The following is an 83,496-nucleotide window of genomic DNA, read 5'->3' as shown; positions in this document are numbered from 1 at the left end:
CACCGGCGTCGGCACCGCGCTCCCCGTCTACATCGACCGCGCGCACGGCGCGATCCTGGTCGACGTCGACGGCAACAGCTTCATCGACCTCGGCGCCGGCATCGGCGTGACGACGATCGGGCACACCGACGACTCCGTCGTCGCGGCCGCCGCGGAGCAGCTCGCGCGCCTCACGCACACCCTCTTCACCGTCACTCCGTACGAGCCCTACATCCGCGTCGCGGAGCTGCTGGCCCAGCACACCCCCGGCGACTTCGCCAAGAAGACCGTCCTGGTCAACTCCGGCGCCGAGGCGGTCGAGAACGCCGTCAAGATCGCGCGCAAGCACACCGGGCGCCCCGGCGTCGCGGTGCTCGACCACGCGTACCACGGACGCACGAACCTCACGATGGCCATGAACTTCAAGGCGCTGCCCTACGGCCTGGGCTTCGGACCCTTCGCCAGCGACGTCCACCGCGCGCCGAGCTCGTACCCGTACCACGACGGCCTGTCGGGAGCCGAGGCCGCCCAGCGCGCGATCTCGTACCTCGAGAAGACCGTCGGCGCGTCCGCCCTGGCCTGCCTCGTCGCCGAGCCCATTCAGGGCGAGGGCGGCTTCATGGTCCCCGCCGACGGCTTCCTCCCGGCACTGCAGGAGTGGTGCACGGCCAACGGCATCGTCTTCGTCGCCGACGAGATCCAATCGGGCATGGCCCGCACCGGCGCCTGGTTCGCCAGCGAGCACCTCGGCCTCGTCCCCGACCTCGTCCTCTCGGCCAAGGGCATCGCCGGCGGCCTGCCGCTCGCGGGCGTGACGGGCCGCGCCGAGATCATGGACTCGGCGCAGGCCGGCGGACTGGGCGGCACCTTCGGCGGGAACCCCGTCGCCGCCGCCGCCGCCGTCGCGGTCTTCGAGCGCATCGAGCGCGAGGGCCTCCTCGCCGAGGCCGACCGGATCGGCGCACGCCTGGGCGCGGCGCTGCGAGGCCTGCAGGAGCGCTACGACATCATCGGCGACGTCCGCGGCATCGGCGCGATGATGGCGATGGAGCTCGTGCAGCCCGGCACCGCCGGCACCACGAAGGAGCCGAACGCCGTCGCGGTCCAGGCGATCATCGATTACGCCGCCCAGCACGGGGTCCTCGTGCTGAGCGCCGGCACCTACGGCAACGTGGTCCGCTTCCTGCCGAGCCTCGCCCTCACCGACGAGTTGCTCGACGACGCCGTGTCGGTCATCGCCGACGCGTTCGCCACCCTCTAGGCGCGATCCTCCGAAGGGCACCGCGGGCGCCGATGCGCTCCCCGGTGGCCTTCGGCGTCTCCGGGAGCGCGGGACCGGTCGGCGCATCGGGCAGGATGGGGGGATGCCAGCAGGAACCTTCACCGTCGCCGAGTCCGTCGAGCTGGCCGTCGTCGAGCGATCCGGGTTCGTCGAGTCGCGCCACGCCGGCTCCGCCGTCCTCCTCGACTCCGAGGGCCGCGTCGCCCGCAGCCTCGGCACCCCGACGGCTCCTGTCTTCCCCCGCTCCTGCCTCAAGCCGTTCCAGGCCCTCGCGGTGATGACCGCCGGAGTCGAGCTGAACGGCGCGGAGGCGGTCATCGCCACCGCGAGCCACGCCGGCATCCCCCAGCACGTGGCGCTGGTGCAGAACCTGCTCTTCCGCGCCGGCCTGGACCACACCGCCCTGCAGTGCCCGGCCGACTGGCCCGGCGACTCCGGGACCCGCGCTCAGCTGCTGCGGGCGGGCGCGACTCCCGACCCGCTCTACATGAACTGCTCGGGCAAGCACGCGGCGATGCTGCTGGCCTGCGTGCAGAACGGCTGGAGCACCGAGGACTACCTCGAGCGGACGCACCCGCTGCAGCAGCACATCGTCGACACGATCGAGCGCCTCACCGGCGAGCGCGTCGTGGCCTCGGGGATCGACGGCTGCGGAGCTCCCGTGCACGCCCTTCCTCTGACCGCGCTGGCGAAGGGCGTCTCGCGGATCGTGTCCTCCTCCCCTGCCTCACCGTTCGGCCTCTACCGCCAGGCCGGCGTCCTCACGGCCGCGATCCTCGAGAACGCGTGGGCGATCGACGGCCCGGGCCGGGACAACACCGTCGTGATCGAGCGCCTGGGCCTGGTCGCCAAGCTCGGCGCCGAGGGCGTGCTCGTGATGGCCTCGCCCGACGGCACCACCGTCGCCCTGAAGATCCTCGACGGGAGCCTGCGCGCCGCAACAGTGGTCGCGCTGAAGCTCCTGGTCGAGGCGGACGCGGTGGACCGGACCGCGGCGAACGACGTGCTGGTGCGGCTGAACCCGGTCGTGTCGGGCGGCGGGCGCCCGGTCGGCGCGATCCGTGCCTCCTACGTCTGACCGCACCTCCCGGCACGCCCAGAGCTACTGCTCGCGCGCGAGGCGCTTCGCCCGGGCCGCCGCGGAGACCTGCGTGATCACCACCACGAGGATCGCCAGGACGAACACCGCCGATGCGATGACGTTCGCCTCCGCCGGGATGCCGCGCGCCGCCGCGATGTAGATGTACTTCGGGAACGTGGTGACCGATCCGGAGTTGAAGTTCGTGATGATGAAGTCGTCGAAGCTCAGCGCGAAGGAGAGCAGCGCCGCGGCGAGGATGCCGGGCAGCAGCAGCGGGAAGGTGATCCGCCAGAAGACCTGGTTCGGCGACGCGTAGAGGTCGCGTCCCGCCTCCTCCAGCTTCGGGTCGAGGCTCGCCACCCGCGCCTTCACGGTGACCACGACGAAGCTGATGCAGAACATCGTGTGCGCCAGCACGATCGTGACCAGCCCCTTCTCGGCGCCCACGCTGAGGAACTGCGCGGCGAGGCCGGCTCCGAGCACCACCTCCGGAGTCGCCATGGGGAGGAACAGCAGCAGGCTGATCGCCGACCGGAACCGGAAGCGGAACCGCACGAGCGCGATGGCGATCATGGTGCCGAGCGCAGTGGCCAGCACGGTGGCGATCACACCGACCAGCAGGCTGTTCCCGAAGGCGGTCATCACCTCCTCGCTGGTCCAGGCCGACACCCACTTGTCGAGGGTGAACCCGCGCCAGGCGAGGTTGCTCTTCCCCGAGTCGTTGAAGGAGAAGACGAAGGTGTACCCGATCGGGATGAGCAGGAAGAGCAGCGCCAGCGCCGTGTAGACGCCGAGCCCGAGGCCCCGGAAGCGGCGGCGGCCCCGGATCGGGGCGGGGGGCGGCGCGCCGAGCGCCTCCTGGGCGCTCGCGAGCGGACGGTCGGCCGTCGCGGTCACAGGAGGTCCTCCGTTCCACTGCGCTTCACGTAGAAGCCGACGATGACCAGGATCACGGCCATCAGCACGATCGAGAGCGCGGCGGCCGCCGGGTAGTTCTCGAGCGTGAGGAAGTTCGCCTCGATCGCGTTGCCCACCATCGAGGTCTGGGACGAGCCGAGGAAGTCCCGGCTCGCGTTGATGTAGTCGCCCGCCGCGGGGATGAACGTCAGCAGCGTGCCCGAGACGATGCCCGGCATCGACAGGGGGACGGTCACGCTCCAGAACACGGAGGCGGGGTGCGCGTAGAGATCCGACCCGGCCTCCAGGAAGCGCACGTCGAGGCGCTCGAGCGTCGTGTACAGCGGCAGCGTCATGAACGGGATGAAGTTGTAGGTGATGCCGAAGATCACGGCGATCGGCGTCCCCGTGAGGTGGCCGTCGCTCGGCAGGACCGCCACGGCCTTGAGCGCCTGCACGAGCGGGCTCTCGTCCGCGAGGATCTGCTTCCACGCCAGCGTCCGGAGCAGGAAGCTGATGAAGAAGGGCGCGATCACCAGCGTGAGGAGCAGGTTCTGCAGCAGCGGCCAGGGCCGCGCCTTCACTCCGATGAAGTAGGCCAGCGGGTAGCTGATCACCAGCGCGAGCACCGTCGCGATCAGCGCGTAGCCGAAGGAGCGGAGCACGTGCGGCCAGTAGTCGCCCATCACCACGAGGTAGTTCTGCCAGGCGAACCCGGGGGCGTACTCGCCGATGTCCCCGTCCGGCACCTCGGCCTGGAAGGACGTGAGCACGAGCGAGATCAGCGGCGCCAGGAAGAACAGCAGCATGTAGGCGATGCCCGGCAGCAGCAGGACGAGCGCGATCGTCGACCGCCGGCGGACCGGAGCGTCCTGAGGATCCGCCTGCCCCGTGGCGAAGGCGGCGAAGGCCATGCCTACGCTCCCCCGCTGCGACCGGCCAGGAGCCCCCGGCGCTGCACGGCGATGGCGCTGGTGGAGTCGTCCGCCTCGAAGCGCGGGACCGAGCCCGGTTCGTCCGCGAGTCCGAAGCCGTGCTCGGTGCTGAAGCCGACCCACACCTCCGCTCCCTCGCCGACGACCGGCCCGAAGACCATGTTCTGCGCGAAGACGACCACCGGGCCCAGGCCCGGCATCCGGATCGTGTACTGGGTGCTGACCCCGCTGAAGGAGACGTCGACCACGCGGCCGGGCCCCAGCACGTTCCGGCCGGAGTCCGCCGGCGGCTCCTGCGTCAGCAGCAGGAGCTTCTCGGGGCGGACGCCGACGGTGATCTCCCCGCTCGTGCGAGCGCAGCGGGCGACGGGCACGACGATCCGGTGTCCGCCCGCGTCGACGGTGAGTGCGCGGTCGGTGCTGCCGACCACCTCACCCGTGAAGAGGTTGGACTGGCCGAGGAAGTTCGCGACGAACGCGGTGCGCGGGAGCTCGTAGAGCTCCTCCGGCGCGCCCATCTGCTCGATCCTGCCCTTGTTCATCACCGCGACGGTGTCGGCCATCGTCATGGCCTCCTCCTGATCGTGCGTGACGTGGAGGAAGGTGAGGCCCACCTCCTCCTGGATCGACTTGAGCTCCAGCTGCATCTGCCGGCGGAGCTTGAGGTCGAGGGCGCCGAGCGGCTCGTCGAGCAGGAGCAGGGCGGGCCGGTTGACGAGGGCGCGCGCGAGGGCGACCCGCTGCTGCTGACCACCGGAGAGCTGCGCGGGGCGGCGCTGGGCGAGGTGGTCGAGCTCGACCAGGCGGAGCGCCTCGTGCGCCTTGCCGACGGGGTCGGCGATCCTCCGCCGCTTCAGGCCGAAGGCGACGTTCTCGAGGATCGACATGTGCGGGAACAGCGCGTACGACTGGAACACGGTGTTGACGGGCCGCTGGTACGTCTTCGTCTCAGTGACGTCCCGCCCGCCGATGAGGATCCGGCCGGCGGAGGGCTCCTCGAGCCCGGCGACCAGGCGCAGCGTCGTCGTCTTGCCGCAGCCCGAGGGGCCCAGCAGGGCGAAGAAGGAGCCCGCCGGGATGGTGAGGTCCAGGGAGTCGATGGCCGTGAAGCCCGGGTACTGCTTGCTGATCCCGACCAGCTGGAGGTCGGCGCCGCTCTCGGCGAAGGTCCCGATCGCCATCAGATGCCCAGGAGCACCTTCTGGAACTCGGCCTGGTACTCCTTCTCCTCCGCGGCGGTCAGGGTCCGGAACACGTGCGCCTGCGCGAGCGTGTCCTCGTCGGGGAAGATCAGCTGGTTCTCGGCCAGCTCCGGATCGATGCTCTCCATGACGTCCTTCGCTCCATCCACGGGGGTGATGTAGTTGACCCAGGCGGCCACCTCGGCGGCGACCTCGGGCTCGTAGTAGTAGTTCATCAGGGCCTCGGCGTTGGCCTTGCGCTCGGAGCCCATCGGGACCACGAAGGTGTCGTTCCAGAGTGCGCCGCCCGAGTCGGGGAAGGCGAACTCCCACTTGTCGCCGGCCTCGGCGTTGATCAGGGTGATGTCGCCGGACCAGCAGATCGCCGCGAGGGTGTCCTCGTTCTGCAGGTCGTTGAGGTACGCGTTCCCCTTGATGTTGCGGATCTGTCCGGCGTCGACCTGCTCGCGGAAGACGTCGATCGCGTTCATGTACTCGTCGTCGCCCCAGGAGCCGGCGATGTCCGTCCCCTGAGCGAGCATGATGAGCCCGATCGTGTCGCGCATCTCGCTCAGCACGCCGACGCGGCCGCGGAGCGACGGATCCCACAGCTCCTCGATGCTCGAGAGGCCCTTCGGCAGCTTCTCCCTGTTCCAGCAGATGCCCGAGAACCCCGCCTGGTACGGGAGGGAGAGCCGGCGGCCCGGATCGAAGTCGGGGTTCGCCAGCGAGGGGGTGAGGTTGGCGATGTTCGGGATGTTCGCGTGGTCGAGCTCCTGCACGTAGCCGCGGCGGACCAGGCGCGAGACCATCCACTCCGTCAGGCAGACCGTGTCGGCGCCGATGTACTGCCCGAGCGCGAGCTGGTCCTTCACCTTGCCGTAGTAGGAGTTGTTGTCGTCGACGGCGACGTTGTAGGTCACCGCGATGCCCGTCTGCTCCTCGAAGCCCTGGAGCGTGGGGTAGTTCCCGTCGTCGTCCTCGTCCATGTAGGCGGGCCAGTTGTCCCACACCAGGCGCGGGTCGCCGGCCGATCCGTCGGCGGCGGCGGTCGGAGCGGCACGGGTCTGCGGGGCGCAGGCGGCCAGGGCGAGGGCACCCGCTCCGAGGCCGATCCCGCCGAGGACCGCCCGACGCGAGAGGACTGCCCGGCGCTCGCGCTCGTGCGAGCGTGCCGCGGCGACGGCCCGGCGGAGGACGGGATCCCTCGGGAGGGGACGGGTCATGGCGGGGGCTCCTGACTGCGTCGGGGCTCGTGCCTCGGGGGCCGAACGTGGGGAAATACTGGCACAGCGCTCATCCGCCTGTCACGGCGAACGGAGGAGAACGCTCATCCGGAAACATGATCGTCACGAATTCCGCACCCGGAGGCCGTGTCGACCGCCGATTCGGTCCCCGGAGGCCGTGCCGTCAGCGGGTGAGGGGCGGGCGTCCCGAGCCGCCGGCGGACCCGTCGACGCGCTCGACCGCCATCTCGACGGAGGAGAGCAGGATCCGGCTGCCGAGCTTCGCGCGGTAGCGGCGGCCGGCCTCGAGCGGGAGTGGCGCCTGGGTCGGCGCGACCAGCACGGACCCGTTGGCCGACCAGCGGTCCCTGACCCAGAGCCCGCCCTCGTCGAAGCCGAACTCGAGGTGGGTCTTGGAGAGGGATCGCGACGGATCCGGGATCGCGAGGATGTGCCGGAACGTCTCGTTGGGGTCCGGGAGCGGCTGGCGTCCGATCAGGCCGTTGCCGGTCACGATCGCGTGCTGCCCGGTCGCGAAGCTGAGGCGCACGAGCCCCTGCGAGGGCGGCGCCATCGGAGCGCCGGGGGCGGGACGCCGGTGCCGGCCGGGGGCCAGGCCCGGCAGCCAGGCACGGCGGGACGGATCGAGGACCGTCGTGTCGCCGGAGGACGAGGGGCGGGACGCACCCGTCGTGGCATGCGCCGCCACCGACGAACCGCACTCGCCGCAGAGGATCGCCCCGGGAGCGAGGTTGGAGCCACACGTGCTGCAGATCACCGAGAACGCCCTTCCGCTCACCATCGTACCCAGCGCCGGCGCGGGGAGTCCCGAGCCGGCCGAACCCGACGCGAACCGGCAGGCGCAGGACCGTCGTACGGCCGTTCGGCACGTGCGGGCGGTCCGGCGGCACCGCCACCGCGGCCGTCCCGTGCCGGAGCGCTGCTCGTCAGACCGGTGCGCCGGCCTCCACGTCGCCGGTGACCGCGAGGACGTCGACGACGATCACGGTGACGTTGTCGCGCCCGCCGTTGTCCAGCGCGGCGTCGACCAGGGCGTCGGCCGCCTCCTGAGCGGAGCCGGTGCCGCTGAGCAGGTGGCCGACGCCGGCATCGGTCAGCTCCTTCGTGAGTCCGTCCGAGCAGATCAGCAGACGCGATCCGGCGAGGACGGGCACAAGCCGGTAGTCGGGGACGGGCGCCTCGTGGAAGCCGACCGCGCGGGTGATCACGTTGCTGTGCGGATGCACGTCGGCCTCGTCGCGGGAGATCAGGCCCGCGTCGACCAGCTCCTGGACGATGGAGTGGTCCACGGTGAGCTGCACGAGGGTCCCGGCGACGCTCAGGTACACGCGCGAGTCGCCGATGTTGAAGACGGACCAGTAGGGCTCTCCCCCGACCACCGTGAGCGCGATCCCGGTGACCGTGGTCCCGGTGCCGACGTCGGCCGTGTGCGACTGCCGGGCGATGTCCCCGACCGCCTCCCGAAGCGCCCGGTCGATCTCCTCCGCTCCGACGGTCGCGCCGAGCGCCGCGGTGGACAGGCGCGACACGACCGCGTCGCTGGCGACCTCTCCTGCCGCGTGCCCGCCCATCCCGTCGGCGACAGCGAAGAGCGGGCTCTTGGCGAGGTAGCTGTCCTCGTTCGCGCTGCGCACGTGGCCGGTCTCGGTGCGCGCGGCCCAGCCGAGGGTGACTTCGGCCGAGGGTGCGTCGGAGCTCCAGGCGGAGACGGGGACGGTGACGGACGCGCGGCTGCGGCCGATCTGCGTCATCGCTGCTCCTCGCATCCCCGTGGCCCGCGGCCGTCCGGTCCGACGGCCCGTGACCGCCGGCGCCAGGGGTGCCCGGCCGCCTCCCGATGGTAGTCGCTGACGGCCCTCCGCCGAGCCGGCCGCCATCGCTGTCGCCCGATGTCCGTCGCGCAGACGGGTCGACGCTCCGACTACCGGATCCGATGCCGGATCGAGCTCCGACGTGCGGATCCACTTGCCCGGGCACCCGTGGACTGCCAGAATCGCCGCATGGCCCCGTCTCGCCCGCCCTCTCAGCGTCCTGTCCAGCTCGACGAGGTGTCGAAGGCGATCATCGAGCAGCTGCAGGCCGACGGTCGGCGCTCGTACGCCGAGATCGGCAAGGCCGTGGGCCTGAGCGAGGCGGCCGTCCGGCAGCGGGTGCAGAAGCTCACCGAGTCGGGCGTCATGCAGATCGTCGCGGTGACGGATCCGATGCAGCTCGGCTTCTATCGCCAGGCGATGATCGGTGTGCGCGTCACCGGCGACACCCGCGACGTCGCGGACCGGCTCGCCTCCATCCCCGCCGTCGACTACGTCGTGCTGACGGCCGGCTCCTTCGACATCCTCGCCGAGGTCGTGTGCGAGAACGACGACGATCTGATCGCCCTGCTCAACCAGGAGATCCGGTCGCTTCCCGGCGTGCTCTCGACCGAGACCTTCGTCTATCTGAAGCTGCACAAGCAGTTCTACAACTGGGGAACGCGGTAAAAGATGACCACCGAGACAGCATTCTCGACCTCCGGCCTCGAGTCGGGCGATCCCGTCCGCGGGACCGACGCGCCTGGGGGGACCGACGACGCCTCCCTGCAGAAGAAGGCGAAGGACCACCTCTGGATGCACTTCACCCGTCAGTCGACGATGGACTCGGGCGCGGGCGTGCCGATCATCACGCGCGGCGAGGGACACCACATCTGGGACAGCACCGGGCGCAAGTACTTCGACGGCCTGTCCGGCCTCTTCGTCGTCAATGCGGGACACGGGCGGCGCCGACTGGCGGAGGCCGCGGCGAAGCAGGCGTCCGAGCTCTCCTTCTTCCCGCTCTGGTCCTACGCGACCCCCTCGGCGATCGAGCTGGCCGACCGGCTCGCCGACCACGCGCCGGGCGACCTCAACCGGGTCTTCTTCTCGACCGGCGGCGGCGAGGCGGTGGAGACGGCGTTCAAGCTCGCCAAGCAGTACTGGAAGCTGCAGGGCAAGCCGGGCAAGCACAAGGTCGTCTCGCGCTCGGTCGCTTATCACGGCACTCCCCAGGGAGCGCTCGCGATCACGGGCATCCCCGGGATGAAGTCGATGTTCGAACCGCTGGTGCCGGGCGGCTTCCGCGTCCCCAACACCAACTTCTACCGGGCTCCCGAGCACGGCGACGACCTGGAGGCGTTCGGCCTGTGGGCGGCGAACCGCATCGAGGAGATGATCGAGTTCGAGGGGCCGGACACGGTTGCCGCCGTGTTCCTAGAACCCGTGCAGAACTCGGGCGGCTGCTTCCCGCCCCCTCCCGGGTACTTCCAGAGGGTCCGCGAGATCTGCGACAAGCACGACGTGCTGCTGGTGTCCGATGAGGTGATCTGCGCGTTCGGCCGTATCGGGCACATGTTCGCCTGTGACGAGTACGGCTACGTGCCGGACATGATCACCTGCGCGAAGGGGATGACCAGCGGCTACTCCCCCATCGGCGCGACGATCGTCAGCGATCGGATCTACGAGCCCTTCCGCCACGGTCAGGTCGTCTTCCCGCACGGCTACACCTTCGGCGGCCACCCCGTCTCGGCCGCGGTCGCGCTCGAGAACCTCGACATCTTCGAGGAGGAGGGCCTGAACGAGCGCGTGCGAGAGAACTCGCCCGCCTTCCGGTCCACGCTCGAGAAGCTGCTCGACCTGCCGATCGTCGGCGACGTCCGAGGCGACGGCTACTTCTTCGGCATCGAGCTGGTGAAGGACAAGGCGACGAAGGAGACGTTCGACGAGGACGAGTCGGAGCGGCTGCTGCGCGGATTCCTCTCGAAGGGGCTCTTCGACGCGGGGCTGTACTGCCGGGCGGACGACCGAGGCGATCCCGTCGTGCAGCTCGCACCGCCGCTCACCATCGGCCCGCGCGAGTTCGACGAGATCGAGCAGATCCTCCGGAGCGTTCTCACCGAGGCCTGGTCGCGGCTCTAGCGACCTCACGCGGCGCGCTCTCGCCGATCGGCGGCGAGTGCGGCCGCGACCCGGCGCGCACCTGCGTGGTGCGGATCGAGGGCGACGGCCTCGTCGGCGAGCCGTCCGGCCTCGTCGGCACGACCCTCACCGGCCAGGATCCGCGCGAGGAGGACGAGCACTCCGGCTCGCTCGCTCGCGGGAGCGACGACGGCGGCACGGCGGAGCAGCGGGGCGAGCGCTCCCGCCGCGCCGGGGTCACCGCTCCGCGCCGACCGCAGCACGCGGTCCGCACCGCGGCTGCGCTGCACGGCCACGACGAGCGCAGCCAGGCCCGCCGGCCGGACCTCGGGATCGGGACCGGTGAGAGCTCGCCGGACGAGGTCGTCGACGCAGTGCAACAGCACGTCGGGCAGTTCGGCCCGCGGGTGGCGGTCGAGGAGACGGTCGACCGCGGCGGCCACCGCTCGCGGGTCGTCCCGGTCGCCGGCCTCGAGCCCGTCGTCACGGCCGGACGACGGGAGCACGGCGACGCGGAGGGCGAGGCCTGGGAGCCGGCGCGCACGCTCCTCGAGGGCGGCGACGAGTCCCTCGCACGCCTCCGGACCCGCCTCGCCGGGATGCACCAGCGCGAGTGCTCGCCGCACCCGCCCGAACCGACCGAGCGCACCGAGGCAGGCCCGCGCGACCAGGGACGGATCCGCCCCCGACAGCTCGAAGCGGAGCGAGCCGCTCGGCGCGCCGGCCCGGAACGGGACGAGCACGAGGCTCGCCTCCGCCGCACCCCGCCGGGATCCGTGAGCGGCATGGAATAGTGCGGCGTCGTCGGGTGAGGCCGGGACACGCGAGGCGGGAGCGGGGTGGAGGAAGATCGCTGAGGAGGTCATGCTGCGATCCTGCCGACCACCGCACCCGCCGGGAGCGACGGTCCTCCGGGATCATCGGAAGGATCTCGAGATCGTCGCCTGTGGAGGAAGAGGTCCCATCGACACCGAATCGCCGGCGCACGGATGGCGCCCTCCGGCCCCCAGGAATCCCTCCACAGGGACCGATCGGCCGAGTTCTGCACCGGTGTCCGATTCCCGCCGGTCGGTGGGGAGTCCCGCGGATACTCTCGACGCATGAGAACGACTCCCCTTCACGTCCGACGGACGACGAGCCCCCTCGGCCGCATCGAGGTGGGCAGCGACGGCGATGCGATCGTCTCGCTCGCCATCGAGCAGGCCGGTCTGCTCCCGCACGAGCACCTCCCGGAGTCGGACCTCCCGGTGCTCCTGCGGGCCGTCGAGCAGCTGGACGAGTACTTCGACGGGACCCGCCGCTCTTTCGATCTGCCGGTCGCTCTGCGCGGCACGCCCTTCCAGCTCGAGATCTGGCAGCGGCTCCAGGCTCTGGGCTTCGGGGAGATCACCTCCTACGGCGCACTGGGCACGGCCGCCGGTCGCCCCCGGGCGGGCCGGCCGATCGGCGGAGCGGTCGGTGCGAACCCGGTGCCGATCATCGTGGGCTGCCACCGCGTCCTCGCGAGCGACGGACGGATCACCGGCTTCAGCGCGGGCGAGGGCGTCGCCACGAAAGCCTGGCTTCTCGATCACGAGGGGATCCCCCACCGATGAGCACGGCCGACGGACTCGTCGAGGGAGAGGACGGCCTGGTCCGCTGCGCCTGGAGCGGCGCGGATCCGGAGTACCGCCGCTACCACGACGAGGAATGGGGCACCCCGCTGCACGGAGATCGCCCGCTGTTCGAGAAGATCTCCCTCGAGGCGTTCCAGTCCGGCCTCTCCTGGATCACGATCCTCCGCAAGCGGCCGAGGTTCCGCGAGGTCTTCGACGGCTTCGATCCGGCCCGGGTCGCCCGGTACGACGACACCGATGTCGAGCGGCTGATGGAGGACAGCGGCATCATCCGGAACCGCGCGAAGATCATAGCCACGCGGGACAACGCCCGGGCCGTGCTCGCGCTCCTCGAGCAGAGAGGCGAGGGCGCGCTCGACGAGCTCGTGTGGTCCTTCCACGATCCGGACGTCGAGGACCGGGTGGTCCGAGCCGCCGACGTCCCTGCGACGACGCCCGGGTCGACGGCGCTCGCGCGAGCGCTGAAGGCCGCCGGGCTCCGCTTCGTCGGACCGACCACCGCGTACGCGCTGATGCAGTCGGCGGGAGTCGTCGACGACCACCTCACCGGCTGCTGGCGCCGACGCTGACGCCTACGACTCCGGCACGACGAGGTCGAGCTCTCCCGTGTGCCGGTTCTCGGCGAGCAGGAACCCGCGCCCGGCCGCCCACGCCGAGAGCTCGCCGAGCGACTCCGTCGCCACCCGGTCCTCCGCCAGCGCCCTGACGAAGCGCCCCTTGCCCTGCTTGTTGAAGTGGTTCAGCGACCGGAGGGCGCCGTCGGCCCCGCGCGAGCGGACGCGGACGAAGAACCGCCCCTCGCCCGCAGAAACCGGTCCGAGCGCCGCGTACGCCTCGCTCCGCAGATCGAGGACGAGCCCGTCGAGCGCGCTCAGCACCCGCCCGGCCTCCGCCGCCCACCAGCGCTTGAGCGGCCTCCCCGGCACACGGGAGTCGTGGGATAGACGGTATGCAGGGATCAGGTCGAGGGCGCGGATCGGCCCCCAGAGCGCGGACTGCACGATCGCCGTCCGAGCGAGCACCTCCCGTGCACCGGAATCGAGGCTGCGCGCGTCGAGCGCATCGAAGAGCACCCCGTCGAAGCGGTCGACCGCCGGTAGGCCTCCCGCGGTCGCGAGCGCCGCGTTGCGATCGATCTCGCCGAGCTGACGCGGACCGAGCTTCAGCGCCCGGGCAGAGAGCTCGCGGTCCCCGGCCAGCGCGATCAGCGCCTCCGCCAACTCGCGCCGCTTCGCGTGGAGCTCGGGGAAGGCGAGCGACTCGAGCACGAACGGCTCGTCGCCGCCGTCGCGCTTCGTCTCGGACGGTGGCAGCAGGACGTGCACAGGACTCCTTCGGAGAAGAGGGACGGGCGGCACGACGGAGGGGCCGGACGATCGCGATGATCGTCCGGCCCCTCCGTGCCGCGGTGAGCGGCGGTGTACTAGACCAGCGATGCCTGACGGGCGACCACGGTCACCACGTCGTTCTCGACGGACAGGAAGCCGTCGTCGGCCTGCGCGGTGAGACGTGTGCCGTCCAGGGCCGTGACGCGCACCTCGCCGGTGGCGAGGATCGCGAGCATCGGCTCGTGGCCGGCGAGGATGCCGATCTCGCCCTCGACCGTGCGAGCCGTGAGCTGCTTCGCCTCTCCGGACCACACCTCGGCGTTCGCGGACACGACGCTGACCTTCAGGGTCCCGGCCATGATCAGCCGTTCTCCTTCTGGATCTGGGTCCACTTCTCCTCGACGTCCGAGATCGAGCCGACGTTGAAGAACGCCTGCTCGGCCACGTGGTCGAACTCGCCCTTGGTGATCGCGTCGAACGACTCGATCGTGTCCTTCAGCGGGACGGTCGATCCCTCGACACCGGTGAACTTCTTCGCCATGTAGGTGTTCTGCGAGAGGAACTGCTGGATCCGGCGCGCACGCGACACCGTGATCTTGTCCTCCTCCGACAGCTCGTCGACACCGAGGATCGCGATGATCTCCTGCAGCTCCTTGTTCTTCTGCAGGATCTGCTTCACGTTCGTCGCCACGCGGTAGTGGTCGGCGCCCAGGTAGCGGGGGTCGAGGATGCGCGAGGTGGACGTGAGCGGGTCGACGGCCGGGTAGAGGCCCTTCGACGCGATCTCACGGGAGAGCTCGGTGGTCGCGTCGAGGTGGGCGAAGGTGGTCGCCGGCGCCGGGTCGGTGTAGTCGTCGGCGGGGACGTAGATCGCCTGCAGCGAGGTGATCGAGTGTCCGCGCGTCGAGGTGATGCGCTCCTGGAGCACACCCATCTCGTCGGCGAGGTTCGGCTGGTACCCCACCGCGGAGGGCATGCGGCCCAGGAGGGTCGACACCTCCGAGCCGGCCTGAGTGAAGCGGAAGATGTTGTCGATGAAGAGCAGCACGTCCTGCTTCTGCACATCGCGGAAGTACTCCGCCATGGTCAGTGCCGACAGGGCGACGCGCAGACGCGTTCCCGGCGGCTCGTCCATCTGGCCGAAGACGAGCGCGGTCTTGTCGAAGACGCCCGCCTCCTCCATCTCGGCGATGAGGTCGTTGCCCTCACGGGTGCGCTCGCCGACGCCGGCGAACACGGACACTCCACCGTGGTCCTGCGCGACGCGCTGGATCATCTCCTGGATGAGGACGGTCTTGCCGACGCCCGCGCCGCCGAACAGGCCGATCTTGCCGCCCTGCACGTACGGAGTGAGCAGGTCGATGACCTTGATGCCGGTCTCGAACAGCTCGGTCTTGGACTCGAGCTGGTCGAACTGCGGGGGCTTGCGGTGGATGGGCCAGCGCTCGGTGATCTCGAACGACTCGCCGTTGATCTTCCCGTCGGCGTCGGCGTTGAGCACCTCGCCGATCACGTTGAAGACCTTGCCCTTGGTCACGTCGCCGACCGGGACCGAGATCGGCAGGCCGGTGTCGTGGACCTCCTGGCCGCGAACGAGTCCGTCGGTGGGGTTCAGGGAGATGGCCCGGACGAGGTCGTCGCCCAGGTGCTGCGCGACCTCGAAGGTCAGCTTGCTCGAGACGCCCTCGACCTCGACGTGCGTGTAGAGCGCGTTGTAGACCTCGGGGATCGCGTCGTGGGGGAACTCGATGTCAACGACGGGGCCGGTGACGCGGGCGATGCGGCCGATGGCCCCGCCCGACGTCCCGGTCGCCGCCTCAGGTGCGGTCAGTGTCATTGCTACTTCCTTCTGTGGTCTCACCGCTCCCGGAGGGCGGAGTCGAAACTGTGTGGAGCGGAGCCCTCTTACTTGGAGGAGGACAGGGCGTCGGCGCCGCCGACGATCTCGGCGATCTGCTGCGTGATCTCGGTCTGGCGGGCGTTGTTGGCGAGACGCGTGTAGGTCTTGATCAGCGTGTCCGCGTTGTCGCTCGCCGACTTCATGGCCTTCTGGCGTGCCGCGTGCTCCGAGGCCGCCGACTGCAGCATCGCGTTGAAGATGCGGCTCTCGACGTACACGGGCAGGAGGCGGTCGAGGACCGTCTCGGGGTCGGGCTCGAACTCGTAGAGCGGGTACAGCTCGCTGTTCTGCTCCTCGGCGCCCTCGACGACCTCGAGCGGCAGCAGCCGGACGACGGTCGGCTGCTGGGTGACCATGCTGACGAAGCGGTTGTAGACGAGGTGGATCTCGTCCACGCCGCCCTCCTCGTCATCGAGGTTGTACGACTCGACGACCGCGTCCGCGATCTCCTTCGCCGTCTCGAACACGGGCTGGTCGGTGCCGCCCGTCCAGACGCGGACGCTGGCCCGCTTCCGGAACGAGAAGTACGCGTTCGCCTTGCGGCCGACCAGGTAGAAGACGACCTCCTTGCCCTCGCTGCGCAGCAGCGCGGCCAGCTCCTCGGCCTCCTTGAGCACGCTCGAGGAGAAGGCGCCGGCGAGGCCGCGGTCGGAGGTGAAGATCACGATCGCGGCCATGTCCAGCTTCTCGCGCTCGGTCGTGAGCGGGTGCTCCACGTTCGAGTAGGTCGCGACAGCGGACACGGCGCGCGTGATCGCGTTCGAGTACGGCGCCGCGGCAGCGACGCGGTTCTGCGCCTTCTGGATGCGCGAGGCCGAGATCAGCTCCATGGCCCGAGTGATCTTCTTGGTCGTCTGGGCCGAGCGGATCTTCGACCGGTAGACCCGGAGTTGCGCTCCCATGTGTCTCCTGTTGTCCTAAAAGTGGCGAATCGTCGGGGTGCCGCTGGTCAGCGACGGCCCTTGACGATCTTCTCCTGGCCGACCTCGTCGGCCGCGATGGCCTGGTGCTCCTCGCGCCCGACCGAGGCGAGCGGCTTGCCCTCACCGGTCTGGAACTCCAGCTTGAAGCCGTCGACGGCACGGTTGAGCTCGGCGACGGTGTCGTCGGAGAGCACGTTGGTGTCGCGGAGGGTGTTCAGCACCTGGGTGTTGCGGCCCAGGTAGTCCAGGAGCTCGCGCTCGAAGCGCAGCACGTCGGGGACCGGGACCTCGTCGAGCTTGCCGTTCGTTCCGGCCCAGATCGAGACGACCTGCTCCTCGACGGGGTACGGCGAGTACTGCGGCTGCTTGAGCAGCTCGGTCAGGCGGGCGCCGCGGGCGAGCTGACGGCGCGAGGCGGCGTCGAGGTCGGAGGCGAACATCGCGAAGGCCTCGAGCGAGCGGTACTGCGCCAGCTCGAGCTTCAGCGTGCCGGAGACCTTCTTGATCGACTTGACCTGCGCGTCGCCGCCGACCCGCGAGACCGAGATGCCCACGTCGACCGCGGGACGCTGGTTGGCGTTGAAGAGGTCGGACTGGAGGAAGATCTGGCCGTCGGTGATCGAGATCACGTTGGTCGGGATGTAGGCCGAGACGTCGTTCGCCTTGGTCTCGATGATCGGGAGACCGGTCATCGAGCCGGCGCCGAGCTCGTCGGACAGCTTCGCGCAGCGCTCCAGCAGACGGGAGTGCAGGTAGAAGACGTCACCCGGGTACGCCTCGCGTCCCGGCGGGCGGCGCAGGAGGAGCGACACGGCGCGGTAGGCCTCGGCCTGCTTCGACAGGTCGTCGAAGATGATCAGGACGTGCTTGCCGCCGTACATCCAGTGCTGGCCGATGGCCGAGCCGGTGTAGGGGGCGAGGTACTTGAAGCCGGCGGGGTCGGAGGCGGGGGACGCGACGATGGTCGTGTACTCCATCGCTCCGGCGTCCTCGAGCGCGCCCTTCACCGAGGCGATGGTCGAGCCCTTCTGGCCGATGGCGACGTAGATGCAGCGGACCTGCTTGTTCGTGTCGCCCGACTCCCAGTTGGCCTTCTGGTTGATGATCGTGTCGATCGCGATGGCCGTCTTGCCGGTCTGGCGGTCGCCGATGATGAGCTGGCGCTGGCCGCGTCCGACCGGGATCATCGCGTCGATGGCCTTGATGCCGGTCTGCAGCGGCTCGTGGACCGACTTGCGCGACATGACGCCGGGAGCCTGGAGCTCGAGGGCGCGGCGGCCCTCGGAGGCGATCTCGCCGAGTCCGTCGATCGGGTTGCCGAGCGGGTCGACGACGCGGCCGAGGTAGCCGTCGCCGACGGGGACCGAGAGGACCTCGCCGGTGCGGGTGACCTCCATGCCCTCCTCGATGCCGGAGAACTCGCCGAGGACGACGACGCCGATCTCGTTCTCGTCGAGGTTCTGGGCCAGGCCCAGGACGCCGTTGGAGAAGCGGATGAGCTCGTTGGCCATGACGCCGGGGAGGCCCTCGACGTGGGCGATGCCGTCGGCGGCGTCGATGACGTAGCCGACCTCGGTGGTGGAGGCCTTGCCCGGCTCGTACGACGAGACGAAGTCCTTCAGCGCGTCGCGGATCTCATCCGGGCTGATGGTGATATCTGCCATGGGAATTCCTATTCGTTGGGTCCGTGCGAGCCGAAGAGGTCGTCGGGGCCTGACCTGGATGGTGCGGGGGTCGAGGGCAGTGCCCTCTGAGGATACGTGCGCCCGTCAGGACGCGAGCTGGAGCTTCAGGTCGGAGAGCCGTGCGGAGACGGTTCCGTCGATGACCTCGTCGCCGACGTGCAGGCGCATCCCGCCCAGGAGGGAGGGATCGACCACGACGTTGACGGAGACCGGTCGGCTGTACTGGCGCGTCAGCGCCGAGCGGAGCCGGTCGAGCTGCTCGGGGGCGATCGGTGCGGCGACCGAGACCGTGGCGAGGATGAACCCGCCCTGGTCGGCGACCACGCCTGCTGCGAAGCGGACGAGCTCCGGGATGCGGCGACCGCGCGGGTGCGCGATCAGCTGCCGGAGGATCGCCAGCGTCTCGGCCGCGGCCTTGCCCTCGAGGAGGCGCTGCACGAGCGCGACCTTCGAGTCGGCGGCGGCGAGCTTGCTGCCGAGCGCGAGCTCGAGCTGGGCGTCGGAGGCGACGACCTCGCCGAAGGAGTGGAGCTCCTTCTCGAGGTTGACGCCCTCCGGAGCGGAGGACGCGATCGCGCGGACCCCGACCTCCTCGACCCCGGCGACCATGTCGCTCGGGCTCGACCAGCGGTGGCCGACGATCACGGTGAGCAGGCGCTTGGCCGGCTCGCCGAAGGGACCGAATACGCGGGCGACGAGAGCCTGCTTGCTGCTCGAGTCGGCGCTCGGGTCGGCGAGGGCCCCGCGCAGCTGCGCCTGGCCGTCGATGATCCGTGCGGCCTCGAAGAGCTGCTGGGCCGTGTCGAGGGACGCCTGACCGGCGAGGGCGGAGAGCTCCGCCTTCGCCGATGCGAGTGCCTGCCTGGACGCGCTGCCCATCAGTTGTTCGCCTTCTCCGAGGCCTCGAGGTCGGCGAGGAAGCGGTCCACGATCGCGGACGCCTTCGCGTCGTCGTTGAGGCTCTCGCCGATCACGCCGGAGGCGAGATCGATGGCGAGGGTTCCGACTTCGGAGCGGAGCGAGACCACGGCGGCCTGACGGTCCGCCTCGATCTGGGCGTGCGCGTTGTGGAGGATGCGCTCGGCCTCGACCTGCGCCTGCTCCTTCTTCGCCGCCACGATCGCGTTGCCGTCGGCGTTCGCCTTCTCACGGATCACTCCGGCCTCGGCGCGGGCCTCGGCCAGCTGGGCGGTGTACTTCTCGAGGGCGGCCTCGGCCTGTCGCTGGGCCTCGTCGGCCTTCGCGATGTTCCCCTCGATCGCGGCGGAGCGCGCGTCGAGCATCTTCTGCAGGCGCGGCAGGATCAGCCTCCAGAAGAAGAACAGCAGGATGAGGAAGATCACCCCCGACCAGAAGAAGTCGTAGAACTCCGGGATCAGAATGACCGCGGGGACGTCACCTTCTTCCGCAGCGATGTTCACAGCGGTGCTGAACACGACTACGCCGCGAAGATGAAGTAGGTGGCGAGGCCGATGAGCGCGAGCACCTCGGTGAACGCGATGCCGAGGAACATCGTGGTCTGGAGGCGGCCGGCCATCTCGGGCTGGCGCGCCATGGCCTCGACGGTCTTGCCCGCGACGATGCCGACACCGATGCCGGGGCCGATCGCTGCGAGGCCGTAACCGACCGTCGCGATGTTGCCGGTGAGTTCGGCGAGAACGGTGACTGAGTCCACGAGTGGGTCCTTTCAGTGGGGTGATCGTGAGAACGGGCGGGAGCCCGTGAGTAGTGGGGTCAGTGCTCCTCGGCGACGGCCAACTGGATGTAGACCGCAGCGAGGAGGGTGAAGATGTAGGCCTGCAGCACGGCGACGAGGAGCTCGAAGAGCGTGAACGCACCGCCGAAGGCGAAGGTCACGACGCCGAAGAGCTTGAAGCCCGGGTCGATCTGGGAGCTGAAGAGGAAGAACTGCGTGGCCGAGAAGCACAGCACCAGCAGGAGGTGGCCGACGATCATGTTCATCACGAGCCGCAGCGCGAGCGAGAGCGGACGGATGATGAACGTCTGCAGCAGCTCGATCGGCGTGAGGATGAAGTAGATCAGGAACGGCGCTCCGGGCGGGAACAGGGCGTTCTTGAAGAAGCCCATCCCCCGGTCCTTGATGCCCGCGTAGATGAACGTCACGTAGGCGACCAGGCCGAGGAAGAGCGGCATGCCCACCACGGAGGTCCCCGCGATGTTCAGGAACGGGACGATGCCGGTCAGGTTCATCGAGATGATCGCGAAGAAGATCGTCACGAGGATCGGGAGGAACCGGCGCGCGTCCTTCTCGCCGAGGATGTCCTTGGCGATGGTGACGCGGACGAAGTCGAACGCGAGCTCGACGACGTTCTGGAAGCGGCCGGGGACGAGGCGCAGCTTGCGCGTCCCGAGCCAGAAGAACAGCATCAGTGCGATGACCGCGATGAAGCGGACCAGCATGACGCGGTTGATCTCGAAAGGGGTTCCCTCGAAGAGGAAACCGGGCGGGAAGAACTCGGAGATCGACGGGGTGTGGAAGTCACTCTCACCGGTCGAGGACGAGACCAACAGGGTCACAGCGTTAGCAAACAGCGCTAGCTCCTGGAATTCGGGGCGTGGCACGTTGCAGCCGACCGAATCGAATCATTCGGACACAACGCTCTCGCGACGACGAAAGGTGGGGTTTTCCGCTCGGACGGCGATCGTGCTCGACGACCGCCATCAACGATGAGACGATCTGAGGACACGTTCGCCTGCGGGATTCGTCCCTACTGTAGCAACAGAACGGCCTGAGAGCCGAATCGTGGTCCTCTCAGGAACCGTTCGGCTCGTCCTCATCGAGCGATGTCGCTGACGTTCGGCATGCGCGAGCGCGAGACGACGAGGACGTCGATCACCAGGGACCCCAGGACGGCGACGATGATCGTGACGAACATCGCGGTGCTGTTCAGCCACGCCTGATCGCGCAGGACCAGGGCGGCGATCACGAACAGCACGAACTTGGCGAGCCACGTGCCGAGGACGACGGCGAAGAACCCGCCGATGTCGAGGCGGTTGGCGACGAGGATGCTCGCGGCGGTGAGGAGCACCATCACGCCGCCGACGATCGCGCCGAGGAGGGCTCCGATCGCGCCCTCTCCCCCGGCGGCGATCCCACCGACGACGGTGCCGAGAACGGCCAGGGCGAGCACGAAGAGGCCGCCCACGACCAGCGCGCGGCGCAGGACGGGTACGGACGCGGGCTGCGGACGGGGGGTGGCCGGGGAGGCTCCGGTCATGATGCTTCCTTCCGCGCCGTGGTCGGCGCTGTCGTGTCCCGGTCGATCGGGAGTCCGGCCGGCGGACGGAGCAGCTCCGTCGAGGACGCGCGGTCGAGGGGGTCGAGGACGGGTGAGGCCTCCGCGGACTGCGCCGCCGCCTCGAGCCGCTTGCGGCGGCTGAGCGGGGCGAGCGTGACGACGGTGCAGACCAGCAGACCGACTCCGAGGAAGACGAGCGGGACCCACAGCACGTCGACCACGAACATCAGCAGGCAGCTGACGGCGACGACGGCGGTCCACGCGTAGAAGATCAGCACGGCGTGCAGGTGGGAGTGCCCCATGTCGAGCAGGCGGTGGTGCAGGTGCTTCCGGTCGGCGCTGAACGGCGATTTGCCCGCGCGCAGGCGCCGGATCACGGCGAGGCCGAAGTCCATCAGCGGCACCACGAGGATCGCGAACGGCAGGATGATCGGGATGAACGCGGGCAGGAGCTCCTTCGCCGCGAGCTGGGCCGGGTCGATCTGGCCGGTGACCGCGATCGCGGAGGTGGCCATCAGCATCCCGATCAGCAGTGCGCCGCTGTCGCCCATGAACATCCGCGCCGGACGCCAGTTGATCGGGAGGAATCCGGCGCAGGCGCCGACCAGCAGGACCGCGATGAGCGAGGCCAGGTTGAAGTAGTCGGTGGGCGAGGTCTGCTGCACCAGCAGGTAGCTGTAGAGGAAGAAGACGCCGTTGGCGATCAGGGCGACGCCCGCCACGAGGCCGTCGAGGCCGTCGATGAAGTTGAGAGCGTTGGTGACCAGGACGATCGCGAGCACGGTGATGATCAGCGACATCCACGGCGAGCCGACGGTCAGGCCGCCGATCGGCAGGGAGACGATCTGCACGCCCTTCCAGGCGATCAGGCCGGCGGCGATCAGCTGACCGGCCAGCTTCGTGGTCCAGTCCAGGTCCCAGATGTCGTCGGCCACGCCGATGAGGACGATGAGCAGGCTCGCGCCGAGGATCGCGAGGATCGGCTCGGGATTGGCGAACACCAGCCGGAAGTAGGGCAGCTGAGAGGCGATGCCGAAGCCGACGAGGATCCCGAGGAACATCGCGATGCCGCCCAGGCGGGGGGTCGGCCGCGTGTGCATGTCCCTGACGCGGATCTTCGGGTAGAGCCGGTACTTCAGGCTCAGCTTCCAGATGACCCACGACAGCGCTCCGGTCACGAGCGCGACCGCGAGCGAGACGAGGGCGAAGGTGATCACCGGTTACTCACCCGGAGCGGAGTCGGTGCGGGCGGCGCCTGTGCCGGTGTCGGGCGTCGGCGCGTTCGTGCTCGACGAGCCCGTGTCCGGCGCATCGGCGGAATCGACGGGAGCGGAGTCGCCGGGCGCGGAGTCGTCCTGCAGGCGGGCGCCGGAGGCCCAGTCGGGGCGCGCTGTCGGGGTCCGCTCGAAGGCGTACGGGTCGCTGCCGGTCGCGGTCTCGGCGGGCTCCTGCTGGTCCCCGGCCTGCGCCGCGCCGACCGTGGAGGCGTCTGGCTCCGACGTCTCGGCGCGGGGCGCGTCCGGATCCGGCAGCAGGTCGCCGACGACCTCGCGGATCCGCTCGGCTGACACGACGCCCTGGCGCAGGATGCGCAGGGTGCCGCCCTCGAAGCTCAGCGCTGTCGCATCGACGATCGTCGAGGACTCGCTGGCGCCCGCGGGGCGGTCGCTGTAGCGCGATCCGGCGGCGCCGGCGTCGAGATAGACGTCGACGGAGTCGCCGAGCTGGTCGAACGCCTCCTGTGCGGTAGTGGCCGAGGGCTGCCCGGTGCGGTTGGCGGAGGAGACCGCCAGCGGACCGGTCTCGGCGAGGAGCTCGATCGTCACCGGGTTGTCCGGCATGCGCAGCGCCACGGTCCCGCGCGTCTCGCCCAGGTCCCAGACCAGCGAGGGCTGGGCGTGCAGGACGATGGTGAGCCCGCCGGGCCAGAACTCGCGCGCGAGGTCGCGCACCGCCTCTGGCACGTTCTCGGCGAGGGCGTCGAGGGCGGCCACGTCCCCGATCAGGACGGGCGGCGGCGACTGCCTCGTCCGTCCCTTCGCGTCGAGCAGGCGCTGGACCGCGGCGGCGTCGAACGCGTTGGCCGCGACGCCGTAGACGGTGTCGGTGGGGATCACCACGAGCTCGCCGCGGCCGATGGCCGTCCGCGCGAGACGGGTGCCGGTCAGGAGGTCCGTGTCGACGGAGCAGTCGTAGATGCGTGCCATAACGGGTCGATGATACCGGCGCGGTCCGTGTCCGGACCGGCTGCGGCGCGGCGGTCGCGTCAGCGCCGCCCGAGGCCGGGGCTCCGCGGCCGTCGCAGCGGCGCCCGACCCGTGCCGGCTGAGGCCGCCGGAGCGCTTCCATGAGGCACTCGGCCTGGCGCGGCGGGCGCCTCCGCCGACAGGACGCCCACGAGCGCCACGGAGACCGCGAGCGTCGCGAGCGAGTGCTGATCGCCGAACCAGGTGGTGTTGTCGGCCATCCCGTGCAGGAACGTCCAGAGGACGGCGACGGCGAGCGCACCGACGGCGACGGCCTCGTTCCGGGCGACCCGGAGGAGCAGGCGCACGACGGCGACGGTGGCGAGGAGGAGGAACGCGAGGACGGGGAGCGCGATCAGGAGCCCGCCGTTGGTCCACGCGGTGACGAGGAGGTTGTGAGGCGGGCGCGGCTCGCTGTGCTGGGTGAACTGCGACCCGCGCGCCAGCCACAGCTCCTGCCATCCGCCGTACCCCAGCCCCAGCAGCCAGTTGTCGGGGAACGCACTCGCAGCCAGGCGCAGGAAGTCGCCGCGGGCCCCGAGCGTGAGCAGGCCCGCCTCCGCCAGCTGCGGAAAGGACACGGCGACGGCGTACACGGCCGTGATCCCGGAGGGGATGGTGATCATCCAGGCGACGGGACCGAGGCTGCGTCCCTTGAGTCCGCGGATCGCGGCGACCACCAGGGGCAGGACGATCGCGAGGACGATCGCGGTCTTGGACAGCGTGAAGAGGGCGCCGACCAGCCCGGCGACGGCGACGAGCAGGAGGAGCCTCCCCCGCTGCCGTCTCCAGACGGCGAAGGCCAGCGCGCCGGCCGTGGCCATGTACATCGAGGCGATGTTGCCGTTGAGGAAGAACCCTCCCGACTTCTCCTGCAGGACGTTGTTGAAGGACGTCGTGAAGATGTCCCGCACGTAGATGTCGGAGAACAGCACCGCGTCCGGCCACCGGAGGTAGGCGGTCTCCTGCACGGGATCGAGCTGGAAGAGGATCGTGAGCGTCACCTGGAGGAGGAACACGGGCGCCGCCCAGCCGAGGGCGCGGCCGACGACACGCCAGGCGCCGTCGCCGAGCCCGCGGACGGCCAGGTACGGAGTGAGGAAGGAGACGACGGAGACCACGTCGCGCAGCGCGGCCGCGCGTGCTCCGGAGTAGGTGAGCGCGAAGAGGGTGCCGGCGATCACGAGGAGGACCACGACCACGAACCGGTCGATCCGCCCGCCGCGCAGCCGGGCGACGGAGTACGGGAGGAAGAGCAGGCTCCAGGCGACCGGAGCGGTGACGGGGCCCAGGGTGTAGAGCTGCACGACGCTCAGCGCCAGGAGCACTGCGAGGAAGACGAGGACGATCCGCTCGTGCCGCCGCTGAGCGGGATCCGCCGGCGCGCGCGACGGCAGCCCGCGGGTCTTCGGAGCGTCGGTGACGCGGGTCGCGGCGATGACGGAGGGATGAGAGGCGGTCGGGCGGCGGAGGAGGGCGTCGTCGGCGTGGCGGCCCATGTCAGAGCCGTTCCGCGGAGGTGCCGGTGGCGGCCTCCGTCTGGCGGAGCGGAGGAGCGGCGCGCCGATTCCGGGACGACGGGCCGACTTCTCGCGGCAGAAGGGTCGTCCGCGGTCGCCGGTCCGGAGCGGGAGGCGGATCGAGCAGCACGGGAGAGGCGGTGGCGTCGGCGGACGCGAGCGGGAGAGGGGATGCAGGTGGCATGTCGCGCCGACACTAATCGCGCGGCACGAGCCTCGACGGGCTTGGCGCGGAACGTCGATCCGCGTGCGCGCGGCGGTCCCGCGCGTCAGCCACGGGGGTGTGCCAGCAGCTCGTCCGCGCGGCGGGCGATGCCCGGCCAGCCGAAGTCCGCCGCTCGGCGCCGCGACGCCGCAGCGACCTCCGCGCGCCGCCGGGGATCGCGCAGCGAGGCGATGAGGGCGGGGAGCTCCGCGAGGACGGCGTCCGCGACCTCCTCCTCCGTGCCCGGCGGGACGAGGACGGATCCGTCGACCACTCCGTCGGAGGTGCGCAGGATCTCGGGGAGGCCTCCGCGCTCGACGGTCACGACGGGGATCCCCCGCGAGAGCGCCTCCACCACCACCATCCCGAACGGCTCGTCCCAGCGGCAGGGGTAGAGCAGGAGCGCCGAGGAGCCGAACAGCTCCAGCAGGTCCTCGTGCCGGAGGAACGGGAGCCGGCGCACGACGCCGGGCAGGGCGGCGACAGCCTCGTCGAGCGCTCGGACGTACGGGGTGGGCGTCGCATCGTCCCCGAGGCCCGATGCGCCGGCGATGACCAGTCGCAGATCGGCGCCGTGCTCGGTCCGCATCCGCCTCACGATCTCGACGGCCTCGCGGGCTCCCTTCTCGGCCACCAGTCGCCCGGCGAAGACCGCCTCCGCAGTCCCGCCGATCGGCGCCGGCGGGACCTCGGGCGGGGGGACGACCCCGTTGTACAGGACGGCTGTGGTGATCAGGCCGTACCGGTCGACCGCTCGGGCGCGCAGGAACTCGCTGCAGAAGATCCACTCGTCGACCGCGTCGAGGTAGCGCCGGGCCGCGGCGGGATCGGGCGGCAGGTGATCGAGCAGGTCGTTGTGCAGGTGTGCGACGATCCGCCCCCGGTAGCCCAGGCGGCGCAGGCGCACGGCGTAGCGGGGGCGGTTGTGGATCCAGACCGTCGGGACACGGCGCAGCGACGGAGCGAGCACCAGCAGCCAGAAGCGGCCACCGAAGGACAGCCGACGCAGCTCGGCGCCCGGGTCGCTGTCGCGCCGACGCGCCAGGAGGAGTGCCGCGCGCCGCTGGACCGCGTAGATCCGCCGGTACAGGCGGTGCGGCCGGACGTCCACATCCGGTGACGCCGACGACCACGGCGCGTGCACAGCGATCCGGAGCGAGGACCGGGACACCGTCTCGCGGACCCAGGTCGCCACGGCTCCCCCGCTGCCGTCGAAGCGCTCCTCGGCGGCCAGCACCACGGCGACCTCGACCGGGGCGGCGGCGCCGGGCCGGAACCGGGCGGGCAGTCGTGACAGGACGAGCGATCGCGCCTCGGCGATGTCGCGCCCCGGCGCCAGGAGGGCGGTCGCTCCCAGCACGAGGCCCGCGAGCGCCAGCTCCACCGGGAGCAGCCGCAGGGGCGCGCCCTCGGGGAGGATGCGGAGCAGGAGCAGCACGATCGCCATCGGCGCGGCGAGCAGCGGCCCCGCGGCGCACGCGCGCAGGAACGCGCCGAGGCGCACTCCGAGCACCACCCGCAGCACGGCGCAGGTGACGGCGAAGCCGAGAGCGCTCGAGAGCAGCAGCCCGCCGATCAAGCCGTCGAGTCCGAACAGCACTCCCCCGCCGACGATCATCGGGACCGTGATCGCGGTCTTCACGATGTTCACGACCAGCCCGAACCGCACCCGGTCCATCGCCATCAGGATGAAGCCGACCGGATTGCCGATCGCCCGCACCGCGCCCACCACCGTCAGTGCGCTCGTCATGCCCGCGATCCAGCCCCAGCCGGGTCCGTAGAACAGCCGCACGATCTCCTCGGAGCGCAGCGCCACCAGCATCAGCGGCGGGATGCTCGCCATGCTGAGCACCGCGGTGACGCGGAGGTGGTTCCGCGCGACGCGCTCGCGGTCGTGCTGGATCGAGGAGAACACCGGGAACATCACCCGCGTCACGATCGGGTTGACCCTCGCGGGAAGGTTCACGGCGAGGTTGTATCCCAGGGTGTACCCGCCCAGCTGGGCCGGTCCGAGCAGGCGGCCGATCGCGAGCGAGCCGGCGTTCGAGCCCAGGTAGTTGACGATGCCGTCGAGGGTCTGGAAGACGCCGAAGGAGAGGAAGCGGGCGGTCTCGCGGATCCGGAACCGGAACCGCAGTCGGAACCAGCGGCGGGCCTGCACGAGGGCGAGCACGGAGCGCAGAGCCGCGGTCGCGACGAGCCCCCACGCGTAGGAGAGCGCCCCTGCGCCCGAGACCGCGAGGCAGACCGTCACGGCGAAGCCGCCGATGAGAGCGATCGTCTCGGACACGGCGACCGCTCGGAACCGGATCCCCTTCTCGAGCACCGCTCTCGGCACCTGCCCGGCTGCGCTGCCCACGAACACGAGCGAGGCGACGGTGAGGACCGGCGCCGCGGCGGCGGACCCGAGCAGGGAGGCGATCGGTGCGGCACCCAGGAGGACGGCGACGGTGACCAGGAGCCCGACGGAGAGGTTGAGCCAGAAGACCGACGAGAGCTCGAAGCTGGTCGCCCGTCGGCGCTGGATGATCGCCTGGGCGACCCCCATGCCGAGGAAGATGTCGACGAACGCGTTGAGCAGGGCGACGATCGCGATGATCCCCATCTCGGAGGGGTCCAGCAGTCTCGCCAGGAGCGCGAACTGCCCGAGCTGCACGACGAGCGCGACGGCGAACGAGACCGCCGTCCAGGCGGTCGCGTCGACGGTGCTCCGGCGCAGGCTCACCTTTCCCGCCCGGCGGAGGCCGGACGCAGGCCCGGTCGCGGATCGTCGGCGCGGTGCTCGGCGCGGCTCATCCGCGATCTCCGTCCGTCGTCGTCGGCATCGATCGGCCGGCCGCCCGGTCGTAGAGGTCCTCGAGGTCGCGGATCCGCTCGGCGAGGTCGAACGAGGCGAGCACGCGCTCCCGCCCCTCCGCGCCCATCCGCTCCGCGCGGTCCGGGTCCCGGAGCAGGGCGGCGAGCGCCCCGGTCAGGCCGGGCACGTCCCCCTCCGGGACGAGCAGCCCGGTGACGCCGTCCTGGACCGCCTCCGGGACGCCGCCGTGGCGGTACGAGACGACAGGGACGCCTGCGAGCGCGGCCTCGAGGAAGACCATGCCGAAGCCCTCGGAGTCGCCTGTCGCCGCGGTCCGAGACGGTGCGCAGAAGACCGCGGCGCCGGCGAGGAGGCGAGCGACCTCGGCGGGGGGCAGGGAGCCGGTGAAGGTCACCTGCAGGCCCAGCCGCGCCGCCTGCTCGACGAGCGCCTCCCGCAGGTGGCCGTCGCCGACGACGGTCAGGGGGACGTCGCGGATCGGTCCGGGGAGGGCGGCGACCGCCTCGAGCAGATCCGGGACGCCCTTCTTGTCGGTGAGGCGTCCGACGAAGACGATTCCCGCGCGCTCCGCAGCCGGTGCGGCCTCGGGGCGGGAGGTCGGGACGCCGATGTAGCCCACTCCGGTGCGCCGCGGGTCCGCCCCCAGGCGCAGGAGCCCGTCGGTGATGAAGCGGGAGACCCCGATCACCGCGTGCGCGGTGCGGAAGACGGCGCGGGCCTCGAGGGCGCGGTGAGCGCGGGCGAGGGGTCGGAGCAGGCGCGGAGCTCCGGTCGCGAGCGGCCAGCTGGTCACGTCGTAGCCGTGCCCCGTCACGACGAGCGGGAGGCGCCTCCTCCGTGCGTACCGCGCGATGGAGACGGCGTCGATGAGGAAGTGCGCGTGGATGAGGGCGGGCCGGTGCTCATCGACGATCGCGTCGAGCCGTCGTGACACTCCGAACCACCGCAGGAGGAGGGACCGCCGCCCGCGAGGGGTGATCGGATCGTGCAGGACGATGTCCGTGCGGTCGTGGAGGACGCCCGAGCCGGTGCGCTCGAGGCCCACTCCGAGGGCGCGCCAGCGCTCGAGTCCGTGCATCTGATTGCGGACGAACGTCTCGGAGTCCTGCAGCCACGCGCGCTTCCAGACCAGGACCAGCGGCCTCTCGGCGGCGGCGGCGACTCCCGCGTGCTCAGCGGACGGCACGGCGCACCCGGTAGCGGAGGGCCGCGACCACGCTCGGCAGCACCCGCACGGCGTCGCCCAGATAGCGCCGCCAAAGCCTGCCGGGCTCCCGGCTGAGCCGGTGCGCCCACTCGAGGCCGAGGCGCTGCACCACGAGCGGCGCCCGCGGGATCTCGCCGGCGAGGAAGTCCACGGCGGCGCCGACGCCGAGGCACACCGCTCCCGTGCCGCCGACGGCGAGCAGGCGCTCGCGGACCTCCTCCTGCTTCGGGGAGCCGAGGCAGAGCGCGACGATGCGGACGTCGGCCGCGCGCAGGGTCGAGGAGAGGCGGGCGAGGTAGGCGTCGTCCGCGAGCTCGGCCGGCTCCGGCGCGACGACGACCGGCACCTGCAGCCCGGCGAAGCGCTGCTGCAGCTCGGCGGCTGCGCGATCGCCGACTCCGGGGCGTCCGCCGATGAGAGCGACCGGCGCACCCTCGAGCGCTGAGCGGCGGCAGACCTCGGTGAAGAGGTCGATGCCCGTCACTCGGCTCGCCGTGCGGTGGCCGTACGAGCGGGCCAGCCAGACCAGAGGAGCCCCGTCGAGCACCACGAGGGACGCCCGGCCGTAGTACCGCCGGAACTCGCCCGAGTGCTTCCAGCGCACGAAGTGATCGGTGTTCGGCGTGACGACCAGCTCGTCGCGGCCGCTCCGGGACAGCTCGAGCACGGCCTCCGCCGCCTCGTCGAGCGTGGTGATGCTGGCCGGCATCCGCTCGATGCGGCCGGTGATGTAGGAGGTCATGCCGATGCTCCTCGGGGGTCGGTGCGGGAGGGAGGGAATGGAGCGGGTGTGCGGAAGGGGTGGGCCGCGGCGGCCTTCACGGGGACGGTCACGTCGTCCACCGGGTGCTCCTCCGATCGGAGAGCCGGCGGCGGGTGTCGTGCACGGTGTAGAGGATCCGGCTGAGCGCCGTGAAGGCGGCGGGGACGTGCTTGAGCACCAGCCCCAGGACGAGCAGCCGCGGCGACCGCGCGGAGCGGAGCACGCGGACGTCGCGCAGCGCCTCGGACCCGAGCCGGACGCCGGTCTCGACGAGCGCCGGGTCGGAGTTCTGGCGGATCGGGGTGAGCGCGACGGGGACGGCGTAGAACCAGGTCGTGAACCAGTCCGACAGCGGGCGCGGCACCTCCTCGAACGTGCGGGCGAGCGCTGCGCGCATCTCCTCGGCGCAGACCAGGAGGTTCCGGAGGTCCGGGTCGCGCCGACGGGTGATCGAGGACGCCGTGTGGACGTAGGAGTAGAGGACCTCCGGCACGAAGAGCACCCGTTCCGACGCCTGGACCGCCCGCAGCACGCCGACGAAGTCGGACTGGGAGCTCAAGCGCGGGAAGAGCTCCTCCTGCAGGACGGCGCGGCGGAAGAGCTTGTTCCAGAGGAAGCCGTGCAGGCGCCCGGACGCCATCCGCTCGAGAGCGAGTTCGGACGAGACCAGTTCGCGCCGGTCGAGGCCGTCGATCACACGTCCGGAGGTCGACTGCCGGGTGCGGTAGAGCGCCCGGCAGACGACGACGTCGGCCGCCGTCCGCTCGGCCTCGGCGGTGAGGGTCCGGAGGATCTCCGTGTCCCACTCGTCGTCGACGTCCACGAACCAGACGAACTCGGAGTCGATGCCGTCGAGGGCGCGGTTCCGGGCGGCAGCGACGCCGCCGTTCTGCTCGAGGAGCAGGACCCGGGCGTCCTCGCGTCCCTCGGCCCACTTCTCGAGCACCTCCGCCGTGCCGTCCGAGGACGCGTCGTCGACGAGGACGACCCGCGTCCCCGGTCCGAGAGTGAGTGCGAGCCGCGCGAGGAAGCCGTCGAGCCGGGCGATCGCGTTGTAGCAGGGAGCCACGACGGTCACCGAGTGCACGCCCCCGCTCACCGTCGGCCCCCGAGCTCGCGGTAGGCGGCGACGACGGGTCCGAAGACGGCGTCGGGCGAGGCGGCCTCGTCCACCCACGCCTTCGCGCGGTCGGCCTGCATCAGGAGCCCCTCGGGTCGCTCCAGAGCGGCGGCGAGGAGCTCGGCGATCCGCTCCCCGTCGGCGTCGGCGGGGAGCAGGAGGCCCCGACCGTCGGCGAGCAGCTCACCCACACCGCCGACGTCGGTCGCCACGACCGGGCGACGGCGGGCCATCGCCTCCAGCATCACGAGCGGAGTCCCCTCCCACCGCGAGGTCGACAGGAGGAGGTGCGCCGCGTCCAGCGCTCCGGTCACGTCCGCCGACGGACCGGCGAAGTCGACCACCCCGGCTCCCCGGGCGCGCTCGCGCAGCACCGGCAGCATCGGACCATCGCCGAGCCAGGTGCTGGTGACGGGCCGGACCCGGGCGAGGGCCTCGACGGCCGCGAGGAAGCGGACCGGGTCCTTCTGCTCCGCGAGCCGCCCGATGCCGAGGACGCGGACGACCGGCTCGGCGAGTTCCGGCGCGAGCGCGGGCTCCGCGGTGACGTTCGCCGGGGCGTTGCCGGTGACCACGACGCGATCCTGCGGGCGGCCGTAGCCCTCGACGACCATCCGCCCCACAGAGGCGGAGACGGCGAACACCCGCCGGGAGCGGAAGGAGAGCGCTCGACGGTCGATCCCGGGCAGCTCGGTGTGCGCGTGCTCGACCACGGGGACACCGAGCGCGGCGCCGACGAGGAGGGCCAGCAGAGCCTCGCGGCGCTGGTGGGCGTGCAGGACGTGCGGGCGGAACCGGCGGACGGCGAGTGCGAGCTCGCGCAGATCGGCCGCGAAGCCCTGTCCGGGTCTCGGCACCACGAAGACGGGCGACTCCTGCGCGGCGCGGTCGCTGAGCGGCCCGGGACGCCCCCAGTAGGCGGTCTCGCAGCCGTGCTCGCGGCTCCACGCGCCCAGGGAGAGTGCCACACGCTGCGCTCCGCCGTCCTCGAAGGAGTCGAGGACGTGCAGGATCCGCAGGGATCGGGAACGGGCGGCCCTCATGAGAGCGCCCCGTCGGGAACCGCACCCGGGAAGCGGACGTCGAGTTCGGCCAGGACGGCGTCGACGTCGCGGCCCATCGTCCCGCGGTCGACATCGTAGTGATCGGCGAGGAGGTCGACGACCTCGTCCCGGGGCCGGCGCTGCCGGATCACGGCCTCGAAGACCGAGGCGGCGCTCAGCGAGAGCACGATCGGGGGCACCGACGGGCGGGACAGGTCGAGCACGTAGACCTGACGGTCCGTGCGCTCGACGGCGAAGCGCTGGGCCGGCGGCGCGCTGCCACCCTGCGCCTCGGCGGAGGCCTCCACCGGATGCACGGCGCTCGCCGCGGGATCGGACGAGGCCGGGAGGTCGCTCACCGGCGCCGTGGTCGCCGCGATCGCCTCGAACGAGGACGCCGGGCCCTGCGCCTCGCTGCGGCCGCTCAGCGCCAACCGGGCGAAACCGGTGAGGGCGGAGGGGAGGCCGCGGAGCGCCCGCAGGGTCCGCTCCCCCCGAAGCCGGAGCCGACGTCGGACCGTCGTCGCTTCGGGATGGCTCGCCTCGAGATCCGCGCGGGTGGGGAAGGCGGCTCTCAGCAGCAGGCCTCCCTTCAGGCGCCAGGGAGCGGACGCCACGGCGTGCAGCCAGTTGAAGGTGTGCCGGTCGGAGCTGCGGCGCACGTCCCAGAGAGTCTGGGCCTGCCGGTAGCGCTCCTCTGGCGCGGCTGGGACTCCCCAGGAGGTGAGGAGCTCCGTCATCGGCGTCTGCGCGCCGAGCTCGACGGCCGCGTCGCGGATCGCTTCGCGCTCCTCGCTCGGAAGGCCGGCGCCGTGCGCCTCCAGAATCGCCAGCACCGTGGTCGCCGAGGCGGAGCGCGCGCTGCGCAGCTGGTGCAGGGCGTGCAGCACGAGATGGTGCGCGTGCCCGGGGATCCGCAGGGTCTCGTCGCTCAGCGGCAGATCCTCGGCGGCCGCCCAGAGGCGGTCGAAGACGATCCGCTCCTCCTCGAAGGCACCCGGGAAGGAGCGGTGGACATCGACGTCGCACGGCCACGAGGGGTGGACGAGCGTGATCGAGTGGTCGACGAAGAGCGTCCAGCTGAGAGCCTCGGCGCGGCGGCGCCAGCCCATCGAGGCGAGCAGCCCGAGAGCCTCGTCGAAGCGCTCGGGGTCGACCCAGAGGTCGACGTCGGCCGACGTCATCGGCGCGCGGATCCCCTGGCGGTGCAGACCCTCGCCCTTCACCACGAGGCTGCGGACGCCGTGCGTCCGCAGGGTGTACTGCACCAACACGGCGGCCAGGCGCAGGGCGACGGCGTTCGGCAGCATCACGTCGGCGGAGGCGCCGACAGCCGGGACCGGTTCAGGCGACACGGACGCGTCCCTCCGCGAGGGCGAGGATCTCCTCGGCCGCGACGGACCACGGGCGCTCCCGCGCGAGCTCGGCGGCCCCCCGGGAGAGAGCCGTCCACTCGCGTCGGAGCCGGTGGAGGGCGTCCTCGTACTCCTCGCGCGTCGCGTCGTCGGAGAGGACCACGCCCGCCCCCGCCGCGCAGAGATCGGCCAGGACGCTCGACTCGATCGCGAGGACCGGCAGCCCGCTCGCCAGCGCGTCGAGTCCGGCGGCCGCGCCGGTCGTCGACGGCGTCAGGTGGGCGTACACGTGGGAGTAGCGGAGCACCTCGACGACGCCGTCGCGGTCCTGCTCGCCGACGGAGCGCAGCCCCGACGCGAGGTCGTCGGCGATGCCGCCGCCGTCGTCGATCACGGTGACGTACTCGGTGCGGTCCAGCCGGGCGAGGAGATCGAGCCGCTCGGCGCCCCGGTCGAGACCGGAGGCTCCCACGGCGGCGAAGCGGAGGGGCCCGTCGGGGGCGGACGGTGTCGGGAACGACGCGTCCGGCAGGCCCAGGGGCACGACCGTTCCCGCGAGGGCGGACGCGAGCCGCTCCGTCGGGGTGACGACGACAGCACCGCGGCGCTCCTCCTCGAACCGGAGGCGCGGGAGCGCCGGGAGGTCGTCGGCCAGGAGGACGGTCGTCGGAGCGAGCCCGGCGAGCTCCACGGCCGTCCCCGGGAGAGCCACCACGAGGTCGGGCCGCTCCGGGGCGAGCAGTCGGCGGGCCCGGCGCGTGACGACGGCGAGTCCGACGGACCCGGCGCCCCTCCGGCCGGCGGGCTCGAGGAAGCGGGCGAGCACGCTGGGGCGGAGCTCCGCCCCGCTGAACCCCTCCGGGTCACCGGTCACCACGACCACGCGGTGTCCCCGGCGGCGCCAGGCGCGCTCGAGCGGAGCCGCGTGCCAGGCATCGAGGGCGACGATCCCGATGGTCAGCACGGGCGGACTCCCCCCGTCAGGGGGAATCGGCGGCAGGGACCGGGAGACGGGAGGAGCGCGGAGTCCCGCTGGTCGATGACCTCGTGCACAGGGCGGTACCTCTCTCCGTCGCGGCAGGCGGAGCCGCGGACGTCGGAGAAGTTATCCCCGTGCCCGGCGGGCTCCGAGAGGGAGGCGCGATACGGAGGCGGGGGCGGCGTGCGCGCCGCTCACGGAGTCGGATCGCGTCGGCAGCGGTCGCTGGACCGTCAGTCCCCGCCACGGGCTCCGCGCCCGCTGCACCGGCATGCGGAGGCACCGAGGCGCCGCCGATAGAGTCGGCTCCGTGACCCTCTCCCCGCAGATCTTCACGCTCCCCTCGGCGGTGCAGCGGACCCCCGCCGCCGCTCCTCACCCGGGGCTGCTCCGATGAGGGGCATCGTCCTCGCGGGTGGTTCGGGGTCGCGGTTGTGGCCGATCACCAAGGGCATCTCGAAGCAGCTGATGCCGATCTACGACAAGCCGATGATCTACTACCCGCTGTCGACGCTGATGATGGCCGGGATCGACGAGGTCCTCGTGATCACGACCCCCGAGTACAACGACCAGTTCCGCGCCCTGCTGGGCGACGGGTCGAGCCTGGGCATGCGGATCGAGTACGCCGTGCAGCCCTCCCCCGACGGGCTCGCGCAGGCGTTCCTGATCGGCGAGGAGTTCATCGGTGACGAGTCCGTCGCCCTGGTTCTGGGCGACAACATCTTCCACGGCACCGCCCTGGGCACCGCCCTCGCGGCGAACACCACGATCGAGGGCGCCGTCATCTTCGCCTACCAGGTCGCCGACCCGCGCGCCTACGGAGTCGTCGAGTTCGACGAGCACTTCCGAGCCGTCTCCATCGAGGAGAAGCCCGAGCAGCCGCGGAGCAACTACGCCGTGCCCGGCCTCTACTTCTACGACAACGACGTCGTGGCGATCGCGAAGACGATCACGCCCTCGGCCCGCGGCGAGCTCGAGATCTCGACGATCAACGAGCGCTACCTCGAGGCGGGGCGGCTGAACGTCCAGGTGCTCGATCGGGGAACGGCCTGGCTCGACACCGGGACCTTCGATTCGATGATCGAGGCGACCGAGTTCGTGCGCGTGATCGAGCAGAGGCAGGGGTTCAAGATCGGCTGCATTGAGGAGATCGCCTGGCGCAACTCCTGGATCGACGACGCCCGCCTCGCCGAGCTCGCCGCACCGCTGGTCAAGAGCGGATACGGCGCCTACCTCCACCGCCTGCTCAGCCTCGAAGGCGTGAACGCGGGCCGCTGAGCCCGGCCTCCCCCGACCTTCCCGACCTCCAGGAGAACCCGTGCGGATCCTCGTCACCGGCGGTGCCGGCTTCATCGGCAGCAACTTCGTCCACCTGACCCTGCGCGAGCGTCCCGACGCGCGGATCACCGTGCTCGACAAGCTCACCTACGCGGGCAGCCGCGACTCCCTCGCCCCCGTCGCCGACCGCGTGCGGCTGGTCGAGGGCGACGTCGCCGACGCCGAGCTGGTGGACCGGCTGGTCGCTGATGCGGATCTGGTGGTCCACTTCGCCGCGGAGTCGCACAACGACAACTCCCTGCACGACCCGACGCCCTTCCTCGCGACGAACGTCATCGGCACCTTCGCGCTCCTGCAGGCGGTGCGCGCGCACGACGTGCGGTACCACCACATCTCGACGGACGAGGTGTACGGCGACCTCGAGCTCGAGGACCCCGCGCGCTTCACCGAGCACACCCCCTACAACCCCTCCAGCCCCTACTCCTCGACCAAAGCCGCCAGCGACCTCCTCGTGCGCGCCTGGGTGCGCTCCTTCGGCGTGCGCGCCACGATCTCCAACTGCTCCAACAACTACGGCCCCTACCAGCACGTCGAGAAGTTCATCCCCCGCCAGATCACCAACGCCATCGACGGCATCCGCCCCAAGCTCTACGGCACCGGCGCCAACGTCCGCGACTGGATCCACGTCGACGACCACAACACCGGCGTCTGGGCCATCATCGACCGCGGCGAGATCGGCGAGACCTACCTCATCGGCGCCGACGGCGAGAAGAGCAACCTCGACGTCGTCACCCGCATCCTCACCGCCTTCGGACAACCCGAGGACGCCTTCGACCACGTCACCGACCGCGCCGGACACGACCTCCGCTACGCCATCGACTCCACCCGCCTGCGCACCGAACTCGACTGGCGCCCCCGCTACACCGACTTCGACGCCGGACTCGCCGCCACCATCGACTGGTACCGCGCCAACGAGGACTGGTGGCGCCCCGCGAAGGCCGCCACCGAGGAGAAGTACTCCGCTCAGGCCTGAGGCGGCCCGCCGGCGGGGATCAGTGCGGACCGACTCCGGTCGACACCCGGCCGGAAGGCCGCGGAGAGTCGCACGGGCCGGGCGTCCGCTTCGCGCGGGACCGACCGGACAGGACGATGCGGAGCAGCTGCAGCGGCTCGAGGAGGTAGCGGGCCGCGAGGCGGCGCGGGTCGCGCGCCAGGCGGAACAGCCACTCCACGCCCAGGGCGCCCATCCACCGCGGGGCGAGCGCCTGCGTGCCGGCGATGTAGTCGAGGCAGCCCCCCACGTTCGCGAACGCCGCCCGCGGGGCGAGGTCCCGGTTCTCCAGGATCCAGCGCTCCTGGCGGGGCATGCCCATCCCGACCAGGACGAGATCGGCACGGGCGAGCGACTCGGCGAGCGGCCGCTCCTCGCCGATGCCGTGCCACTGCTGGTCGAATCCGTCGTACGCGAGCCAGGTCATCCGGGACGTGCGGGCGGCGACCGCCTCCGCCGCTTTGGCCGAGGACTCCGGCGTGCCGCCCACGGCGACCACCACCAGAGGCTCGTCGTTCTCGATCAGCGGGAACAGCCAGTCGGTGCTGCCGATGCGGTGCTGGGGAGTCAGAGGCGAGTCGACCGCCGTTCCTCGGGCGAGCGCCAGGATCGGCCAGCCGTCGATCAGCACGGTGTCGGCCTTCTCGCAGAACCGGCGGAAGTGCTCGTCGGTCTGCGCCATGTAGAGCCCGTGCAGATTCAGGTTCCCGATGATGCGGCCGCGGTGCTCGCCGGCGAGGATCTCGGCGATCATCTCCGGAGCGGTCCGGGCGTCCACATAACCGAGGTCGAAGGGGAGCGCAGTGCGCGCAGCGGCTGTCATGCGGTCTCCTTCACGGAGGTGACGATGGTCTCGACGCGGCGGGCCCACGAGTGCTCGGCCCAGACGTCGCGCTGACGGTCGGCGGCGACCCGGGAGAGTTCCGGCAGCGAGCGGACGCTCTCGGTGAGGACACTGCGCAGGTCCTCCTCTCCTGCCGAGTCGTAGCAGACGACGGGGTAGCCCTCGCGCTGGAGGCCCGCCGTCACGTCGTGTCGGCTCGCGACCACCGGCTTGCCCGCGGCGAGGTACTCCCAGAGCTTCAGCGGGGAGAAGTAGCTGCCGTTGGCGCTGGAGTGTCCGGCGAAGCAGAGGTCGACGCCGGCGAGGAAGGCGGGGACGTCGTCGGGGTGCACCCGTCCGCGGAAGGTGACGCGATCCGCGAGGCCGAGCTCGTGGACCTGCCTCTCCAGGTCGGCGCGGACCGGTCCGTCGCCGGCGATGTCGAGGTGGACCTCGCCCAGGTCCTGCGAGGCCAGCAGTTCGATCAGCGAGGAGACGTTCTGCCACGGGTAGAGCGTGCCGAGGAACCCGATCCTCGGGGTGCGGGTCCCGTCCACGATCTCTGTGGGGCGGTGCACGGTGTGGTCGACGCCGTTGGCGACGACGAGGATGCGCTCCCGGGGGATGCCGTACCGGGCGGTGAGCTGGTCGGCGAGGGCGTCCGTGACGGCGACGATCAGATCGGCGCGGCGGAGAGTGCGTCCCTCCATCCACTCGGCGAGAGCGCGGCTGGTGGTCGCCCGCCGCTCGCTGGTCGCCTCGACGGCGAGGAGGGCGTTGACCTCCAGGACCCAGACGGCCCCGGTGGCGCGACGGGCGAGGGAGCCGAGCTCCTGGAAGAGCGCGTACCGCTCGTAGGCGAAGTCGGCGGTCGACCCGGAGACCCGGCGCTTCAGCTGGAAGCGCGAGCGCACCCGGGAGACCAGCCGGAAGACGTCGGTCGCCACGATGGACAGGCGCGAGCCGGACATGCGGCTCTCCGACCCCTGCCCGTGCACCGCCTCCGGCATCGCGTCGCCGACGATGAAGCGCTCGACCCGGACGCCGCTCTGCTCCAAGCCGTTGATCACGCCGAGAATGTGCGAGCGCGGGCCCAGACTCTCGGTGGAGGGCTTGGTCGACAGGCGCGGAGCGCCGGATAGATACAGTGCTTTCACGGGGCGATGGTCTCCAGACGGATCACTTGACGGTAACACCGGGGAATTCGGGTCCGAGACCGGTTCGGCTACCCATTGGGGGGTCATGACGGCGAGAATCGTTCACCTCGCCCGCGAACCCGTTCGATTAGTCTTCACCTCGGTTCGTCGAGTATTACAGACAGTGCGGGACGAGGGCATGACACCCGTTCGTCCGACCGACAATCGTCGGATTCCCGAATGGGACTCCATATCCTGAACACTTCGAAAGGGAATGACGCGTGACCGATCCGGCCCCGAAGAGGAATACCGTCCGAGTCCTCCTCTCCGTCGCTCCGCCGGACGGAACCACACGATTCGTCGACCAGGTGACGCGCTTCGCTCCCGAGGAGATCGACTTCTCCTTCTTCTCCTGGAGAAAGGCTTTGATCGGCAGATGGGACGTCTTCCACGTCCACTGGCCGGAATTCCTGATGAGAGGGAGATCGAAGCCGATAGCCGCGGCGCGGACGGCATTGTTCGCGCTCTTTCTCGCTCGATCGTCGCTTTCTCGGGGAAAAGTGGTCCGCACTCTGCACAACCTCGAGCCGCACGCCCCCGGGGGTCGCATCGAGACGATGCTCCTGTCTGCTCTCGAGCGGCGCACGGACCTCTTCGTGACCCTGACGGGGGTGACGCCGGTGCCGCGGAGTGCACGCTCCGTCCTCATCCCGCACGGCCACTACCGGGAGGTGCTCCCGCTCGAGCACAGCGCCCCGATGCAGCCGGGACGCCTGCTGTACTTCGGCCGCATCGAGCCCTACAAGAACGTCGAGCGCCTGGTCGAGGTCTTCCGGGAGCTGGACGATCCGGAGCTCGTCCTCGGCGTCGTCGGCAAGGCGCCCGCCGCCCTCGCCGAGCGGATCGCCCGGGCCGCTTCCCTCGACGCCCGGGTCGCGACGCGCTTCGGCTTCGTGCCGGACGAGGAGATGGTCGCCGAGATGACCTCGTCGCAGCTGGTGGTCCTCCCCTACACCGAGATGCACAACTCGGGCATCCTGCTGGTCGCGCTGTCGCTCGGCCGCCCCGTCCTCGTGCCGCGCACCCCGGCGAACGTCCTGCTCGCCGACGAAGTCGGGCAGGAGTGGGTGCGCATGTTCGACGGCGGGATCGACCGCGACGACCTGCTCGCCGCCGTCCGCGCGACCGCCGATCTCCCCGCGTCGGGACCCGTCCTCGCGGGACGCGACTGGAGCGCCGTCGGCGCGTCCTACGCCCGCGCCTACCACCTCGCGGTCGACGCCCCCGTCGCTCGTGCCCGCCGAACAAGAGGGACCTCATGAGCACCCGCATCTTCGTCAACCCGAGCGGCCAGAAGGAGAACCTGGGCGACTCGGTGCTCCGCCGGGCGTACCTCGACGCACTGCGAGACCAGGGACAGCTGCACGTCTACGCCGGCACCCACTCCGCGTACATCTCGGGACTGGGCCTGTCCACGGAGGACGTGATCTACCACTCCCGCTCGAGCTGGCTCCGCGCCGCCCTCGCCGTCGGCCCGCGCGGCTCCCGCATGGGCTTCGCGCTGAACGCGGGCGAATGGGTCCTCGATCGCCGCTTCCTCGTCAACTCCGCCTGGCAGACGGCGCTGCTGACCCGCTCGCGCCTCGGCGGCGGCCGCCCCGTCGCCCTCGGCATCGCGCTGCGGCGGGACCAGGGATCCCTCCCCCGCCGGTGGTTCCGACGCATGCTCTCCCTGACCGGGACGACCAGCTGGCGCGACCCCGACAGCCGCGCCGATCTGGGCGTCGGTACCGTCGCTCCGGACTGGGCCTTCGCGCTCGGCAGCGCGCCCGAGCGGTTCCGTCCCGCGGATCAGCGCCGCACGATCGCCGTCGCGCTGAGGGGCGACCGTCCGGCCCCGACCGCGGTCTGGCTCGGGACGGTGCGCGCACTCGCCCGCTCGCTCGACGCCCGCATCGTCGTCGTCGATCAGATGCAGGAGGACGAGCAGCGCTGCGCCGAGCTCGCCCGTGACCTGGACGGCACCGTCCTGGGCTGGGACGCCTCCGTCTCGCACGCCGACCACGAGGAGCGGGTGCGCGAGCTCTACCGCGACTGCGCCGCGGTCGTCAGCGACCGGATCCACGCCCTCATCCTCGGGATGACCGAGGGCGCCGTCCCGATCGGCTTCACCACGAGCGACCCGGAGAAGGTGCGCCGCACGTTCGCCGCAGTCACGACCCTGCCGGTGGCCTTCGCTGAGAAGGACGTCACCGGCGAGACCGACGCCGTGGAGCGGGCGCAGGCACTGCTCGGTCAGAGGGACCGGCTCCTGGCCGACCTCGCTGTCGGGCGGGAGCGCCTCGCCGGGCTCCGCAGGTCGCTGACCCTCTGACCGCCGGGGCGCCCGGGCCGGGCGCCCACCGCGACCTCAGCGTCGGCGGATCGCCAGGACGGTCCGCTGGAGGAGCCGCGCGTCCTCCCGGTAGGCCCGGAGGAGGAGGACGGCGAGCCCGGCGATCGCCAGGTCGATCGCGCCCACGATCAGCAGCTGGCCCAGGGCGCCGAGCCCGGCGGTCAGCGCCAGCGCGGGCAACGAGACGACGACGATCGCGACCCCGAGCGCGAGCGGACGGCAGGCCTGCAGGAGGAGCGCCCTCACGTCGATGCCGGCGCGCGGCACGGCGAAGAACGAGAGCACCACCCAGTTCAGGACGAGGCCGGCGGTGCTGCCGATCGCGACGCCGATCGGCCCCCACACCACTCCGATCGCCATGAAGACGACCATGAGCGAGCGCGAGACGATGCTGAACCGCAGCTGGAGCCCGGTCAGCGCCTTCGCCAGGAACACCCAGTAGTAGACGAACCCCAGCGCCTGGAAGACGCCGCCGATCGCGAGGATCCGGAAGATCGTCTTCGACTCGTCCCAGCCGGGGCCGAGCGCGATCTCGATGATCGGGTCGGCGAGCGCGGCTGCCGCGAAGAAGACTCCTCCCATGACGTAGGCGAGCACGAGCTGGGCCCGCTGCACGTACCGCTCGAACTCCGGGCTGTCCTTCATCCGCGAGAGCACGGGGAAGGCGACCCTGGTCATGGGCGCGGCGATCTGCTGGAGCGGCATCCGGAAGATCTGGTAGGCGCGGTCATAGACGCCCAGCGCGCCGGCTCCCCAGACCCGACCGATCAGTACGCTGTCGGCGTTGCCGCTGATGTAGTTGACCAGCTGCACCCCGACCGTGTTCGCGCCGAAGCCGAGGAACGCACGCATGCCCTGCGTGCGCGAGGGCAGGCCGGGCAGCCAGCCGGCACCGATCACCAGGACGACCAGGGTCGTGACCGCGACCAGCAGCTGCTGGGCGACGAGGGCCCAGTAGCCCGCTCCCGACAGCGCGAGCAGGACCGCGCCCGTGGAGGCGACGAGCTGCGCGAGCACATCGGAGGCGGCGAGCCAGCGGAACCGGAAGCGGCGGGAGACCTCGGCCTTGAACTGGGCCGTGACGGAGTTGACCACGAACACCGCGGACAGCGCCTGGCAGACCGGGACGAGCTCGTCGCGCCCGTAGAACGCCGCGATCGGTACCGCGAGCAGGAACACGATCCCGCCCAGCACCAGCCCGAGGAGGACGTTGATCCAGAGCAGGTTGTTGCGCTGGGCGTCGGTCACGTCGCTGGACTGGATCGACGCCATGGAGAGGCCGAAGTCGCCCAGGAGCGTCGCGACTCCGGCGATGGCCAGCACCATGGAGACCACTCCGTAGTCGTCCGGGCTCAGAAGCCGCGCGAGGACCGCGAGCGCGCCCAGCTGCAGGACGAAGCGGATCCACTGCCCACCGAGCGTGGCAGCGGCGCCGCGGGCGGCGTCACCGGCGATCGTCACCGCGCAGCCTCGACGACGCTCCCCCAGAGATCGCGCGGGAAGGCCTCGAGCAGCGCGTCCGGACGCCAGTCCAGGGGCGGCTCGCCCCCCGCCTGGATCGCCTCGGCGACGGTCGCGGCCGGAGTGAAGCCCGCGCGTCCGGAGCCCTCGTAGTAGTCCCGGTACTTGAAGTCGGGCTCGCTCGCCGAGGCCACCAGCCGAGCCGGGATACCCAGCGACTCCGCCACGACGATCGCATGCAGGGACGAACCGACGACGAGGTCGCTCGCCGCGATCGCGCCCAGCACCTCGAGGACGGGGCGCGTCGGCTCGACGAGGCCGTCCTCCGCCCGCGGAGCGGTCCCGTCGGCGCGCATCCGACGAAGATCGTTCAAGTTGGGGAGGACGGTCACCCGGCGGTCGGGAGTGCCGCGGCGCAGCTCGTCACGACCCCAGAGGGTGCCGACGAGCAGACCCGGGTCGCCGTAGACCTCGGGGACGGCGATGCCCCGGGCACGGAGGAAACCGCGGGTCAGAGGACCGCGGACGGCCCGGACGTCGAGGTCGGTGAAGTCGAACCGTGCGTCCAGCGACTTGCCGTTCGCCCCGATGCCCCACAGGGTGTCCCCGTCGCGGGCGAGCTTGAGGATCGACCCCACGGCGAGCAGTCGGCGGCGCTCGGGTGCGGAGCCGGGTGAGATCCCCTCGCGCTGCAGGATCCGCTCCACGATCATCGGGCCGAGCAGATCGCCGAAGTTGTCGACTCTCCTGCGGATCGGCACGAATCGGGCCCAGGGGGCGCGACTGATCGGCTGTGCGGGATTCCAGTGGACCACGTCGATCTTCGGCACAGAAGTATGCTCTCCTCGTCCTGCGGCATGCGAGAATCACGACGCCGACCTAGACTAACGGCACTCGGCACATCTGCCTCACCGCGTGATATCCCCGCTAGCGAGCGGCGCCCGCGCTCTCGACGGAAGACGATCCCATCTCGAACAATCGATCAGCGCTTGTCCCCCCCAACGGGCGGCAGAGAGTCGCGCGACGCGGAATGCCCTCGAGCGATCCTCGACGAGCGAGACGGCCGCTTCTGGTGGGCGTGCTCCTGGGCTCCGCGGCAGGACTCGTCGGAGTCCAGGTCAACGCTCTCGGCCCTTTCCAGGGAGTGAGCATGCTGCTCGTGGGGCTGTCCTTCCTCACGGCACTCCTCTGGAAGGACAGGGCTCCTCTCGCCCGAGTGAGACTGACTTCTCTCGACTACTCCTTCCTTCTTCTCCTCATCGCCTGGGGAATGCTCGAGCTCGTGAATTCGGGCGAGTTGAGGCATTCGCCTTTCATCGGCGTGCTCCTCACTGTCGGTGTCGCTTATGCGGCCACTTTCCCGGTCCGGATGGTCGTCCGCGCTCCGTCGGACCTGGCGCCGTTCCTCCGGGGGTTCAGCGCACCGGGCGTGCTCGTCGCGCTGATCGCGATCGCGCAGCTGCTGCGCGTGCCCGGCGTCAACGAGGTGCTGGTGCAGATCACGAGCTCCGGCGGTCTCGCCGAGCGGCTCTCGAGCGGCTGGGACATCCGGGGCACGTCGACGATCGGCCACTGGACCGCTCTCGGCGGGTACCTCGCCTGCGTGATCGCGGCGTCCTGTGTCGACCTGATCATCAGCTCCACGGGCACGAAGCTCGCCCCCTGGCCGGTCGCGGCCCTCACCGTGCTCTTCGCGGGCGCCGTCACGACGCTGACCTTCGCGACGATCGGCGCCGCAGCGGTCATCCTGGCTCTCACGGCCCTGCGGCTGAAGGCCCGCCCCGTCCTGGTGCTCTCGGGGGTGGCCGTGCTGGTGGCCGGATGGCTCGTGCTCGGGCAGAGCATCGCCGCACGCCTGGAGCAGCAGTCCGGGCAGTCGCAGTACGCGATCGCCCAGTACTCCTGGCTGCCGCAGACCATCGGCTACCGAGTCAACATCTGGGTGACGGAGACCCTCCCCGCCATCGCGGAGCGTCCGCTCAGCGGCTGGGGCACCCAGGTCTACTCGGCCGTCGACAAGGGCTGGCCCGTGCGGCCGTCCTCGCTGGTGTGGGTGTCGCCCGAGTCCGAGTGGATGCGCACGCTGATCGCGAGCGGGGTCCTCGGTCTCCTCCCCGAGGTCATCCTGCTGCTGGTCGCGTTCGCCGTCGTGCTCCGCTCCCGCCGGATGCTCGGAGCCGCGGCCGTGTTCCCGGTCGCGATCCTGCTGGTCGTGCTCGTGGTGATCTCCACCATCCACAGCCACTTCTCGAACCCCGGCGTGCCCCTCGCGCTCTGGCCGCTGGTCTTCGCCGTGGCCATCGCGGCCCGTCGCGCGAAGACGCCTCCGGTGCCGCCGTCGAAGGCCGAATCGCCGAAGCGGCGCCGGCAGCACCTCCCCCGCTGACGCGGCGCACGATCGGACGCCGGCCGACCGTGCAGCCGGACGGCTAGACCGACTGCCGCCAGGCACCGCCGTCCCAGAACAGCAGCAGCTGCCCGCCCGGATCGACGGCGACGTCCTGACCACCGGTGAGCGCGGTACCGCCCGCCGCACCGTGGCGCACGGTGACCGGACGCGCCCCGGCGTGCAGCAGGTGCAGCCGCTGACCGAAGACGGAGCCCGAAGGCAGGGCCGCCATCGTGAGCGTGTTCGTGGACACCAGTCGCACCATGATCACCGGGTCGGGTGAGAGCGGCAGGCGCTTCTGGGTCGTCGTGACCTCGTTGTTGCCCCAGACGAAGACGCCGGACGTGGCGACCTCGGTCCCTCCGTCGGCGGGCACGTCGCACCGCCACTCGATGGACGACTGGGGCGACAGGTTCTCCCCCGGCATGTAGCGGAACGGGTAGCTGAACCGCACATTGCGGGCGCGCACCAGGTGATCCGTTCCGCTGAAGACGCCCCAGGTGCGGGCGACCACGTCGGGCGTGCTGCGCACCTCCAGTCCGTCGATCTCCGTGCGCTGCTGACCCGGGACCGCGCCCGCTGTGCTGCCCGAGCCGATGGGCCGGGGCGTGCCGGAGGTGTTGGCCTCGAAGTCGAGGATGGTGTCGCGGATCCGCAGCAGGCTGTTCTCGGAGTAGATGCCGTGGTAATCGCCTGTGCCGGGATTGCTCGCGCCCGCGCGGAACACGCCTCCGGCCAGCACGACCGAGGCGTTGTAGCTGACCAGCAGCGCTCCGGTTCGCTCGGCGTAGATGTCCGAGGCCGTCACGGTCGGCGAGGGGTCGAAGACGCCGGCGCTCGGGTGCCCGGCGGGTCGACGGACGACGCGCACCGCGGCTCCCCGGGCGTCGAACGCGCGGAATCCGTTGATCTGATGCGAGCGCGAGTCCCCGCCCTTGGCCTCGTCCTGCACGATCACGCCGTTCTCGACGAAGCGGGCCGTGCAGTCCACGACCCGGTGCCCGATCCCCCGCAGCTGGTACCCGGACTGCCCCTGGCTGCCCTGGCCGATGCCGGAGGTGGCCGTGCAGCCGATGAAGGCCACTCCCTCCGAGCAGTGGTGCGTGTCGAAGGCGCTCGAGGTGGTCATCAGTGCGTTCACTCCCGAGACGACCGTGCCGTAGGTGCGGCCGTAGCCGGAGAGATCGCTGTTGGCCGCGACGCGGTTGGTGTCGTCGGAGTAGGAGTGGCGCACATGCGAGTACACGCCGCGGTCGACCTGGCCGAAGCTGCTCCCGACGTCGGAGACGCCGTACCCGAGGATCGACGAGCCCGCGTCGTCGGTCGCGAACCGCACGACCGCGTCCTCGACGAGGTACCCGTAGCAGGAGGTGAAGCGGAAGACCGGCCCCGAGGCGCGGGTGACCGTCACCGAGCGCAGCTGCGGATAGCGCAGGCGGGAGAAGTAGACGAGGGGCTCGTTCGACGCGGTCGCCCGCGCGGCCGCGACCATCAGGGTGCCTCCCTCGATCGAGAAGGTCTGGTCCGAGATCTGCGCGACCCGGATGTTGGTGCTGTACGTCTCGCGGAGCACTCCGCCCAGCACCACCGTCGATCCGGAGGAGGAGCGCACGACCGCGAACTCGCCCAGGCGGGACTCGACGACGCCGTCCCCCGGCCGGCGCTCCGGGATCGGGTCGTCCGAGACGATCTTCACGATCGTGCCTGAAGCCCAGTCCGGTGTGCCGCCGACGCTCAGCTGCGACACGGCGGAGGCTCCGGCCGGAGCGGCGATCGTCACGGCGGTGACGGGGAGGACGGTGCCGTAGGCCCCGGAGACCGAGAAGATCGGCTTCGACGAGGTGGCGACGAGGGTCGCCCCGTGCGCGCTCACCCGCAGGGACTTGGCGAGCCGCGGGTAGAGCGAGGCCCCGACGAGGTAGGTGCCGGTCGGGATCACCAGCAGGCCGCCCTCGGGGACGGCGTTCATCGCCTTCTGCAGGCCGGCGCTCGAGTCCGTCGCGCCGGTCGCGTCGATGCCCGAGAAGCGGGCGGCGGAGGCGACCACGGCGATCCGGTCGAGCTCGCCCTGCGAGATCGTGACCGCGGCCTCGGCGGCGGGGGCTGCGGCGGCGCTCCAGGCGCCGACCGCCCCGATCGCACCGGCGGCGAGGACACCGCGACGCAGGAGGGAGGCGGGACGCCCCGGGTTCTCGTGAGTGGTTCGGTCGCCGATCAAGGGGGGCCTCCCGGACGTGCGGTCGTGGGCGCGGGGAGAGCCCCGCGCCCCCATTGTCGGAAGGGGTCGTCGGCGGGTGGCGCGAGTGAGGCTTATTCGAGGAGACCCCCTCCCACGAGGGGGACAACTGCGCTCAGCGCGTGAGGTGCGCCTCGATCACGGAGCTCTGGGAGCGCGGGTCGTCGATCTCGTGATCGTCGCCGCAGTAGGCCATCAGCCAGCCGCAGTCCGACTTCCTCGTGGAGCCGAAGTAGGTCACGTCGAGGCCGTAGCTGTCGGCGGCCGTGTAGAAGGCTTCGCCGACGTCCGTCCAGGAGCCCGCGCCGCCCGCGGTGAGAGAGAGGCTCTGATCGCTGGGCCAGCCGACCTCCCCGACCGAGCAGTGCACCCCGTACCGCCGGCACCACTGCCCGAAGGTCGTCACCGCCGCCACGAAGACCTGCTCGTCGGTGCCGCCCTGCTTGTCCGAGCGCAGGGTCGTGCCTGTGCCGCCGGGGTAGAAGTGCTGCGAGTACACGATCCGGTCCAGCGGGTCCTGGATCCACGGCCCGTCGGGTGCGATCGCAGCGACCGTGCCCGTCGTCGCCTCCCGCATCCCCTCGACCCAGATCGTGTGCCGATCGCCGGTCCCCCGGACGGCCGACACCACGGCCTCCGTGTAGGCCTTGTAGGTCTCGACGGGGACCAGCGACCGCTTCACCTCGTTGAAGAGGTCGTAGGCGGCGATGCGTCCGTCGTCCTGGAACTCCGCCGCGAGCAGGGTCCAGACCCGCTGCGCCTGGGATACCGAGAGCCCGGATCCGAACCAGACGGTCCCCTCGGGCAGATCGCCCTGGCTCGCCGGATACGTGCCGTTGTTGTGCAGGTCGAGCACGGCCCGCATGCCGGCGGCGCCGATGGCGGCGATCTCGGTCCGGAGCAGCGAGACCGCAGCCGGATCGAGCCCCTTCGCCAGAGCGTCGTCGGTGCTCTCCCCGTCGGCCCGCGGCTGCAGGAGCGACCAGGGCACCGCGAGCCGGACCAGCGTCAGTCCGCGGTCCGCCAGGAACTCGTAGCTCTCCGCCGGATTCCCGGCGGTGCAGTCGACTCCGACGTCGACGCGCGACTGCAGGTCGAACACGTTCACGCCGCGGAGGTAGGACCGGCCGCCCAGGTAGTCGTCGACCGAGCCGATGGCAGGCGCGGGCGACGCGGAAACGGACGACGGCGCGCAGGCCACGGGAGCAGTTCCGTCGCTCCGCTCGAGGAGCCGCACGGCCACCACGACGAGGGCCGCGACCACCACGACGGCCAGGACGATCAGCAGCGGGCGGCGGAGCCCATGGCGCGGCCGATCGCGTGCAGCGGCGATGCGAGCCTCCCGAGCCTGCCTGCCCGGTGCGGCCACCGGATCGCCGCTGAGGCTAGCAGAGCTCCGCGACGCCTCAGCGCACCGCCACCGTCGCCCGGTCGCGGCCGGTGAGATCGCGCTGCGTGGTCGCTCCGCGCCAGCCGTCGGCGGTGAGCAGGGCGCGGATCTCGGCGCCCTGCAGCTCGCCGTGCTCCATCACCAGCACTCCCCCGGAGCGGAGCAGGCGGAGGGCGGTCGCCGAGAGCGAGCGGACGACGTCCAGGCCGTCCTCGCCGCCGTAGAGCGCCGAGGGCGGGTCGAACAGGCGCACCTCCGGATCGCGCGGGACGGCGGCGGCCGGGATGTAGGGCGGGTTCGAGACGACGACCGAGACGGTGCCGTCCAGCTCGGGAAGCGCGCGGGCGAGGTCGTCGAAGACGATGCGGGCGTTCTCGAGCCCGAGCCGCTCGCGGTTGCCGCGGGCCCAGATGAACGCCTCGGGAGCGTTCTCCACGCCGATCACGCGCGCGTGCGGCACCTCATGCGCGAGCGCGAGCGCCAGGGCTCCGCTGCCCGTGCCGAGGTCGACGGCGATCGGCTCCGGGTCGACGACCGCACGGAGCGCGTCGATCGCGATCTGCGCGACGCCCTCGGTCTCGGGTCGCGGGACGAACACGCCGGGTCCGACCGCGAGCTCGAGCGAGCGGAACGGCGCGATCCCGGTGATGTGCTGCAGCGGCTCGCGAGCCGACCGGCGCTCGATCGCGCTCGCGAACGCCGCGGCGTGCTCGTCGTCGACGGTCAGCCCCGTGATGAGGCGCGCCTGCAGCCGGCCGCGGCCGAGCCCGAGCAGGTGCCCGAGAAGCAGCTCCGCATCGACGTCCGGCGTGGGGACGCGGGCGGCGGCGAGGCGGGCGACCGCGTCCGCGAGGAGGGTGCGCGCGTCGACGCCGGTGGTCACGAGGGTCACGCCTCCTCGGAGCCGATGTCGGCCAGGCGGGCCTCCTCGTCGGCCTGGATGGCGCTCTCCACCACCGGGTCGAGCGCGCCGTTCATCACGCCGTCGAGGTTGTACGCCTTGTAGCCGGTGCGGTGGTCGGCGATGCGGTTCTCGGGGAAGTTGTAGGTCCGGATCCGCTCGGAGCGGTCCATCGTGCGGATCTGCGTCTTGCGCGCGTCCGAGGCCGCCGCGGCGATCTCCTCCTGCTGGCGGGCCAGGATGCGGGCGCGCAGCACGCGCATGCCCGCCTCGCGGTTCTGCAGCTGGCTCTTCTCGTTCTGCATCGACACGACGATGCCGGTCGGGAGGTGGGTGATCCGCACGGCGGAGTCGGTCGTGTTGACGGACTGCCCGCCGGGACCGGAGGAGCGGTAGACGTCGATCTTCAGGTCGTTCTGATTGATCGCGACCTCCTCGGGCGCGTCCACCTCGGGGAACACGAGCACGCCCGTGGTGGAGGTGTGGATCCGCCCCTGCGACTCGGTCACGGGGACGCGCTGCACCCGGTGCACGCCGCCCTCGTACTTGAGGTGCGCCCACACGCCCTGCGAGGGATCGGTGGCGTTGCTCTTGATCGCGACCTGCACGTTCTTGTAGCCGCCGAGGTCGGACTCGTCGCGGTCGAGGATCTCCGTCTTCCAGCCCTTCGCCTCGGCGTAGTGCAGGTACATCCGGAGGAGGTCGGCCGCGAACAGCGCGCTCTCGGCTCCGCCCTCGCCGCCCTTGATCTCCATGATGACGTCGCGGCCGTCGTCGGGGTCGCGCGGGATGAGCAGGCGCCGCAGCTTCTCCTGCGCCACCCGCAGCGACTCCTCCAGCTCGGGGACCTCCTCCGCGAAGGCCTCGTCCTCGCGGGCGAGCTCGCGCGCGGCCTCGAGGTCCTCGCCGGCCTGGATCCAGGCGGAGTGGGCCGCCTTGATCTGGCTCAGCTCCGCGTAGCGCCGGTTGACCTTCTTCGCGCGGGCGGCATCGGCGTGGAGGGCCGGGTCGGAGAGCTGCGTCTGCAGGTCCTCGTGCTCGGCGAGGAGGACGCTGACGGATTCGAACATGGGGTCCTGGCTTCCAGAGGTGGTCGGGGTCGGGCTCATCGCCCGGGGACGCGAAAACGTCCGCGGCCGCCCCCGGTGACAGGGGCGACCGCGGACGTCGGGGCGCTAGTGGTGGCCGTTGCCGTGGCCGGCGGTGGCCGGGCCGACGGCCGACTTCGAGACCTGCATGAGGAACTCGACGTTGGACGAGGTCTCCTTCAGGCGCGACAGGATGATCTCCAGCGCCTGCTGCTGGTCGAGCCCGGCGAGGGCGCGGCGCAGCTTCCAGGTGATCTTGACCTCGTCGGCGCTGAGCAGCATCTCCTCGCGGCGCGTGCCGGAGGCGTTCACGTCGACGGCGGGGAAGATCCGCTTGTCGGCGAGGTGGCGGGAGAGGCGGAGCTCCATGTTGCCGGTGCCCTTGAACTCCTCGAAGATCACCTCGTCCATCTTCGAGCCGGTCTCGATGAGCGCCGTCGCGAGGATGGTGAGCGAGCCGCCGTTCTCGATGTTGCGCGCCGCGCCGAAGAACTTCTTCGGCGGGTACAGCGCCGAGGCGTCCACGCCGCCCGAGAGCACGCGGCCCGAGGGAGGAGCGGTCACGTTGTAGGCGCGGCCGAGACGGGTGATGGAGTCGAGCAGCACGACCACGTCGTGGCCCAGCTCGACCAGGCGCTTGGCGCGCTCGATCGCGAGCTCGGCGACGGTCGTGTGGTCCTCGGCCGGGCGGTCGAAGGTGGAGGCGACGACCTCGCCGCGGACGGTGCGCTGCATGTCGGTGACCTCCTCCGGACGCTCGTCGACCAGGACGACCATCAGGTGGACCTCGGGGTTGTTCTGCACGATCGCGTTGGCGATCTGCTGCAGGACGATGGTCTTGCCGGCCTTGGGCGGCGCGACGATCAGGCCGCGCTGTCCCTTGCCGATCGGGGCGACCAGGTCGATGATCCGCTGGGTCAGCTTGCCGGGCTCGGTCTCGAGGCGCAGGCGCTCGGTCGGGTAGAGCGGCGTGAGCTTCTGGAACTCGACGCGCGCAGCGGCCTCCTCGACGGTCTGGCCGTTGATCGAGTCGACGCGGACGATCGCGTTGTACTTCTGGCGGCCGCCGCCCTCGCCCTCGCGGGGCTGGCGGATGGCGCCGACGACCGCGTCGCCCTTGCGCAGGTTGTACTTCTTGACCTGGCCGAGGGAGACGTAGACGTCGCTGACGCCGGGCAGGTACCCGGTGGTGCGCACGAAGGCGTAGTTGTCGAGGACGTCGAGGATGCCGGCGACCGGGATGAGGACGTCGTCCTCGCCGATCTCGGGCTCGAAGTCGTCGCCGATCGCTCCGCCGCGGCGCTTGCGGTCGCGGTAGCGGCTGCGGCGGCCGTCCTCGCCCTCGGCCTGCTGGCCGTTCTGGGGCTGTCCGGAGCCGTTCTGCTGAGGAGCCTGCTGGCCCTCGGACTGCGCGGCGCGCGCGCCCTGACCGTTCTGCGGCTGGGACTGCGCGGCGGGGCTCTGCTGAGCGTCGTTCTGGCGGTCGTCCCCGCGGTTGCGGTTCCGGTTGCGGCGGTTGCGACCGCGGCCGGTGCCCTGCTGGTCGCCGTTCTGCTGCTGGTCGCCGCCCTGCTGCTCCTGCTGGTCGCCGGAGTCGGAGGAGTCGGCGTCGTTCTCGGCGGGCGCCTGCTCGGCCTGCTCGCTCTGCTCGGAGGCGCCCCCGCGGCTGCGGCGGCGTCCGCGGCGCTCGCGCTGGCCGCCCTCGCGGGAGGAGTCGTCCGACTCCGGCCCGTTGGGCAGCTCGATGTCGATGACGGGCTTCGCAGCCTGGTCGGCGTCGCGGTCCTGCTCGATGACGGGGAGGTCGGGGATCAGCGACTCGACGCCGGTCCCGCCGGGGATGTTGAGGTGCTCGCCGGCGGCGACGGTGCCGCTGGAGGCGCGGCGCGAGCTGCGTCGGCGGGGCGCGCGCTCGGCGTGCTCGGCGACCGGCTCGGCCGCCGCGGGGAGCTCGAGCTCGACGGGGGCCGACTCGGCGGCCGTCGCGGAGGGCTCGTCGACGGTGGGCGCGGCCTGCTCGAGGACGTCGGCCGTGTCGGCCTCGGTGCTCTCGACGGGCGTCGGCAGCTCCGCCGGCGCCTCGGGCTGCGGAGCGGACTGCTCGGCCACATCGGCCGGCTCGGCCTCGACGCCGGTGGCGTCGACGTCCGGGGCGACCGCTGCGTCGTCCGGAGCGACCGCGTCGGCGATCGCGGCGGGCGCGTCCTCGGCGGAGGCGGCGCGCAGATCCGAGATGGCCTGGACCAGCTCGCCCTTGCGGAGCTTGGAGGCGCCGCCGAGGCCGAGCCGCGTCGCGAGAGCCTGGAGCTCGGCGACGCGCAGACCCGAGAGGTCGGCGGTGAGGTCCACGGTCGAGCCGTGGGTGTTGACGTCTGTCACTGGAGAGGGTTCCTTCCCCCCGGGAACGAGTGCTCACCGGGAGAGCTCATCGACCGTGCGGTGCCATCGCGTGTTCTGATCCACGCGATGCTCTCGGCCGCCGGGACCGACTGCCGCAGAGAGCGAGGAGAGGGCCCGGAGACCAGGCGCCGGTCTGCAAGAGGAGCAGGGGCGCCCTTCACACGATGTGATGGCCGTGGTTGTCGGGACGATCCGTCGGACAGATTCCGCTCGTTACGCGGTTCCTCGGGATGCGGTCCCCACTGTAGCACCCTTGAAGTCGACGGCCAGCATGTGCGCGCGCCACGGCGTGGGGGCCTCCCGCTCCACCAGATCCGCGGCCGCGAGTCGCTGGGCGGGGTCGCTGCAGAGCACCAGGACGCTCGGTCCGGCACCCGAGACGACGGCGGCGTAGCCGTGCGAGCGCAGCAGCGCGATCAGCGCTGAGGTCTCGGGCATGGCGGCCGCGCGGTAGTTCTGGTGCAGCTTGTCCTCGGTCGCCGCGAACAGCAGCTCCGGGCTCTGGATGAGGGCGGCGATCAGGAGCGAGGAGCGCGAGACGTTGAACACCGCGTCCTCGTGCGGCACGCTCTGCGGCTGCAGCGAGCGGGCCAGCCGCGTCGACATGGTGTGCTCGGGCACGAAGACGACCGGGGACACGCCGCGGTGGACCATGAGCTTCTTGGAGCGCGGGCGCAGCGGCGAGTCGTCGGCGCCGGAGGCGTGCGGCTCGACCCAGGCGATGGTGAGGCCGCCGAACAGCGCGGGCGCCACGTTGTCGGGGTGCCCCTCCATCTCGGTCGCGATGCGGAGGAGGTCGTCAGAGTCGAGCTCGACGACGCCCTCGAGCAGGCCCTTCGCGGCCATGATGCCGGAGACGATCGCGGCGCCGGACGAGCCCATCCCGCGGCCGTGCGGGATGATGTTGCGCGCGATCACCTCGATGCCGGGCATCTCCTGCCGCTGGTCGGCGAACGTGTACGCGATGGCCTGCACGACGAGGTTCGTCTCGTCGGTCGCCACCTCGCCCTCGCCGACTCCGTGCACGGTGACCCGCGCACCCGTGGCCGCGACGGCCGTCACGTCGAGCTCGTCGTAGAACGAGAGCGCCAGGCCGAGCGTGTCGAAGCCGGGGCCCAGGTTCGCCGAGGTGGCGGGGACCTTGACGTGGACGGTGCGGCCGACGGGAACCGCCGAGGTCATGCGCCGGCCAGCCCCAGCACGTCCGCGATCGCGGCGGTGTCGACCGGGACGACGGTCGGCGTGATGTCCGCGCCGTCGGCCGTGCGGAGCGCCCACTGCGGGTCCTTGAGGCCGTGGCCGGTGACCGTCAGGACGACGGTCGCGTCCTTCGGGATCGCTCCGGCCTCGGCGCGCTCGAGGAGCCCCGCGACGCTGATCGCCGACGCCGGCTCGACGAAGACGCCGACCTCGCCCGCGAGGATGCGGTACGCCTCGAGGATCTTCTCGTCGCTGATCGCGCCGAAGTAGCCGTCGCTGACGGTGCGCGCGTTCAGGGCGAGCTCCCACGAGGCCGGGTTGCCGATCCGGATCGCGCTGGCGATCGTCTCGGGGTGGCGGACCGGGGCGCCGTGCACGATCGGAGCGGAGCCCTCGGCCTGGAAGCCGAACATGCGCGGGAGGCGGGTCGACTCGCCGCGCTCCAGCTCCTCCGAGTAGCCGCGGAAGTAGGCGGTGTAGTTGCCCGCGTTACCGACCGGGACGATGTGGAAGTCCGGCGCGTCGCCCAGCACCTCGACGACCTCGAAGGCCGCGGTCTTCTGGCCGGCGATGCGGTCCGGGTTCACCGAGTTGACCAGGTGGACCGGGTAGTTCTTCGCGAGGTCGCGGGCGATGTCGAGGCAGTCGTCGAAGTTGCCCTGCACCTGCAGCAGCTGCGCGTTGTGCGCGATCGCCTGGCTGAGCTTGCCCAGGGCGATCTTGCCCTCCGGCACCAGGACGGCCGCGGTGATGCCGGCGTGCGTCGCGTAGGCGGCGGCCGACGCGGAGGTGTTGCCGGTCGAGGCGCAGATGACGGCCTTCGCGCCGTGCTCGACGGCCTTCGAGATCGCCATGGTCATGCCGCGGTCCTTGAAGGAGCCGGTCGGGTTCATGCCCTCGTACTTGACCCACACCTTCGCGCCCGTGCGCGCCGAGAGGGCCGCTGCGGGGATGAGCGGCGTGCCGCCCTCGCCGAGAGTGATGACCGGGGTCGCCTCGGTGACATCGAGGCGGTCAGCGTACTCGTGCAGGACTCCGCGCCACTGCTTGGCCATCTCAGGCTCCTTCAACTCGTAGAACGGACGTCACGGCGCCGACGAAACCATGCGAATGGAGGGCGGTGACGGTGGCCGCCAGATCGGATTCCGCCGCGGCGTGCGTGCCGATGACCAGGGTAGCGGTCGGCTCGCGCCGCTCCGCACCGGCCTGCTCCTCCAGCGGGTCGGCGCCGGGCGGGGTCTGCACCAGGGTCTCGACCGAGACGCCGTGGTCGGCGAAGACGCCCGCGATCTGCGCGAGCACGCCGGGGCGGTCGAGCACCTCGAGGGTGACCTGGTACCGGGTGGTGACGTGGCCGATCGGGAGGACCGCGAGCCCGGAGCTCGCGCTGGTCACCAGGCCGGGGCCGCCGACGACGTGGCGGCGGGCGGCCGAGACGACGTCGCCGAGGACGGCGGAGGCCGTCTCGATCCCGCCGGCGCCGGCGCCGTAGAACATCAGGTCGCCGGCCGCCTCCGCCTCGACGAAGACCGCGTTGTTGGCCCCGTGCACGGCCGCGAGCGGGTGGGAGCGGTGCACGAGCGCGGGGTAGACCCGCGCGGACACGCCCTCCACGCCGGTCTTGGCGTCGGTCAGCCGCTCGCAGATCGCGAGCAGCTTGATCACGTAGCCGGAGTCGCGGGCCTGGTCGACCTGCGCCTTCGTGATGCCGGTGATCCCCTCGCGATGCACCAGGGTGACCGGGACGTCGGTGTGGAACGCGAGGCGGGCGAGGATGGCCGCCTTCTGCGCCGCGTCGTAGCCCTCGATGTCGGCGGTCGGGTCGGACTCGGCATAGCCGAGCTCGGTCGCGCGGGCGAGCGCGTCCTCGAGGCTCGCGTGCTCGGTGTCCATCCGGTCGAGGATGTAGTTGGTCGTGCCGTTGACGATGCCGAGGATGCGGTGGATCCGGTCGCCGGCGAGGCTGTCGCGCAGCGGCCGGATGATCGGGATCGCGCCGGCGACGGCCGCCTCGTAGTTGAGCTGGGCGCCCACCTGGTCGGCGGCCTCGAAGAGCTCGTTGCCGTGGGCGGCGAGCAGCGCCTTGTTGGCCGTGATCACGTCCGCGCCCGACGAGATCGCCGTGAGGATGTGGCTGCGGGCGGGCTCGAGCCCGCCGATCAGCTCGACCACGATGTCGGCGCCCAGGATCAGCGACTCGGCGTCGGTGGTGAGCAGGTGCTTCGGGATGTCGGCGGTGCGGGGCGCGTCCACGTCCCTGACGGCCACGCCCACGAGCTCCAGCGGCGCCCCGACGCGCTGGGCGAGCTCGTCGCCGTGGTCGAGCAGGAGGCGCGCCACCTGGGCACCGACGGACCCGGCGCCCAGCAGGGCGACGCGGAGGCTGCGGTACTCGATCATCGGGAGGTGGCCTTTCGTTCGATGCCGGCGTCGCGGCGGAGGAGGTCCTCCTCGGTCTCGCCGCGCACGAGGACGCGCGAGCGCCCGTCGCGGACGGCGACCACCGGGGGGCGCCCGAGGTAGTTGTAGTTGCTGGCGAGCGACCAGCAGTAGGCGCCGGTCGCGGCGACGGCGAGCAGGTCGCCCGGCCGCACGTCCGCGGGCAGGAAGTCGTCGTGGACGACGATGTCGCCCGACTCGCAGTGCTTCCCGGCCACCCGCACGAGGGCGGGCTCGGCCGAGGAGGAGCGGTCGGCGATCCGCGCCGTGTAGTCGGCGCCGTAGAGCGCCGGACGGGCGTTGTCGCTCATCCCGCCGTCGACGCTGACGTAGCGGCGCACCGCGGTCGAGCCCTCGGAGCCGACCGTCACGTCCTTCACGGTGCCCACCTCGTAGAGGGTGACGCCGGCGGGCCCGATCAGCGAACGGCCGGGCTCGATCGCGATGTGCGGCACCGGGACGCCACGAGCGGCGCACTGCTCGGCGACCGCGTCGGCGACGGCGGCCGCTATCTCGGCGATCGGGGTCGGGTCGTCGGCGCTGGTGTAGGCGATGCCGAAGCCGCCGCCGAGGTTGAGCTCCGGCACGGGGCCGTCCGTGAGCAGTGCCGCGTGGACGTCGAGCAGGCGCGACGCCGACTCCGCGAACCCGGCGGAGCCGAAGATCTGGGATCCGATGTGGCAGTGCAGCCCGAGGAACCGCAGGGAGGAGAAGGAGCGGATGCGGGCGACCGCGGCCGGGCAGTCGGCGAGTGCGAGGCCGAACTTCTGGTCCTCGTGCGCCGTGGCGAGGAACTCGTGGGTGTGCGCGTGCACTCCGCTGTTGACGCGGAGGCGCACCGCCTGCACGCGGCCGTGCCGCTCGGCCGCGGCTGCGACGCGCTCGATCTCGACGAGGCTGTCGAGCACGATCGTGCCCGCGCCCACCTCGACGGCCCGGTCGATCTCGCGGAGCGACTTGTTGTTGCCGTGGAGGCCGAAGCGCTCGGGCTCGATCCCGGCGGCGAGGGCCACCGCCATCTCGCCGCCGCTGGAGAGGTCGAGGTTCAGCCCCTCGTCGCGCATCCAGCGGGCGACCTCGGTCGAGAGGAACGCCTTGCCCGCGTAGTACACCGTGACGCCGGTGCCGATCCGGCCGAGCTCGCGGGCGAAGACCTCACGCATCTCGACGGCCCGGCGGCGGGCGTCGGCCTCGTCCACCACGTAGAGAGGAGTGCCGTGCTCGCGCACCAGCTCGGCGACGGGCACTCCGGCGATCCGGATGCCGCCGTCCTCGCCGCGCTCGGCACTGTCCGGCCACACGCCGTCGGCCAGGTCGTTCGGGTCGGCGGGCGTGAGCAGCCACTCAGGCGCGAGCGGATGCCGGGGGGCGCGGGCGCGGGCGTCGACGGTGTCCACGGGTGAGACCTCACAGGAGAGAGTGGGAGCGTCACTGCGGGGCGAGCGGGTCCGGATTGACCCCTGAAGCCAGCGATGTCAGTGTTCGGCCCGCGGAAGACGCCGGCACAGGGCTCCGATCCTACCGGTCCGGGGCGGCGGCGCCGCGCGGGCTCAGGCGCACGTGCCCGGTTCCTGCTCCGCGGGGTCGCTGAGGAACGTCGGAGAGAGCGCGAAGCTCGCGTTCAGCGACTCGTCGGCGACCTCGACGCCGGTCAGCGTCAGTCCGCGCGGCACCGAGTCCGCGATGCACACGGAGGACGGAGCGAGCAGGTCGCCGGTGACGGCGCCGAAGCGGTCGCGGAAGTCGGTCGCCGAGAAGGTCGCACCGGCGGCGGAGACCTCGGCCGGGGTCAGCCGGATGGCGCCGTCCACGGCGGCGAGCTCCATCCCCACGCCCGCGCCGAGCCGGAGGCCCAGCACCTCGACGGAGGCGGTCACGCGCACGAGCGGAGCGTCCAGAGTCACCTCGTCGACAGGAACGGTGCTGCGCTCGGTGACGAGCCGCGAGACCGAGGCCGCGTCGATCGCGACCGTCGTGCTGCCGGACTCGACCGCTCCGACGCCGCTCACCGGCACCCCGATCAGGGTCGCGGCGACGTCGCCGTCGAGCTCGCCGAACGTCACGTCCGAGCTGCGCAGGTCGAGCCGGTCCAGCCGCCCCGAGACGAGCTGCGGGAGCACGGCCCAGCCCGCGACGTCGACGTCCACCGCCCGGTCCGCGGGCAGTGCGAGCGCCTCGCGGAGGCTCGCGGCGGCGCGGTCCGCGACGGCGCGGCGGGCGAGCGAGTCGCCCACCACCGCCGCGACCACGAGCAGCACCAGCACGACGACGACCACCACGGCCGCGCGTCCCCCGCGCCGGCGCCGCGGCGCCGCCCCCGACGCGCTCACATCCGGTCCGGGGCCGTGACGCCCAGCAGGGAGAGCCCGTTGCGGAGCACCTGCCCGGTCGCCTCGTTCAGGCGCAGCCGGGTCGAGTGCACGGCCTCGACCGGGTCCTCGCCCTGCGGCACGACCCGGCAGTTGTCGTACCAGCGGTGGTAGAGGCCGGCGACCTCCTCGAGGTACCGCGCGACGCGGTGCGGCTCGCGCAGCTCCGCGGCGTGCGCCACGATGCGCGGGAACTCCTGCAGGCCGCCGAGCAGCGCCGACTCGGTCGGATGCACCAGCGTCTCGGGCGCGAACGGCTCGACGGGGACGCCCGACCCCGCGGCCTTCGCCGCGACCTGGCGGGTGCGCGCGTGGGCGTACTGCACGTAGTAGACGGGGTTGTCGTTGCTCCGCTTGGTCAGCAGGTCGAGGTCGATGTCGAGGGTCGAGTCGGCCGAGGAGCGCACCAGCGAGTAGCGCGCGGCGTCCACGCCGACGGCCTCCGTGAGGTCCTCCATCGTGACGACGGTCCCCGCCCGCTTGGACATCCGGACCGCCTCGCCGTCGCGGAGCAGGTTGACCAGCTGGCCGATCAGGATCTCGAGGTTCACGCCCGGGGTGTCGCCGAACGCCGCGCACATCGCCATCATCCGGCCGATGTAGCCGTGGTGGTCGGCGCCGAGCATGATGATCGCCCGATCGAAGCCGCGCTCGCGCTTGTCGAGGTAGTAGGCGAGGTCGCCCGCGATGTAGGCCGCCTCCCCGTCGCTCTTGATGATGACGCGGTCGCGGTCGTCGCCGAACGAGGTGGTCCGCAGCCAGGTGGCGCCGTCCGCCTCGAAGATGTGCCCGAGCTCGCGGAGGCGCTCGATCGCGCGGTCGACGGCACGCGACTCGTGCAGGGAGTTCTCGTGGAAGTACACGTCGAAGTCGACGCCGAACTCGTGCAGGCTCTGCTTGATCTCGCCGAACATCAGCTCGACGCCGATGGAGCGGAAGGTCTCGGCGAGCTCCTCCTCGGGCAGGACGGCGAGGTCGCCCGGGTAGGCGGCGGCGACGCGCTCGGCGATGTCGCCGATGTAGGCGCCGCCGTAGCCGTCCTCCGGGGTCGGCTCGCCGCGGTGGGCGGCGAGGAGGCTCCGCGTGAAGCGGTCGATCTGCGCGCCGTGGTCGTTGAAGTAGTACTCGCGGGTCACCTCGGCGCCCTGCGAGAGGAGCATCCGGGCCAGGCTGTCGCCGACCGCCGCCCAGCGCGTCCCGCCGATGTGGATGGGGCCGGTGGGGTTGGCGGAGACGAACTCGAGGTTCATCCGGACGCCGGCGTAGGCGGACCCGGTGCCGTAGGCCTCGCCCGCCTCGGCGATCGCGCCGGCAAGGGCACCCGCGGCCGCGGCCTCGAGCCGGACGTTGAGGAAGCCGGGACCGGCGACCTCGACCGTGGCGACACCCTCGACCGCGCCCAGTCCCTCGGCCAGCTCGGCGGCGAGCTCGCGCGGGTTCGCGCCGACCCGCTTCGCGAGCTTCATCGCGATGTTCGAGGCCCAGTCGCCGTGGTCGCGGTTCTTCGGGCGCTCCAGCACGACGTCCGAGAGCTCGACGCCCGCATCGCTCCCCCGTCGCTGCACGGCGTCGAGGACGAGGGCGTGCAGGGAGGCGGCGAGCTGTTCGGGAGTCACGGGGAGCGATTCTACCGGCCGCCGCGCCCGCGCCCCCCGTCCCTGCTGCAGCGTGGGGCCGCTCGGCAGGGCGGCGTTGCTAGGGTGCGACGCATGCGCCGTCCCGCCGCCCTCCTCCTCGTCGCCCTCGCCGCGGCGGCCCTCTCCGGCTGCTCCCCCGCGGCCGACCCGGAGCCGAGCGCGAGCGGCGCCGTCAGCGGCACGCCGATCCCCCTCGCCTGCGAGCAGCTGGTCCCGGCCTCGGCGCTCGCGGGCCTGTGGGGCGGATTCTCCCCGGACGACGGCATCGGGACCACCGCCGTCTCCGAGGAGATCGCCCAGTACGACGGCCTGGTCTGCGGATGGTCCGACGATTCGGGCGCCGAGCTGCAGCTGGCCGTGGCCCACCTCGACCCCGCGGTGATCGAGGCGCTCAAGAACGAGTTCTTCACCACCAGCAAGGCCGTCCCCACTTACGGCAAGCCGCCGGAGATCGAGGGCTACTACCAGGTGGCCGAGGGGCGGGGCGTCGCGGACGCCTTCGTCGGCGAGTACTGGATCGAGGCGTCCAGCGCCTCCTTCGTCGAGCCGGGCGACCCCGAGCCGCTCGTGCGGTCGGCGATCGGCGTCCTCGCCGGCTGAGCCCCGGCGTCAGCCCAGGCGCACCGGCGAGACGTGGTCGTCGACGAGCGCCGCGTCGCAGTCGGCCTCCACGCTCATCCCGGTCAGGCGCAGGTCCGTCAGGTAGCTGCTGAGGAACGCGGTGTCGGCCGTGTCCCGGCCGGACGAGATGCGCAGCATCGACCCGCGCGGAGCCAGCCGGGTCGCGTCCACGACGTGCCAGGCGCCGCCGACCCAGGCCTCCGTGACCGCGTGGAAGTCCCGCGGTTCGAGGCCCGGCGCGTAGACCGCCGTCACCCGGGCGGGGATGTCGAGGGCGCGGAGGAGCCCGGCGACCGTGTGCGCGAAGTCCCGGCACACGCCCTGGCCGCTCTCGATGACCTGCGCCGCTCCCCCGGTGCCGACCGTCGAGCCGTAGACGTACGACAGGTGGCCGTGCACCCATTCCTCGACGGCCGTCAGCGCCTCGAAGCCCCGGGCCCGCCCGAACTCGCGACGGGCGATCCCTCCGAGCACGTCCGCCTCGGCGTACCGGCTCGGCCGCAGGTACTCGACGAGCTCGAGCTCGCTCGGCTCGTCCGGAGCGCCGTGGCCGGCGACCCGCGCCCGGTACTCGACCCGCAGGTCGCCCTCGTTCCCCGCGACGCGGTGCACGCGGGCGCCGTGCCGCGCCGGGAACTCCCGCACCGGCACGTCCTGCCCGTCGAGCCGGACGGTGAAGGAGTCCTCGAACGAGTCGCCCGTGGGCGTCGCCGCCACCAGGAAGATCAGGTCGGTCGGGCCGTTCAGACGCAGATCCAGCGAGGCGGAGACAGTGCGCAGCATGGCTCCATCGTGGCATGCGCGAGGACCGCTCCCGGCGTCGGGCCCCGCCCCGACCGGGTGCTAATGTGGTCAGGCACTCCTGGCCCCCATAGCTCAGGGGATAGAGCACTGCCCTCCGGAGGCAGGGGCGTAGGTTCGAATCCTACTGGGGGCACATCCGCGGTCCTCCGCTCCCCTCCCTCGCGCATGGGCGCGCAGCTCCGGTGCTCGACGCCCCTCGAGGCGCACCCCTCCACCACGGACCGAGCGGCATCACCCGGTGGGCGACCGAGTCCGACCGTGGCGCTCCTCACGCGGCGCTCCGACACTTCCGGGACAGCACGAAGGCCCGCGATCGTCGATCACGGGCCTTCGGGACGTTCACCACCGGCACTCGGCCGGTCGGGCTCACTCGTAGAGGTGGAAGGTGCCGGCGCAGTCGGCCGAGCAGAAGCCGTCGCGGCGACGGGCCGAAGTCGCTCCGCATGCTTCGCAGCGGCGGCGTCCGAGCATCCGCGAGATCAGGCTCTGAGGCGCCGACGCGACCACCGAGACCGGAGTGTCGGGGCGCACGGGGGCTCCCGTGGTCGAATCGAGCTGGATCCCAGCGGTGTCGAGCGTGGCGCGAAGCATCCGTGTTCCTTCCGATCGGTGAACCATGTGCGAGCACTGTATTGCCAGTCCCTGAGATTCTGCGAAGGGCTTGACGCGGCTCGCGATCGAGAGTAGCCGAACTCGACATCTGTCGGTCAGTCGGGATCGACCCGGGGAACGACGAAGAGCCGCGCCCCCTCCTGGCGCAGAGAGGCACGGCTGTTCGGGTGTCGGGGATCGGTGGGCGGTCGACGCCGGAGCTCATGGGAGCGGAGCGTCGGGCCCGGAACGACCGGGAAGTGGGCCTAGTACGCGCCGCTGGTGCTCCGGGTGTCGATCGCCACCGTCTGTGCGGGAACCGGCACCGGTCGCAGGGCGGGGAGCGAGGCGCTCCTGCCCGTGCGGAACGGCAGCAGGACGAGCATGACGGGGAGAAGGACGATCCACAGGAGGACCGACAGCGCGAGACGCGCCCAGATGGAAAGAATATTGAGCATGTTTGTGCCGCCTTCGGGTGACGGTAGAGGTGAACTTCGCGAACAGTATCATCGGCCCGACGGGGGGAGAAGAGTAGAATTGCGCCACTGATCGCGCCTCTCCCGCCACGCCCCCGAGCGGTCTGTCACTCCTCATTCGTCGCCCCGCGCCGATCGGATGGGTCGATCCCGCATCCGATCGACACACGGCCCGCGCAGTGCGTCCTCCTGAGAGCCGGGCCGTAGGGTGAGCGCGTGAAGATCCTTGTCGTCGAAGACGATCCAGCCATGGGTGAGGCCCTCGTCGGCGGCCTCGAAGACGCCGGCTACGAGGCCGTGCTCACCACGAACGGCATCGACGCGCTCGTCGCGTTCAGCAACGCCGAGTTCTCGGCCGCCATCGTGGACGTCATGCTCCCGGCGATGTCGGGCTTCGAGATCTGCCGCCGGATCCGCGAGCTCGGCCGGCCCACGCCGATCATGCTGCTGACCGCGCGGGACGCGATCGAGGACCGCGTCTTCGGGCTCGACGCCGGAGCGGACGACTACCTGACCAAGCCGTTCGCGTTCACCGAGCTCAACGCGCGCCTCCGGGCCCTCCTGCGCCGCAGCCCGTCGCTGATGTCCACCTCGATCGACGTCGGACGCATCACCGTGGACGGATCGAGCATCCGGCGCACCGCCGACGGCTCGCGCATCCACGTCAGCCCGAAGGAGCTCGAGCTCCTCAAGCTCCTCATCACTCCCGTCGGCTCCGTGGTGACCCGCCAGCGGATCCTCTCCGAGATCTGGGGCGGCGGCGAGATCGTCGACAACAACATCGTCGACCAGTACGTCAGCTACCTGCGCAAGAAGCTCCCGACCGAGGACACGGGCGTCAGCATCGTGACCGTCCGCGGCAAGGGCTACTTCCTCCGCCCGGTCGAGTAGCCCGTGCCGCGGATGAGCACGGCACGCCGCCGGGTCGGCGCGCTCTCGATCCGCGCGAGGATCACCGTGGGAACGGTCGCTGTGGCGACCGCCCTCTTCGCGCTCGCGGCGCTGCTCTTCTACCAGGTGGTCACCGGCATCGTCGACCGCAGTGAGCGGACGATCCTGATGTCGATCGAGGACGAGGTGCGCCGCGACATCTCGGCGGGCAACGTCCCGCGCACGCAGGGCTCGTCGACGGGCCAGCTGTTCCTCGCCCTCGCGCCCGACGGGAGCGTCAGCACCTCGACCATGCCCTCGCGCCTGAGCGGCGAGGTGCTCAGCGCACTGGCGGAGGAGCCGGCCGACACCTCGCCCCGGTACGCCGACGTGACGACGGCGAACGGCAGCTACCTGGTCCGCTTCACGGCCATCGAGAGCGATCGCGGCGTCTGGCAGGTCGCCTCCGCCCGCGACCAGGCCGCCTCGCAGCTCGTCCTGGACGACTTCGCCCACGTGCTCGTCTACGCGGCGATCTTCCTCGTCGTCACGTTCGGGCTCGCCTCGTGGATCCTGACGGGCGCGGCCCTCGCCCCGGTGCGCCGGATGCGGGCGCGCGCGGATCAGATCGCCGCCGATCCCGGGCAGGGCGACCAGCTCCCGGTCGTCGGCACGCGCGACGAGATCGACGAGCTCGCGGTGACGCTGAACGCGTTCCTGACCAAGCAGACCGCGTCGCTGGCCCGGGAGAAGCAGATGGTGTCGGATGCGAGCCACGAGCTCCGCACTCCCCTCGCCGCGCTCTCCGCCCAGCTCGAGATCGCCCACCACCGCGTCGACGACCCGGTCGCGGTCGACCGGGTCATCCTCGACGCGCAGAAGAGCGTCGACCGGCTCGTGCGCCTCGCGTCCGCCCTGCTCGACATCTCGCGCATCGAGAGCCGCACCGTCCGCCCGACCGCTCCCTTCGCCGAGCTCGTCGACGAGCTGGTGGGCGCCGTCGACCGCACCCGCCTGCTCGCCTCGGAGTCGGGGGTGGAGATCGACTACGAGATCGACGAGCGCGAGCCCGCGCGGCTCTACGCGGTCGCGTCCCAGGACTTCGGCCGGGTGATCGACAACCTCGTGAGGAACGCGATCCAGGCGATGAACGGCGGCGGCATGATCGTCGCCTCTCTCTCGCAGTCGGACGGGCGCCTGATGCTCAGCGTCTCGGACGACGGACCAGGTATGCCCAACGCCTTCATCCCGGTCGCCTTCGACCGCTTCTCCCGCCCTGACGACTCCCGGACCCTCGCCTCCGGCGGCAGCGGTCTGGGGCTGGCCCTGGTGCACACCACCGTGCTCTCGGCCGGCGGGACGGTCGCCCTGGTCAACCGCTCCCCCCGGGGTCTCGCGGTCGACATCGTCCTCCCGCCCGTCGGCTCCGCCTGAGCCGCCCCGTCCCGGGAACGACGAGGGCCCCCGGCGGACCGGGGGCCCTCGTGGAGGATCGTCAGCGCGGGTCGTCCTCGGGGCGGACGGGCTGCGGCTGCGGGTCGCCGACCGCGGCGGGCGGCGGAGCCCAGGCCGTCTGGGGCGACTCCGCCGGGGAGGTGCCACCGTCGAGCAGGTTGCGCGCGCGGTTGACCACCTCGGGGTCCACGAGCACGGAGTAGCTGGTCGCGATCACCTGCATGGTCGAGGTGAAGTCGCGACGGCGGCGGTTCACGGCGTAGGAGGCGAGCCCGAAGAGCATCCCGAAGCCGGCGCCGAGGAGGACCGCCGCGATGAGGAAGGAGAACTCCGTCGTCGGCGAGAAGATGATGAGCAGGAGGCCCAGGAAGACACCGAGCCAGGCGCCGGAGGCCGCTCCGGCGAGGGCGACGCGGCCCCAGGTGAGCTTGCCGGTCACCCGCTCGACGCTCTTGAGCTCGTTGCCGATGATGGCGAGCTGGCGCACCGGGAAGTCGGCGCGGGCGAGCACGTCGACGGCGGCCTGCGCCTCCTGGTACGAGTCGAACGTGGCGAGGATCTCCCCGCGCGGGATCGTGGGGAAGGCCGGCCCTCGGCCGCTGAACGGCGTCTGCTGAGTCACCCGGACAGAATCGCACAGGCCACTTGAAGGTCTCTGAACGGATTCGGAGAACCGGCCGAGGGCGAGCCGGGAACGCTCGGCGTCCGCCCGGCTGCACGGGACTAGGTTTGTAGCCGTGAGTTCCGCCAGAGTCTTCGTCGCGCGCTTGGCCGGATGCAGTGTCTTCGACCCGGCCGGCGATCGCGTCGGCAAGGTCCGCGACGTGCTCCTGGTCTACCGGCAGAACGACGCCCCGCGGGTGGTCGGCCTGGTGGTCGAGATCCCCGGGCGCCGTCGCGTCTTCGTGTCGATCGGCCGGGTCACCAGCATCGGCAGCGGCCAGATCATCACCACCGGGCTCATCAACGTGCGCCGCTTCGAGCAGCGAGGCGGCGAGGTCCGCGTCATCGCCGAGCTTCTCGGCCGCCGGGTGAGCTTCGTGGACGGCTCCGGTGACGCGGTCGTCGAGGACGTCGCGATCGAGGAGGCCGCTCCCGGCGAGTGGGAGCTCGCGCAGCTCTTCGTCCGCCGGCCCAAGACCAGCCCCTCCCCCTTCGCCAAGGGCGCGACCGCCTTCGCCGGCTGGCGCGAGGTCCGCGAGAGCGTCTCGACCGAGGCGCAGTCCGCCGAGCAGTACGTCGCCAGCCTCTCCGAGCTCAAGCCCGCCGACCTCGCCAGCACGCTTCTCGACCTGCCGCAGCAGCGGATGCTCGAGGTCGCCGGCGAGCTCTCGGACGACCGCCTCGCGGACGTGCTCGAGGAGATGCCCGAGAGCGAGCAGGTCGAGATCCTCGGCCGGCTCGACGACGACCGCGCCGCCGACGTGCTCGACCAGATGCAGCCTGACGACGCGGCCGACCTGATCGCCCAGCTCTCGGAGGAGCGCGGCGAGGCGCTCCTGGAGCTGATGGAGCCCGAGGAGGCGGACGACGTCCGCATGCTCCTCACCTACGCCCCGGAGTCCGCCGGCGGTCTGATGACCACGGAGCCGATCATCGTCTCCTCCGAGGCGACCGTCGCGGAGGGTCTCGCCCTCATCCGCCGCCACGAGCTCGCCCCGGCCCTCGGCGCCGCCGTCTGCGTCACACTGCCGCCCTACGAGCCGCCGACCGGCCGCTTCCTCGGCATGGTGCACTTCCAGCGGATGCTCCGCTACCCGCCGCACGAGCGCCTCGGCACCCTGCTCGACCAGAGCATGGACCCGATCACGCCCGAGACCTCGGCGGCCGAGGTCGCCCGGATCCTGGCCAGCTACAACCTCGTCTCGGTGCCCGTCGTCGACGCGTCCCACCGCCTCGTCGGCGTCGTGACCATCGACGACGTCCTCGACTACCTGCTCCCCGACGACTGGCGCAGCCACGGCGACGACGACGAACCGAGGAAGCCGGTGACGACGGCGACGCAGGGCGTCCCGCTCGTGCCGCCGGCACCCGCGGCGACAGGCAGGACACGACGGGGACGGAGGGGCGCGCGTGGCTAGGGACACCAAGCAGGACCGGCGCCTGGACGCTCCGAAGGGCTTGCGCACACGCGTCCTCTCCCGGCGGAACCGCCCGAGCAGCGACCGCTTCGGCCGCCTGACCGAGTCGTTCGCCCGCGGCATGGGCACGCCGTGGTTCCTGGTCGGGATGACGATCTTCTGCGTCTTCTGGCTGATGTTCAACACCTACGGGCCCGCGGACGCGCGCTTCGACTCACAGGCCCTCGGCTTCACGGTGCTGACGCTGATCCTCTCGCTGCAGGCCTCCTACGCCGCGCCGCTGCTGCTGCTCGCGCAGAACCGCCAGGACGACCGCGACCGCGTGCAGATCGAGCAGGACCGGCAGCGGGCCGAGCGCAATCTCGCGGACACCGAGTACCTCGCGCGCGAGGTCGTGGCCCTGCGCCTGGCGATCCGCGACATGGCGAGCAAGGACTTCATCCGCTCGGAGCTGCGCGGCCTGCTCGAGGAGCTCGAGAAGGATCGGGCGCAGGAGCCCGAGCGGCGCGATGCCTGACGTCGCCGCCATCGAGACCGCCGTCAGGACGGCGCTGGTTCGCGTCGTCGATCCGGAGATCCGGAAGCCCATCACCGAGCTCGACATGCTCGAGTCGGTCGAGGCGGCCGCCGACGGAGCCGTCCGCGTCGCGATCCGGCTGACCATCGTCGGCTGCCCGGCCGCCTCCGCGATCGAGCGCGACGTGCGCGAGGCCGCGGCCTCGGCTCCCGGAGTCACGGCGGTCGACGTCGTGGTCGGAGTCATGACACCGGCGCAGCGCACCGCCCTCACCGAGCGCCTCCAGGGCGGCCGCCGGAGCATGCCCTTCGGCCCGGACTCGCTCACCCGCGTGTACGCGGTCACCAGCGGCAAGGGCGGTGTCGGCAAGTCGACCGTCACCGCCAACCTCGCGGTCGCCCTCGCTCGGCGGGGGCTCGCGGTCGGCCTCGTGGACGCCGACGTGCACGGCTTCTCCATCCCCGGCCTGCTCGGCCTGATGCACGACGGGCGCGTCGCGGGGCCCACCCGCGTCGGCGAGCTGATGCTGCCGCCGGTGGCGCACGGCGTGAAGGTCATCTCGATCGGGATGTTCCTCGAGGGCGACACCCGCGGGGCGGCCGTCTCCTGGCGCGGGCCCATGCTGCACCGCACGATCTCCCAGTTCCTCACCGACGTGTACTTCGGCGACCTGGACGTGCTCCTGCTCGACCTGCCTCCCGGCACGGGGGACGTGGCGATCTCGATCGGACAGCTGCTCCCCCATGCGGAGGTCCTCATCGTCACCACACCGCAGCCGGCGGCCGCCGACGTGGCCGAGCGCAGTGGAGCGCTCGCACGCCAGTCGGGTCAGCGCATCGTCGGAGTGGTCGAGAACATGTCCGGGCTCCCCCAGCCCGACGGCTCGGTGCTGGAGCTCTTCGGCAGCGGAGGGGGGGCCGAGGTCGCGCGTCGGCTCACGGCGGCGGGCGACGAGGTGCCGCTGCTCGCATCCCTGCCGATCTCCGTCGCGCTGCGGGCGGGGGGCGACGAGGGCGTGCCCGTCGTCGTCGGCGATCCGGAGGATCCTGCTGCCCGGGCGATCGACGTCCTGGCGGCGACGCTCGCCGCGCGGCCGCGGGGACTGACCGGCCGTCGGCTCCCGCTCGCCGTCGGCTGACGCCTCCGCGCGGCTTCGTGCGGGCGGCGTCGGTCGGGACGCCCGCCCGGCGCTCCTCGCGGAGCAGGGCTCAGGTGGCCTCGGAGTCGATCGGCGGCGGCGCGACGCTCGAGAGCGTGCCGGACGAGACGGAGCGCTGCATCGTCGTGTAGTAGCTGTCCTGCGCGGAGCCGGTGCCGCCCGGCACGACGGGAGCGGCGACAGCGGTGGGCGGCTTCACGGTGGGGACCGGATCGTCCTCGAGCAGGGCGTCGCGGATGATGCGGCGGGGATCGTACTGGCGCGGGTCGAGCTTCTTCCAGTCGACGTCGTTGAACTCGTCGCCCATCTCGTCCTTGACGCGCTCCCGGGCCTGCGTGGCGAATCCGCGCACCTTGCGCACGAGCTGCCCGAGCTGGGCGGCGTAGTGCGGGAGGCGGTCGGGACCCAGCACGAAGACGGCGATGACCCCGATGATGAGGAGCTTGTCGAACGTCAGACCGAACACGAGGACAACACTAACCCGCCGCGCCTCCCTCGCGGAGCCCGCGCGCCACCGTACCCTGGCGATGCCCGGGCGCGATCCGCCCGGCGCACCGATCAGAGGAGCGCCCCCGTGTCCGACAAGGATGCCAACTGGAAGTACGCCGAGGACGCGGTCGTCGAGTCGGAGGCCATCGCCTCGGCCCGCCGGCTCTCGGTCGAGCTGGGCATCGACGCCGTCTCCCCCTCGATCGGCGCGCAGGCCGCGCTGGTCGCCGCCGCGGCGCGCGCGACCTCCATCATCGAGATCGGCACCGGCACCGGAGTGAGCGGCCTGTGGCTGCTCGACGGCGCCCCCGAGGCCATGCTCACCTCGATCGACTCCGAGGCGGTGCACCAGCAGCACGCGCGCGCCCAGTTCCACGAGGCCGGCATCTCGCCCAACCGGCTCCGGCTCATCCCGGGCCGCGCCCTCGAGGTGCTGCCCCGGATGAACGAGAACTCCTACGACATCGTCTTCGTCGACGGCGATCCGCTGCAGGTCATCGAGAACGTCGAGCATGCGCTGCGGCTCGTCCGTCCGGGCGGGACGGTCCTCGTCCCCCACGCGCTCTGGCGCGGACGCGTGGCCAACCCCGCGCAGCGCGACGAGATCGCGACCGCGTTCCGCACGCTGGTGGCCGAGGTCTGCGCCTCCCCCGCCGTGGTCAGCGTGCTCTCGCCGATCGGCGACGGCCTGCTGCAGGCCAACAAGCGCCGCGCCTGACGAGCGCGGCCGACCGGGGACAGACGGAACGCCCGCCGCACGGTGTGCGACGGGCGTTCACGACGGTGCGGATCAGGCGGGAGACACCACCGACGCGAGCGCGTCGTGCAGCTCTTTCGCCTCTGCATCGTTGACCGAGACGACGAGGCGTCCGCCTCCTTCGAGCGGAACGCGCACGACGATGAGTCGGCCCTCCTTAACAGCCTCCATCGGTCCGTCTCCGGTCCTCGGCTTCATGGCCGCCATAGAGTTCCCCTTTCGTGACGTATCCCCCTATTATCGTGCATCCGCGGGGGTGTTCCGAACCGCGCCCGGAAGTCGGGCGTCAGCCGATCACGGCGGGGACCAGTCGCCGGGGGTGAACACCCAGCACAGCAGCACCCAGACGACCTGCCCGACGATCGATGCGGCCACCACGAACACCCTCAGGAGGGTCGACCGCGGCACCGCGAGCGCCCCTGCCAGCGGGAACATCGGCATCAGGATGCGGAACGTGCTCGACTGCGGGTAGAAGAACGCGAAGAGGTAGATCGCGTAGCCGCCGACCCAGAGCCGCGAGAAGACGTCGAGGCTGCGCGTGGCCCGCGAGAACAGGATCGCCAGGAATCCGAGCACCACCACGACGGTGATGCCCATGCCCGTGATCGGCGAGCCGAACCAGAGGCCTCCCCACCAGCCCCCGCCGGCGAACCAGGAGGTGAAGGGGATGAGCTCGCCCTCGCCGATGAAGACGCTGCGCCAGGCGAGCTCGGTGTCGGTGTAGGCGGTGAAGGAGCCGGTCACGGCCCAGGCGATGAGCAGCCAGGCGAACCCCACCGCGAGGGACCAGACCGTGAGGGAGACCGTGAAGGCGAACTCCCGGCGGGCGAACGGCTCGGTGCCGCGCACGTGGCGCCAGACGCGGTAGAGGAAGTAGAGGCCCGTCATCGCCGCGATCGCGAGGCCGCTCGGGCGCAGGAGCCCCACGATAAGCACGACGGGGAACGTCCAGATCCACTTGCGGCGCACCAGCAGGAGGAGCAGCACGGCCGTCAGGAGGATGCCGCCGGACTCCGCGTAGCCGATCTGCAGGATCGGGGACGTCGGAGCGACGCAGAAGAAGACGATCCCCATCAGCGCCTGGCCCTCGCTGAGCGAGACGCGGAACAGCCGGTAGATCACCAGGCACGCCGCTGCACTGCAGACCAGGGCGACGAGCACCGCCGCGTTCGCCCAGTCGAGCCCGGTGATGTTCATCAGGCCGCGGACGGTGAACGGGTAGACGGGCATGAACGCCCAGGGGTTCTGCTCCACGGCTCCGGACGGCGAGAGCGGCAGGACCGACGGGTACCCCGTCATCCCGATCCGCTCGTACCAGCCGCCGTCCCACGTCGTCGCGAACCGGACGTAGGTGTCGCGGAGTCCCGTCCACTCGACGCCCTGACGCACGGCGCCGACACGGAGCATGATCACGGTCGTGACGACGCGGGACACGGCGAAGACCAGGAGCACCTGGATCCACCACGGGATCCTCCGGAGCAGACCCCAGCGGGAGCGGGACGGAGAGGCGTCCTCCGTCTCCGGCGCGATCGCGGTGGCGCTCACGCGAGCGGCCCGCGGTCCGTCGCGGAGGGGGTCGTCAGCGGGGAGCGGGCGGGTGTCGCCGCGGCTCGCCGGCGGGTCGGCCGGAGGAGGGGCGACGTGTGTCGCGGCTCACCGGCTGGCGTGAGGGGAGACATTCCGACGAGCATACCCGTGCGGGAGTCGGGAGTCCCCGGAGGAGCACCGCGCCGGGCGGGCGCTCGGCACGATCACGGCGGGGTCCAGTCCGATCCGGCGACGGCCCAGCAGATCGAGATCCAGACGATCTGGCCGCCGATCCCGAGCAGGACCAGCGCGACGCGGAAGACCGGCGAGCGCGGCACCGCCAGCGCTCCGACGAGCGGGAACATCGGGCCCAGCAGCCGGAAGGTGCTCGACTGCGGGAAGAAGAACGCCAGCAGGTAGACGCCGTACCCGGCGACCCAGGCCCGGCTGAAGAGATCCAGCCTCCGTGTCCACGGTGCGGCGAGGATCCCGACGAACGCCGCCAGCAGGAGCACCACCAGGACGACGCCGACGGCCGGAGCCCCGAACCACCACGAGCCCCACCAGGCGCCGCCCTGGAACCACGGAGTCAGCGGGAGCAGCTCCTGGTAGCCGATGTAGACCGCACGCCACGCCAGCTCGGTGTCGGTGTACGCGGTCATCGACCCGGTGACGGCCCACGCCACGGCGGGCCAGAGGAAGCCGACCACGAGCCCCCACGCCGTCAGGCCCACGGCCGGCAGCCACTCCGACCGAGGGAACGGCTCCGTGCGGCGCCGGACGAACCGGTAGACGACGTACAGGCCGAGCGCGGCGGCGAAGGCGAGCCCGCTCGGCCGGGTCAGGCCCAGCAGCAGCACGACGGGCACGACCGCGAGCCAGCGCCGCCGCACCAGGAGGAGGAGCGTGACCGCGGTCAGGAGCATCGCCATCGACTCCGCGTAGGCGAGCTGCATCAGCGGCGAGGTCGGCGCCACGCAGAACAGCAGCACCGCCGTCAGCGACTGCGACTCGCCGAGGGAGTGCCGGAAGAGGCGGTACAGGACGAGGCAGGCTCCGGCTCCGCACAGGACGGAGACGGTCACGGCGGCCGGAGCCCAGGTGAGGCCGGTGACCGCCATCAGCGCCTTCACGACGCCCGGGTAGAGCGGCATGAAGGCCCAGGCGTTCTCCCCCACGTGGCCGTCCTGCGTGATCGGCAGGAAGCCGGGGTATCCGGTGGCCGCGATGATCTCGTACCAGCGGCCGTCCCACATCGACGCGAAGGCCGAGTAGGACGGGGAGGGCCCGGTCCACGGGTTCGCGAGCTGGTGCGCAGCGAACTGCAGCAGGATCACCGTCGTGACCGCGCGGGTCGCGATGTACACCAGGAGGACCCGCGCCCACCACGGGACCAGGCGCAGGCGGAGGCGGACGGGGACGGCCGTGGCGGTCGCGCTCACAGGGACGCGGTCAGCCAGCGGCGGAGGCCCTCGGCGCACTCGGTGATCTCGTGCACCGCCACGCGCTCGTCGTCGGCGTGGGCCCGGAGCGGGTCGCCCGGTCCGTAGTTGACAGCCGGGATGCCCATGGCGGAGAACCGCGCGACGTCGGTCCAGCCGTACTTGGGCTTCGCCTCGGCTCCGACGGCCGCGAGGAAGGCCTGGGCCAGAGGTGCGTCCAGCCCCGGGCGGGCGCCCTCGGCCAGATCGTCCACCGTCACCTCGAACCCCTCGAAGAGCTCCTCGAGGTGGGCGAGCGCCTCCTCCCCGGACCGGTCGGGGGCGAAGCGGTAGTTGACCTGCACCGTGCAGAGGTCCGGGATCACGTTGCCCGCGACCCCGCCGGTGACGCGCACGGCGTTGACGCCCTCGCGGTACACGAGGCCCTCGACCTCGACCTCGCGCGGTACGTAGGCGGCGAGGCGGTCGAGGATCGGCGCCGCCGCGTGGATCGCGTTCTCGCCGACCCAGCTGCGGGCGGAGTGGGCGCGGACGCCGCGGGTGACCACGTCGACCCGGAGCGTCCCGTTGCAGCCGCCCTCCACTGCTCCGCTGGTCGGCTCGCCGAGCACGGCGAAGTCGGCGGAGAAGAGGTCGGGGCGGTGCCGGGAGAGACGGCCGAGGCCGTTGAGGTCCGCTGCGACCTCCTCGTTGTCGTACCACATCCAGGTGATGTCGACGGCCGGATCGGAGAGCTCGGCGGCGAGGACGAGCTGCACCGCCACTCCGGCCTTCATGTCGACGGTCCCGCGGCCGACCAGGTGCTCGACGCCGTCGATCGTCTCGGCGACGACGGGCAGGTTGCCGTTGACCGGCACCGTGTCGAGGTGCCCGGCGATCACGACGCGCTGGGCGAGGCCGAGGTTCGTCCGCGCCACGACGGTGTGGCCGTCGCGGATGACCTCGAGGTGGTCGTACTGCTCGAGCGCCCACTGCACAGCGTCCGCGATCTCGAGCTCGTCGCCCGAGACGGACGGGATGTCGCAGAGGATCCGCGTCAGGGCGACCGGATCGGTGCGCAGATCGAGCGGAGGGGCGGTGGTCGGATCGGCCATGCGCCCCAGGGTAGCGGCCGGACGCTCCGCGCTACCCTGATCGGCATGACCCTCGAGCACTCCGCAGACTCCTCCGCGCCCGCCTCCGCCTGGGGATACGGGCTCGCCACCGTGGCCGTCGACGGCACCGTCCTCGACACCTGGTTCCCGGAGCCGCGCCTCGGCACCATCCCGGCCGGCCGCGACCCCTGGATCGTGCCGGCGGAGTTCGAGGAGCAGGCCGGCGAGGATCCGCGCCGCGAGGTCCGCATCGACGTGGTCACGCTGCAGATCGACGTGCAGGCGCCGCCCGCCTCCACGTCCGACGCCTACCTGCGGCTGCACCTGCTCTCGCACCTCCTGGTCCGCCCGAACGAGGTGAACCTCGACGGCGTCTTCGCCCACCTGCCGAACGTGGTGTGGACGAACGCCGGTCCGGTCTCGCCGGAGTCGTTCACCCGCCTGCGGCCCTCGCTCCGGCGCCACGGCATCCAGGCCACCGGCATCGACAAGTTCCCGCGGCTGACCGACTACGTCACCCCCGCGAAGGTGCGCATCGCGGACACCTCGCGCGTCCGCCTCGGGGCGCACCTGGCACCCGGCACGACGGTGATGCACGAGGGCTTCGTCAACTTCAACGCCGGGACCCTCGGCAGCTCGATGGTCGAGGGGCGCATCTCGCAGGGCGTCGTGGTCGGCGACGGCTCGGACATCGGCGGCGGCGCGTCCATCATGGGCACCCTCTCGGGCGGAGGAGTGCAGCGCGTCTCGATCGGCGCGCGGGCGCTGCTGGGTGCGAACTCGGGCATCGGCATCTCCCTCGGCGACGACACCGTCGTCGAGGCCGGCCTCTACGTGACCGCCGGCACCAAGGTCGTCGTGGTCGGCGGAGCGCCGCGCGCCGACGGCGCCCCGCAGACCGTGAAGGCCGTGCAGCTCTCGGGCGTGCCGAACCTGCTCTTCCGCCGCAACTCCCTCACCGGGGCCGTCGAGGTCCTCCCCCGCACCGGCGCCGGCATCGAGCTGAACGCCGCCCTGCACGCCTGACCCTGCACGCCTGACCCGCGGGCGGGCGTCCGGCGCCGCCGGTCCCGCAGGCGGCGCCCCGGGACGACCCGAGCTGATCGGGTCCGCCGTCTCATGCTGGTCGAGGGGCCGCCGCAGGCGGCGTATCGAGACCATCTCCTCCCGAACAGCGGCCCGTCAGCGCCGGGCGGCAGCCGGCGAACACCGCGTCCAGCGCTTCGCGCCTCCTCGCCGCGCGTCGAGCAGCACGGGGAGCGGCCGCGCCGGGCGCTCCTCCATAAGCGCGGTCCCCTCCGCACTCACACAGGATGGTCCTGGACGCCGCCTCCATGCGCTCGCGGCAGCCGGTGCGCCTGCTCTGGCACGAGGAGTTCGAGGGCATCGCAGAGGCGTTCTGGTGGGAGAAGCGGTCCCGGAACCGGAGCCGTGCCCAGCGCGAGGCGCTGATGCGCGGCGACCACGCCGCTCTGCGTCCCGCCTCGAGGAAGAGGCTCGAGCCTCGTCAGGCCGACGAGACCCCATGAAGGGGGCGCAGAGCCGGACGGTCTCGGTACGCCACCTGCGGCGGCTACTCGACCACCGACCGGAGCCGGAGACGGGCGCGTCGATCGGCGAGAACCCGCCCCCCTGGCGGGGACGGGCTCTCGGGGACCGGTCAGCGGTCGGTCGGCCAGTGGCGCTCGGGCGAGCCCATGTAGAGCTGCTGCGGGCGGCCGATCTTGGTCTGCTTGTCGGTGTTCATCTCGCGCCAGTGGGCGATCCAGCCGGGCAGGCGGCCGATCGCGAAGAGCACGGTGAACATCCGGGTCGGGAAGCCCATCGCCTTGTAGATGACGCCCGTGTAGAAGTCGACGTTCGGGTAGAGGCGCCGCTCCTTGAAGTAGTCGTCCTCGAGCGCGAGGGCCTCGAGCTCCATCGCGATGTCGAGCAGCGGGTCCTTCACGCCGAGGGCCTGCAGGACCTCGGAGGCGCTCTCCTTGACCAGCTTCGCGCGCGGGTCGTAGTTCTTGTACACCCGGTGGCCGAAGCCCATCAGGCGCACGCCCTCCTCCTTGTTCTTCACCCGCTCGACGAACGTCGACACGCTCTCGCCCGACTCGCGGATCCGTCCGAGCATGGTGAGCACCGCCTCGTTCGCTCCGCCGTGCAGAGGGCCGAACAGTGCGTTGATGCCGGCCGAGACGGAGGCGTAGAGGTTCGCCTCGGTGGAGCCGACGAGGCGAACGGTCGACGTCGACGCGTTCTGCTCGTGGTCCTCGTGGAGGATCAGGAGGCGGTCGAGCGCCTTCGAGAGCACCGGGTCGACCTGGTACTGCTCGGCCATCGTGCCGAAGTTGAGGCGGAGGAAGTTGTCGACGAAGCTCAGCGAGTTGTCCGGGTAGAGGAACGCCTGGCCGATCGCCTTCTTGTGGGCGTACGCCGCCATCACGGGCAGCTTCGCCAGGAGGCGGATCGTGGTGAGCTCCACCGCCTCGGGATCCTTGGGGTTGGAGCTGTCCTCGTAGTACGTCGACAGGGCCGAGACTCCGGCCGAGAGCACCGACATGGGGTGCGCGCTGTGCGGGAGCGCGTCGAAGAAGCGCTTGAGATCCTCGTGGAGGAGCGTGTGGCGGCGGATGCGCTCGTCGAAGCCCGCGAGCTCGTCGGCCGTCGGCAGCTCGCCGTAGATGAGGAGCCAGGCCACCTCGAGGTAGGTCGCGTTGGTGGCCACCTCCTCGATCGGGTAGCCGCGGTAGCGGAGGATCCCCTGGTCGCCGTCGATGTAGGTGATCTGCGACTTGGTCGCCGCCGTGTTCACGAAGCCGTAGTCGAGCGACATGAAGCCGGTCTGCTTCGAGAGGGTCGAGAAGTCGATGCTCGAGGAGCCGTCGACGCTGCGCAGGACCGGGAAGTCCGCGGTGCGGTCGCCGAAGGTGAGCGTGACCTTCTCGGGGAGCTCCTGCTCCGCCGGCGCGGGAGGCGTCGTCGTGGCGCTCCCGGTCGCGGGCTCCGTGGAGCCCACCGTCGCGGTTCCGTCGCTCTGCGTGCCGGATTCGGTCACAACGCCTCCCAGGTCGTCGCGGTCGCACCCCGGAAGCGCTCGCACGGAGCGGGCGGCGCCGGGTCTGGATCGTGGTGCAGCCGGGGCCTCGCGAGGCGCCGTCGACCGAACCACATACAGCCTATGGGCAAAGCGGGGGCACTGTGACATCGCCCAGCGCTGGGGCCGGGGCCTTGTCGGAACCCGTCAGGATCGGCCGGGTCGAGCCCCTCAGAGGCCGCCGGACAGGCGCTCGACGGCCGCGTCGATCCGCTCGTCGGAGGCCGTCAGCGAGAGGCGCACGTGCTCGGGGAAGCCCTCCCCGTAGAAGACGCCGGGGCCCGCGAGGACGCCGAGGCGGGCGAGGCGGTCGATGGACTCCCAGGCCGGGCGGCCCTCGGTCGCCCACAGGTAGAGGCCGGCCTCGCTGCGGTCGACCCGGAAGCCCGCGGACTCGAGGGCGGGCCGGAGGCGGTCGCGGCGGGAGCGGTAGCGCTCCTTCTGCGCGACGACGTGCTCGTCGTCGGCGAGGGCGACGATCATCGCCTCCTGCAGCGGACCGGGCACGATCATGCCCGCGTGCTTGCGGACGGTCACCAGGCGCGCGATCAGGGCCGCGTCCCCGGCGACGAAGGCGGCGCGGTAGCCGGCGAGGTTCGACTGCTTGCTCAGCGAGTAGACGCCGAGGACCCCGGTACGGTCCTCCCCCACCACGCGCGGGTCGAGGACGCTCGGGATCGGCTCGTCGGCCCAGCGGCCGTCCCAGCCGAGCTCGGCGTAGCACTCGTCCCCCGCGATCACGGCCCCCAGCTCACGGGCACGCGCGACGGCGCGCTGCAGGGCGGACACGTCGAGCACGGCGCCGTCGGGGTTGCCGGGAGAGTTGAGCCAGACCAGGCGGGTCGTCGCGGGCCATTCGGCCGGGTCGTCGGAGGCGAGCGCCTCGGCGCCGGCGATCGCCGCGCCCATCGCGTACGTCGGGTAGGCGGCGCGCGGATGCACGACCACGTCCCCCTCCCCGAGTCCGAGGAGGAAGGGCAGCCAGGCGACGAGCTCCTTGGAGCCGATCGTCGGCAGGACCTCGTCGATCCCGAGGCCCTCGACTCCGCGCCGCCGCGCGTACCAGGCGGCGATCGCCTCGCGCAGAGCGGGGGTGCCCACGGTCGTGGGGTACGCGTGCGAGTCCGTCGCGCGGGCGAGCGCGTCGCGGATCGGGGCGGGCGTCGGGTCCACCGGCGAGCCGATCGACAGGTCGACGATCCCGCCGGGGTGCTCCGCCGCCGTGCGGGCGAAGGGCGCCATCAGGTCCCAGGGGTAGTCGGGCAGCGCGCCGAGGGCCACGGGAGCGGCCTCAGTGGCTCTGAGGAGGCAGCGCCGCGATGACCGGGTGGTCCTTCGCGATCACGCCGACCTTGGCGGCTCCGCCCGGGGAGCCGATCTCGTCGAAGAACTCGACGTTGGCCTTGTAGTAGTCGGACCACTCCTCGGGGAGGTCGTCCTCGTAGTAGATCGCCTCGACGGGGCAGACCGGCTCGCAGGCACCGCAGTCCACGCACTCGTCCGGGTGGATGTAGAGCGAGCGCTCGCCTTCGTAGATGCAGTCGACCGGGCACTCGTCGATGCAGGCGCGGTCTTTGACATCGACGCACGGAAGTGCGATCACGTAGGTCACGGTGCTCCAGGTCCCTTCGAACAGTGTCTCTATCGTACGGGGGCCGACGGGGCGTCGGCGTCCGCGGGCCGCGGGGCGGCGGCGGGAGCGGCCGCCCGCAGCCGCGGCCACGCGATCACGACGAGGGCGATGAGGGCGGGGAGGAAGGTCCAGGCCACGCCGAGGCCGTTCGCCGGGACGAGGACGGATCCGCCGGTGCTGCGCAGGGCGAGCAGCCCGATCATCCCGAGCAGGCCCATCGCGGTGCAGAACGCGACGAACCGGTCGATGAGCACGAGGCGCAGCCCGAGCAGGAGCAGCAGCACGCCGGCGAGGGAGGCGGCCAGGCCGACCGGGAGGACGACACCGCCGACCGACACGGTGCTCTGATGGGCGACGGTCGTGATCGCTCCTACCACCGCGCCGACCAGGACTCCGGCGACACCCGACAGCACGCGCGATCCCAGCGTCGGACGCTCCTCCGGCAGCGGCGCCGGACGCCCCGCCTGCGCGACCGGGCGGAAGCGCTCGATGCGGCCGATGGGGAACGGCGGACCGCTCGAGAGGCGGGCCTCGTCGCCCTCGACCACCAGCTGCGTCGCGTGCGCCTCGAGGGCCGCGCGCTTGCGGGCGTGGTCCTCGGCGGACAGCTCGATCACGACGTCGCCGGGGAGGGGCGGGGCCGCGTCGGGGAGGACGGCGAGGAAGCGCAGGCCCAGCAGCTCGGCGGCGCGCTCGGCGACCCGGGCGGTGCGGACGTGGTCGGGGTGGCCGTAGCCGCCGCCCGCGTCGTAGGACAGCACGACGCCCGCATCGACCTGCCGCAGGACGGCGACGAGATCGGCCACCTCCTCGTCCTCGGGCGCGGCGGTGAAGGACGCGGGATGCACCGGCTCGAGCGGCACCGGGACGCGGCCGGGCCCCCACTGCATGCCGGAGTCCCGGTAGACCCGCGGAGCGAGGCCGGGTGCGCGGGCACCCGCCTCGCCGAGGAAGCGGTGGTCGGCGACGCCGAGGGCCGTCAGGGCGACGACGAGCTCGGTCGTCCGGTGCGCGGCCAGCTCGGCCGAGCCCTCGAGCGGAGCGAGGTCCTCGGGGATGACCTCGCCGCACTCCCCCCGCGTGGCGGTGACGACGGTGACGGAGGCGCCCTGCGCCACCAGCCGCGCCAGGGTTCCGCCCATGGTGATCGTCTCGTCGTCGGGGTGGGCGTGCACCGCCACCACCCGCTCCGCTGCTGCGTCCCGGCCCGCGTCCACTCTCCGCCTCTCGTCCTGCGCGGCCTCCGCTGCGGGCGCTTCTGGACAGCGACCGGGCAGCGGACTACAGTCGACCCGGGTTAGGCAAGGCTTACCGAACAACGGAGCCCCGCCGACCGGATCGACTCGGGGCGGGAGTCGCCCCCTCCTCGTCCACCATCGACCAAGAGAACACGCGTGCTCGCAAACTACCTCATCGGCCTCCGCGAAGGCCTCGAAGCCGGCCTCGTGGTCGGGATCCTCGTGGCCTACCTGACCAAGCTCGGACGGCGCGACGTGCTGCCGCGGCTCTGGACCGGCATCGCCGCGGCGATCGCGATCTCGCTCGTCACCGGTGCGATCCTCACCTGGGGCCCCTCGACCCTGTCGTTCCAGGCCCAGGAGCTCATCGGCGGCGGCCTCTCGATCCTCGCGGTCGGGCTGGTCACCTGGATGATCTTCTGGATGGGCGCGAACGCCCGCAGCATGAAGGGCGACCTCGAGTCCCGGCTCGACGGCGCCGTCGCGGGGTCGGCCCTCGGCATCGTCGTCCTCGGCTTCATCAGCGTCGGCCGCGAGGGCATCGAGACGGCGCTCTTCGTCTGGGCGAGCGTGTCCTCGAGCAGTGCGGGGTCGGGATCCAGCGCGTGGGTCGGCACGGTCGGCGCGCTGCTGGGCATCCTCAGCTCGGTCGTCATCGCGTACCTGATCTTCCGGGGCTTCGTCCGGATCGACCTCGGGCGCTTCTTCACCTGGACGGGCGGCTTCCTCATCCTCGTCGCGGCCGGCGTCCTCTCCTACGGCGTCGGCGACCTGCAGGAGGCGTCGCTCCTGCCCGGCTGGGGCACCCCGCTGTTCTCGCTCGGCCCGATCCTCCCGCCGCCCGTGACCGCGGTGGTCGGCGGCCTCTTCAACTACACGCCCGAGCCGACCGCTCTGCAGTTCGCCGCCTGGCTGCTCTACCTCGTCGTCGTCGGCGCCCTGTTCGTCCGCCAGGTCCGCCTGCGCGGCCCGCGACGGGGCAGCGCAGCCCCGGTCGCCGCTCCCGCTCCCACCTCCGTCTGACCCGCTCCGGCACCGCCGGCGCACTCGCCCCGATCCAGGAGAAGCATGTCCTCGCGCGCTCGTCCCACCCTCCCCCGCGTCACCCTCGGCCTCGCCGGAGCCGGCGCCCTGGCGCTGATCCTCACGGGCTGCGTGCCGAACACCCCCGCGTCCTCCTCCTCTGCCGCGCTCGACGTCGCGATCAGGGACGACGCCTGCGAGGTGTCGACGGCGACCGCCGAGGCGGGAGCGGTGACGTTCTCTCTGACCAACGGCGGCTCGGACGTCAACGAGTTCGAGATCCTGGCCGAGGACAAGCTGCGGATCGTGGGCGAGAAGGAGAACGTGACCCCGGGCCAGAGCGTCTCCTACGTCGCTCAGCTCGAGCCGGGCACCTACTACACCGCCTGCAAGTTCCAGCAGGTCGGCGCCCCGGTCGGGCTGAGCGAGTTCACCGTGACCGGTGAGGCCACCGCTCAGTCGGCGGACGAGAAGGCGGCGACGGAGGCGGCGGTCACCAACTACGTGGCGTACGTGAAGTCGCAGGTGGGCGAGCTGCTCCCCGCGGTCGCCGAGTTCGCGCAGGCCTACGAGGCCGGCGACGACGAGAAGGCGCGCGGCCTCTTCGCGTCGACCCGCGTCTTCTACGAGCGGATCGAGCCGACCGCGGAGGCGTTCGGCGACCTCGACCCGCGCATCGACTACCGCGAGGTCGACGCCGTCGCCGAGGGCCTGGACTGGACCGGCTTCCACCGCATCGAGAAGGACCTGTGGGCCCCCGCGGAGGGTGCGCTCAACTCCGACGGCACGAGCGCGCTCCTCGACTGGGCGCCCTCCACCCCCGAGCAGCGCGCGCAGTTCGGCCAGGGCCTCGTCGACGACGTGCAGAGCCTGGCCGACCTCGTGAACGCGCCCGGCTTCACCGTCTCGGTGGGCGACATCTCGAACGGCGCCATCGGCCTGCTCGACGAAGTCGCGGCCGGCAAGATCACGGGCGAGGAGGACTGGTGGTCGAGCACCGACCTCACCGACTTCGCCGCGAACGTCCAGGGCGCGGAGGTGGCGTTCGGCAATGTCGAGCCGATCGCGACCGCCAGCGGCGACGAGGGCGCCGACCTCACCGGACGGATCACGCAGCGGTTCTCCGAGCTCGACGCCCTGCTCGCGCAGTACGGCTCGATCGACTCCGGCTTCGCCGCGTACTCCACCGTCACCGCGGAGCAGAAGAAGGAGCTCTCGGACGCGGTCAACGCTCTCTCCGAGCCGCTCTCGCAGCTGACCCACACGGTGCTGGGCGTCGAGGAGCCGGCCGCGTAGTGGACGCCGAGCAGCACGAGGGAGCCCGGCCGGCGGATTCCGAGCAGCCCGCCGATGAGCCCCGCCGGCTCTCGCGGCGCGGGCTGCTCGGCCTCGTCTCGGCGGGGACTGCCGGGCTGGCCGCCGGAGTGGGCGGCACGGTGGCCGTCACGTCGTCCGCGAGCGCGACGGCCTCCTCCGCCACGCGCACCGTGCCGTTCTTCGGCGCGAACCAGGCGGGCATCACCACCGCCGCGCAGGACCGGCTGCACTTCGCCGCGTTCGACCTCGCCGCGGGCACCACGCGCGAGGACCTCGTCGAGCTCCTGAAGGACTGGACGCTCGCCGCCTCGCGGATGACCCAGGGCCTCGAGGTCGGCGAGACCGGCGCGGTGGACGGGCCGGACACGGCTCCCCCGGAGGACACCGGGGAGGCGCTCGGACTCGACGCCGCGTCCCTCACCGTCACGGTCGGCTTCGGACCCACCCTCTTCACGGACGAGTCCGGCGCCGACCGCTTCGGCCTCGCCGACCGCCGGCCTCCGCAGCTGCAGGCCCTGCCCCGCTTCCGCGGCGACGCGCTCATCCCCTCGGCCGGCGGCGGCGACCTGTGCATCCAGGCCTGCGCCGACGATCCGCAAGTCGCCGTGCACGCCATCCGCAACCT

General features: G+C 71.7%; 78 protein-coding genes and 1 tRNA gene. 25 read left to right on the top strand and 54 right to left on the bottom strand.

What is annotated here, in order from left to right:
• Positions 1–1,240 (top strand): 4-aminobutyrate--2-oxoglutarate transaminase (gabT, locus tag C5C27_RS01350; RefSeq protein ID WP_104313289.1); only part of this gene is annotated, 1,240 nt, incomplete at its 5' end.
• Positions 1,241–1,343: 103 nt separating this feature from the next.
• Positions 1,344–2,339: an asparaginase gene (locus C5C27_RS01345; RefSeq protein ID WP_104223039.1), complete on the top strand. Its 996-nt coding sequence runs from the start codon at positions 1,344–1,346 to the stop codon at positions 2,337–2,339.
• Positions 2,340–2,363: 24 nt separating this feature from the next.
• Here the strand turns inward: C5C27_RS01345 and C5C27_RS01340 are convergent, their stop codons facing one another.
• From C5C27_RS01340 to C5C27_RS01315, 6 genes are all read right to left on the bottom strand, one after another.
• On the bottom strand, positions 2,364–3,170 hold the full coding sequence (locus C5C27_RS01340) for an ABC transporter permease (protein ID WP_181027101.1): 807 nt from the start codon (positions 3,168–3,170) through the stop codon (positions 2,364–2,366).
• Between the two features lie 65 nt (positions 3,171–3,235).
• Positions 3,236–4,153, bottom strand: a complete 918-nt coding sequence (locus tag C5C27_RS01335) for an ABC transporter permease (RefSeq protein WP_104223037.1) — start codon at positions 4,151–4,153, stop codon at positions 3,236–3,238.
• Positions 4,154–4,155: 2 nt separating this feature from the next.
• Complete coding sequence (locus C5C27_RS01330) at positions 4,156–5,355, bottom strand: ABC transporter ATP-binding protein (RefSeq protein ID WP_104223036.1); 1,200 nt, start codon at positions 5,353–5,355, stop codon at positions 4,156–4,158.
• Positions 5,355–6,581 (bottom strand): PotD/PotF family extracellular solute-binding protein, encoded by a 1,227-nt coding sequence (locus C5C27_RS01325; protein WP_104313287.1) that lies wholly within the window; start codon positions 6,579–6,581, stop codon positions 5,355–5,357. The genes C5C27_RS01330 and C5C27_RS01325 overlap by 1 nt, the downstream gene beginning before the upstream one ends.
• A 184-nt stretch (positions 6,582–6,765) precedes the next feature.
• The gene (locus tag C5C27_RS01320; RefSeq protein WP_104223034.1) at positions 6,766–7,290 is read right to left on the bottom strand and encodes a hypothetical protein; all 525 of its coding nucleotides are present in this window, start codon (positions 7,288–7,290) and stop codon (positions 6,766–6,768) included.
• A 238-nt stretch (positions 7,291–7,528) separates the two neighbouring features.
• The gene (locus C5C27_RS01315; protein ID WP_104313285.1) at positions 7,529–8,353 is read right to left on the bottom strand and encodes a PP2C family serine/threonine-protein phosphatase; all 825 of its coding nucleotides are present in this window, start codon (positions 8,351–8,353) and stop codon (positions 7,529–7,531) included.
• Positions 8,354–8,602: 249 nt separating this feature from the next.
• Between C5C27_RS01315 and C5C27_RS01310 the strand changes: the two genes are divergently transcribed.
• The 5 genes from C5C27_RS01310 to C5C27_RS01290 all read left to right on the top strand — a co-directional run bounded on the left by C5C27_RS01310 (position 8,603) and on the right by C5C27_RS01290 (position 12,716).
• Positions 8,603–9,082: an Lrp/AsnC family transcriptional regulator gene (locus C5C27_RS01310; protein ID WP_104223032.1), complete on the top strand. Its 480-nt coding sequence runs from the start codon at positions 8,603–8,605 to the stop codon at positions 9,080–9,082.
• A gap of 3 nt (positions 9,083–9,085) precedes the next feature.
• A complete protein-coding gene (locus C5C27_RS01305) occupies positions 9,086–10,531 on the top strand; it encodes an aspartate aminotransferase family protein (RefSeq protein WP_104313284.1) in 1,446 nt (481 codons plus the stop codon).
• A gap of 65 nt (positions 10,532–10,596) precedes the next feature.
• Positions 10,597–11,325 (top strand): hypothetical protein, encoded by a 729-nt coding sequence (locus C5C27_RS01300; protein ID WP_104313282.1) that lies wholly within the window; start codon positions 10,597–10,599, stop codon positions 11,323–11,325.
• Between the two features lie 306 nt (positions 11,326–11,631).
• Complete coding sequence (locus C5C27_RS01295) at positions 11,632–12,126, top strand: methylated-DNA--[protein]-cysteine S-methyltransferase (RefSeq protein ID WP_104223029.1); 495 nt, start codon at positions 11,632–11,634, stop codon at positions 12,124–12,126.
• The gene (locus C5C27_RS01290) at positions 12,123–12,716 is read left to right on the top strand and encodes a DNA-3-methyladenine glycosylase I (protein ID WP_104313280.1); all 594 of its coding nucleotides are present in this window, start codon (positions 12,123–12,125) and stop codon (positions 12,714–12,716) included. Before C5C27_RS01295 ends, C5C27_RS01290 begins: the two co-directional genes overlap by 4 nt.
• A 3-nt stretch (positions 12,717–12,719) precedes the next feature.
• Here C5C27_RS01290 and C5C27_RS01285 read toward each other — a convergent pair whose 3' ends face one another.
• From C5C27_RS01285 to C5C27_RS01190, 20 genes are all read right to left on the bottom strand, one after another.
• A complete protein-coding gene (locus C5C27_RS01285; protein ID WP_104313278.1) occupies positions 12,720–13,472 on the bottom strand; it encodes a YaaA family protein in 753 nt (250 codons plus the stop codon).
• 98 nt (positions 13,473–13,570) lie between these two features.
• A complete protein-coding gene (locus tag C5C27_RS01280; RefSeq protein WP_104223026.1) occupies positions 13,571–13,834 on the bottom strand; it encodes a F0F1 ATP synthase subunit epsilon in 264 nt (87 codons plus the stop codon).
• A 2-nt stretch (positions 13,835–13,836) separates the two neighbouring features.
• Positions 13,837–15,312 (bottom strand): F0F1 ATP synthase subunit beta, encoded by a 1,476-nt coding sequence (atpD, locus tag C5C27_RS01275; RefSeq protein ID WP_104223025.1) that lies wholly within the window; start codon positions 15,310–15,312, stop codon positions 13,837–13,839.
• Between the two features lie 68 nt (positions 15,313–15,380).
• Complete coding sequence (locus C5C27_RS01270) at positions 15,381–16,277, bottom strand: F0F1 ATP synthase subunit gamma (protein WP_104313276.1); 897 nt, start codon at positions 16,275–16,277, stop codon at positions 15,381–15,383.
• Positions 16,278–16,324: 47 nt separating this feature from the next.
• Positions 16,325–17,962, bottom strand: coding sequence for a F0F1 ATP synthase subunit alpha (gene atpA, locus C5C27_RS01265; RefSeq protein ID WP_104223023.1), 1,638 nt, complete (start codon positions 17,960–17,962; stop codon positions 16,325–16,327).
• Between the two features lie 105 nt (positions 17,963–18,067).
• Complete coding sequence (locus C5C27_RS01260; RefSeq protein ID WP_104237588.1) at positions 18,068–18,862, bottom strand: F0F1 ATP synthase subunit delta; 795 nt, start codon at positions 18,860–18,862, stop codon at positions 18,068–18,070.
• The gene (locus C5C27_RS01255; RefSeq protein ID WP_258066467.1) at positions 18,862–19,419 is read right to left on the bottom strand and encodes a F0F1 ATP synthase subunit B; all 558 of its coding nucleotides are present in this window, start codon (positions 19,417–19,419) and stop codon (positions 18,862–18,864) included. The genes C5C27_RS01260 and C5C27_RS01255 overlap by 1 nt, the downstream gene beginning before the upstream one ends.
• A 2-nt stretch (positions 19,420–19,421) precedes the next feature.
• Complete coding sequence (locus tag C5C27_RS01250; protein WP_055794702.1) at positions 19,422–19,658, bottom strand: ATP synthase F0 subunit C; 237 nt, start codon at positions 19,656–19,658, stop codon at positions 19,422–19,424.
• A 59-nt stretch (positions 19,659–19,717) separates the two neighbouring features.
• Positions 19,718–20,521, bottom strand: coding sequence for a F0F1 ATP synthase subunit A (gene atpB / locus C5C27_RS01245; RefSeq protein ID WP_068254016.1), 804 nt, complete (start codon positions 20,519–20,521; stop codon positions 19,718–19,720).
• Positions 20,522–20,778: 257 nt separating this feature from the next.
• Positions 20,779–21,222, bottom strand: a complete 444-nt coding sequence (locus tag C5C27_RS01240) for a hypothetical protein (RefSeq protein WP_104313274.1) — start codon at positions 21,220–21,222, stop codon at positions 20,779–20,781.
• Complete coding sequence (locus C5C27_RS01235) at positions 21,219–22,460, bottom strand: MraY family glycosyltransferase (protein ID WP_181065442.1); 1,242 nt, start codon at positions 22,458–22,460, stop codon at positions 21,219–21,221. Before C5C27_RS01235 ends, C5C27_RS01240 begins: the two co-directional genes overlap by 4 nt.
• 3 nt (positions 22,461–22,463) lie before the next feature.
• Positions 22,464–23,450, bottom strand: coding sequence for an L-threonylcarbamoyladenylate synthase (locus tag C5C27_RS01230; protein WP_104237587.1), 987 nt, complete (start codon positions 23,448–23,450; stop codon positions 22,464–22,466).
• Between the two features lie 59 nt (positions 23,451–23,509).
• Positions 23,510–24,988, bottom strand: coding sequence for an O-antigen ligase (locus tag C5C27_RS01225; RefSeq protein WP_104313272.1), 1,479 nt, complete (start codon positions 24,986–24,988; stop codon positions 23,510–23,512).
• Between the two features lie 290 nt (positions 24,989–25,278).
• A complete protein-coding gene (locus tag C5C27_RS01220) occupies positions 25,279–27,939 on the bottom strand; it encodes an MOP flippase family protein (protein ID WP_104313270.1) in 2,661 nt (886 codons plus the stop codon).
• A 67-nt stretch (positions 27,940–28,006) separates the two neighbouring features.
• Positions 28,007–29,218: a glycosyltransferase gene (locus C5C27_RS01215; protein ID WP_104313268.1), complete on the bottom strand. Its 1,212-nt coding sequence runs from the start codon at positions 29,216–29,218 to the stop codon at positions 28,007–28,009.
• On the bottom strand, positions 29,205–29,981 hold the full coding sequence (locus tag C5C27_RS01210) for a WecB/TagA/CpsF family glycosyltransferase (RefSeq protein WP_104313266.1): 777 nt from the start codon (positions 29,979–29,981) through the stop codon (positions 29,205–29,207). The genes C5C27_RS01215 and C5C27_RS01210 overlap by 14 nt, the downstream gene beginning before the upstream one ends.
• A gap of 88 nt (positions 29,982–30,069) precedes the next feature.
• Positions 30,070–31,101 (bottom strand): glycosyltransferase family 2 protein, encoded by a 1,032-nt coding sequence (locus tag C5C27_RS01205; RefSeq protein WP_219813123.1) that lies wholly within the window; start codon positions 31,099–31,101, stop codon positions 30,070–30,072.
• Positions 31,098–32,165: a glycosyltransferase family 4 protein gene (locus C5C27_RS01200; RefSeq protein WP_104313262.1), complete on the bottom strand. Its 1,068-nt coding sequence runs from the start codon at positions 32,163–32,165 to the stop codon at positions 31,098–31,100. Before C5C27_RS01200 ends, C5C27_RS01205 begins: the two co-directional genes overlap by 4 nt.
• Entirely contained in the window at positions 32,162–33,520 is a 1,359-nt protein-coding gene (locus C5C27_RS01195; RefSeq protein ID WP_104313260.1) for a PqqD family peptide modification chaperone, read from the bottom strand. The genes C5C27_RS01200 and C5C27_RS01195 overlap by 4 nt, the downstream gene beginning before the upstream one ends.
• The gene (locus tag C5C27_RS01190; protein ID WP_104313258.1) at positions 33,510–34,484 is read right to left on the bottom strand and encodes a hypothetical protein; all 975 of its coding nucleotides are present in this window, start codon (positions 34,482–34,484) and stop codon (positions 33,510–33,512) included. The genes C5C27_RS01195 and C5C27_RS01190 overlap by 11 nt, the downstream gene beginning before the upstream one ends.
• A gap of 408 nt (positions 34,485–34,892) precedes the next feature.
• Between C5C27_RS01190 and rfbA the strand changes: the two genes are divergently transcribed.
• On the top strand, positions 34,893–35,777 hold the full coding sequence (rfbA, locus tag C5C27_RS01185) for a glucose-1-phosphate thymidylyltransferase RfbA (RefSeq protein ID WP_104223010.1): 885 nt from the start codon (positions 34,893–34,895) through the stop codon (positions 35,775–35,777).
• Between the two features lie 40 nt (positions 35,778–35,817).
• The gene (gene rfbB, locus C5C27_RS01180; RefSeq protein WP_104223009.1) at positions 35,818–36,810 is read left to right on the top strand and encodes a dTDP-glucose 4,6-dehydratase; all 993 of its coding nucleotides are present in this window, start codon (positions 35,818–35,820) and stop codon (positions 36,808–36,810) included.
• A gap of 19 nt (positions 36,811–36,829) precedes the next feature.
• On the opposite strand, the gene C5C27_RS01175 is transcribed toward rfbB, so the two are convergent.
• Both C5C27_RS01175 and C5C27_RS01170 read right to left on the bottom strand, forming a co-directional pair.
• A complete protein-coding gene (locus C5C27_RS01175) occupies positions 36,830–37,651 on the bottom strand; it encodes a WecB/TagA/CpsF family glycosyltransferase (RefSeq protein WP_104313256.1) in 822 nt (273 codons plus the stop codon).
• Positions 37,648–38,808 carry a glycosyltransferase gene (locus tag C5C27_RS01170; protein WP_181133409.1) on the bottom strand — a complete coding sequence of 387 codons (1,161 nt, stop codon included), beginning with the start codon at positions 38,806–38,808 and terminating at the stop codon, positions 37,648–37,650. Before C5C27_RS01170 ends, C5C27_RS01175 begins: the two co-directional genes overlap by 4 nt.
• 539 nt (positions 38,809–39,347) lie before the next feature.
• Here C5C27_RS01170 and C5C27_RS01165 point away from each other — a divergent pair.
• Together C5C27_RS01165 and C5C27_RS01160 are read left to right on the top strand one after the other, a co-directional pair.
• Positions 39,348–40,109, top strand: a complete 762-nt coding sequence (locus C5C27_RS01165) for a glycosyltransferase (RefSeq protein ID WP_219813122.1) — start codon at positions 39,348–39,350, stop codon at positions 40,107–40,109.
• Entirely contained in the window at positions 40,106–41,161 is a 1,056-nt protein-coding gene (locus tag C5C27_RS01160) for a polysaccharide pyruvyl transferase family protein (RefSeq protein ID WP_104313250.1), read from the top strand. The genes C5C27_RS01165 and C5C27_RS01160 overlap by 4 nt, the downstream gene beginning before the upstream one ends.
• A gap of 36 nt (positions 41,162–41,197) precedes the next feature.
• Here C5C27_RS01160 and C5C27_RS01155 read toward each other — a convergent pair whose 3' ends face one another.
• Both C5C27_RS01155 and C5C27_RS01150 read right to left on the bottom strand, forming a co-directional pair.
• Complete coding sequence (locus C5C27_RS01155) at positions 41,198–42,643, bottom strand: lipopolysaccharide biosynthesis protein (protein WP_159939247.1); 1,446 nt, start codon at positions 42,641–42,643, stop codon at positions 41,198–41,200.
• Entirely contained in the window at positions 42,640–43,473 is an 834-nt protein-coding gene (locus C5C27_RS01150; protein WP_104313247.1) for a polysaccharide pyruvyl transferase family protein, read from the bottom strand. Before C5C27_RS01150 ends, C5C27_RS01155 begins: the two co-directional genes overlap by 4 nt.
• 242 nt (positions 43,474–43,715) lie before the next feature.
• Here C5C27_RS01150 and C5C27_RS01145 point away from each other — a divergent pair, with 242 nt between their 5' ends.
• Positions 43,716–45,029, top strand: a complete 1,314-nt coding sequence (locus C5C27_RS01145; protein ID WP_181133407.1) for an O-antigen ligase — start codon at positions 43,716–43,718, stop codon at positions 45,027–45,029.
• Between the two features lie 43 nt (positions 45,030–45,072).
• On the opposite strand, the gene C5C27_RS01140 is transcribed toward C5C27_RS01145, so the two are convergent.
• The 11 genes from C5C27_RS01140 to argS form a co-directional block, all read right to left on the bottom strand.
• On the bottom strand, positions 45,073–47,250 hold the full coding sequence (locus tag C5C27_RS01140) for a hypothetical protein (protein ID WP_104313245.1): 2,178 nt from the start codon (positions 47,248–47,250) through the stop codon (positions 45,073–45,075).
• A gap of 133 nt (positions 47,251–47,383) precedes the next feature.
• Positions 47,384–48,535, bottom strand: coding sequence for a glycoside hydrolase family 5 protein (locus tag C5C27_RS01135; RefSeq protein WP_181133406.1), 1,152 nt, complete (start codon positions 48,533–48,535; stop codon positions 47,384–47,386).
• Between the two features lie 139 nt (positions 48,536–48,674).
• The gene (prmC, locus tag C5C27_RS01130; RefSeq protein ID WP_104232723.1) at positions 48,675–49,550 is read right to left on the bottom strand and encodes a peptide chain release factor N(5)-glutamine methyltransferase; all 876 of its coding nucleotides are present in this window, start codon (positions 49,548–49,550) and stop codon (positions 48,675–48,677) included.
• A complete protein-coding gene (prfA, locus tag C5C27_RS01125; protein WP_104232724.1) occupies positions 49,547–50,629 on the bottom strand; it encodes a peptide chain release factor 1 in 1,083 nt (360 codons plus the stop codon). Before prfA ends, prmC begins: the two co-directional genes overlap by 4 nt.
• Before the next feature lie 105 nt (positions 50,630–50,734).
• Positions 50,735–53,026 carry a transcription termination factor Rho gene (gene rho, locus C5C27_RS01120; protein ID WP_104313242.1) on the bottom strand — a complete coding sequence of 764 codons (2,292 nt, stop codon included), beginning with the start codon at positions 53,024–53,026 and terminating at the stop codon, positions 50,735–50,737.
• Positions 53,027–53,260: 234 nt separating this feature from the next.
• Complete coding sequence (thrB, locus tag C5C27_RS01115; protein WP_104223004.1) at positions 53,261–54,229, bottom strand: homoserine kinase; 969 nt, start codon at positions 54,227–54,229, stop codon at positions 53,261–53,263.
• Complete coding sequence (gene thrC, locus C5C27_RS01110; protein ID WP_104223003.1) at positions 54,226–55,302, bottom strand: threonine synthase; 1,077 nt, start codon at positions 55,300–55,302, stop codon at positions 54,226–54,228. The genes thrB and thrC overlap by 4 nt, the downstream gene beginning before the upstream one ends.
• Before the next feature lies 1 nt (position 55,303).
• A complete protein-coding gene (locus C5C27_RS01105; protein WP_104313240.1) occupies positions 55,304–56,647 on the bottom strand; it encodes a homoserine dehydrogenase in 1,344 nt (447 codons plus the stop codon).
• On the bottom strand, positions 56,644–58,083 hold the full coding sequence (lysA, locus tag C5C27_RS01100; RefSeq protein WP_104313239.1) for a diaminopimelate decarboxylase: 1,440 nt from the start codon (positions 58,081–58,083) through the stop codon (positions 56,644–56,646). Before lysA ends, C5C27_RS01105 begins: the two co-directional genes overlap by 4 nt.
• Positions 58,084–58,236: 153 nt before the next feature.
• Positions 58,237–58,965, bottom strand: a complete 729-nt coding sequence (locus C5C27_RS01095) for an LmeA family phospholipid-binding protein (protein ID WP_181133405.1) — start codon at positions 58,963–58,965, stop codon at positions 58,237–58,239.
• A gap of 47 nt (positions 58,966–59,012) precedes the next feature.
• Positions 59,013–60,671 carry an arginine--tRNA ligase gene (gene argS, locus C5C27_RS01090; RefSeq protein WP_104313236.1) on the bottom strand — a complete coding sequence of 553 codons (1,659 nt, stop codon included), beginning with the start codon at positions 60,669–60,671 and terminating at the stop codon, positions 59,013–59,015.
• 93 nt (positions 60,672–60,764) lie between these two features.
• Between argS and C5C27_RS01085 the strand changes: the two genes are divergently transcribed.
• Complete coding sequence (locus C5C27_RS01085; RefSeq protein ID WP_104237561.1) at positions 60,765–61,292, top strand: hypothetical protein; 528 nt, start codon at positions 60,765–60,767, stop codon at positions 61,290–61,292.
• Positions 61,293–61,301: 9 nt separating this feature from the next.
• Here C5C27_RS01085 and C5C27_RS01080 read toward each other — a convergent pair whose 3' ends face one another.
• Positions 61,302–62,096 carry a transglutaminase family protein gene (locus C5C27_RS01080; protein ID WP_104232730.1) on the bottom strand — a complete coding sequence of 265 codons (795 nt, stop codon included), beginning with the start codon at positions 62,094–62,096 and terminating at the stop codon, positions 61,302–61,304.
• 82 nt (positions 62,097–62,178) lie between these two features.
• Here C5C27_RS01080 and C5C27_RS01075 point away from each other — a divergent pair.
• Positions 62,179–62,250 (top strand) — tRNA-Arg (locus C5C27_RS01075).
• Between the two features lie 233 nt (positions 62,251–62,483).
• Here C5C27_RS01075 and C5C27_RS01070 read toward each other — a convergent pair.
• Positions 62,484–62,708, bottom strand: a complete 225-nt coding sequence (locus tag C5C27_RS01070; RefSeq protein ID WP_104237559.1) for a hypothetical protein — start codon at positions 62,706–62,708, stop codon at positions 62,484–62,486.
• 266 nt (positions 62,709–62,974) lie between these two features.
• Positions 62,975–63,166 (bottom strand): hypothetical protein, encoded by a 192-nt coding sequence (locus C5C27_RS01065; RefSeq protein WP_104237558.1) that lies wholly within the window; start codon positions 63,164–63,166, stop codon positions 62,975–62,977.
• Between the two features lie 234 nt (positions 63,167–63,400).
• On the opposite strand from C5C27_RS01065, the gene C5C27_RS01060 reads away from it, so the two are divergent.
• Both C5C27_RS01060 and C5C27_RS01055 read left to right on the top strand, forming a co-directional pair.
• A complete protein-coding gene (locus tag C5C27_RS01060; protein WP_258059273.1) occupies positions 63,401–64,075 on the top strand; it encodes a response regulator transcription factor in 675 nt (224 codons plus the stop codon).
• A 12-nt stretch (positions 64,076–64,087) separates the two neighbouring features.
• Positions 64,088–65,488 (top strand): HAMP domain-containing sensor histidine kinase, encoded by a 1,401-nt coding sequence (locus tag C5C27_RS01055; protein WP_146079583.1) that lies wholly within the window; start codon positions 64,088–64,090, stop codon positions 65,486–65,488.
• Between the two features lie 61 nt (positions 65,489–65,549).
• Here C5C27_RS01055 and C5C27_RS01050 read toward each other — a convergent pair whose 3' ends face one another.
• Positions 65,550–66,131: a general stress protein gene (locus C5C27_RS01050; RefSeq protein ID WP_258066466.1), complete on the bottom strand. Its 582-nt coding sequence runs from the start codon at positions 66,129–66,131 to the stop codon at positions 65,550–65,552.
• A 115-nt stretch (positions 66,132–66,246) separates the two neighbouring features.
• On the opposite strand from C5C27_RS01050, the gene C5C27_RS01045 reads away from it, so the two are divergent.
• Genes C5C27_RS01045 through C5C27_RS01035 form a run of 3 tightly spaced genes read left to right on the top strand, consistent with a single transcriptional unit; the run spans position 66,247 to position 69,245 of the window.
• Complete coding sequence (locus C5C27_RS01045; RefSeq protein ID WP_104225554.1) at positions 66,247–67,590, top strand: magnesium transporter MgtE N-terminal domain-containing protein; 1,344 nt, start codon at positions 66,247–66,249, stop codon at positions 67,588–67,590.
• Positions 67,583–68,107 carry a DUF1003 domain-containing protein gene (locus tag C5C27_RS01040; protein ID WP_104222991.1) on the top strand — a complete coding sequence of 175 codons (525 nt, stop codon included), beginning with the start codon at positions 67,583–67,585 and terminating at the stop codon, positions 68,105–68,107. The genes C5C27_RS01045 and C5C27_RS01040 overlap by 8 nt, the downstream gene beginning before the upstream one ends.
• The gene (locus tag C5C27_RS01035) at positions 68,100–69,245 is read left to right on the top strand and encodes an Mrp/NBP35 family ATP-binding protein (protein WP_104313233.1); all 1,146 of its coding nucleotides are present in this window, start codon (positions 68,100–68,102) and stop codon (positions 69,243–69,245) included. Before C5C27_RS01040 ends, C5C27_RS01035 begins: the two co-directional genes overlap by 8 nt.
• A gap of 70 nt (positions 69,246–69,315) precedes the next feature.
• Here the strand turns inward: C5C27_RS01035 and C5C27_RS17660 are convergent, their stop codons facing one another.
• Positions 69,316–69,732: a twin-arginine translocase TatA/TatE family subunit gene (locus tag C5C27_RS17660; RefSeq protein WP_146079582.1), complete on the bottom strand. Its 417-nt coding sequence runs from the start codon at positions 69,730–69,732 to the stop codon at positions 69,316–69,318.
• Between the two features lie 108 nt (positions 69,733–69,840).
• On the opposite strand from C5C27_RS17660, the gene C5C27_RS01025 reads away from it, so the two are divergent.
• Positions 69,841–70,473, top strand: coding sequence for an O-methyltransferase (locus C5C27_RS01025; protein ID WP_104222989.1), 633 nt, complete (start codon positions 69,841–69,843; stop codon positions 70,471–70,473).
• A 72-nt stretch (positions 70,474–70,545) separates the two neighbouring features.
• Here the strand turns inward: C5C27_RS01025 and C5C27_RS01020 are convergent, their stop codons facing one another.
• The 4 genes from C5C27_RS01020 to dapE form a co-directional block, all read right to left on the bottom strand.
• Positions 70,546–70,719: a DUF3117 domain-containing protein gene (locus tag C5C27_RS01020; protein ID WP_068208299.1), complete on the bottom strand. Its 174-nt coding sequence runs from the start codon at positions 70,717–70,719 to the stop codon at positions 70,546–70,548.
• An 87-nt stretch (positions 70,720–70,806) separates the two neighbouring features.
• Positions 70,807–72,057, bottom strand: a complete 1,251-nt coding sequence (locus C5C27_RS01015; RefSeq protein WP_104237556.1) for a hypothetical protein — start codon at positions 72,055–72,057, stop codon at positions 70,807–70,809.
• A 206-nt stretch (positions 72,058–72,263) separates the two neighbouring features.
• The gene (locus C5C27_RS01010) at positions 72,264–73,481 is read right to left on the bottom strand and encodes a hypothetical protein (RefSeq protein WP_258066465.1); all 1,218 of its coding nucleotides are present in this window, start codon (positions 73,479–73,481) and stop codon (positions 72,264–72,266) included.
• Positions 73,478–74,575: a succinyl-diaminopimelate desuccinylase gene (gene dapE, locus C5C27_RS01005; RefSeq protein ID WP_104313230.1), complete on the bottom strand. Its 1,098-nt coding sequence runs from the start codon at positions 74,573–74,575 to the stop codon at positions 73,478–73,480. Before dapE ends, C5C27_RS01010 begins: the two co-directional genes overlap by 4 nt.
• A gap of 45 nt (positions 74,576–74,620) precedes the next feature.
• Between dapE and dapD the strand changes: the two genes are divergently transcribed.
• Both dapD and C5C27_RS00995 read left to right on the top strand, forming a co-directional pair.
• Positions 74,621–75,601, top strand: a complete 981-nt coding sequence (dapD, locus tag C5C27_RS01000) for a 2,3,4,5-tetrahydropyridine-2,6-dicarboxylate N-succinyltransferase (protein WP_104237554.1) — start codon at positions 74,621–74,623, stop codon at positions 75,599–75,601.
• A gap of 287 nt (positions 75,602–75,888) precedes the next feature.
• Positions 75,889–76,104: a hypothetical protein gene (locus tag C5C27_RS00995; RefSeq protein ID WP_104237553.1), complete on the top strand. Its 216-nt coding sequence runs from the start codon at positions 75,889–75,891 to the stop codon at positions 76,102–76,104.
• A 131-nt stretch (positions 76,105–76,235) separates the two neighbouring features.
• On the opposite strand, the gene C5C27_RS00990 is transcribed toward C5C27_RS00995, so the two are convergent.
• The 4 genes from C5C27_RS00990 to C5C27_RS00975 all read right to left on the bottom strand — a co-directional run bounded on the left by C5C27_RS00990 (position 76,236) and on the right by C5C27_RS00975 (position 80,510).
• Positions 76,236–77,621, bottom strand: a complete 1,386-nt coding sequence (locus tag C5C27_RS00990; protein ID WP_258066464.1) for a citrate synthase — start codon at positions 77,619–77,621, stop codon at positions 76,236–76,238.
• A gap of 210 nt (positions 77,622–77,831) precedes the next feature.
• Positions 77,832–78,941, bottom strand: a complete 1,110-nt coding sequence (gene dapC, locus C5C27_RS00985; RefSeq protein ID WP_104237552.1) for a succinyldiaminopimelate transaminase — start codon at positions 78,939–78,941, stop codon at positions 77,832–77,834.
• A gap of 10 nt (positions 78,942–78,951) precedes the next feature.
• Positions 78,952–79,272: a ferredoxin gene (gene fdxA, locus C5C27_RS00980; protein ID WP_104222984.1), complete on the bottom strand. Its 321-nt coding sequence runs from the start codon at positions 79,270–79,272 to the stop codon at positions 78,952–78,954.
• Between the two features lie 29 nt (positions 79,273–79,301).
• Complete coding sequence (locus C5C27_RS00975; protein WP_146076874.1) at positions 79,302–80,510, bottom strand: PIG-L family deacetylase; 1,209 nt, start codon at positions 80,508–80,510, stop codon at positions 79,302–79,304.
• 177 nt (positions 80,511–80,687) lie between these two features.
• Between C5C27_RS00975 and efeU the strand changes: the two genes are divergently transcribed.
• From efeU to C5C27_RS00960, 3 genes are all read left to right on the top strand, one after another.
• A complete protein-coding gene (efeU, locus tag C5C27_RS00970; protein ID WP_104222982.1) occupies positions 80,688–81,554 on the top strand; it encodes an iron uptake transporter permease EfeU in 867 nt (288 codons plus the stop codon).
• A 45-nt stretch (positions 81,555–81,599) separates the two neighbouring features.
• Positions 81,600–82,850 (top strand): iron uptake system protein EfeO, encoded by a 1,251-nt coding sequence (gene efeO, locus C5C27_RS00965; RefSeq protein WP_104237549.1) that lies wholly within the window; start codon positions 81,600–81,602, stop codon positions 82,848–82,850.
• Positions 82,850–83,496, top strand: a 647-nt coding sequence (locus C5C27_RS00960; protein WP_181133404.1) for a Dyp-type peroxidase domain-containing protein, incomplete at its 3' end; no start/stop codon positions are given. The genes efeO and C5C27_RS00960, both read left to right, overlap by 1 nt.

Origin of the sequence: Rathayibacter sp. AY2B7, from assembly GCF_002931635.1 — a bacterium.
Taxonomy (GTDB): domain Bacteria; phylum Actinomycetota; class Actinomycetes; order Actinomycetales; family Microbacteriaceae; genus Rathayibacter.
The sequence above is the reverse complement of the archived record's forward strand: the minus strand, read 5'-3'. Positions and strand labels throughout refer to the sequence as shown.

Coding starts and splice junctions, on each gene's coding strand:
- C5C27_RS01345 (WP_104223039.1), top strand. CDS start 1,344: ATGCCAGCAGGAACCTTCACCGTCGCCGAGTCCGTCGAGCTGGCCGTC.
- C5C27_RS01335 (WP_104223037.1), bottom strand. CDS start 4,153: ATGGCCTTCGCCGCCTTCGCCACGGGGCAGGCGGATCCTCAGGACGCT.
- C5C27_RS01330 (WP_104223036.1), bottom strand. CDS start 5,355: ATGGCGATCGGGACCTTCGCCGAGAGCGGCGCCGACCTCCAGCTGGTC.
- C5C27_RS01325 (WP_104313287.1), bottom strand. CDS start 6,581: ATGACCCGTCCCCTCCCGAGGGATCCCGTCCTCCGCCGGGCCGTCGCC.
- C5C27_RS01315 (WP_104313285.1), bottom strand. CDS start 8,353: ATGACGCAGATCGGCCGCAGCCGCGCGTCCGTCACCGTCCCCGTCTCC.
- C5C27_RS01310 (WP_104223032.1), top strand. CDS start 8,603: ATGGCCCCGTCTCGCCCGCCCTCTCAGCGTCCTGTCCAGCTCGACGAG.
- C5C27_RS01305 (WP_104313284.1), top strand. CDS start 9,086: ATGACCACCGAGACAGCATTCTCGACCTCCGGCCTCGAGTCGGGCGAT.
- C5C27_RS01295 (WP_104223029.1), top strand. CDS start 11,632: ATGAGAACGACTCCCCTTCACGTCCGACGGACGACGAGCCCCCTCGGC.
- C5C27_RS01290 (WP_104313280.1), top strand. CDS start 12,123: ATGAGCACGGCCGACGGACTCGTCGAGGGAGAGGACGGCCTGGTCCGC.
- C5C27_RS01280 (WP_104223026.1), bottom strand. CDS start 13,834: ATGGCCGGGACCCTGAAGGTCAGCGTCGTGTCCGCGAACGCCGAGGTG.
- atpD (WP_104223025.1), bottom strand. CDS start 15,312: ATGACACTGACCGCACCTGAGGCGGCGACCGGGACGTCGGGCGGGGCC.
- C5C27_RS01270 (WP_104313276.1), bottom strand. CDS start 16,277: ATGGGAGCGCAACTCCGGGTCTACCGGTCGAAGATCCGCTCGGCCCAG.
- atpA (WP_104223023.1), bottom strand. CDS start 17,962: ATGGCAGATATCACCATCAGCCCGGATGAGATCCGCGACGCGCTGAAG.
- C5C27_RS01260 (WP_104237588.1), bottom strand. CDS start 18,862: ATGGGCAGCGCGTCCAGGCAGGCACTCGCATCGGCGAAGGCGGAGCTC.
- C5C27_RS01240 (WP_104313274.1), bottom strand. CDS start 21,222: ATGACCGGAGCCTCCCCGGCCACCCCCCGTCCGCAGCCCGCGTCCGTA.
- C5C27_RS01230 (WP_104237587.1), bottom strand. CDS start 23,450: ATGGCACGCATCTACGACTGCTCCGTCGACACGGACCTCCTGACCGGC.
- C5C27_RS01225 (WP_104313272.1), bottom strand. CDS start 24,988: ATGGGCCGCCACGCCGACGACGCCCTCCTCCGCCGCCCGACCGCCTCT.
- C5C27_RS01210 (WP_104313266.1), bottom strand. CDS start 29,981: ATGACCTCCTACATCACCGGCCGCATCGAGCGGATGCCGGCCAGCATC.
- C5C27_RS01200 (WP_104313262.1), bottom strand. CDS start 32,165: ATGAGGGCCGCCCGTTCCCGATCCCTGCGGATCCTGCACGTCCTCGAC.
- rfbA (WP_104223010.1), top strand. CDS start 34,893: ATGAGGGGCATCGTCCTCGCGGGTGGTTCGGGGTCGCGGTTGTGGCCG.
- C5C27_RS01175 (WP_104313256.1), bottom strand. CDS start 37,651: ATGACAGCCGCTGCGCGCACTGCGCTCCCCTTCGACCTCGGTTATGTG.
- C5C27_RS01160 (WP_104313250.1), top strand. CDS start 40,106: ATGAGCACCCGCATCTTCGTCAACCCGAGCGGCCAGAAGGAGAACCTG.
- prfA (WP_104232724.1), bottom strand. CDS start 50,629: ATGTTCGAATCCGTCAGCGTCCTCCTCGCCGAGCACGAGGACCTGCAG.
- thrB (WP_104223004.1), bottom strand. CDS start 54,229: ATGACCTCGGCGGTTCCCGTCGGCCGCACCGTCCACGTCAAGGTCCCC.
- thrC (WP_104223003.1), bottom strand. CDS start 55,302: ATGGCCAAGCAGTGGCGCGGAGTCCTGCACGAGTACGCTGACCGCCTC.
- C5C27_RS01105 (WP_104313240.1), bottom strand. CDS start 56,647: ATGATCGAGTACCGCAGCCTCCGCGTCGCCCTGCTGGGCGCCGGGTCC.
- C5C27_RS01085 (WP_104237561.1), top strand. CDS start 60,765: ATGCGCCGTCCCGCCGCCCTCCTCCTCGTCGCCCTCGCCGCGGCGGCC.
- C5C27_RS01080 (WP_104232730.1), bottom strand. CDS start 62,096: ATGCTGCGCACTGTCTCCGCCTCGCTGGATCTGCGTCTGAACGGCCCG.
- C5C27_RS01070 (WP_104237559.1), bottom strand. CDS start 62,708: ATGCTTCGCGCCACGCTCGACACCGCTGGGATCCAGCTCGATTCGACC.
- C5C27_RS01065 (WP_104237558.1), bottom strand. CDS start 63,166: ATGCTCAATATTCTTTCCATCTGGGCGCGTCTCGCGCTGTCGGTCCTC.
- C5C27_RS01055 (WP_146079583.1), top strand. CDS start 64,088: ATGAGCACGGCACGCCGCCGGGTCGGCGCGCTCTCGATCCGCGCGAGG.
- C5C27_RS01035 (WP_104313233.1), top strand. CDS start 68,100: ATGCCTGACGTCGCCGCCATCGAGACCGCCGTCAGGACGGCGCTGGTT.
- C5C27_RS01020 (WP_068208299.1), bottom strand. CDS start 70,719: ATGGCGGCCATGAAGCCGAGGACCGGAGACGGACCGATGGAGGCTGTT.
- dapE (WP_104313230.1), bottom strand. CDS start 74,575: ATGGCCGATCCGACCACCGCCCCTCCGCTCGATCTGCGCACCGATCCG.
- dapD (WP_104237554.1), top strand. CDS start 74,621: ATGACCCTCGAGCACTCCGCAGACTCCTCCGCGCCCGCCTCCGCCTGG.
- C5C27_RS00995 (WP_104237553.1), top strand. CDS start 75,889: ATGGTCCTGGACGCCGCCTCCATGCGCTCGCGGCAGCCGGTGCGCCTG.
- efeO (WP_104237549.1), top strand. CDS start 81,600: ATGTCCTCGCGCGCTCGTCCCACCCTCCCCCGCGTCACCCTCGGCCTC.